General features: G+C 57.5%; 106 protein-coding genes and 1 pseudogene (2 of these 107 only partly in view). 57 read left to right on the top strand and 50 right to left on the bottom strand.

Annotated features, from left to right (window positions below; translation table 11 throughout):
* The 14 genes from leuS to lipA all read left to right on the top strand — a co-directional run.
* Positions 1-1217, top strand: the 3' end of a protein-coding gene (gene leuS, locus C6A40_RS01630) for a leucine--tRNA ligase (protein WP_021242577.1). 1366 nt of this gene lie to the left of the window's left edge; 1217 of the gene's 2583 nt are visible here — the last part of the coding sequence; its start codon lies off the left edge, out of view; its stop codon occupies positions 1215-1217.
* Between the two features lie 14 nt (positions 1218-1231).
* Positions 1232-1801 carry an LPS assembly lipoprotein LptE gene (lptE, locus tag C6A40_RS01625; protein WP_008501042.1) on the top strand — a complete coding sequence of 190 codons (570 nt, stop codon included), beginning with the start codon at positions 1232-1234 and terminating at the stop codon, positions 1799-1801.
* Positions 1801-2832: a DNA polymerase III subunit delta gene (gene holA, locus C6A40_RS01620; protein ID WP_045335478.1), complete on the top strand. Its 1032-nt coding sequence runs from the start codon at positions 1801-1803 to the stop codon at positions 2830-2832. The genes lptE and holA overlap by 1 nt, the downstream gene beginning before the upstream one ends.
* On the top strand, positions 2825-3490 hold the full coding sequence (gene nadD, locus C6A40_RS01615) for a nicotinate-nucleotide adenylyltransferase (RefSeq protein WP_025912714.1): 666 nt from the start codon (positions 2825-2827) through the stop codon (positions 3488-3490). The genes holA and nadD overlap by 8 nt, the downstream gene beginning before the upstream one ends.
* Positions 3491-3759: 269 nt before the next feature.
* On the top strand, positions 3760-4077 hold the full coding sequence (gene rsfS, locus C6A40_RS01610; RefSeq protein WP_003858696.1) for a ribosome silencing factor: 318 nt from the start codon (positions 3760-3762) through the stop codon (positions 4075-4077).
* A 3-nt stretch (positions 4078-4080) separates the two neighbouring features.
* Positions 4081-4548 (top strand): 23S rRNA (pseudouridine(1915)-N(3))-methyltransferase RlmH, encoded by a 468-nt coding sequence (rlmH, locus tag C6A40_RS01605; RefSeq protein ID WP_003858701.1) that lies wholly within the window; start codon positions 4081-4083, stop codon positions 4546-4548.
* A 28-nt stretch (positions 4549-4576) separates the two neighbouring features.
* Positions 4577-6478 carry a peptidoglycan DD-transpeptidase MrdA gene (mrdA, locus tag C6A40_RS01600; protein WP_045335477.1) on the top strand — a complete coding sequence of 634 codons (1902 nt, stop codon included), beginning with the start codon at positions 4577-4579 and terminating at the stop codon, positions 6476-6478.
* Positions 6479-6480: 2 nt separating this feature from the next.
* Positions 6481-7593 (top strand): peptidoglycan glycosyltransferase MrdB, encoded by a 1113-nt coding sequence (gene mrdB / locus C6A40_RS01595; RefSeq protein ID WP_008501037.1) that lies wholly within the window; start codon positions 6481-6483, stop codon positions 7591-7593.
* A 16-nt stretch (positions 7594-7609) separates the two neighbouring features.
* Positions 7610-8722: an endolytic peptidoglycan transglycosylase RlpA gene (rlpA, locus tag C6A40_RS01590; protein WP_039265956.1), complete on the top strand. Its 1113-nt coding sequence runs from the start codon at positions 7610-7612 to the stop codon at positions 8720-8722.
* Positions 8723-8861: 139 nt separating this feature from the next.
* Positions 8862-10073: a D-alanyl-D-alanine carboxypeptidase DacA gene (dacA, locus tag C6A40_RS01585; RefSeq protein WP_008501035.1), complete on the top strand. Its 1212-nt coding sequence runs from the start codon at positions 8862-8864 to the stop codon at positions 10071-10073.
* Positions 10074-10179: 106 nt separating this feature from the next.
* On the top strand, positions 10180-10443 hold the full coding sequence (gene ybeD / locus C6A40_RS01580; RefSeq protein ID WP_003858718.1) for a DUF493 family protein YbeD: 264 nt from the start codon (positions 10180-10182) through the stop codon (positions 10441-10443).
* Positions 10444-10537: 94 nt separating this feature from the next.
* The gene (gene lipB / locus C6A40_RS01575) at positions 10538-11179 is read left to right on the top strand and encodes a lipoyl(octanoyl) transferase LipB (protein ID WP_008501034.1); all 642 of its coding nucleotides are present in this window, start codon (positions 10538-10540) and stop codon (positions 11177-11179) included.
* A gap of 291 nt (positions 11180-11470) precedes the next feature.
* Entirely contained in the window at positions 11471-12424 is a 954-nt protein-coding gene (locus C6A40_RS01570) for a YbeF family transcriptional regulator (protein WP_021242582.1), read from the top strand.
* A 207-nt stretch (positions 12425-12631) separates the two neighbouring features.
* A complete protein-coding gene (gene lipA, locus C6A40_RS01565) occupies positions 12632-13597 on the top strand; it encodes a lipoyl synthase (RefSeq protein ID WP_114191226.1) in 966 nt (321 codons plus the stop codon).
* 81 nt (positions 13598-13678) lie between these two features.
* On the opposite strand, the gene tatE is transcribed toward lipA, so the two are convergent.
* Both tatE and C6A40_RS01555 read right to left on the bottom strand, forming a co-directional pair.
* A complete protein-coding gene (tatE, locus tag C6A40_RS01560; protein WP_008501031.1) occupies positions 13679-13882 on the bottom strand; it encodes a twin-arginine translocase subunit TatE in 204 nt (67 codons plus the stop codon).
* Positions 13883-14007: 125 nt separating this feature from the next.
* Complete coding sequence (locus C6A40_RS01555) at positions 14008-14796, bottom strand: deaminated glutathione amidase (RefSeq protein WP_058657653.1); 789 nt, start codon at positions 14794-14796, stop codon at positions 14008-14010.
* Between the two features lie 67 nt (positions 14797-14863).
* On the opposite strand from C6A40_RS01555, the gene crcB reads away from it, so the two are divergent.
* Positions 14864-15247 (top strand): fluoride efflux transporter CrcB, encoded by a 384-nt coding sequence (crcB, locus tag C6A40_RS01550; RefSeq protein WP_114191225.1) that lies wholly within the window; start codon positions 14864-14866, stop codon positions 15245-15247.
* A gap of 219 nt (positions 15248-15466) precedes the next feature.
* Here the strand turns inward: crcB and cspE are convergent, their stop codons facing one another.
* Both cspE and pagP read right to left on the bottom strand, forming a co-directional pair.
* Complete coding sequence (gene cspE, locus C6A40_RS01545) at positions 15467-15676, bottom strand: transcription antiterminator/RNA stability regulator CspE (protein ID WP_002439184.1); 210 nt, start codon at positions 15674-15676, stop codon at positions 15467-15469.
* 190 nt (positions 15677-15866) lie between these two features.
* Positions 15867-16484: a lipid IV(A) palmitoyltransferase PagP gene (gene pagP, locus C6A40_RS01540; protein WP_165473144.1), complete on the bottom strand. Its 618-nt coding sequence runs from the start codon at positions 16482-16484 to the stop codon at positions 15867-15869.
* 394 nt (positions 16485-16878) lie between these two features.
* On the opposite strand from pagP, the gene dcuC reads away from it, so the two are divergent.
* Complete coding sequence (dcuC, locus tag C6A40_RS01535) at positions 16879-18246, top strand: anaerobic C4-dicarboxylate transporter DcuC (protein WP_021242585.1); 1368 nt, start codon at positions 16879-16881, stop codon at positions 18244-18246.
* 94 nt (positions 18247-18340) lie between these two features.
* Positions 18341-19150, top strand: a complete 810-nt coding sequence (rna, locus tag C6A40_RS01530) for a ribonuclease I (RefSeq protein ID WP_045335475.1) — start codon at positions 18341-18343, stop codon at positions 19148-19150.
* On the opposite strand, the gene C6A40_RS01525 is transcribed toward rna, so the two are convergent.
* The gene (locus C6A40_RS01525) at positions 19144-19761 is read right to left on the bottom strand and encodes a flavin reductase family protein (protein WP_023326897.1); all 618 of its coding nucleotides are present in this window, start codon (positions 19759-19761) and stop codon (positions 19144-19146) included. The genes rna and C6A40_RS01525 overlap by 7 nt on opposite strands.
* 246 nt (positions 19762-20007) lie before the next feature.
* Here C6A40_RS01525 and rnk point away from each other — a divergent pair, with 246 nt between their 5' ends.
* Complete coding sequence (rnk, locus tag C6A40_RS01520; RefSeq protein WP_021242588.1) at positions 20008-20418, top strand: nucleoside diphosphate kinase regulator; 411 nt, start codon at positions 20008-20010, stop codon at positions 20416-20418.
* 139 nt (positions 20419-20557) lie between these two features.
* Positions 20558-20647, top strand: a complete 90-nt coding sequence (yldA, locus tag C6A40_RS25480) for a small membrane protein YldA (protein ID WP_008501020.1) — start codon at positions 20558-20560, stop codon at positions 20645-20647.
* 10 nt (positions 20648-20657) lie between these two features.
* On the opposite strand, the gene C6A40_RS01515 is transcribed toward yldA, so the two are convergent.
* Positions 20658-21896, bottom strand: coding sequence for a zinc-dependent alcohol dehydrogenase (locus tag C6A40_RS01515; protein WP_021242589.1), 1239 nt, complete (start codon positions 21894-21896; stop codon positions 20658-20660).
* A gap of 180 nt (positions 21897-22076) precedes the next feature.
* On the opposite strand from C6A40_RS01515, the gene uspG reads away from it, so the two are divergent.
* The gene (uspG, locus tag C6A40_RS01510) at positions 22077-22505 is read left to right on the top strand and encodes a universal stress protein UspG (protein WP_114191224.1); all 429 of its coding nucleotides are present in this window, start codon (positions 22077-22079) and stop codon (positions 22503-22505) included.
* Between the two features lie 61 nt (positions 22506-22566).
* Here the strand turns inward: uspG and ahpF are convergent, their stop codons facing one another.
* Positions 22567-24132 (bottom strand): alkyl hydroperoxide reductase subunit F, encoded by a 1566-nt coding sequence (gene ahpF / locus C6A40_RS01505; protein ID WP_045335474.1) that lies wholly within the window; start codon positions 24130-24132, stop codon positions 22567-22569.
* A 187-nt stretch (positions 24133-24319) separates the two neighbouring features.
* Entirely contained in the window at positions 24320-24883 is a 564-nt protein-coding gene (gene ahpC / locus C6A40_RS01500) for an alkyl hydroperoxide reductase subunit C (RefSeq protein ID WP_008501015.1), read from the bottom strand.
* Between the two features lie 675 nt (positions 24884-25558).
* Between ahpC and citR the strand changes: the two genes are divergently transcribed.
* The 3 genes from citR (at position 25559) to C6A40_RS01485 (ending at position 28450) form a co-directional block, all read left to right on the top strand.
* Positions 25559-26458, top strand: coding sequence for a DNA-binding transcriptional repressor CitR (gene citR / locus C6A40_RS01495; RefSeq protein WP_032663966.1), 900 nt, complete (start codon positions 25559-25561; stop codon positions 26456-26458).
* A gap of 157 nt (positions 26459-26615) precedes the next feature.
* Complete coding sequence (locus C6A40_RS01490; RefSeq protein ID WP_021242593.1) at positions 26616-27839, top strand: phosphoadenosine phosphosulfate reductase; 1224 nt, start codon at positions 26616-26618, stop codon at positions 27837-27839.
* Positions 27824-28450 carry an IbrB-like domain-containing protein gene (locus tag C6A40_RS01485; protein ID WP_032656202.1) on the top strand — a complete coding sequence of 209 codons (627 nt, stop codon included), beginning with the start codon at positions 27824-27826 and terminating at the stop codon, positions 28448-28450. Before C6A40_RS01490 ends, C6A40_RS01485 begins: the two co-directional genes overlap by 16 nt.
* Here C6A40_RS01485 and C6A40_RS01480 read toward each other — a convergent pair whose 3' ends face one another.
* Entirely contained in the window at positions 28451-29611 is a 1161-nt protein-coding gene (locus C6A40_RS01480; protein WP_023343576.1) for a pyridoxal phosphate-dependent aminotransferase, read from the bottom strand.
* 248 nt (positions 29612-29859) lie between these two features.
* Here C6A40_RS01480 and C6A40_RS01475 point away from each other — a divergent pair, with 248 nt between their 5' ends.
* The 3 genes from C6A40_RS01475 to C6A40_RS01465 are packed head-to-tail and all read left to right on the top strand — an operon-like array spanning position 29860 to position 31699.
* A complete protein-coding gene (locus C6A40_RS01475) occupies positions 29860-30474 on the top strand; it encodes a methylthioribulose 1-phosphate dehydratase (RefSeq protein ID WP_045335473.1) in 615 nt (204 codons plus the stop codon).
* The gene (mtnC, locus tag C6A40_RS01470) at positions 30471-31160 is read left to right on the top strand and encodes an acireductone synthase (RefSeq protein WP_008501009.1); all 690 of its coding nucleotides are present in this window, start codon (positions 30471-30473) and stop codon (positions 31158-31160) included. The genes C6A40_RS01475 and mtnC overlap by 4 nt, the downstream gene beginning before the upstream one ends.
* Positions 31157-31699, top strand: coding sequence for a 1,2-dihydroxy-3-keto-5-methylthiopentene dioxygenase (locus tag C6A40_RS01465; protein ID WP_008501008.1), 543 nt, complete (start codon positions 31157-31159; stop codon positions 31697-31699). Before mtnC ends, C6A40_RS01465 begins: the two co-directional genes overlap by 4 nt.
* 53 nt (positions 31700-31752) lie before the next feature.
* On the opposite strand, the gene C6A40_RS01460 is transcribed toward C6A40_RS01465, so the two are convergent.
* Complete coding sequence (locus C6A40_RS01460; RefSeq protein ID WP_045335472.1) at positions 31753-32223, bottom strand: SRPBCC family protein; 471 nt, start codon at positions 32221-32223, stop codon at positions 31753-31755.
* 42 nt (positions 32224-32265) lie between these two features.
* Complete coding sequence (gene mtnA / locus C6A40_RS01455; protein ID WP_045335471.1) at positions 32266-33282, bottom strand: S-methyl-5-thioribose-1-phosphate isomerase; 1017 nt, start codon at positions 33280-33282, stop codon at positions 32266-32268.
* A gap of 104 nt (positions 33283-33386) precedes the next feature.
* Between mtnA and mtnK the strand changes: the two genes are divergently transcribed.
* On the top strand, positions 33387-34586 hold the full coding sequence (mtnK, locus tag C6A40_RS01450; RefSeq protein WP_045335470.1) for an S-methyl-5-thioribose kinase: 1200 nt from the start codon (positions 33387-33389) through the stop codon (positions 34584-34586).
* An 87-nt stretch (positions 34587-34673) separates the two neighbouring features.
* On the opposite strand, the gene C6A40_RS01445 is transcribed toward mtnK, so the two are convergent.
* The 4 genes from C6A40_RS01445 to C6A40_RS01430 all read right to left on the bottom strand — a co-directional run bounded on the left by C6A40_RS01445 (position 34674) and on the right by C6A40_RS01430 (position 39577).
* Positions 34674-35915 carry an LVIVD repeat-containing protein gene (locus tag C6A40_RS01445; RefSeq protein WP_072204977.1) on the bottom strand — a complete coding sequence of 414 codons (1242 nt, stop codon included), beginning with the start codon at positions 35913-35915 and terminating at the stop codon, positions 34674-34676.
* Positions 35916-35998: 83 nt separating this feature from the next.
* Positions 35999-37063: a sugar ABC transporter substrate-binding protein gene (locus tag C6A40_RS01440; protein ID WP_023326886.1), complete on the bottom strand. Its 1065-nt coding sequence runs from the start codon at positions 37061-37063 to the stop codon at positions 35999-36001.
* Positions 37064-37082: 19 nt separating this feature from the next.
* Positions 37083-38078 (bottom strand): ABC transporter permease, encoded by a 996-nt coding sequence (locus C6A40_RS01435; protein ID WP_039024441.1) that lies wholly within the window; start codon positions 38076-38078, stop codon positions 37083-37085.
* Entirely contained in the window at positions 38075-39577 is a 1503-nt protein-coding gene (locus C6A40_RS01430) for a sugar ABC transporter ATP-binding protein (protein WP_045335468.1), read from the bottom strand. Before C6A40_RS01430 ends, C6A40_RS01435 begins: the two co-directional genes overlap by 4 nt.
* Positions 39578-39736: 159 nt before the next feature.
* Between C6A40_RS01430 and C6A40_RS01425 the strand changes: the two genes are divergently transcribed.
* The 4 genes from C6A40_RS01425 to C6A40_RS01410 all read left to right on the top strand — a co-directional run bounded on the left by C6A40_RS01425 (position 39737) and on the right by C6A40_RS01410 (position 42491).
* Positions 39737-40825 (top strand): oxidoreductase, encoded by a 1089-nt coding sequence (locus tag C6A40_RS01425; protein WP_045335467.1) that lies wholly within the window; start codon positions 39737-39739, stop codon positions 40823-40825.
* A gap of 57 nt (positions 40826-40882) precedes the next feature.
* Positions 40883-41626 (top strand): SDR family NAD(P)-dependent oxidoreductase, encoded by a 744-nt coding sequence (locus tag C6A40_RS01420; RefSeq protein WP_023343567.1) that lies wholly within the window; start codon positions 40883-40885, stop codon positions 41624-41626.
* A gap of 183 nt (positions 41627-41809) precedes the next feature.
* The gene (locus tag C6A40_RS01415) at positions 41810-42106 is read left to right on the top strand and encodes a type II toxin-antitoxin system RelE family toxin (RefSeq protein ID WP_045335466.1); all 297 of its coding nucleotides are present in this window, start codon (positions 41810-41812) and stop codon (positions 42104-42106) included.
* Positions 42087-42491, top strand: coding sequence for a helix-turn-helix domain-containing protein (locus C6A40_RS01410; protein ID WP_008500997.1), 405 nt, complete (start codon positions 42087-42089; stop codon positions 42489-42491). The genes C6A40_RS01415 and C6A40_RS01410 overlap by 20 nt, the downstream gene beginning before the upstream one ends.
* Here C6A40_RS01410 and C6A40_RS01405 read toward each other — a convergent pair.
* From C6A40_RS01405 to entC, 7 genes are all read right to left on the bottom strand, one after another.
* Positions 42488-42685, bottom strand: a complete 198-nt coding sequence (locus tag C6A40_RS01405; RefSeq protein WP_006809671.1) for a YbdD/YjiX family protein — start codon at positions 42683-42685, stop codon at positions 42488-42490. The genes C6A40_RS01410 and C6A40_RS01405 overlap by 4 nt on opposite strands.
* A gap of 60 nt (positions 42686-42745) precedes the next feature.
* On the bottom strand, positions 42746-44851 hold the full coding sequence (gene cstA, locus C6A40_RS01400; RefSeq protein WP_045335465.1) for a pyruvate/proton symporter CstA: 2106 nt from the start codon (positions 44849-44851) through the stop codon (positions 42746-42748).
* 145 nt (positions 44852-44996) lie between these two features.
* Positions 44997-45410 (bottom strand): proofreading thioesterase EntH, encoded by a 414-nt coding sequence (gene entH, locus C6A40_RS01395; RefSeq protein WP_008500995.1) that lies wholly within the window; start codon positions 45408-45410, stop codon positions 44997-44999.
* Positions 45411-46163 (bottom strand): 2,3-dihydro-2,3-dihydroxybenzoate dehydrogenase EntA, encoded by a 753-nt coding sequence (entA, locus tag C6A40_RS01390; protein ID WP_025912701.1) that lies wholly within the window; start codon positions 46161-46163, stop codon positions 45411-45413.
* Positions 46163-47017, bottom strand: a complete 855-nt coding sequence (locus C6A40_RS01385; RefSeq protein ID WP_045335464.1) for an isochorismatase family protein — start codon at positions 47015-47017, stop codon at positions 46163-46165. The genes entA and C6A40_RS01385 overlap by 1 nt, the downstream gene beginning before the upstream one ends.
* 10 nt (positions 47018-47027) lie before the next feature.
* The gene (gene entE, locus C6A40_RS01380) at positions 47028-48638 is read right to left on the bottom strand and encodes a (2,3-dihydroxybenzoyl)adenylate synthase EntE (protein WP_045335463.1); all 1611 of its coding nucleotides are present in this window, start codon (positions 48636-48638) and stop codon (positions 47028-47030) included.
* Between the two features lie 9 nt (positions 48639-48647).
* Positions 48648-49823 carry an isochorismate synthase EntC gene (entC, locus tag C6A40_RS01375; RefSeq protein WP_045335462.1) on the bottom strand — a complete coding sequence of 392 codons (1176 nt, stop codon included), beginning with the start codon at positions 49821-49823 and terminating at the stop codon, positions 48648-48650.
* Between the two features lie 188 nt (positions 49824-50011).
* On the opposite strand from entC, the gene fepB reads away from it, so the two are divergent.
* On the top strand, positions 50012-50971 hold the full coding sequence (fepB, locus tag C6A40_RS01370; RefSeq protein ID WP_045335461.1) for a Fe2+-enterobactin ABC transporter substrate-binding protein: 960 nt from the start codon (positions 50012-50014) through the stop codon (positions 50969-50971).
* Between the two features lie 77 nt (positions 50972-51048).
* Here the strand turns inward: fepB and entS are convergent, their stop codons facing one another.
* Entirely contained in the window at positions 51049-52287 is a 1239-nt protein-coding gene (gene entS / locus C6A40_RS01365) for an enterobactin transporter EntS (protein WP_114191223.1), read from the bottom strand.
* A gap of 108 nt (positions 52288-52395) precedes the next feature.
* Between entS and fepD the strand changes: the two genes are divergently transcribed.
* Genes fepD through fepC form a run of 3 tightly spaced genes read left to right on the top strand, consistent with a single transcriptional unit; the run spans position 52396 to position 55180 of the window.
* On the top strand, positions 52396-53400 hold the full coding sequence (fepD, locus tag C6A40_RS01360) for a Fe(3+)-siderophore ABC transporter permease (RefSeq protein ID WP_045335459.1): 1005 nt from the start codon (positions 52396-52398) through the stop codon (positions 53398-53400).
* A complete protein-coding gene (gene fepG / locus C6A40_RS01355; protein WP_044597018.1) occupies positions 53397-54389 on the top strand; it encodes an iron-enterobactin ABC transporter permease in 993 nt (330 codons plus the stop codon). The genes fepD and fepG overlap by 4 nt, the downstream gene beginning before the upstream one ends.
* Entirely contained in the window at positions 54386-55180 is a 795-nt protein-coding gene (fepC, locus tag C6A40_RS01350; protein ID WP_045335458.1) for an iron-enterobactin ABC transporter ATP-binding protein, read from the top strand. Before fepG ends, fepC begins: the two co-directional genes overlap by 4 nt.
* A gap of 87 nt (positions 55181-55267) precedes the next feature.
* On the opposite strand, the gene entF is transcribed toward fepC, so the two are convergent.
* From entF to fes, 3 genes are read right to left on the bottom strand one after another with little or no spacing between them, the layout of a single operon-like run.
* On the bottom strand, positions 55268-59125 hold the full coding sequence (gene entF / locus C6A40_RS01345; protein WP_058657654.1) for an enterobactin non-ribosomal peptide synthetase EntF: 3858 nt from the start codon (positions 59123-59125) through the stop codon (positions 55268-55270).
* Positions 59122-59334, bottom strand: coding sequence for an MbtH family protein (locus C6A40_RS01340; RefSeq protein ID WP_045335456.1), 213 nt, complete (start codon positions 59332-59334; stop codon positions 59122-59124). The genes entF and C6A40_RS01340 overlap by 4 nt, the downstream gene beginning before the upstream one ends.
* A gap of 10 nt (positions 59335-59344) precedes the next feature.
* Entirely contained in the window at positions 59345-60544 is a 1200-nt protein-coding gene (gene fes / locus C6A40_RS01335; protein WP_045335455.1) for an enterochelin esterase, read from the bottom strand.
* A 144-nt stretch (positions 60545-60688) separates the two neighbouring features.
* Here fes and C6A40_RS01330 point away from each other — a divergent pair, with 144 nt between their 5' ends.
* Together C6A40_RS01330 and entD are read left to right on the top strand one after the other, a co-directional pair.
* Entirely contained in the window at positions 60689-62938 is a 2250-nt protein-coding gene (locus C6A40_RS01330) for a TonB-dependent siderophore receptor (RefSeq protein ID WP_114191222.1), read from the top strand.
* Between the two features lie 85 nt (positions 62939-63023).
* Positions 63024-63665, top strand: a complete 642-nt coding sequence (entD, locus tag C6A40_RS01325; RefSeq protein WP_045335453.1) for an enterobactin synthase subunit EntD — start codon at positions 63024-63026, stop codon at positions 63663-63665.
* 12 nt (positions 63666-63677) lie between these two features.
* Here entD and C6A40_RS25570 read toward each other — a convergent pair.
* From C6A40_RS25570 to betT, 8 genes and pseudogenes are all read right to left on the bottom strand, one after another.
* Positions 63678-63802: pseudogene (locus C6A40_RS25570) on the bottom strand (metal ABC transporter permease); the annotation flags it as partial.
* Between the two features lie 24 nt (positions 63803-63826).
* Positions 63827-64807 (bottom strand): fimbrial protein, encoded by a 981-nt coding sequence (locus C6A40_RS01320; protein WP_025912689.1) that lies wholly within the window; start codon positions 64805-64807, stop codon positions 63827-63829.
* Positions 64808-64884: 77 nt separating this feature from the next.
* Positions 64885-67248 carry a fimbria/pilus outer membrane usher protein gene (locus C6A40_RS01315; protein WP_045335452.1) on the bottom strand — a complete coding sequence of 788 codons (2364 nt, stop codon included), beginning with the start codon at positions 67246-67248 and terminating at the stop codon, positions 64885-64887.
* A 172-nt stretch (positions 67249-67420) separates the two neighbouring features.
* Positions 67421-68101 (bottom strand): fimbrial biogenesis chaperone, encoded by a 681-nt coding sequence (locus C6A40_RS01310; protein ID WP_045335451.1) that lies wholly within the window; start codon positions 68099-68101, stop codon positions 67421-67423.
* A 57-nt stretch (positions 68102-68158) separates the two neighbouring features.
* A complete protein-coding gene (locus tag C6A40_RS01305; RefSeq protein WP_025912686.1) occupies positions 68159-68713 on the bottom strand; it encodes a fimbrial protein in 555 nt (184 codons plus the stop codon).
* A 103-nt stretch (positions 68714-68816) separates the two neighbouring features.
* On the bottom strand, positions 68817-69413 hold the full coding sequence (locus C6A40_RS01300) for a hypothetical protein (protein WP_025912685.1): 597 nt from the start codon (positions 69411-69413) through the stop codon (positions 68817-68819).
* A gap of 33 nt (positions 69414-69446) precedes the next feature.
* Positions 69447-69827, bottom strand: a complete 381-nt coding sequence (locus C6A40_RS01295) for a hypothetical protein (RefSeq protein WP_025912684.1) — start codon at positions 69825-69827, stop codon at positions 69447-69449.
* Between the two features lie 677 nt (positions 69828-70504).
* Positions 70505-72538, bottom strand: a complete 2034-nt coding sequence (gene betT / locus C6A40_RS01290; protein ID WP_045335450.1) for a choline BCCT transporter BetT — start codon at positions 72536-72538, stop codon at positions 70505-70507.
* 128 nt (positions 72539-72666) lie between these two features.
* Here betT and betI point away from each other — a divergent pair, with 128 nt between their 5' ends.
* The 8 genes from betI to C6A40_RS01245 all read left to right on the top strand — a co-directional run bounded on the left by betI (position 72667) and on the right by C6A40_RS01245 (position 81109).
* The gene (gene betI, locus C6A40_RS01280; RefSeq protein ID WP_008500977.1) at positions 72667-73254 is read left to right on the top strand and encodes a transcriptional regulator BetI; all 588 of its coding nucleotides are present in this window, start codon (positions 72667-72669) and stop codon (positions 73252-73254) included.
* A gap of 13 nt (positions 73255-73267) precedes the next feature.
* Positions 73268-74740 carry a betaine-aldehyde dehydrogenase gene (betB, locus tag C6A40_RS01275; RefSeq protein WP_045335449.1) on the top strand — a complete coding sequence of 491 codons (1473 nt, stop codon included), beginning with the start codon at positions 73268-73270 and terminating at the stop codon, positions 74738-74740.
* Between the two features lie 13 nt (positions 74741-74753).
* Positions 74754-76418, top strand: a complete 1665-nt coding sequence (gene betA / locus C6A40_RS01270) for a choline dehydrogenase (RefSeq protein WP_023293075.1) — start codon at positions 74754-74756, stop codon at positions 76416-76418.
* A 143-nt stretch (positions 76419-76561) separates the two neighbouring features.
* Positions 76562-77125: a fasciclin domain-containing protein gene (locus C6A40_RS01265; protein WP_008500973.1), complete on the top strand. Its 564-nt coding sequence runs from the start codon at positions 76562-76564 to the stop codon at positions 77123-77125.
* Between the two features lie 43 nt (positions 77126-77168).
* Positions 77169-77723, top strand: coding sequence for an RNA polymerase sigma factor (locus tag C6A40_RS01260; RefSeq protein ID WP_023326864.1), 555 nt, complete (start codon positions 77169-77171; stop codon positions 77721-77723).
* Positions 77720-78367 (top strand): anti-sigma factor, encoded by a 648-nt coding sequence (locus C6A40_RS01255; RefSeq protein WP_045335448.1) that lies wholly within the window; start codon positions 77720-77722, stop codon positions 78365-78367. Before C6A40_RS01260 ends, C6A40_RS01255 begins: the two co-directional genes overlap by 4 nt.
* A gap of 273 nt (positions 78368-78640) precedes the next feature.
* Positions 78641-79381, top strand: coding sequence for an SDR family oxidoreductase (locus tag C6A40_RS01250; protein WP_045335447.1), 741 nt, complete (start codon positions 78641-78643; stop codon positions 79379-79381).
* A 33-nt stretch (positions 79382-79414) separates the two neighbouring features.
* Positions 79415-81109 (top strand): thiamine pyrophosphate-binding protein, encoded by a 1695-nt coding sequence (locus C6A40_RS01245; protein WP_045335446.1) that lies wholly within the window; start codon positions 79415-79417, stop codon positions 81107-81109.
* A gap of 33 nt (positions 81110-81142) precedes the next feature.
* On the opposite strand, the gene C6A40_RS01240 is transcribed toward C6A40_RS01245, so the two are convergent.
* Positions 81143-81841 (bottom strand): GNAT family N-acetyltransferase, encoded by a 699-nt coding sequence (locus C6A40_RS01240; protein ID WP_021242634.1) that lies wholly within the window; start codon positions 81839-81841, stop codon positions 81143-81145.
* 201 nt (positions 81842-82042) lie between these two features.
* Between C6A40_RS01240 and C6A40_RS01235 the strand changes: the two genes are divergently transcribed.
* The 5 genes from C6A40_RS01235 (at position 82043) to C6A40_RS01215 (ending at position 87076) form a co-directional block, all read left to right on the top strand.
* Positions 82043-83611: an ABC transporter substrate-binding protein gene (locus tag C6A40_RS01235; RefSeq protein WP_021242635.1), complete on the top strand. Its 1569-nt coding sequence runs from the start codon at positions 82043-82045 to the stop codon at positions 83609-83611.
* Positions 83612-83709: 98 nt separating this feature from the next.
* The gene (locus tag C6A40_RS01230) at positions 83710-84723 is read left to right on the top strand and encodes an ABC transporter permease (RefSeq protein ID WP_045335445.1); all 1014 of its coding nucleotides are present in this window, start codon (positions 83710-83712) and stop codon (positions 84721-84723) included.
* Complete coding sequence (locus tag C6A40_RS01225) at positions 84723-85556, top strand: ABC transporter permease (RefSeq protein WP_023326857.1); 834 nt, start codon at positions 84723-84725, stop codon at positions 85554-85556. The genes C6A40_RS01230 and C6A40_RS01225 overlap by 1 nt, the downstream gene beginning before the upstream one ends.
* Entirely contained in the window at positions 85549-86385 is an 837-nt protein-coding gene (locus tag C6A40_RS01220; RefSeq protein WP_045335444.1) for an ABC transporter ATP-binding protein, read from the top strand. Before C6A40_RS01225 ends, C6A40_RS01220 begins: the two co-directional genes overlap by 8 nt.
* On the top strand, positions 86372-87076 hold the full coding sequence (locus tag C6A40_RS01215; protein WP_031275270.1) for an ABC transporter ATP-binding protein: 705 nt from the start codon (positions 86372-86374) through the stop codon (positions 87074-87076). The genes C6A40_RS01220 and C6A40_RS01215 overlap by 14 nt, the downstream gene beginning before the upstream one ends.
* Positions 87077-87183: 107 nt before the next feature.
* On the opposite strand, the gene C6A40_RS01210 is transcribed toward C6A40_RS01215, so the two are convergent.
* The 4 genes from C6A40_RS01210 to budA all read right to left on the bottom strand — a co-directional run bounded on the left by C6A40_RS01210 (position 87184) and on the right by budA (position 91052).
* Positions 87184-87657, bottom strand: a complete 474-nt coding sequence (locus C6A40_RS01210) for a cold-shock protein (RefSeq protein ID WP_008499407.1) — start codon at positions 87655-87657, stop codon at positions 87184-87186.
* Between the two features lie 131 nt (positions 87658-87788).
* On the bottom strand, positions 87789-88559 hold the full coding sequence (locus tag C6A40_RS01205; protein WP_008499406.1) for a (S)-acetoin forming diacetyl reductase: 771 nt from the start codon (positions 88557-88559) through the stop codon (positions 87789-87791).
* 20 nt (positions 88560-88579) lie between these two features.
* Positions 88580-90301 (bottom strand): acetolactate synthase AlsS, encoded by a 1722-nt coding sequence (gene alsS / locus C6A40_RS01200; RefSeq protein WP_205735844.1) that lies wholly within the window; start codon positions 90299-90301, stop codon positions 88580-88582.
* Positions 90273-91052 (bottom strand): acetolactate decarboxylase, encoded by a 780-nt coding sequence (budA, locus tag C6A40_RS01195; protein WP_102135176.1) that lies wholly within the window; start codon positions 91050-91052, stop codon positions 90273-90275. Before budA ends, alsS begins: the two co-directional genes overlap by 29 nt.
* Positions 91053-91157: 105 nt before the next feature.
* Between budA and C6A40_RS01190 the strand changes: the two genes are divergently transcribed.
* On the top strand, positions 91158-92039 hold the full coding sequence (locus C6A40_RS01190; RefSeq protein WP_021242639.1) for a LysR family transcriptional regulator: 882 nt from the start codon (positions 91158-91160) through the stop codon (positions 92037-92039).
* Positions 92040-92418: 379 nt separating this feature from the next.
* Entirely contained in the window at positions 92419-92874 is a 456-nt protein-coding gene (locus C6A40_RS01180; protein ID WP_045335442.1) for a hypothetical protein, read from the top strand.
* A 521-nt stretch (positions 92875-93395) separates the two neighbouring features.
* On the opposite strand, the gene C6A40_RS01175 is transcribed toward C6A40_RS01180, so the two are convergent.
* Both C6A40_RS01175 and C6A40_RS01170 read right to left on the bottom strand, forming a co-directional pair.
* Complete coding sequence (locus tag C6A40_RS01175; protein ID WP_045335441.1) at positions 93396-94145, bottom strand: hypothetical protein; 750 nt, start codon at positions 94143-94145, stop codon at positions 93396-93398.
* Between the two features lie 426 nt (positions 94146-94571).
* Positions 94572-95174, bottom strand: coding sequence for a tyrosine-type recombinase/integrase (locus C6A40_RS01170; protein ID WP_045335440.1), 603 nt, complete (start codon positions 95172-95174; stop codon positions 94572-94574).
* Between the two features lie 215 nt (positions 95175-95389).
* On the opposite strand from C6A40_RS01170, the gene C6A40_RS01165 reads away from it, so the two are divergent.
* The gene (locus C6A40_RS01165) at positions 95390-96385 is read left to right on the top strand and encodes a YiiX/YebB-like N1pC/P60 family cysteine hydrolase (protein ID WP_072050932.1); all 996 of its coding nucleotides are present in this window, start codon (positions 95390-95392) and stop codon (positions 96383-96385) included.
* A gap of 667 nt (positions 96386-97052) precedes the next feature.
* On the opposite strand, the gene C6A40_RS01155 is transcribed toward C6A40_RS01165, so the two are convergent.
* From C6A40_RS01155 to C6A40_RS01140, 4 genes are all read right to left on the bottom strand, one after another.
* Positions 97053-97616, bottom strand: coding sequence for a hypothetical protein (locus tag C6A40_RS01155; RefSeq protein WP_045335438.1), 564 nt, complete (start codon positions 97614-97616; stop codon positions 97053-97055).
* Positions 97617-97649: 33 nt separating this feature from the next.
* Positions 97650-101939, bottom strand: coding sequence for an RHS repeat-associated core domain-containing protein (locus C6A40_RS01150; protein ID WP_058657627.1), 4290 nt, complete (start codon positions 101937-101939; stop codon positions 97650-97652).
* A 17-nt stretch (positions 101940-101956) separates the two neighbouring features.
* The gene (locus C6A40_RS01145) at positions 101957-102394 is read right to left on the bottom strand and encodes a DcrB-related protein (protein ID WP_021242647.1); all 438 of its coding nucleotides are present in this window, start codon (positions 102392-102394) and stop codon (positions 101957-101959) included.
* Positions 102395-102511: 117 nt separating this feature from the next.
* Positions 102512-103402, bottom strand: coding sequence for an oxidoreductase (locus C6A40_RS01140; protein WP_045335436.1), 891 nt, complete (start codon positions 103400-103402; stop codon positions 102512-102514).
* A 104-nt stretch (positions 103403-103506) separates the two neighbouring features.
* Between C6A40_RS01140 and C6A40_RS01135 the strand changes: the two genes are divergently transcribed.
* Entirely contained in the window at positions 103507-104628 is a 1122-nt protein-coding gene (locus C6A40_RS01135) for a YbdK family carboxylate-amine ligase (RefSeq protein ID WP_021242649.1), read from the top strand.
* Here the strand turns inward: C6A40_RS01135 and C6A40_RS01130 are convergent.
* From C6A40_RS01130 to C6A40_RS01120, 3 genes are all read right to left on the bottom strand, one after another.
* On the bottom strand, positions 104558-107713 hold the full coding sequence (locus C6A40_RS01130; RefSeq protein WP_045335435.1) for an efflux RND transporter permease subunit: 3156 nt from the start codon (positions 107711-107713) through the stop codon (positions 104558-104560). The two genes, C6A40_RS01135 and C6A40_RS01130, sit on opposite strands and share 71 nt — an antisense overlap.
* 9 nt (positions 107714-107722) lie before the next feature.
* Positions 107723-108784, bottom strand: a complete 1062-nt coding sequence (locus C6A40_RS01125) for an efflux RND transporter periplasmic adaptor subunit (protein ID WP_045335434.1) — start codon at positions 108782-108784, stop codon at positions 107723-107725.
* Between the two features lie 83 nt (positions 108785-108867).
* Positions 108868-111576 (bottom strand): cation-transporting P-type ATPase, encoded by a 2709-nt coding sequence (locus C6A40_RS01120; RefSeq protein WP_045335433.1) that lies wholly within the window; start codon positions 111574-111576, stop codon positions 108868-108870.
* A gap of 488 nt (positions 111577-112064) precedes the next feature.
* Between C6A40_RS01120 and C6A40_RS01115 the strand changes: the two genes are divergently transcribed.
* On the top strand, positions 112065-112313 hold the full coding sequence (locus C6A40_RS01115; RefSeq protein ID WP_013097677.1) for a DUF1158 domain-containing protein: 249 nt from the start codon (positions 112065-112067) through the stop codon (positions 112311-112313).
* 54 nt (positions 112314-112367) lie between these two features.
* On the opposite strand, the gene C6A40_RS01110 is transcribed toward C6A40_RS01115, so the two are convergent.
* The gene (locus C6A40_RS01110) at positions 112368-112709 is read right to left on the bottom strand and encodes a RamA family antibiotic efflux transcriptional regulator (RefSeq protein ID WP_010428317.1); all 342 of its coding nucleotides are present in this window, start codon (positions 112707-112709) and stop codon (positions 112368-112370) included.
* A 32-nt stretch (positions 112710-112741) separates the two neighbouring features.
* A complete protein-coding gene (locus tag C6A40_RS01105) occupies positions 112742-113845 on the bottom strand; it encodes an MBL fold metallo-hydrolase (protein WP_045335432.1) in 1104 nt (367 codons plus the stop codon).
* A 190-nt stretch (positions 113846-114035) separates the two neighbouring features.
* Between C6A40_RS01105 and C6A40_RS01100 the strand changes: the two genes are divergently transcribed.
* Positions 114036-114626 (top strand): TetR/AcrR family transcriptional regulator, encoded by a 591-nt coding sequence (locus C6A40_RS01100; protein ID WP_045335431.1) that lies wholly within the window; start codon positions 114036-114038, stop codon positions 114624-114626.
* Positions 114616-114859, top strand: the 5' portion of a protein-coding gene (locus C6A40_RS01095) for an MmcQ/YjbR family DNA-binding protein (RefSeq protein WP_023293103.1). It continues 125 nt past the right edge of the window; 244 of the gene's 369 nt are visible here — the first part of the coding sequence; the start codon lies at positions 114616-114618; its stop codon lies off the right edge, out of view. The genes C6A40_RS01100 and C6A40_RS01095 overlap by 11 nt, the downstream gene beginning before the upstream one ends.

Raw genomic sequence — 114859 nt, 5'->3', positions numbered from 1 at the left:
AAGACGTGGTCATGGACGGTATCACCAGCCCGATCAAAGCCGATCCTGAGTGGGCAAAAACCACCGTCAACGGTCAGCCCGCGCTGCGCGAAACCGACACCTTTGACACCTTTATGGAGTCGTCCTGGTACTATGCTCGCTACACCTGTCCGCAGTATCAGGACGGCATGCTGGATTCCAAAGCAGCGAACTACTGGCTGCCGGTAGATATCTACATCGGTGGTATCGAACACGCCATCATGCACCTGCTCTACTTCCGCTTCTTCCACAAGCTGATGCGCGATGCGGGCATGGTGAACTCTGACGAACCTGCAAAACAGCTGCTGTGCCAGGGCATGGTGCTGGCGGATGCCTTCTATTACGTCGGGGCAAACGGCGAGCGTAACTGGGTATCTCCGGTTGACGCGATCGTTGAGCGCGACGAGAAGGGCCGTATCGTGAAGGCGAAAGACGCTGAAGGTCACGAGCTGGTCTACACCGGCATGAGCAAAATGTCCAAGTCGAAAAACAACGGTATCGACCCGCAGGTGATGGTTGAGCGTTATGGTGCGGATACCGTGCGTCTGTTCATGATGTTTGCCTCTCCGGCAGACATGACGCTGGAATGGCAGGAGTCTGGCGTGGAAGGCGCAAACCGCTTCCTGAAACGCGTCTGGAAGCTGGTTTACGAGCACACCTCACTGGGCGATGCCCCGGCGCTGAACGCTGCTGCCCTGACTGAAGATCAGCAGGCGCTGCGTCGTGACGTTCATAAAACCATTGCGAAAGTGACCGATGATATTGGTCGTCGTCAGACCTTCAATACCGCAATTGCGGCTATTATGGAACTGATGAACAAGCTGGCGAAAGCCCCGCAGGACGGCGAGCAGGATCGTGCCTTAATGCGTGAAGCGCTGCTGGCCGTCGTTCGCATGCTGAACCCGTTCACGCCGCACGTTAGCTTTACCCTGTGGCAGGAGCTGAAAGGCGAAGGCGATATCGACAACGCGCCGTGGCCGCAGGCTGACGAAGCCGCGATGGTGGAAAACACCACGCTGGTCGTGGTCCAGGTGAACGGTAAAGTCCGCGGTAAAATTACCGTGGCGGTCGATGCAACCGAAGAACAGGTTCGCGAGCGCGCGGGCCAGGAACCACTGGTCGCTAAATATCTTGAGGGCGTTACCGTACGTAAAGTGATCTACGTACCTGGTAAACTGCTGAATCTGGTCGTTGGCTAAGCGCGGGAGGAAACGTGCGACAACTGGCAACAATACTCTTATCTCTGGCGGTGCTTGTCACCGCTGGCTGCGGCTGGCACCTGCGCAATACCACGGCGGTGCCTGCTCAGATGAAAACCATGATCTTTGATTCCGGGGATCCGAACGGTCCACTCAGCCGGGCAATTCGCAATCAGCTGCGTCTGAACGGCGTTGAGCTTGTTGAGAAACAGACGCTGCGTCAGGATGTACCGTCTCTGCGTGTGACAGGAAGTGGTCTGTCGAGAGACACTGCGTCTATCTTCCAGGATGGCCGTACCGCAGAGTATCAAATGGTGTTGACGGTCAACGCGGCAGTTCTGATCCCGGGTAAAGACATCTATCCGATCAGCACGAAAGTGTACCGTTCGTTCTTCGATAACCCGCAGACGGCGCTGGCAAAAGATGCCGAACAGCAGATTATCATCAACGAAATGTATGACAAGGCGGCGGAACAGCTGATCCGTAAACTGCCAAGTATTGCAGCGTCAACCAAACAAGGATCTGACATTGTTGATAAACCGGTTGATGGCACGCTTCCTGCTGCTAACTCTCTGGGTAAATGATGATCAGGCTGTATCCTGAACAACTCCGCGCGCAGCTCAATGAAGGGCTGCGCGCGGCGTATCTGCTTCTTGGAAACGATCCGTTATTACTTCAGGAAAGCCTGGATGCCGTGCGGCATGTCGCCGCCGCGCAGGGCTTTGATGAACACCACACCGTCCAGTTGGATAACAATACCGACTGGAACGCCCTCTTCTCGCTCTGTCAGGCGATGAGCCTGTTCGCATCACGCCAGACGATTCAGATCCTGCTGCCGGAAAACGGGCCTAACGCGGCGATGAACGAGCAGCTCGCTACGCTGGTCAGCCTCTTACACAGCGATCTGATCCTGATTGTGCGTGGCAACAAGCTGACCAAAGCGCAGGAAAACGCGGCCTGGTTTACCCAACTCACGCCCCACGCGGTGTTGGTCACCTGTCAGACGCCTGAGCAGGCACATCTGCCTAAATGGGTCGCCGCGAGAGCGAAACAGCACAACCTTCAGCTGGATGATGCGGCGAACCAGCTGCTCTGCTACTGCTATGAAGGTAACCTGCTGGCCCTGGCGCAGGCGCTGGACAGACTCTCCCTGCTCTGGCCGGACGGCAAGCTGACCTTGCCGCGCGTCGAGCAGGCCGTTAACGACGCGGCGCACTTCACGCCGTTCCACTGGGTGGACGCGCTGCTGTCGGCAAAAAGTAAACGCGCCCTGCATATTCTGCAGCAGCTGCGCCTCGAAGGGAGCGAACCGGTCATTCTGCTGCGTACGCTGCAGCGCGAACTGCTGCTGCTGATTTCGCTCAAGCGTCAGTCTGCCCATACGCCTTTGCGTTCGCTGTTTGATAAACACCGGGTGTGGCAAAATCGCCGGGCTTTGACTTCCGAGGCCATCAACCGTCTGAGTCATGAACAGCTTCGCCAGGCGGTACAGCTTCTGATGCGCGCCGAACTCACGTTAAAACAAGATTACGGCCAGTCGGTCTGGGCAGAGCTGGAAAGCCTTTCCCTGCTGCTCTGCCACAAGGCGCTGGCAGACGTTTTTATTGATGGATAGTATGCACTCTTTACAGGCCCTGTATGGCGGCACCTTCGACCCGGTACACTACGGGCATCTGAAGCCGGTTGAAATTCTGGCGAATCTGATCGGCCTTCAGCGCGTTACCATCATGCCGAATAATGTCCCGCCCCACCGTCCACAGCCCGAGGCGACCAGCGAGCAGCGAAAAGAGATGCTTGCCCTGGCCATCGCAGATAAGCCGCTCTTCCGGCTTGACGAGCGTGAGCTGCGTCGCGATACGCCCTCCTGGACCTCGCAGACGCTTCAGGAATGGCGCGCAGAACAAGGTCCAGACCAGCCGCTGGCTTTTATCATCGGACAGGACTCCCTGCTGAACTTCCCCACATGGCATAAATATGAAACCATCCTGGAGAACAGCCACCTGCTCGTCTGCCGCCGTCCTGGCTATCCGCTGACCATGCGCGAAGCGCAGTACCAGCAGTGGCTGGAAGATCATCTCACCGCCAATGTTGAAGATCTCCACAATCAGCCTGCCGGGAAGATTTATCTGGCGGAAACGCCGTGGTTCGATATCTCTGCAACCCTCATTCGCGAGCGCTTACAGCAGGGTTTAGCGTGTGACGATCTGCTCCCCGCACCGGTGCTGGCCTATATCCATACGCATGGTTTGTATCAGAAAAGCGCAGATGAATAGCCGGAGGGCATAAAAAGCGGCTTATTGTTTATCCTGCCTTGACAGGGTAAGCCATACTGTTATTCTCCGCTGCCAGACTTTCCCGCCGATGATTGCTTTACAGAAATTGTTTTACAAAAATGGCGATGCAATCTCAGGCAGAGGGTGGGATGATACCCGCCTTCAAAAGCCCGACCGGAGACTTTTGTCCCGACACAGGCATGAGTTCAGGTATACTGTCTGGCTACGAATTCAACGTTTTACAATCTCATTCACCCCAGGGGGAAAACTTGCAGGGTAAAGCACTCCAGGATTTTGTTATTGACAAAATTGATGACCTGAAAGGTCAGGACATCATCGCTATCGACGTTAAGGGTAAATCCAGTATTACCGACTGCATGATCATCTGCACCGGTACGTCCACACGTCATGTTGTTTCAATTGCCGATCACGTGGTACAGGAATCACGTGCTGCAGGGCTGTTGCCGCTCGGCGTTGAAGGTGAAGCGACGGCTGACTGGGTGGTTGTCGATCTCGGCGATGTGATTGTCCACGTCATGCAGGAAGAGAGCCGTCGCCTGTATGAGCTGGAAAAACTCTGGGGTTAATGCGTGAAGTTGCAGCTGGTCGCCGTCGGCACCAAAATGCCGGACTGGGTACAAACCGGTTTTACTGAATATCTGCGTCGTTTTCCAAAAGACATGCCGTTCGAACTGGTGGAAATCCCCGCCGGTAAGCGCGGCAAGAACGCCGATATCAAACGTATTCTCGATAAAGAGGGCGAACTGATGCTGGCTGCCGCTGGCAAAAACCGCATCGTCACCCTCGATATTCCAGGAAAACCCTGGGATACGCCGCAGCTGGCGCACGAACTAGAGCGCTGGAAGCAGGATGGCCGTGACGTCAGTCTGTTGATTGGCGGACCCGAAGGGTTATCCCCTGCCTGCAAAGCGGCAGCAGAACAAAGTTGGTCCCTCTCCGCGCTGACGCTTCCCCACCCGCTCGTTCGGGTACTGGTGGCAGAAAGCCTGTATCGCGCGTGGAGCATTACTACCAACCACCCCTATCACCGCGAGTAATGACTGACCAGGGTAGATTAAGCAGCGGATGAAACTACAGAATTCTTTTCGCGACTATACGGCTGAGTCCGCGCTGTTTGTGCGCCGGGCGCTGGTCGCCTTCATCGGGATTTTGCTGCTTACCGGCGTGCTGATCGCCAACCTTTATAATCTGCAAATTGTCCGTTTTACCGACTACCAGACGCGTTCCAACGAAAACCGTATCAAGCTGGTGCCTATCGCGCCCAGCCGCGGCATTATTTACGATCGCAACGGCACCCCGCTGGCGTTAAACCGCACCATCTATCAAATCGAGATGATGCCGGAAAAAGTCGATAATGTTCAGGATACGCTGGAAGCGCTGAAAAGCGTTGTCGACCTTAACGACGACGATATCGCCGCCTTCAAAAAAGAGCGCGCCCGCTCACACCGATTCACCTCCATCCCGGTTAAAACCAACCTGACGGAAGTCCAGGTGGCCCGCTTTGCGGTGAATCAGTACCGTTTCCCCGGCGTGGAAGTAAAGGGGTACAAGCGTCGCTACTACCCCTACGGCTCCGCGCTGACGCATGTGATTGGCTACGTCTCCAAGATTAACGACAAAGACGTCGACCGCCTCGATAAAGACGGCAAGTTGGCGAACTACGCCGCAACGCACGACATCGGTAAGCTCGGTATTGAACGCTACTACGAAGATGTCCTGCACGGGCAAACCGGCTATGAAGAGGTTGAGGTTAACAACCGTGGCCGCGTGATTCGCCAGCTTAAAGAAGTGCCGCCTCAGGCGGGGCATGACGTCTATCTGACCCTCGACCTTAAGCTGCAGCAGTATATTGAAACCCTGCTGGCGGGCAGCCGCGCAGCCGTTGTGGTCACCGATCCCCGCACCGGCGGCATCCTGGCGATGGTGTCTATGCCAAGCTATGACCCGAACCTGTTTGTTGACGGCATTTCCAGTAAAGACTACTCCGGTCTGCTGAATGACCCCAACACGCCGCTGGTGAACCGCGCGACGCAAGGGGTTTACCCGCCGGCATCCACGGTTAAACCGTACGTGGCGGTCTCGGCACTGAGCGCTGGCGTCATTAACCGCAATACCAGCCTGTTTGACCCGGGCTGGTGGCAGCTGCCCGGTTCAGAAAAGCGCTATCGCGACTGGAAAAAATGGGGCCACGGTCATCTGAACGTCACCAAATCGCTGGAGGAGTCTGCGGATACCTTCTTCTATCAGGTGGCATATGACATGGGGATCGACCGCCTGTCAGAGTGGATGAGCAAATTCGGCTACGGACACTACACCGGCGTTGACCTTGCGGAAGAACGCTCCGGCAACATGCCGACGCGCGAATGGAAGCTGAAGCGCTTTAAAAAACCGTGGTATCAGGGCGACACCATTCCGGTGGGTATCGGTCAGGGGTACTGGACGGCAACGCCGCTTCAGATGAACAAAGCCATGATGATCCTCATCAATGACGGCGTGGTGAAAGTGCCTCACCTGCTGCAGAGTACGGTTGAAGACGGCAAAAAAGTGCCGTGGAACCAGCCGCACGAAGCGCCGGTGGGTGACATTCATTCCGGCTTCTGGGAAATCGCAAAAGACGGTATGTACGGCGTGGCAAACCGCCCGAACGGTACCGCACACAAGTATTTCGCCGGTACGCCGTACAAAGTGGCGGCGAAGTCCGGTACTGCGCAAGTCTTTGGCCTGAAAGCCAACGAAACCTATAACGCGCACCGCATTGCCGAACGTCTGCGTGACCACAAGCTGATGACGGCGTTTGCCCCTTATGACAACCCGCAGGTCGCGGTGGCGATGATTCTGGAGAACGGCGGTGCCGGGCCTGCAGTAGGGACCATCATGCGCCAGATCCTTGACCACATTATGCTGGGTGATAACAACACCGAACTGCCGGCTGAAAACCCGGCCGCCGCTGCGGCGGAGGACCAATAATCATGACGGATAATCCAAACAAAAAATCGCTGTGGGACAAAATCCACATCGACCCAGCCATGCTGCTGATCCTGCTGGCTCTGCTGGTTTACAGCGCGCTGGTTATCTGGAGCGCCAGCGGCCAGGACATCGGGATGATGGAGCGCAAAATCGGCCAGATCGCCATGGGCCTGATCATTATGGTGGTGATGGCGCAGATCCCGCCGCGCGTCTACGAAGGCTGGGCGCCCTACCTCTACATCTTCTGTATTATTTTGCTGGTTGCGGTCGATGCGTTTGGCGCCATTTCAAAAGGGGCGCAACGCTGGCTGGATTTGGGCATTGTCCGCTTTCAGCCTTCGGAAATTGCCAAAATCGCCGTGCCCTTAATGGTGGCACGCTTTATCAACCGCGACGTCTGCCCGCCGTCGCTGAAGAATACCGCCATCGCGCTGGTGCTGATTTTCCTGCCAACGCTGCTGGTTGCGGCACAGCCTGACCTGGGTACCTCTATCCTCATCGCCCTCTCCGGCCTGTTTGTCCTGTTCCTGTCGGGCCTGAGCTGGCGCCTGATTGGTATCGCGGTAGTGCTGATTGCGGCGTTCATCCCTATTCTCTGGTTCTTCCTGATGCACGATTACCAGCGCCAGCGCGTCATGATGCTGCTCGATCCGGAAACCGATCCGCTGGGCGCGGGCTATCATATTATTCAGTCCAAGATTGCGATTGGCTCCGGCGGCCTGCGCGGTAAAGGCTGGCTGCACGGCACGCAGTCGCAGCTGGAATTTTTACCGGAACGCCACACCGACTTTATCTTTGCCGTCCTGGCGGAAGAGCTGGGGCTGGTGGGCATCTTAATACTCCTGGCCCTATACGTTCTGCTGATCATGCGGGGATTGTGGATTGCAGCACGCGCGCAAACGACCTTTGGTCGCGTCATGGCTGGCGGGTTGATGCTGATTTTATTCGTTTATGTCTTCGTAAATATTGGTATGGTGAGTGGTATTCTGCCGGTGGTAGGCGTACCGCTGCCGCTGGTGAGTTACGGAGGCTCGGCACTGATCGTGTTGATGGCCGGGTTTGGTATCGTGATGTCGATCCATACCCACAGAAAAATGTTGTCAAAAAGCGTATAAAAATAAGGGGATCGGAATGCGTAAGCAGTGGCTGGGGATCTGCATTGCGGCAAGTTTACTTGCGGCCTGTACTAGTGATGATGGTCAGCAACAGGCAACCGTCGCGCCGCCGCAGCCTGCGGTGTGTAATGGCCCGATCGTAGAAATCAGCGGTGCCGATCCCGTTTATGAACCGCTGAATGCCAGTGCCAATCAGGATTACGAGCGCGACGGCAAAAGCTATAAAATTGTTCAGGATCCTTCCCGTTTCAGCCAGGCGGGCTTTGCCGCCATTTATGATGCCGAGCCAGGCAGTAACCTGACGGCCTCCGGAGAGACGTTCGACCCCATGCAGCTGACGGCGGCACATCCGACGCTGCCGATCCCGAGCTATGCTCGTATCACCAACCTGGCAAACGGCCGCATGATCGTCGTGCGTATCAACGACCGCGGCCCGTACGGAAATGACCGGGTGATCTCCCTGTCGCGCGCATCTGCCGATCGCCTGAATACCTCGAACAACACCAAAGTCCGTATTGACCCGATTATCGTGGCGCAGGATGGCTCCCTCTCCGGGCCGGGTACCGCGTGTACGACGGTGGCGAAACAGACTTATGCCCTTCCCGACCGCCCAAATCTTGACGGGGGAATGGGCAGCGTCTCTTCTCCGGCCGAGCCTGCTCAGCCGGGGGGAGAAATACGCCCAATCAGCAACGACACGCTGCAAAGCGACGATTCAACGGGCGCACCGGTAAAGAGCAGCGGCTTTCTTGGCGCACCGACGACCTTAGCCTCGGGCGTGCTGGAAGGCAGTGAACCTACCCCAGCCCCCGCTCCCGTTGCTGCACCAGCGACCCAGTCGGCTCCCGTAACGGCGCCCGCGGCCACGCAAAGTGCCGCGGTGGCGGCTCCAACAGCGGCCAGCGGCAGCTATGTGGTTCAGGTCGGTGCTGTGAGCGATCAGGCCCGGGCTAAACAGTATCAGCAGCGTCTGAGCCAGCAGTTTGGCGTACCAGGACGCGTTGAGCAGAACGGTGCTGTCTGGCGCATTCAGATGGGGCCGTTTGCCAGCAAATCGCAGGCAGCCTCCCTGCAGCAGCGTCTGCAGAATGAAGCTCAGCTTCAGTCATTTATCGCTGTTGCGAAATAATTAACCGGCGGTATCCGAATTGTCAGTTTGTGTAAAACACATTCACAAACTCATGCTTAAAGTCGGATGCCTGCCTGAATAGCATTTGCTATAGTAAGGCACTTTTTTTAATTCCATCACGGATGTCGTAGTTCTGACCATGAAGACCACTTTTTCTGCTCGTTTTGTGCAGCGCATGGCGCTGACCACGGCCCTTTGCGCGGCTGCGCTCTCTGCAGCTCACGCCGATGACCTGAATATCAAGACCATGATCCCTGGCGTTCCGCAAATCGACGCGGAATCCTACATCCTGATCGATTACAACTCTGGCAAAGTGCTGGCAGAACAGAATGCCGATGCCCGCCGTGACCCGGCCAGCCTGACCAAAATGATGACCAGCTACGTTATCGGCCAGGCGATGAAGGCAGGTAAATTCAAAGAAACGGATCTGGTCACCATCGGTAACGATGCGTGGGCAACCGGGAACCCGGTCTTTAAGGGTTCCTCTCTGATGTTCCTGAAACCGGGTATGCAGGTTCCTGTTTCCCAGCTGATTCGCGGTATCAACCTGCAGTCGGGTAACGATGCCTGCGTAGCGATGGCCGATTTCGCCGCCGGTAGTCAGGATGCCTTCGTAGGCCTGATGAACAGCTACGTGAACGCGCTGGGTCTGAAAAACAGCCATTTCCAGACCGTACACGGCCTGGACGCAGACGGTCAGTACAGCTCGGCACGTGACATGGCGTTGATTGGTCAGGCGCTGATCCGCGATGTCCCTAATGAGTACTCTATCTATAAAGAGAAAGAGTTCACCTTCAACGGTATCCGTCAGACCAACCGTAACGGCCTGCTGTGGGATAACAGCCTGAACGTTGACGGCATCAAAACGGGTCACACCGACAAAGCGGGCTACAACCTGGTCGCCTCCGCCACTGAAGGCCAGATGCGTCTGATCTCTGCCGTGATGGGTGGCCGCACCTTTAAAGGCCGTGAAACAGAAAGCAAGAAGCTGCTGACCTGGGGCTTCCGTTTCTTCGAAACCGTGAATCCACTGAAAGCAGGCAAAGAGTTTGCGTCTGAACCGGTCTGGTTCGGTGACAACGACCGTGCTTCTCTCGGCGTTGATAAAGACCTCTACCTGACCATTCCGCGCGGTCGTATGAAGGATCTGAAAGCCAGCTACGTCCTGAACAGCACCGAGCTGCACGCCCCGCTGCAGAAAAATCAGGTTGTGGGCACGATCAACTTCCAGCTGGATGGCAAAACGATCGATCAGCGCCCGCTGGTGGTCCTGCAAGAAATTCCTGAAGGCAATTTCTTCGGCAAAATCATTGATTATATTAAATTGATGTTCCACCACTGGTTTGGTTAAAAATCGAACACTTGAAAGTGTGATTTTGATCCCCATATACTAAGTATCCTGATAACTCCCACCTGACGTGGGAGTTATTATTTTTTGACGTTACGCCGGAGCTGACATGAAAACCAAACTTAACGAACTGCTTGAATTCCCTACCCCATTTACCTACAAAGTAATGGGTCTGGCGAAACCTGAGCTGGTTGATCAGGTGGTTGAAGTGGTACAGCGCCATGCGCCGGGTGACTACTCTCCGTCAGTAAAACCAAGCAGCAAGGGCAACTACCACTCGGTTTCTATTACCATCACTGCGACACACATTGAGCAGGTTGAGACGCTGTACGAAGAGCTCGGCAATATCGAAATCGTTCGTATGGTGCTGTAGTCCCTTTGCGGTTACCCGGTTTGCCGGGTAACCCCTCTCCCCGCTGTGATATACTCCCACATACCTTTTGTCCCTCGTCTTCGGAGACGCAGTTTTGTATCAGGATAAAATTCTGGTCCGTCACCTCGGGCTGCAACCTTACGAGCCTGTCTCCCAGGCTATGCATGACTTCACCGATTCACGCGATGACACTACCCCCGATGAGATCTGGCTGGTCGAACACCTGCCGGTCTTTACGCAGGGTCAGGCGGGAAAAGCAGAACATTTATTAATGACGGGCGATATTCCGGTTATCCAGAGCGATCGCGGCGGTCAGGTCACGTACCATGGTCCCGGGCAGCAGGTAATGTACGTCCTGCTCAATCTGAAGCGCAGAAAGCTCGGCGTGCGTGAACTGGTTACCTTACTGGAACAGACAGTCGTCAATACGCTGGCGGAATACGGGATTGACGCGCATCCGCGGGCCGATGCGCCTGGGGTCTACGTTGGGGAAATGAAGATCTGCTCTCTGGGGCTGCGTATTCGTAAAGGCTGCTCATTCCATGGCCTGGCCTTGAATATTAATATGGATCTCGCGCCTTTCCAGCGCATAAACCCCTGCGGCTACGCCGGCATGGAAATGACGCAAATGCGCCAGTGGGTAGAAACCGCTACGCCAGACACGATTCGTCCCGTGCTTTTGAAGAACGTGTTAGCACTACTTAACAATCCCCCGCACGAATATATCCCTGCTTAATATATCGTACAACAGGGCTCGCTAATTTGACGGGCCACTGTCTATTTACCGTTTTTGCACTTTACAATAATCCATAGATTCTATATTTTCGAAGCGCCCGAATATTACCGCTACATATTATTTAGCCTCCAGCATGCACGGCAAACACGGCATAAGTAACGTGAGCAATTATCACACAAGTGTTTGCTTTTGATAAACAAATGAAACAAAACCAACACTTTACGAATCTCTACAAGCATAATAAATAAATTCAACTATCATTCATATTGTGAATGTATACGGAGTGAAAGCGTGGAGTATAATAATTTACCAGCCAAACGACTGAATGAACCTGGTGGCGAAGACAAGCCGCAAATTTTTCGGACTTTACGTAATATTGATCTCAATTTACTGACTATTTTTGAGGCAGTATATGTCCATAAGGGTATCGTTAACGCTGCGAAAATTCTTAATCTCACGCCATCAGCAATAAGCCAGTCAATCCAAAAGCTACGCGCTATATTTCCTGACCCGTTATTTATCCGTAAGGGCCAGGGGGTAACGCCGACGGCCTACGCCACGCATCTCCATGAGTACATCAGCCAGGGGCTGGAGTCGATTCTGGGCGCACTGGATTTAACCGGGAGCTACGATAAGCAGAGAACCATCACCATCGGCTGTTCCCCTTCGGTGGGTGTGCTGGTCATGCCTGCGATCTTCCAGGCCGTAAAAGAGCATGCTCCGCAGCTCCTGCTTCGCAATGTGCCTCTCCATGAACCTGACGTTCAGCTTGCCCAGTTCCAGACGGACCTGATTATTGAAAGCGGCAGCTTCAGCGCCAGAGCGCTGGGGCAAAATGTGCTCTATGCGGATAACCTGGTACTGGTTTGCCGTCAGCAGCATCCTGCCCTCAGCGAGCCGCTGACCATCGAAAACCTGCGCAACTACGACCACTCGTCTTTCATGACCGAAGGGCAGTCCAACCATGGCCTTCGTCAGCGTATTGATGAAATTTTCCCGGAACGTCAGATCAGCTTCAGCAGTTACAATATGTTCACCACCGCATCCCTGATAGGCAGCAGCGATATGCTGTGCATCATGCCATCGCGCCTGTACAGCCTGCTCCGGAAATGCTGGCCGCTGGACAGTATCCCCCTCAGCCAGCTTAATGCGGAATCTATTGAAATTTCACTGCATTACAACAAGCTGAGCTTGCGCGATCCGGTTCTGGAAAACGTCATCCGCATTATCCGTCAGGCCTTCTGACAGGTTGAGCCAGCATAAGCCCCTGCGACAGACAGGGCAAAAGGCACAAAACAACAACTATTTTACAAATTGGCGATCTGGCAGGCTGCTTTAACGACCGTTTCAATGATATACTGCCTGTCGTTCGTTCAAAAATAGTTGATAAATACAACATTCCCTTGAATTGAAACGCTTTCCTTCGATATTCGCAACTGGAACACGCACGCTATGAGTAAACCCATTGTGATGGAACGCGGTGTTAAATACCGCGATGCCGATAAAATGGCCCTTATCCCGGTTAAAAACGTGGCTACAGAGCGCGAGGCGCTGTTAAGAAAACCGGAATGGATGAAAATCAAACTTCCGGCCGACTCTTCGCGAATCCAGGGGATCAAAGCGGCGATGCGCAAGAATGACCTTCACTCCGTTTGTGAAGAAGCCTCTTGTCCGAACCTTGCTGAATGTTTCAATCACGGTACCGCGACGTTTATGATTCTGGGTGCTATCTGTACCCGCCGCTGCCCGTTCTGCGATGTTGCTCATGGCCGTCCGGTCGCACCTGATGCTAACGAACCCCAGAAGCTGGCGCAGACCATCGCCGACATGGCGCTGCGTTACGTGGTTATCACGTCCGTTGACCGTGACGATCTGCGCGACGGCGGAGCGCAGCACTTCGCTGACTGTATTACGGCCATTCGCGAGAAAAGCCCAAACATCAAAATCGAGACGCTGGTGCCAGACTTCCGCGGCCGTATGGACCGCGCGCTGGATATCCTGACCGCGACGCCGCCAGATGTGTTTAACCACAACCTGGAAAACGTACCGCGTCTCTATCGTCAGGTCCGCCCGGGCGCTGACTATAACTGGTCTCTGAAACTGCTGGAACGCTTCAAAGAAGCGCATCCGCATATTCCGACCAAGTCAGGTCTGATGGTAGGTCTGGGTGAAACTAACGATGAAATCATCGAGGTGATGCGCGATCTTCGCCGCCACGGTGTAACCATGCTGACTCTGGGCCAGTATCTGCAGCCAAGCCGTCACCACCTGCCGGTACAGCGCTACGTGAGCCCGGACGAGTTTGATGAAATGAAAGCCGAAGCGCTGGCGATGGGCTTTACTCACGCCGCATGCGGCCCGTTTGTTCGCTCCTCCTACCATGCAGATATGCAGGCAAAAGGCGAAGAAGTTAAATAATGCTGTAATATTCATTTACAGTAATACAAAAAAACCGGCCTCATGAGCCGGTTTTTTTTCGCAAGCCCGCAGGCGTTGCTGTCACTCTTTGTGAGAAAGCTTGTCTGCCGGGACATCATCCTCAGCGCTTTTCTTCGCGGCTGTATCATCGTCGTTCATTGCTTTCTTAAAGCCTTTGATGGCAGCCCCCAGGTCACCACCCAGCGTGCGTAACTTCTTGGTACCAAACAGCAGGACGACCAGTGCGGCAACCACCAGCAGTTTGGTAATACTAATCTCACCCATAGATACCTTCTTTACTTAAAACAGGCTGCATTCAGCGCCAAAACCTGACTGTATTAACGGTCATTTAGCGCGTGCACACAATAGCAATCTGTAACAAGGTGAATCAAGCATTGTTGAAAAAAACATCACAATAATTGCGGTGGCGCAAACCGACGATTGCGAAGAACAGGTAATTGCTGACGTGCAAGCGCAATTCTGTCTATGTTTATCTCTGCCACCAGCAAATCCGGGGCTTCCGCAGCGGCGGCTATCGTCACACCCAGCGGATCGACCACCCTGCTTTGCCCGATGTTCTTCGTTCCGCATTCTCCTGCAGCAACGACATAGCAGGTGGTATCCAGCGCGCGTGCCGCCAGCAGCGTTGCCCAGTGATGTTCTTTTAACGGCCCTTTAACCCACGCGGCAGGCAGAACCAGCACGTCCGCCCCCTGTAGCGCCAGATGGAGTGCCAGCTCCGGAAAACGCAGGTCATAGCAGGTCATCAGCCCAACCTTTAATCCGTCAATCTCCAGCAGCGGCGGAACACGGTCTCCTGGGTCGACGCGCCGTGATTCCTGAATGCTGAAGGCATCATAAAGATGGAGCTTGGCGTAACGTGCGACTATGGCTCCGCCGCGAATCGCCACCAGCGTATTCACCGCCCGACCCGGCGTAGAGGGAACATGGATTGTTAAGATCGTCGTCATCGTATTGCCCACACTCTGGGCGAGCAATTGCTGTAAAAATTCACCGTCCAGCTGCTGCGCGGACTTCACGGATAAATCCGGGTCATTATCATCCCTGGCCAGCAGCGCCTCAGGAAGCACCAGCAGCGACGCGCCTTTCTGTTGGGCCTGCATCATCAGATTGACGCATTTTATCGCGTTAGCCTGCCAGTCAGGCGTGACCGCAAATTGCCCTACCGCAACATACATATTTGTCCCCTCATCATAAACGGCGTTAAACTCGCTTCTCTTACACATCAAATAGCAGGTATTTAGCGTGTTACAACTACTTTTAGCCGTTTTTATTGGTGGGGGAACGGGTAGCGTTGCGCGATGGTTTCTCAGTATGCGGTTTAACCCCCTGCATCATGCGATTCCCATGGGGACGCTGGCTGCAAACCTGATAGGTGCCTTTATCATTGGCATGGGGCTGGCCTGGTTTAACCGAATGACACACATTGACCCAATGTGGAAAGTCCTGATTACCACCGGATTCTGCGGCGGGTTAACCACCTTCTCAACCTTTTCTGCGGAAACGGTTTTTCTCTTTCAGGAAGGCCGTATCGGCTGGGCGCTGATGAATATGGCGATCAATATGCTCGGCTCCTTTGCGATGACGGGGATCGCATTTTGGCTATTTTCTTCTGCAAGCGCGCATTAACAGCCGAACCGTTAATGTTGGCTTAATTTTTCTCTGTCACTCTGGATGCAGTACTGAACGAGGGTGACAGAATGAAACAGAGTCTGATGAGCGCAGGCATGGTGTTGTTAAGCGTGCTGATCGTGGCCAGCTTCCTGAAAATGTATCTGCTTGGCTGATTCAAAACGAAAAAAACCCGCTCAGTGAGCGGGTTTTGAAATTCTTGCTGACGCGTCTGGATTACAGAGCGATTACGTTAGCAGCAGAAGGGCCTTTGGCACCGTTAGTGATTTCGAACTCTACACGCTGACCTTCAGCCAGAGTTTTGAAACCATTAGACTGGATTGCAGAGAAGTGTACGAACACGTCTTTGCTGCCATCTTCAGGAGTAATGAAACCGAATCCTTTGGACTCATTAAACCACTTAACGTTACCTTTAATCTTAGACATCAAAATTACCTTTACATTAAAAAACGACACAAATGCTGTGTCGGTTACCAGTACATCAATTGTGAGACCTTTTGTCCAGCGGATCTTTGATAAAAAGTGACTAAAGTCGCGTTAATTTTCACTGGCAGATTTTTATCGTTTATGAATCAACGGCTGCGCGTTTTATCACCAACAGGTAACGTTTTTTCAGTTAAAACTGAAAACGCATCCAGGCGAAGTAAACGTTACCGTTGTTGTACGTGCCCGGGATGTAGGTCATCTGGAACGTTGCGGGGCCGTAACCGATAGAGGCCAACGGCAGCAGCACCGGGATCGGAATGTAGTTCCAGTTGTCACGCGCGGTGACCCCCGCGGTATAGCCCAACCCGACATGGAAGTTCTCGTCGGCTAGCGGGCGCCAGGTTTTCTCCCAGCCGTAGCCCCCAATCGGCTCCCATTTATTAAAGGAGTCTTTAAAGGCCATCAGATAGATGCCATGCCAGTTTCCCTTATCATCCCAGCGCGACTGACCGAAACCAGCGCCCCACGGACGCTCGTTATATTTATCGGTTTTCTCTTTGTCGTAAGCAAAACGCGCATGCCACGTTATTGCCGGAACATAGAGATCATAATGTTCGGGCGCCGTCCAGGTCTGAGAGACATTATCCGTAAAGGTTGAGAACCACCCTTTATCCGTCGCGTTGTCCTCTGCCTGTGCAACAGAAGAAAACGTTAACTGCCCAAAAATAAACAATAAAATTGAGAAAAATGTATTACGTACGATCACAATGCAATTACCATTCTTAGTATTCGTGGCAAAGTTTACCATAAAGTAGTTGAATCAAGGCTTAACGACATCAGCGTTATTCCTAATTATTCGGCCTTTTTCCGGGAATATTCTCAATAAACTGGACCGCAAGTTTGAATAAGCACATTCAGAGTGAGCCTTTAACCTGTTTAGCCTTGTATATCAGCAACATGCTGAATTACACAAAATATTAACAATCTGTTATCATTGTAAGGACATATTGCGCTATTTCTGGCGGTCAAGACTCTCATGGCGTAAATGTAAGAGCCATGGCAAAAACACGGTTGTTCTGCTCTCTAGTCGTCTGTTTATTGATTTTAATCAGCAAGAACAGGCCATTTATTCGGCACATTTTCATCCTTCTTATTTTTATTGATTTTTTGTGCTCCATTGCAGCAGAGATACAGGGGAAATCATGCTTACGTTATTCGAACTCCTTATTGGGGTCGTCGTCATTGTCGGTGTCGCACGCTACATCATTAAAGGCTATTCGGCCACGGGCGTATTATTTGTTGGCGGTTTAACGCTGCTGATTATCAGCGCCATAATGGGACATCAGGTATTACCTGCCAGTGCAACCAGTACGGGTTACACCGCCACTGATATTGTTGAATACATTAAGATATTACTCATGAGCCGCGGCGGCGACCTGGGTATGATGATCATGATGCTGTGCGGTTTTGCCGCCTACATGACCCATATCGGTGCCAACGACATGGTCGTTAAGCTTGCCTCAAAACCGCTGCAGTACATCAACTCACCCTATCTGCTGATGGTCGCCGCCTATTTCCTCGCCTGCCTGATGTCGCTGGCCGTGTCGTCGGCAACCGGACTTGGCGTACTGCTCATGGCCACGCTGTTCCCGGTCATGGTGAACGTCGGTATCAGCCGCGGCGCGGCAGCAGCCATTTGCGCGTCTCCGGCAGCCATTATTCTCTCCCCGACCTCCGGCGACGTTGTGCTGGCGGCAAAGGCTGCGGAGATGTCGCTCATCGACTTCGCCTTTAAAACCACGCTGCCAATCTCTATTGTCGCCATTGTGGGAATGGGAATCGCGCATTTCTTCTGGCAGCGCTATCTGGATAAGAAAGAAAACATCAGCCACGAGATGATGGACGTGAGTGAGATCACCACTACCGCACCCGCGTTTTATGCCATTCTGCCCTTCACGCCGATTATCGGAGTGCTGATTTTTGACGGCAAATGGGGCCCGCAGCTGCACATCATCACCATTCTGGTGATCTGCATGCTGCTGGCTGCCGTGCTGGAGTTTGTGCGCGGTTTCAACACGCAAAAGGTGTTCTCGGGTCTGGAAGTCGCCTATCGCGGTATGGCGGATGCCTTCGCTGGCGTGGTGATGCTGCTGGTGGCAGCGGGCGTTTTTGCTCAGGGTCTGAGCACCATCGGCTTTATCCAGAGCCTGATCTCTATCGCCACCTCGTTCGGCTCGGCCAGTATTATCCTGATGCTGGTCCTGGTGGTACTCACCATGCTGGCGGCCATGACCACCGGTTCCGGCAATGCGCCTTTCTACGCTTTCGTGGAGATGATCCCGAAACTGGCCCACTCCTCCGGTATTAACCCGGCCTATCTCTCCATTCCCATGCTGCAGGCGTCAAACCTGGGCCGTACCATTTCCCCGGTATCGGGCGTGGTCGTCGCCGTTGCCGGGATGGCAAAAATCTCGCCATTTGAAGTGGTAAAACGCACCTCAGTGCCCGTTATGGTTGGGCTGATTATCGTGATTATCGCCACGGAAGTGCTGGTGCCCGGCGCAGCCTAAGCTAAATTCCTGATATCCAGAAAGCGCCTGCGGGCGCTTTTTGTGCTTTAATAACCCCCAGAAATCAATCACGCTCATTCGATCAGGAAATCATATGTTCAGGAAGGATATCGTTATCCCGTCTGGGGCAATCGCGCTTGCCCTCTGTGTTTTCTCCACGCACGCAGAACCGCTCAAGGCAACCCAGTATGGCGATTTCGATCGCTATGTGCTGGCCCTGTCCTGGCAAACCGGTTTTTGCCAGAGCATGGTCGAGCGCAACCGCAATGAACCTGACGAATGTCGCCTGCAAAAAGAGCGCGAAAATAAAGCCGATTTTCTGACCGTTCACGGGCTATGGCCCGGCCTGCCGAAATCCATTGCCGCACGCGGGGTGGATGAACGTCGCTGGATGCGTTTTGGCTGCGCCACGCGCCCCATTCCGAACATGCCGGAAGTGAAGGCCAGCCGCAAATGCGATGCCGCCGAAACCGGACTGTCGCTTTCCGCTGCCGCTAAGCTCAACGACGTGATGCCGGGTGCGGGCGGTAATTCCTGCCTGGAACGCTACGAATACGCCAAACATGGCGTCTGCTTTGGTTTCGATCCGGATGCCTATTTCGGCACGATGGTGCGGATGAATCAGGAAGTTAAAAACAGTGCGGTCGGTAAATTCCTTGCCAATAACTACGGAAAACCCGTCAGTCGCAGCGACTTTGACAGTGCCGTAGCCAAAAGCTGGGGCAAGGAGAACGTTAAAGCGTTCAAGCTGACCTGCAACGGCAATCCGGCTTATCTGACCGAGATGCAGATTTCACTGAAGGCTGACGCCATTAACAATCCGCTTTCTGCGACCTCATTTGCCCCGCAGCCACATCCGGGTAACTGCGGTAAACAATTCGTGATTGATAAAGCCGGTTACTGATCCGCGCCCGGGCGCACCATATCAAACCGGTGTTCATCGCTGATGCCATAGTACGCCGTCGGCCCACCCGCACGCAGGATGGGCTGCGCTTTCGCCGTCTGGTATATCCCCTCTTCCAGCAGCGTTTCGGCAATATGGATACCGACCACTTCCCCCAGCACCAGCCACGTGTCCACCGGCGTACCGTCGGCTCCGGTAAGCTGAATGCACTGGGACAGTCGACACTCAAAATTCACCGGGCTTTCTGCAACGCGGGGGGCGTTAACCAGCTGGCTGGCCGCTGGCGTGAGCCCGGCAAAGCTAAATTCATCCCGATCGTGGGGAAGCATCGCGGAGGTTTGATTCATCGCCTGTGCGAGATCGCGCGTTGCCAGGTTCCAGACAAATTCCCCGGTTTCCGTAATATTACGCACGCTGTCCTTCCAGCCGTTGCTGGAAAAGCCGATGATCGGCGGGCGGTAGTTAAAGCAGTTGAAGAAACTGTACGGTGCAAGGTTCAGCTGACCGGCTTTGTCGCAAGAGGAGATCCAGCCTATCGGACGTGGACCAATAATGGCGTTCAGCGGGTCATGCGGCAGGCCGTGCCCCTGAGACGGTTGATAGAAGTACATAATTCTCTCTCGTTGATGGGCAACGCCCGGGTTCAGGACACTCAGCGTAACGTATTCCGTCAGGAATGAAGACTGAATAAATTTCAGCGAAAATTCATATGGCCCATGAATGTGACTTTCATCACTTCAAACTTGCGCGCTCAGCCAGTATCATCGGGAGAGTTAAACCCTCGCTGCCAGACGGCGAGGGTTTTCTTTTGGATCAGTTTCTGCGTTAGACGCAGCATTAACGACATGGAGTAAAAAATGTCCAGACCTACCATTATCATCAATGAGCTCGACGCAGAACGTATCGACAGGCTGCTGGAAAAAGCGGAGTTCGCCTCGCTCCCCGTGGCCGACGCCCTGAATGAGGAGCTCGACCGGGCACAGATGTGCACGCCTGAGACGATACCGCATGACGTGGTCACCATGAACAGCCAGGTGAAATTCCGCAACCTGACCACCGGTGAAGAGTTGACCCGTACGCTGGTATACCCGGCTCAGATGACCGACAGCAGCACACAGCTTTCTGTTCTGGCCCCTGTGGGTGCCGCACTGCTGGGACTGCGTACGGGGGATACGATCCACTGGGAATTACCGGGTGGCGCCTCGACCCATCTGGAAGTGCTGGAGCTGCTCTACCAGCCAGAAGCCGCGGGCGATTACCTGCGTTAATCTCTTCTGAATAAGCGCCTACCCGCTTTGCACAGAGGATGCAGCCGCATCCTCTTTCCGCAAATTCACCCAATTTTCCTATACCGCGCAAAATGGCCTTAATCCACGCTTAACCTGTTTTGGTGCCGCGGGGACGGTCATGAGTGAGATAGGCGTTATCACACTTATCTTTCTGATTTTTGTGGCGATTATCGTCACGGCCGTGCTCTATCTTGAACGCCACTGGTAAGCGAACATTCTCAGGCAACCCCGCCCGGGAAGGCATTCACCAGCCCTTTAACGGTCTGCTCTGCGGCTTCGGGGGTCTCTGCGCCCGGGACCAGAATCACCTTCCGGCACTCCTCCTCCCGTTTTTCGAAAATCTTATAGGCGCGTTCCGCATCCGCAAGGGGGAGATAATGGGTCACGATCTCTTCCGGCGTAAGCAGCCCTTTTTCGATCAGCGGTAACAGTTCACCCAGCCAGGCATGGACGTGCGTCTGGCCCATCTTAAACGTCAGCCCCTTATCAAAGGCATCGCCAAACAGGAAGCCATGGATAAACCCTGCGTATACGCCGGGTACGCTGACCACCCCGCCGCGACGCACGGCAGCAATGCACTGACGCAACGCTTTGCCGCTGCTGCCTTCGATTTTAAGATTGCTGAGGATCGTTTCCGTGGTGCTGCCTTTCGCTTCAAACCCGACTGCATCAATCACGGCGTCAACGCCGCGCTGGCCCGCGGTCTGCTCGATGATTTTTTCCGCCGCGTCGTTGTCATCATCGAAGTTGATGGGGATAGCGCCATAGCGCGCCTCGGCAAATCGCAACCGGTACGGATGGTGATCGATAACAAAAATCTGCTCAGCCCCCAGCAGCCGCGCACAGGCAATGGTCAGTAGCCCCACCGGCCCGGCGCCAAAAACGGCTACGCTTGAGCCTTTTTCAATCTGTGCATTTTTTGCCGCCTGCCAGGCCGTGGGCAAAATGTCGGACAGGAACAGCGCTTTGTCATCAGAAAGAAGCTGCGGGACTTTAAACGGCCCGACGTTACCCTTTGGCACGCGAACGTATTCCGCCTGTCCCCCCGGCACGCCGCCGTAGAGGTGGCTATAGCCAAACAGCGCCGCAGGCGCGGGAATTTGCTTTTTGTTCAGTGCGGCACCCTGCCCGGCGTTGGTACTCTCACAGGCCGCGTATTGCTGGAGGCGACAGAAGAAACAGTCCCCGCAGGCGATAACAAAGGGGATCACCACGCGATCGCCCTTTTGCAAATTCTTCACCTCTGCGCCGCACTCGACGATTTCCCCCATAAACTCATGGCCAAAAATATCGCCGTGCTGCACCTTCGGGATCTTTCCGCGGTAGAGATGCAAATCGGAGCCGCAGATAGCCGTGGCCGTGACGCGCAGAATAATATCGTCGGGCTGTTCGATGATGGGGTCGGGGACATTCTCGACGCGAACATGGTGTGGACCGTGATACGTAAGTGCTTTCATGCGACCTCCGAAAGGTTCCGGGTAAGTGTATAAGGGTAGCTACCCCTGAAGGTCTGCCTGTGAATACGGGTCTTTTGAGATTTATCCTGGCAAGATAAGAAAACTGACGGAGCGCTTACAGAAACCATGACTATTTTGTGGTTGAATGAGTACAGCGTTTATAAACAAGGAGAAACGGGTATGTATCAGAGAATCATTATGCCGGTTGATGTTTTTGAAATGGAGCTGAGCGACAAGGCCGTACGCCACGCGGAGTTTCTGGCGCAGCAGGACGGTGTCATCCATCTGCTACACGTGCTGCCAGGCTCCGCCAGCCTGAGCCTGCACCGCTTTGCCGCCGATGTGCGTCGCTTCGAGGAACATTTGCAGCACGAGGCGGAAAATCGCCTGCAAACCATGGTCAGCCACTTCAGCATCGACCCTTCACGGATCAAAACGCACGTCAGATTCGGCAGCGTACGTGATGCGGTCAATGAGCTGGCGAACGAGCTGAAGGCAGACGTGGTGGTTATCGGTTCGCGTAACCCGTCCATTACCACGCATCTGCTGGGCTCTAACGCCTCCAGCGTCATCCGCCACACCCATATACCGGTGATGGTCGTCAAATAAAAAAAAGAGGCCACCTTTCGGTGGCCTCTCGCTATTGCAGGTGTAGCCTTACTTTCTTTTCTTATGCGGTTTTGGTGCGAATCAGGTAGTCGAACGCGCTCAGAGACGCCTTCGCCCCTTCGCCCGTGGCGATAATAATCTGTTTGTACGGCACGGTGGTGCAGTCGCCGGCCGCAAACACGCCCTTCACGCTGGTTTCACACTTGGCATCGATGATGATTTCGCCCATGCGGTTGCGCTCAATCGCCCCTTCCAGCCAGGTGGTGTTTGGCAGCAGACCAATCTGCACGAAGATCCCTGAAAGCTGCACGCTGTGCACGTCGCCGCTCACGCGGTCGCGGTATTCCAGACCGGTCACCTTGCTGCCGTCGCCCTTCACTTCCGTGGTCTGCGCGTTCAGCACGATGTCGACGTTTTTCAGGCTACGCATTTTATCCTGCAGAACCTGGTCGGCCTTCATGTCTGGCGCGAACTCCAGCAGGGTTACATGTTCAACAATCCCCGCCAGATCGATAGCCGCTTCCACGCCGGAGTTTCCGCCGCCGATCACCGCCACGCGCTTACCTTTAAACAGCGGGCCGTCGCAGTGCGGGCAGTAGGTCACGCCTTTGGTACGGTACTGATCTTCGCCCGGCACGTTCATGTTGCGCCATTTCGCGCCGGTGGCAATGATGATGCTGCGCGCTTTCAGCACCGCGCCGGAGGCGGTTTCAATCTGGTGTAACCCCCCCTCAACCGCAGCAGGTACCAGCCTGCTGGCGCTCTGGCTGTCGATCACGTCCACGTCGTAATCGCTGACGTGCGCCTTCAGCGCGCCGGCCAGCTTCTGGCCTTCGGTTTTCGGCACGGAGATATAGTTTTCAATGTCCACGGTATCCAGTACCTGGCCACCAAAACGTTCGCCCATCAGACCGGTACGGATCCCTTTACGTGCGGAGTACACTGCCGCCGCCGCACCCGCAGGGCCGGAACCGACAATCAGCACGTCATAGGCATCACGTTTGTTCAGCGCTTCTGCGGCACGTTTTTCGGCACCGGTATCCACTTTGGCGACGATTTCCGTCAGCGTCATACGGCCCTGGCCGAATTCCTGACCGTTCAGATACACCGCCGGAACGCCCATCACGTTGCGATCGGTGATTTCATTCTGGAAGGTACCGCCATCAATTGCCGTGTGTTTGATGCGCGGGTTGAGGACCGACATCAGGTTCAGCGCCTGCACCACGTCAGGACAGTTGTGGCAGGAGAGCGAGTAATAGGTTTCAAACTCATAATCACCGTCGATATCGCGGATCTGCTCCAGCAGCGCCTGCGCCTCTTTCGACGGATGACCGCCGGTCCACAGCAGCGCCAGCACCAGCGAGGTAAATTCATGCCCCAGCGGCGAGCCGGCAAAACGCGGCCCCAGCTCAGAGCCTGGGTTAGTGATCAGGAAAGACGGCTTACGGACGTTAAGCGAGTTATCCTCTTTGAAGGTCACTTTTGGTGACAGTTCAGCGATCTCTGCCAGCAGTTCCTTGATCTCTGCCGATTTCGCGCTGTCGTCCAGCGTGGCAATCAGCTCAACGGGTTTGGTCAGTTTCTCAAGGTAGGCCTTGAGCTGGGTTTTCATCGTGGTGTCGAGCATGGTTCTTCCCTCTCTTAAAACGTCATCATGCAAGCTGCCTTATACGGGCGGCCTGAATGCAACTTGCATCATGGTGCTGGAATGAAATGGGCGCGGGTGCGCCCATTGATTGCCGGGTGGCTCGTCGTTTACCCGGCCTACGATACTGTAGGCCTGTGCAAGCGCAGCGCCGCCAGGCTTTACAGACTTAGATCTTGCCGACCAGGTCTAAAGATGGCGCCAGCGTTGCTTCGCCTTCTTTCCATTTAGCCGGGCACACTTCGCCTGGGTGAGAAGCGACATACTGCGCTGCTTTTACTTTACGCAGCAGGTCAGACGCATCACGGCCGATACCTTCAGCGGTAACTTCGATAGCCTGGATAATGCCCTGCGGATCAACAACGAAGGTCGCACGGTCAGCCAGGCCTTCATCTTCACGCATGTTGTCGAAGTTACGGGTCAGGGCGCCAGTCGGGTCACCGATCATCGCGTATTTGATTTTGGCGATGGTTTCAGAGCTGCTGTGCCATGCTTTGTGGGTGAAGTGGGTATCGGTAGACACAGAGTAAACGTCTACGCCCAGCTTCTGCAGTTCGTCGTAATGGTCAGCCACGTCGCCCAGTTCGGTCGGGCAAACGAAGGTGAAGTCAGCCGGATAGAAGAAGAAGACGCTCCAGCGACCTTCGGTATCTTTCTCGGTTACTTCGATGAACTCACCGTTTTTGAACGCCTGGTTTTTGAAAGGTTTAATTTTAGTGTTAATCAAAGACATCTGTACTTCCTCCGTGTTTTCGTTGAGATGTAAGGTAACCAACTTTATCCATCGGGGCTAATGCGTATGCTTTATCAAATCAATCAGCCAAACCTTACAACGCCAACAAGACAACCTTGTGAACGGAACTAACGGAAAGCCTGAACGTAAAAAGGCCGCCCTGGTGGGCGGCCCTGATACCTGAACTTTCCACAGGAACTTTCAGTGCCAGCCTGGGCTGGCGTTGCGTTGCGCTCTACATACCTTATTTCAGGCCGTAACAGCGGTTTGATTACAGCACCGGTTTTCAGTTTGGGCAATCCGTCACGCAGGCATTCCGCCCTATGGCTGTGATAGGTTTTACCGAATAGCCTCCGCGTCTGCCTGACTCAACGAGAGGCTTAATAATGAGAATGAGTTGCAATAAGTGGTCTGCCTGGTGGCCAGAACGAAAGTGACAATAATGAGTCACAGCGAATGTATAACCAATAATGGTTATTTGAGAACAACGCCGCAAGTTTTAAAGATAAAAATATCTTAATAACGGCTGAAGTTCTATTTCAATAATCCAGCCTCGTGATATATTAAGCTCGTATTCAAAACAAATTAAGTAGGTTAATCACAAGGATTGTAAATGATTAACTTCGAACTATAGTTATCAGTAATGTGATGACAACAACACACTCAGGATGATTTATGGCAAATCTTTACGACCTTAAAAAATTCGATCTTAATCTGTTAGTCATTTTTGAGTGCATTTATCAGCACCTTAGCATTAGCAAGGCAGCGGAAACACTCTATATCACGCCCTCAGCAGTGAGCCAGTCCCTGCAACGCCTGCGCGCGCAACTGAATGACCCGCTTTTTATTCGTTCGGGTAAAGGCATTACCCCGACGACAGTGGGGATCAATTTGCATCACCATCTGGAAGAAAACCTTAATAGCATTGAGCAAACCATTAATATCCTGAATAACGCGCAGATCAAAAAGAGCTTTGTCATCTACTGCCCGCAGATTGTGGCCCATGGGCGCTTCGGCGGCCTGCTAAGCTCTCTGCTTGCCGAAGGGAATTACGACATAGAACATAATGATGTGGTCTTATCCCCTGAGTCAGCCGAGGATTTGCTCGCCTACCGCAAGGCCGATCTGGTGTTTAGCTTTGCTCCGGTTAACAGTCGCTCTATCGTCTGTACCCGCTTTATGAAGTTTTCAATACAGGTGGCGTGCAGCAAAGATCACCCCCGCCTCGGCGATAGCGCAACGCTCGAGGAACTCAGCCAGGAAAAATTCACGCTGATGCGCAGTCAGGAGAATGGCATAAAAGAGTTCCAGCTGCAGTCAAACATTCTCCTTCCGGAACGCAATGTCTGTTTCCGCAGTGACTCACTGCTTTCGATTATGAATATTATTGGCGTGAGTGATTTAATAGGCTTTGTACCAACAATATTGTTTGAACGATATAAAGACCATCTCAACCTGAAGAGCATTTCCTTGCCTTTTGAGACTCCGCAATTAGATGTTTATATGCTTTACAATCGCTCAGCGCTAAACAGCAGCGTGTTTTCGAAATTCATTGAAAAAATCGAAGCAGAATAATTTTCGATATTTCCTGAGGGCTTTTTAATTACATTTTGGCAACAAATTCGATAATGGAAGATCTTATTATTCCGGTTTCTCCTTAATATCTTTACTATTCATGGTTAATCAGCGTAAATAAAAGCCCCCGACAGTCATACTCAGGAAGAGATTGAACATGTCACTGTATAAATATCCCCTGCAGCTTAACGTGCTGGAGGCCGCGCAGGAGCGCATCGGCTGGACGTTCGCCACCTTTTCCCGCATCTGCGTCTCCTTCTCCGGCGGCAAAGACTCCACCGTCATGCTGCATCTCACCGCGCAAATGGCCCGGGCGCAAAAACGAAAAATCAGCGTGCTTTTTATTGACTGGGAAGCACAGTTCTCCTGCACCATTGAGCACGTTAATGCGCTGCGCGAAGGCTACCGGGACGTCATCGAGCACTTTTACTGGGTGGCGCTTCCGCTGACCACGCAAAATTCCCTCTCACAGTATCAGCCTGAATGGCAATGCTGGGCGCCGGACGTGCGCTGGGTGCGCCAGCCGCCGGAAGGCGCCATCACCGCTGCGGATTATTTTGATTTTTACCAGACGGGAATGACCTTTGAAGCCTTTGTCCGCTCGTTTTCCGACTGGTTTGCCCTGCACCGTCCGGCAGCCATGCTGGTGGGCATTCGCGCCGATGAATCCTACAACCGATTTTTGACCATCGCCAACAACCGCAAGCATCGCTTCGCGGACGATAAGCCCTGGACAACCACCGCGCCCGGCGGGCACGCCTGGTACGTCTATCCTCTTTACGACTGGAAAACCGCAGACATCTGGACATGGTTTGCAAAATCCGGAAGCAGCTATAACCCGCTCTACAACCTCATGTTTCAGGCGGGCGTCCCGCCGCGCTATATGCGCATCTGCGAGCCCTTCGGCCCGGAACAGCGCCAGGGACTCTGGCTCTATCACGTTCTCGAGCCCGAGCGCTGGGCCGCCATGTGCGAGCGCGTCAGCGGCGTGCGCAGCGGCGGCTTCTACGCCGGGCAGGACAACCACTTTTATGGCCACCGGAAAATCCTCAAACCCGATCACCTCGGCTGGCGCGACTACGCCATGCTCCTGCTGAACAGCATGCCGCAAAACACGGCTGAGCATTACCGCAATAAAATCGCGATCTATCTGCACTGGTATCAGAAGAGAGGCATGCCGGATATCCCCGAGACGCAGGACGGCGATATCGGCGCCAAAGACATCCCCTCATGGCGCCGTATTTGTAAGGTATTACTTAATAATGACTACTGGTGCAGGGCGCTGTCGTTCAGCCCGAATAAACCTAAACATTATCAGCGCTACAGCGAACGAGTGAAGGCGAAGCGCAAGGAGTGGGGCATTTTATGCGACAAAGAATAATTACCGAGATCGAAACGTACCTTCAGTCACTTTGCGAGGAGGATCGGATTACTGCCATCAATGCCTTTCGCGAAGCGATCCATAAAAACAGCCCTTTTCGCGAGCAACCGATAGACTGCGTTCTCTGGATCAAACAGGACGCGATTATCGCTAACGACTACAACCCCAATAACGTTGCCCCTCCGGAAAAACGGCTGCTCAGCAAGTCGCTCGAACTCGATGGATTCACCCAACCTATTGTTGTGACGGAAAGTGAAGCCCATCACTACGAAATTGTGGATGGCTTTCATCGCCACGAAATCGGCAAAAATCGGGCGGCGTTGAAGCGTCAGCTCAGGGGATATCTCCCCGTCACCTGCCTGCGCCAGCACCGGCAGGATAAACATGACCGTATGGCCGCCACGATTCGCCACAATCGGGCGCGGGGTCGGCATCAAATCAACGCCATGTCAGATATCGTGCGCGAACTGGCACAGCTCGGCTGGAATGATGAGCGAATAGGCAAAGAGCTGGGCATGGACAGCGATGAGGTGCTGCGCCTCAAGCAAATCAACGGTCTGCTGGAGCTGTTTGCAGACCGCCGTTACTCAGAAGCGTGGACGGTGAAATAATCAGAGCGTGTTCAAACGCTCCGCCGCCGCCAGCAGCGTCGATTCCTGCTTCGCAAAGCACAGGCGGATCAGCTTGTGCGGGAAGGGATCGGCGCAGAACACCGACAATGGAATGGCGGCCACGCCGACCTCTTTCGTCAGCCACTGGCAAAAGCTAACGTCGTCCAGTTCGGAAATCGCGCTGTAGTCGGCGAGCAGGAAATAGGTTCCTTCAGACGGCAAAATTTCCAGGCGGCTTTGGCTCAGCGCCGCCACAAACAGATCCCGACGTTCACGATAGAAGTGCGGCAGCTCGCGGTAATGCGCGGGTTCCGCGCGCAGCATATCCGCCAGCGCCAGCTGAGCCGGCGTGTTCACGGCAAACGTCAGGTACTGATGCACTTTGCGCAGCTCAGCGCTGATGGCCGCCGGAGCCACGCAGTATCCTACCTTCCAGCCGGTCATATGGTAGGTCTTACCAAACGAAGAGACGGCGATTGCACGCTCGCGAAGCTGCGGATGGGCCAGCACGCTGGCATGCCCTTCCTCAGCAAAGCAGATGTGCTCGTAGACTTCATCGCTCAGGACGTAAATTTCCCGTTCGGCGATAGCCTGCCACAGCGCGGCAAAATCGGCTTTTTGCCACACCGTCGCCGACGGGTTATGCGGCGTATTCAGGATCACCAGACGGGTTTTGTCACTCAGCAGCGCAGCAAACGCCTGCCAGTCAGGGCGGAAATGCGGCGGCTGGAGCGCCACGCGTTTCACCACGCCGCCGGAGAGTTCAACCGCAGGCGCATAGCTGTCGTAGCTCGGATCAAAGCAGATGACTTCATCCCCCGCGCGCACCAGCGCGGTGATGGCCGCATACAGCGCTTCGGTCGCCCCTGCCGTCACCGTGATATCGCTGTTCGCATCGGGCTTATGGCCATACAGCTCAGCCGTTTTATCGGCAATCGCTTCCCGCAGCGCCTGCACGCCCGTCATCGGCGCATACTGATTCGCCCCCTGCGCCACGTGATACGCCAGACGCGCCTGCAGATAAGCCGGGCCGTCGAAATCCGGGAACCCCTGAGAAAGGTTAATGGCGTTGTGCTGCTGCGCCAGGGCGCTCATCTGCGTAAAGATGGTGGTACCGAGGTTGGGAAGTTTACTTTGCGGAATCAAGGCGTTAATGCTCATTGTGTTGTGCCTGCTTGTAATACTTATGTTGCTGCCACTATAACACGATGTTAGTCTTTGGCAATCAAGACGCTTAGACGTCTATACCCTAAATAATTCGAGTTGCAGGAAGGCGGCAAGGGAACGAATCCCCGGGAGCGTACATAAGTACGTGACTGGGGTGAGTGAGTGCAGCCAACGCACCTGCAACTTGAAGTATGACGGGTATAAACCATATGAATATTCCTGGCCGAGAGGGTAAAAGGAAAATGACAGACAACCTGCAACTCACGCATCTGGTCGACGCCTGCCGCTGGATCGGTGCCAAAGGCTGGGCGCCCGCTACCGGCGGTAACATGTCGGTGCGTCAGGACGAACTTCTCTGCTGGCTCAGCGAATCCGGCAAAGACAAAGGTAGCCTCACAACCGATGACTTTCTGCAGGTGGAGATCGCCACCAACCGCGCGCCGTCCGGTCGTAAACCGTCGGCGGAGACCGGTCTGCACACGCTGATTTATCGCCTGTTCCCGGAAGCCAACGCCGTGCTGCACGTTCACACGGTTAACGCCACGGTGCTGTCGCGTCTGGTCAAAGAGGCCGAGCTCACCATCAGCGGCTTTGAGATGCAAAAATCCCTCACCGGACAAACCACGCATCTGGATACGGTGGCAATCCCGGTCTTTGATAACGACCAGGATATCGACGCCCTCGCCTCACGCATCGCTCATTACGCCCAGGAACGGCCGCTTAATTATGGTTTTCTTCTGCGCGGTCATGGCTTAACCTGCTGGGGACGCGACGTGGCCGAAGCCCGGCGTCATCTGGAAGGATTAGAGTTCTTATTTGAATGCGAAATGCGTTTACGACAACTGGAGAGAGTATGATTCGCGCGATTGTGACGGATATTGAAGGGACCACCAGCGATATTCGTTTTGTCCATGATGTTTTGTTCCCCTACGCGCGTGAGCGACTGGCGGCCTTCGTGACCGCGCAGCAGTACGCCGAGCCGGTCAAATCCATTCTGGACAACCTGCGTGATGAAATCGCTAACCCACACGCCAGCGTCAGCGAACTTATCGACGCCCTGTTTGCCTTTATGGATGAAGACCGTAAATCCACGGCGCTTAAAGCGCTGCAGGGGATCATCTGGCACGACGGCTACGTTAACGGCGACTTTACCGGCCATCTCTACCCGGACGTGCTCCCGGCGCTGGAAAAATGGAAAGCGCAAGGGATTGATCTCTATGTTTATTCCTCTGGCTCCGTCGCCGCGCAGAAACTGTTATTTGGCTACAGCGACGAAGGTGATATTACTCATCTGTTCAGCGGCTATTTCGACACCCATATCGGCGCCAAGCGCGAGGTGCAGTCTTATCAGAACATTGCGGCGCAAACGGGCATTGCCCCGTCGCAGATCCTCTTCCTCTCCGATATTCATCAGGAGCTGGACGCGGCTGAACAGGCAGGATTTCGTACCCTGCAGCTGATTCGCGGTGATGATGACGGCGCAAGCCACCACCATCAGGTCCACCAGTTTGACGAGATTAACCCGGAGCAGATCCCTTCATGAGCGCATTGACCATTTATTCCGACAAAGACGCCAGTCAACACCAGTGGCACAGCACCGACGCCGCCGAGATTGCCCAACAGCTCAACGCGAAAGGCGTGCGGTTTGAACGCTGGGCGGCGGATCGCGATTTAGGACACGATCCCGCGCCTGAAGCCGTGATCGCGGCGTATCAACATGCGATCGACAAACTGGTGGCAGAGAAGGGCTATCAGAGCTGGGACGTGATCAGCCTGCGCGCCGACAATCCGCAGAAAGACGCGCTGCGCGCGAAGTTCCTGAACGAACACACCCACGGCGAAGACGAAGTACGCTTTTTCGTGGAAGGCGCGGGCTTGTTCTGCCTGCACATCGGCGATGAGGTATATCAGGTCTTGTGCGAGAAAAACGACCTGATCTCCGTGCCCGCGGGCACGCCGCACTGGTTTGATATGGGCTCAGAGCCGAACTTTACGGCGATTCGTATTTTCGATAACCCGGAAGGCTGGGTGGCCCAGTTTACGGGCGATGCGATCGCGGATGCGTATCCACGCCTGGCCTGATCTTTTCTCCCTCTCCCTGTGGGAGAGGGTCGGGGTGAGGGCACCAGCGCGCACTAAGCGTTAAGCCCTTTCACATACTCCACCAGCTGATCCAGCACAATCCCCCACCCTTCGTGGAAGCCCATCTGCTCGTGCTGCTCGCGGATCTCCTTCGTGGGGTGGCGCGCAATCGCCGTATAGCGGGTTTTGCCCTCCCCGACGTCTTCCAGGAGCAAAATTGCCGTCATAAACGGCTTCTCGGCCGGTTTCCAGCCTTCGGTATAGCCGTCGGTAAAGACCAGCTTTTTCGCCGGGTCGATTTCAAGAAACACGCCCCGGTTATCCATCCGCTGGCCGTCCACCTCAAACACGATGTTGAACCGCCCGCCCATGCGCAGATCTAGATCGCAGTCGAGCACCTTATGCGGTGCAGGGATGAAGAAGTGTTTGATGTGTTCGGGCGTAGTCCAGCAGAGCCACAGGAGGTCGCGCGGTGCGTCCACCACGCGCTCCAGTTTTAAGTCTGTTTCAGGGTCGAGCGTCACGATGTTGTCCTCTTAAGGGAGCCCCTTAAAGGATAGCCGGACTCAGGCAAATTTCCCTTCCGCAACCTCTTCCGGCGTGACCACGCCCGTATCCAGCACCCAGCCGCTAATCAGCGAGGCTGGGGTCACGTCAAACGCCGGGTTGTAGACCTTCGCGTTTTCAGGTGCCCACTGCACCGCGCCAAAGCTTCCGGCGACGCCCGTCACCTCGCTGGCGGCACGCTGCTCAATCGGGATCGCGTCGCCGTTCGGGCAGTCCGGGTCGAGGGTCGTTTGCGGCGCGGCCACGTAGAACGGAATGCCGTGGAATTTTGCCAGCACCGCCAGAGAGTAGGTGCCGATTTTGTTCGCCACGTCGCCGTTAGCCGCAATGCGGTCTGCGCCCACCCACACGGCGTCTACCTGCCCTTTCGCCATCAGGCTGGCGGCCATGGAGTCGGTAATCAGCTGATACGGCACGCCCAGCTCGCCCAGCTCCCAGGCGGTTAATCTACCGCCCTGCAGCAGGGGACGGGTTTCATCCACCCAGACGTTGCTGACGTTACCCTCCTGGTGCGCGCGAGCAATGACCCCAAGCGCCGTACCGACCCCCGCCGTTGCCAGCCCGCCGGTGTTGCAGTGGGTCAGCAGACGGCTGCCGGGCTTCACCAGCGCGCTGCCCGCGCTGGCAATCGCATCGCAAAGTCGTTTGTCTTCGTCAATCAGGCGCAGCGCTTCGGCCACCAGCGCCGGAACATACTCTTCCTGCCACAGCGCCCGCTTCATGCGGTCGAGGTTGTTCATCAGGTTCACCGCCGTCGGGCGGGACGCGCGCAGGGTTTCCAGCACAACCGCCAGCTCGTCACGGCTTTTGCCGTTTTCCGCCAGCAGCGCCAGCAGCAGGCTTGCAGAGAGACCAATCAGCGGCGCGCCGCGCACCCGCAGGGCGTGAATATGTCCCACCAGCGCCTCTACCGTTGAGGCATCCAGCCAGCGTTTCTCCTGCGGAAGGGCCTGCTGGTCGAGAATAAAGAGCTGATTATCCGCTACCCGCAGGCTGGTCGTCTGTAATGTCTGCATGTCGTTAATTCCCTGTTGCGTTGTTGTAGCACATTGTGTCAGGATAAAATTCAGATGTATAGACGTCTACATGTCTTTATTAGCAAACCCGTGAGGAGCAGGCCATGTCGCAATACCGTACCTTTACCGCTCAGGACGCCGTGGAATATGCCAGGCAGTTTGGCGGCCTTGACGATCCTTCATCGCTGGTGGAGGCGCAGGAGGTAGGCGACGGCAACCTCAATCTGGTGTTTAAAATTTTCGACAGCGCGGGCGTGAGCCGCATCATCGTCAAGCAGGCGCTGCCCTACGTGCGCTGCGTCGGCGAGTCCTGGCCGCTGACGCTGGATCGCGCCCGTCTGGAGGCGCAAACGCTGGTCGAGCACTACCGGCACAGCCCGCAGCACACCGTGAAAATCCACCACTTTGACCCGGAACTGGCGGTAATGGTGATGGAAGATCTCTCCAGCCATCGCATCTGGCGCGGCGAGCTGATCAAAAATAATTATTACCCGCAGGCGGCGCGTCAGCTGGGTGAATACCTCGCGCACGCGCTGTTCCACACCAGCGATTTCTTCCTGCATCCGCACGAGAAGAAAGCGCAGGTGGCGAAATTCATCAACCCGGAGATGTGTGAGATCACCGAAGATCTGTTCTTCAACGATCCGTACCAGGTTCATGAGCGCAATAACTACCCTGCCGAGCTGGAAAATGACGTCGCCGCGCTGCGCGACGACGCCCAGCTGAAAATTGCCGTGGCCTCCCTGAAGCACCGCTTCTTTTCTCAGGCTGAAGCCCTGCTGCACGGAGACATTCACAGCGGCTCGATTTTTGTGGCCGACGGCAGCCTGAAGGCCATCGACGCTGAGTTCGGCTATTTTGGCCCGATTGGATTTGATATCGGCACCGCCATCGGCAACCTGCTGCTCAACTTCTGCGGCCTGCCGGGGCACCTGGGCATTCGCGATGCCGCCGCCGCGCGCGAGCAGCGCCTGACCGATATTCAGGAGCTGTGGAACACCTTCGCGGAACGCTTCCAGGCGCTGGCGCACGAGAAAACGCGCGACGCGGCGCTCAGCGCGCCGGGCTATGCCTCCGCGTTCCTGAAAAAGGTCTGGCATGATGCCATCGGGTTCTGCGGCACCGAACTCATTCGCCGCAGCGTCGGGCTTTCCCACGTCGCGGATATCGACACCATTCAGGACGAGGCGATGCGCCACGAGTGCCTGCGCCACGCGATAACGCTCGGCAAGGCGCTGATCGTGATTGCCGACCGTATCGACAGCGCGGAAGATCTGGTGGCGCGGGTGCGGCAGTACAGCTGAGAACGTTTGCCCGGTGGCGCTGCGCTTACCGGGCCTACGAGAGCAAAATGTAGGCCGGGTAAGGCGAAGCCGCCACCCGGCAAAAACTCACCCCAGATACTCAATTACCGACAGCCCGCCGTTATAGTCCGTGCTGAAAATAATCCCCTGCGCATCCACAAACACGTCGCACGACTGGATCACCTGCGGGCGATTCGGGCGGGTATCCATCATTTTCGCCGGCGCGGCGGGCACCAGCGCCCCCGTTTCAACCGGCCGATACGGATTGGAGATGTCATACGCGCGCACGCCCGCATTCTGCCAGGTGGCAAAAATCAGCGTGGAGCTGACAAAGCTCCCCGGCCGGTTCTCGTGCAGGTTGTGCGGGCCGAAATGCGCCCCTTTCGCCACGTAGTCGATTTCATCCGGCTGCGGGAAGGTAGAGATGCTGACCGGGTTCGACGGCTCGCGGATATCAAACAGCCAGATCAGCTTTTCGCCGTCTTCCTGGTTATCGAGCACCGCTTCGTCCAGCACCACCAGCAGATCGCGGTCCGGCAGCGGCAGCGCGGTGTGCGTGCCGCCGCCAAACGGCGGACTCCAGTTACGGTGGCTAATGAGCTTCGGCTGGGTACGATCCTTCACGTCCAGCAGCGTCAGGCCGCCGTCGCGCCAGCTGCCGTACGCGGTATCGCCGGCAATAATCGCATGGTGGAGCGCGTAGCGTTTCCCTTCCGGCCAGTTAGGCTTCTCCCCTTCTGCCTGATTCATCCCCGGCAGCCACCAGCGCCCTGCCACCTCAGGCTTACGCGGGTCGGCCAGGTCGATCGTCAGAAAGATGTAGTCGGTAAAGCCGTCGATCAGCGCTGAAACGTAGGCCCAGCGGCCGCCGACGTACCAGATGCGGTGAATGCCGATGCCGCTCAGCGACAGAAAGCCGATTTCGCGCGGTCTGTCCGGCGTGGAGATATCAAAAACGCGAAGCCCGGCGCTCCAGCCTTTGTCCTGCACGTCGCGGACGGTCTCGCCCACCTGCCGGGTGTAGTAGACCTTCTCGTCGGCAAAACGCGCATCGGCAAACAGATCCCGGGCGTTGATGACCAGCAGGAGATCGTCATGCGCCTGGAGGTGCACGTTCCAGGTGCCGGGCGGCGCGGGAACATAGCCCGCGGGTTTCGGGTTTTTCGGATCGCGCACGTCGACAATCGAAAAGCCCTGCGACACCATATGGCCGATCCAGGCGAAACCGCGGTGCACCATCAGCTGCACGCCGTCCGGGCGACCGCCCTGATCGCTATGGCCAATCAGCCGCATATTGCGGCTGTATTCGGGAGGGGGTAAATGAGTCACCTTGAGCTCCTTTCGCCGGGTGGCGGCTGCGCCTTACCCGGCCTACCAAACCGTAGGCCCGGTAAGCGCAGCGCCACCGGGCATTATTTTGACCTGGCTTCCAGCGTCGCAAACCACGGCGCGATAAAATCTTCCGTCTGGCCCCAGCCCGGAATGATTTTCCCCAGAGACGCCACGTTCACCGCGCCCGGCTGGGCGGTCAGCAGCGCCTGCGGAATAGCTGCCGCTTTGAAATCGTAGGTGGCCGGGGTCGGTTCACCGGCAATCTTGTTCGCCACCAGACGCACGTTGGTCGCCCCAATCAGCTTCGGATCCACCGCCACGCTCACCTTCCACGGGCTGCCCGGCTCGCGCATCAGCTGCAGATCCTGGTTGGAGATGTCGATGCTGTAGAGCTTGATCTCGGTACGGCCGTTCTCCTTCAGCGCCTTATACGCGCCCTGGCTGAAGGCGTCCCAGGTTCCCCAGATGGCGTCGATTTTGCCTTTCGGGTATTTCGCCAGGATCGCCCCCACCTTGTTGGCGGTGTCGCCCTGCACGTCAGATGAGACGGCACCGATAGACTCCAGCTCTTTGATGTCCGGATACTGCTTTTGCAGTTCTTTATACGCCGCCTGACGGCGCTCCATTGGCGGGAAGCCCGCGACCCAAAGCTTGACGATATTGGCCTTGCCGTTGAAATCTTTCGCCAGCTGGCCGAAGGAGAGATTGGTCAGAGAGGCATCGTCCTGTTGGGTAACGGTCACGCCCGGGATCTCGCCGTTGACGGCGGTATCAAATACCGCGACCTTAATCCCGGCGTCCACCGCCTTCTTCACCAGCGCGGTGGAGTACGGATCGCGGCCCTGAGACAGGATAATCCCGTCGTACTTCTGGCTGATGGCCTGGTTCACGAAGTCCTGGAATTTGGCGTCGTCCCCGTTGCTTAAAAAGGTGCTGACCTTAAAGCCAAGCTTCTTCCCTTCCTGAATGGCCCCGGCAATAAACTGCGTGGTGTTGTCGTCTGAGCCGAGGTTACGGATCACCGCGATGCGAATGGGGCCGTCATGGTTGGCAATGGCCGCCGGGAGCGGTGCGGGCGTGGCCGCGAAGCCAGGCAGAGCGGTGAATAACCCTAATGCCACCAAAGAGAGTGCAATCTTTTTCATTTTTTATCCCGTTGTGTTGTCAGCGTTTTTGTATGTAGGTAATCGCCAGCGCTACCGCGAGCACCAGCCCTTTTATAATGTCCATGGCGTAATACGGCACGGAGAGCATCACCAGCCCGTTCGACAGCACGCCGAGAATCACCGCCCCGACCAGGGTCCCCAGCGCATTCGGCTTGCCGGACCCGGCCAGCGAGAAGCCGATCCACGCCGCCGCCACCGCATCCATCAGATAACCGCCGCCCGCGTTCACCTGCGACGAGCCAATGCGCGAGGCCAGCAAAATCCCGCCCAGGCCCGCCAGCAGGGAGGCAATCACGTAGGCCGCCACCTTGTAGCGGGTGGTGCGAATCCCCGAGAGGCGCGCCGCTTCCGGGTTACCGCCAATGGCGTACATCCGACGACCGTGAGTGGTGAGCGACAGCCCCAGCTGCGCCAGAACCGTCACCACCAGCATGACGATCACGATAGTCGGTACCTGTCCCAGCAGGCTGAACGCCGCAGGGATGGTGCCTTCCGCCATGTCGCCGCTCGGCAGCACCATGTTCTCGGTAATCGAGCCGCCGTAGCTGTAGGTCATCGCCACGCCCTGGATCACAAACAGGCTGGCCAGCGTCGCGAGCATGTCCGGAATACGCAGGATGACGATCAGAAAGGCGTTAAACAGCCCCACCAGCGTGCAGAGCGCGAGGGTGATCAGAATCGACTCGGTGGTGCCGAAGCCGTGCCAGACGAAAAGCGAAATCACCAGCGCGTTCGCCAGCGACGCGGTCGATCCTACGGACAGATCGAACCCGCCAATGGTCAGCGAGATCGACACGCCGATGGCAATCACCGTCACGATGGCAATCGAACGCAGAATATTGATGATGTTGTTCGGATCGAGGAAGCTGTCCGACGCCAGGCCAAAGACGGCCACCAGCGCGACGACGGTTAACAGCATGCCCCACTTGTAGAGAAAATCGAAAATCTGCTGACGGCCAGACGCCGCCGCGTTTACTGAAAGGGCCTTGCTCACGACGCCGTTCCTCCGGTTGAATAATAAAGTAGTGTCTCTTCACGGGCCTCGGCCCCGGCGATTTCCGCCACGATGCGCCCGTCCCACAGCACGCAGATGCGGTCGCACAGCCCGACCAGTTCGGCAAATTCGCCCGAGGCGTAAATCACCCCTTTGCCCTCGCGCGCCAGGCCGTCAATCAGCTGGAACAGATCGGTTTTGGCCTTCACGTCCACGCCTTTGGTCGGCTCGTCGAAGATCAGCACGCTCGCGTCATTGCGCAGCCACTTGCCGATGGCCACCTTCTGCTGGTTGCCGCCGGAGAGACGTCGCAAAACCTGCCCGGGTCCGCGGGCGCGCACGCCGACGCGGGCGATCACCTCCTCCGCCCAGCGCCATGCCTGACGATGGCCGAACAGGCTCCAGCGCGAAAAGCTGTTATCGGCGCACACGGCAAGATTCATGCTCACCGGCTCGTCGATAAAAATGCCCTCTTTGCGCCGCTCTTCCGGCACCAGCGCCAGCCCGCGCAGCACCGAGTCCGCCGGGTCGCGCGGCTGCCAGGGCTGTTGATTCAGCTCGCCGTTCGCGACGCGGCTTTTGCTGGCGCCAAACAGCGCCTTACAGAGTTCGGTTTTGCCCGCGCCCGCCAGCCCGGCAATGCCGAGAATTTCCCCCTTGCGCAGGTGCAGAGAGATATCTTTCAGCAGCGCGTCGTCGTGCAGCCCTTCTACCCGCAGCAGCGTTTCGTCGCCGTGCGGCGGCCGCGCGGGCGGATAGATATCGCTCAGCACGTGGCCGAGCATCTTCTCGACGATCGCTTCGCCGCTCAGATCGGCCATCGGGCCGGACTCAATCAGCTTGCCGTCGCGGAGCACCGTCAGGGTGTCGCAGATGGCCTTCAGCTCGTGAATGCGGTGGGAGATAAACACCACGCCGATGCCCTGCTGCTTTAACCGTCTCACCACGGCAAACAGGCGCTCGCTCTCGTGCGCGTCCAGCGGCGCGGTGGGCTCATCAAGAATGAGAAAACGGCAGTGGTGTGACAGGGCGCGCGCCAGCAAAATCTGCTGCTTTTCGGCAAGCGTGCAGCTGTCGATGGAGCGGCGAACGTCCAGAGAAACATCCAGCTGCGCCAGCGCCTGTCTCGCCTGCTGGCGGACGGCGCGCCAGCTGAAGCGATGCCCCGGCTGCGCCAGCTGGTCGAGCATGATGTTCTCGGCGATGCTTAATCCCGGGATCAGCGCCACGTCCACCTCCTGCTGCACGAGGTGGATCCCCAGCCGTTTGGCGTCCAGCGGCTCGCGGATGCTTACCGGCTGGTTATTGATGGAGATTTCGCCTTCATAGTGGTCGTGCGTCCCGCACAGCACCGCCATCAGCGTCGATTTCCCCGCGCCGTTGGCGCCGGTCAGCGCATGTACCGATCCGCCGGTTAAGGTGAAGTTCACGCGCGACAGCGCCTGAAAGCCGGAAAAGGCCAGGCTGATACCGCGCATCTCAAGGCGACTGGAAACCATCCGCGTAAATCCTTCATAACTCTTCTGATTTATCGAATTTTTCACAGCTCCGGTTGACTGACAACGACGGAAAAGGCATAAGTTAAAGCGAAATATTATTAGCCATCCGGATGTCCAGACATAACATCGGGTTAGCGCTTGCTAAAAAAGGACAACACCATGAGCAACACCGATATCCGCGTCGTGCCTGGCCCGGCGAACTACTTCTCCCATTCCGGAAGCCTTGCGCGTCTGAATGACTTCTTTACCCCGGAGCAGCTTTCCCGCGCGGTGTGGATTTACGGCGAGCACGCTATCGACGGCGCGCGCCCGTTCCTGCCGGAGAGCTTTCACACGCCGGGAGCGAAACACCTGCTTTTTAAAGGCCACTGCAGCGAGCGCGACGTCACCCATCTGGTGGACGAATCCGGCAGCGACGCCAGCGTGGTGATTGGCGTCGGCGGCGGCGCGGTGCTGGATACGGTCAAGGCCGTAGCGCGTCGTCTGGGGGTGCCGTTCGTGGGCATCCCCACCATTGCTGCCACCTGCGCGGCGTGGACGCCACTCTCCGTCTGGTACAACGATGCCGGTCAGGCGCTGCAGTTTGAGATCTTCGATGACGCCAACTTCCTGGTGCTGGTGGAGCCGCAGATCATTCTCAACGCCCCGGCCGAATACCTGCTGGCGGGTATCGGCGATACGCTGGCGAAGTGGTACGAAGCGGTGGTGTTGGCACCTGAGCCGGAGAACCTGCCGCTGACCGTGCGGCTTGGCCTTAACGGCGCGCTGGCGATCCGCGACGTGCTGCTGGAACACAGTGAGGAAGCGCTGGCCGACCAGCAGCGCGGCGAACAGACGCAGGCGTTCCGGGACGTGGTGGACGCGATTATCGCCGGCGGCGGGATGGTCGGCGGTCTGGGCGAGCGCTATACCCGCGTGGCGGCGGCGCATGCGGTGCACAACGGCCTAACCGTGCTGCCGCAGACGGAAAAATACCTGCACGGCACCAAGGTGGCCTACGGCATTCTGGTTCAGAGCGCCCTGCTCGGCCAGGACGACGTGCTGGCGCAGCTGGTGGCGGCGTACCGCCGCTTTAACCTGCCGACCACGCTTCGCGCGCTGGACGTCGATATTCACAACCGTGACGAGCTGGATAAGGTGATAGCCCACACCCTGCGTCCGGTGGAGTCAATTCACTCTCTGCCGGTGACGTTAACGCCCGACGTTCTGCGCGCCGCGTTTGAGAAGGTGGAATCCTTCAGCCGTTAATCGCGCCGACAGGCTATACCTAATGATGATTCTCACCACTCTCGTCACGAGGTCATCATGCAGATCGATTTAACAGGTAAAAAGGCGCTGGTTACCGGCGCCAGCCGTGGATTGGGTCGGGCTATCGCGCTGTCGCTGGCACGCGCCGGTGCCGATGTGGTTATTACGTATGAAAAATCCGCCGATAAAGCCCAGGCGGTCGCCGATGAAATTAAGGCGCTTGGGCGGCACGGCGAAGCGATTCAGGCCGACAGCGCCAGCGCGCAGGCGATTCAGGATGCCGTCACCCATGCAGCGCGTTCCCTTGGCGGGCTGGATATTCTGGTCAACAACGCGGGTATCGCGCGCGGCGGCCCGCTGGAGTCCATGACCCTGGCGGACATCGACGCGCTGATCAACGTCAACATTCGTGGCGTGGTGATCGCCATTCAGGAAGCGCTGGTGCACATGTCCGACGGCGGGCGCATCATAAACATCGGCAGCTGTCTGGCGAACCGCGTGGCGATGCCGGGCATTGCCGTTTACTCGATGACCAAGTCTGCCCTTAACTCCCTCACCCGCGGCCTGGCGCGCGATCTGGGCCCGCGCGGCATAACCGTTAACCTGGTGCATCCTGGACCGACCAACAGCGATATGAACCCGGAAGACGGCGAACAGGCGGAAGCCCAGCGCCAGATGATCGCGCTCGGCCACTACGGCCAGCCGGAAGACATCGCGGCGGCGGTCACCTTCCTTGCCAGCCCGGCCGCCGGGCAGATCTCCGGCACAGGGCTGGATGTCGACGGCGGGTTGAACGCCTGATCGCAAATTTCCTGAAAGCCTCTGTCGCCCGGCAGAGGCCTTGTCGAGCCGCCTCGATGTTTCGCTTTTTACCGCTTACTTCCATTTTATGTCCGCTCTACAGTACCCCATAAGAAATTCGGAATTTATCTAATAGTCTTATTATTTCCTTATAATTTGTGCGGGCGTACAGTGGAGGTACGGATGAAGATTGTCTGGTCTAATGGTGCAAAAAAGGCTTTTTCCAGAATTGACGAGCGGTATCAACGCCGCATTGAGGTAAAGCTTGCCGAACTGGATGACCGCTCGGCACCCCGGCCCGATATCAAAAAAATACCGGCGACAGAAAATCATTTCCGGCTACGCGTTGGCGATTACCGCATCATCTATACACTTCGGGACGATCCCGATAACCATTGTTATGTTTTAGCCGTCAAGCGCAGAACTTCAACGACTTACCTGCATGAGGAGAAAGCCACCTATGGCTGTTCAGCTAATTAAGGACGATAACGGTAAAACGCAGTATGTGGTTATTCCTTATCACGAATACTTCCGCATGTGCTCACAGATGGCAGAGATCGACGACGAAACCGATGACGATCTGGAGGATATTGAGGTCGAACACGATAGTCTGGATGACGTGGAATTGCCCGGAGACGTGTGCAGCATCATGACCTGGCAGAACGTCAGCCTGCAGGCCGCGTGGCGTATCCTGCGCGGGCTATCCCAGCAGGAGGTGGCGGAGAAACTGGGCATCAGCCAGTCCGCCGTGTCACAGCTGGAAGCGCTGGACTCCCGTCCGCAAAAGCGCACCCGCGAAAAGCTGGCGGCGATCTACGGCTGTAAGCAGGAGCAGATCAGCCTCTATCTCCCGAAAGAGGGTTAACAGCACTTCGCCCCGCCCTTGCCGCCGTAGCGGGCGTCCTGGCGGTCGCGGAAAAATTCTTCGTAGGTCATGGGCGTCTGGTCCGGATGGTTGACGCGCATATGCTCGACGTAGTTGTCGTAGTCCGGCACGCCAATCATCATTTTGGCGGCCTGTCCCAGGTACTTACCGGCTTTGGAAAGGGTGTCGAACATAGTTCTGATCTCACAGGGAATGTAGGCCGGGTAAGGCGAAGCCGCCACCCGGCACACGGGTTAATGCGCCCCTTTGGCCTGGGTCACAATCTCTTCCAGGTTTTCAGGCATGGGCTCATACGGCGTCTCTTTCGCCGTTGGCGCGTCGACTTTCAACGCCGCCAGCGCGGTCCTGAGAGAATACAACGCCAGCACCACGACCACCACCATAAAGAAGATGGTCAGCCCGGCGTCCAGACGGTTGTTAAACACCAGCTGCGACAGCTGCGATTCGGTGTACTGCGCCGGGATCTTGCCGCTGTCGATCATCGCCTGGAACTTGTTGGCGATCGCCAGGAAGCCCACCTTGTTATCCGGGCTGAAGGCCTTCTGCCAGCCCGCCGTCAGGGTACAGACCAGCAGCCACGCGGTCGGCACCAGCGCCACCCACGCGTAACGCTGGCGCTTCATCTTGAACAGCACCACCGCACAGAGCATCAGCGCCATGCCCGCCAGCATCTGGTTGGCGATACCGAACAGCGGCCACAGGGTGTTAATCCCGCCCAGCGGATCGACCACACCCTGATGCAGGAAATAGCCCCACGCCAGCACGCACAGCGCCGTCGCCAGCAGGTTAGCCGGGAGCGAATCGGTCCGCTTCAGGTTCGGGGAGATGACGCCCAACAGATCCTGCAGCATAAAGCGCGCCGCACGGGTTCCTGCATCCACCGCCGTCAGGATAAACAGCGCCTCGAACAGAATGGCGAAGTGATACCAGAACGACACGTCCATCAGCCCGCCCAGCGCGCCGTGGAGAATATACGCCATGCCGACCGCCAGCGTCGGCGCCCCGCCCGCGCGGGAGATAATCGACTGCTCGCCCACTTCGCTGGCGATGCTCGTCAACGTTTCAGGCGTAATCGCAAAGCCCCAGCCGCTCACCACCTGCGCGGCGGAAGCCACCACGTCAACAGTGCCCGCCGGAGCCAGGACCGCCATCGGGCTGTTCATCGCGAAATACACGCCCGGGTCGATAATACAGGCGGATACCAGCGCCATGATGGCGACGAAAGACTCCATCAGCATGCCGCCGTAGCCAATCAGGCAGGCCTGATTTTCATTCGCCAGCATCTTCGGCGTCGTCCCGGAGGCAATCAGCGCGTGGAAGCCGGACACCGCCCCGCAGGCGATGGTAATAAACAGGAACGGGAACAGGTTGCCGGTCCAGACCGGGCCGGTACCGTCGATAAATTTGGTTAACGCCGGCATGGTCAGCGTTGGGCGCATAATCAGAATACCGATTGCCAGCCCGACAATGGTGCCGATTTTCAGGAAGGTAGAGAGGTAGTCACGCGGGGCCAGCAGGAGCCATACCGGCAGCACCGCCGCCACAAAGCCGTAGCCCACCAGCATCCAGGTCAGCTGCACGCCGGTAAAGTCGAAGAACGGCGCCCAGGTTGGGCTTTCCGCCACCCAGCCGCCGGAGATAATGGCGAACACCAGGAACACCAGACCAATCACCGACACTTCACCAATGCGGCCCGGACGCAGGTAGCGGATGTAGATCCCCATGAACAGCGCCAGCGGAATGGTAAAGGCAACGGTGTACGTCCCCCACGGGCTGTGGGTCAGCGCTTTCACCACAATCATCGCCAGCACCGCGAGGATGATCACCATGATCATAAAGGTCGCCACCAGCGCAATCACTCCGGCGGTCGCCCCCATCTCCTCTTTCACCAGCTCACCCAGCGAACGTCCGTCGCGGCGGGTAGAGACGAACAGCACCATAAAGTCCTGCACCGCCCCCGCCAGCACCACGCCCGCGAGGATCCAGATCATCCCCGGCAGGTAGCCCATTTGCGCCGCCAGCACCGGCCCCACCAGCGGGCCGGCCCCGGCAATCGCCGCAAAATGGTGACCGAACAGCACTTTCTTGTCGGTCGGCACGTAGTCCAGACCGTCGTTATGGCGGACGGCAGGCGTCATGCGCGTTGCATCAACGCCCAGGACGTTCTTGGCGATATAGCGGCCATAAAAACGATAGGCGATCAGGTAAACGCAGACCGAGGCAACGACGATCCAGAGCGCGTTGATCTGCTCCCCCCGGTTGAGGGCGATATAGCCCAGGGCAAAAGCTCCCACAACGGAGAGCCCTGCCCATGTAAGGTATTTCCCTGAGTTGTTCATAGTTGTTGTCCGTTGTCGTGAAACAGTGAGATGTTACATTTTGTTTCTAGAACAACCGGAAAAATTTAACAACTTTGAAACGCAATAATGCGTGGTCAAACCAGAGATTTACACCACAGTGTTAAGCCGATCACTTTGATCTGAGTTAGCCCAACACCATCGTACTCAACCGGCAGGTACAGCACCGCCGCCCCTGCTCGTCGAAGACCCCAATCTCCCAGCTCTGGCTCGAACGCCCAAGATGCAGCGGCTGACACACGCCGCGAACCTTGCCGTGGGATACCGCCCGATGATGCGTGGCGTTCAGCTCCGTGCCCACCACGCTCTGCCCGTCGCGGGTCATCAGAAATCCGGCCATTGAGCCAAGCGTTTCCGCCAGCGCCGCCGACGCCCCGCCGTGCAGCAGGCCAAACGGCTGATGGGTACGCGCATCCACCGGCATCTCCGCTTCCAGCGCGTCGTCCCCGAGGCGGGTATAGACGATGCCCAGGTTCGCCACCAGGGTATTCACGCTGGTGGCGTTCAGCTCCTCAAGCGATAAATGACGTTTCCAGATCATTTACGCCCCCAGCGTGGAGCCGCCGTCCACCACGATATCCTGCAGGGTGATGTGGCTGGCGGCATCGGAGGCAAGGAACAGCACGGTCGCAGCTATCTCCTGCGGGCGGGCGATTTTGCCCAGCGGAATGCCGAGCTTAAACTGCTCGCCGAAGCCGCGAATGCGCTGCTGCTCCGCATCGTCGCTTTTCCACAGGGTGCGCTGCATATCGGTGTCCGTTGAGCCCGGCGACACCAGGTTACAGCGTACGCCGCTGCCCGCCAGCTCCAGCCCGACGGTCAGGGCCAGGCTTTTCAGCGCCGCTTTCGATGCGCCGTAGGCGCTCATGCCGATGCGCGGCGCGTGCGCCGCGTCGGACGCCACGGTAACAATCGCCCCGCCCTGCTGACGGCGGAACTGGCCCATCGTCTGCTGGAACAGGTTGAACGCACCGCCGACGTTGACCGCGAAGGTCTGCTGCCAGTCCTCCTGCGAAAGCTGGTCCGTCGCCCCCATGCGCAGGATGCCCGCCGCGTTGACCAGCACGTCCAGGCGGTCGAGCGAAGCCAGCACGCGCCCGCACACCTCATGCACCTGCCCGGCATCCGCCACGTCCAGCGTTTCGGTGGCAAACGGATAGTCATCCTGCGGGAATGCCAGATCGAAGCCGGTCACCTGCGCGCCGGCTTCGGCAAACGCCAGTGCGGTCGCGTAGCCAATCCCCTTCCCCGCGCCCGTCACCCAGACGGTTTTGCCGGTGAAATCAAACACCATCACTTCACCTCGCGGGAGAGCAGCGCCCACCAGGCGTCGAGGGTCGGATTTTTGGCCAGCATCACGAAATCGATATCGCCGTGTACTTTGCGCCAGCGGGCGGCCAGCGCCATCATGCGCACTGAATCCAGGCCGTAGTCGATCAGGTTTTCGTCATCCATCGGCTCGTCGGACTCGTCCAGCAGCGGCAGGATCAGCGCGCGCAGCGCGGCTTTCGTTGCCGGAACGGACGGCAGCAGCTCGTCGGTCATCACCACGCGGCCAGAACGTCCTGCCACGTATTTCAGCGACATCAGGTGCTCGTCGCGGGTGAAGTCCGCCAGCGCATCGGCAATAAAGAACGGCTTAATGTCGCGCATAAAGGCGTCGGTGGCGGTGGTCATGCAGCCGATGTGGGCGTAAACGCCGGTAATCAGCAGCTGGTTGCGGCCGGTCTCTTTCAGCATCTGCTCCAGCGGCGAGCGGTGAAACGCGCTGTAGCGCCACTTCACCAGCACGGTGTCCGCTTCGTCCGGCGTCAGTTCAGCCACGATGCGCTGCTGCTCCGGCGAGCGGGTCAGGCCCGGCCCCCACATGTCGTTCAGGAGGGCGCGGTCTTCATCGCTCTGCTCTTTCGGCTGCGCGGTGTAGTACACCGGGATATTGTGTTCTTTGCAGTACGCGCGCAGTTTAGCGATGTTCGCGACTACCTGCTGCATCATGTCGCTATTTTCGCCCCAGAAGTTCAGGAAATACTCCTGCATATCGTGGATCAACAGCGCGGCGCGCTCCGGTTCAAACGCCCAGTTCACCTTGCTGGTCGGCAGCTCTGCGGCGGTCGGCAGCGCGTAAGCGGTTAATATTGGAATGGCCATACTCTGTTCCTCAGCCCCGGGCGCGTTCAGCAAGCCACAGGCGCAACTGTTTCTTATCAACTTTGCCGACCGGCGTCAGCGGGAGCGCATCCACGCTCTCCACGCGGTCCGGCAGCTTAAATTCGGCGACGCCCTGCTCGCGCAGGAAGCGGCGCACCTCCACCGCGCGCAGGGGCTGTTTCACCACCAGATACGCGCAGCTCTTCTCGCCCAGCAGGCTGTCCTCCATGCTCACCAGCGCGGCGTGGATCACCGACTCATGGCGCAGCAGCAGGTTCTCGATCTCCTCGGCGGCGATCTTCTCGCCGCCGCGGTTGATCTGATCTTTCTCGCGCCCCTGCACGGTGATGTAGCCCTGCTCGTCAATGGCGATCAGATCCCCGGAGCAGTAAAAGCCGTCGGCGTCGAAGGCGCTGGCGTTGTGTTCCGGGCTGTTGAAATAGCCGCGGAAGGTGTACGGGCCGCGCGTCATCAGGCGTCCGACCTCCCCACGCGGCAGCGGATTGCCGTGCTCGTCCGCCACCCACACTTCGTCGTCCGGGCACATCGGGCGGCCCTGGGTGTTGATGATGCGTTCCGGGGCGTCGTCGAGCGCGGTGTAGTTCACCAGCCCTTCCGCCATGCCGAACACCTGCTGCAGCTGGCAGCCAATTTCCGCCGGAATACGCGCGGCGAGCGTGGCGGAGAGGCGTGCGCCGCCCACCTGGAGCAGCTTGAGGGATTTCAGCTGCGCGTTCCCCGCGCCGTCGGCAATCGCCTGCAGCCAGAGGCTGACCGCCGGCGGGACCAGCGAGGTGACGTTAATCTGATGCTGTTCGATCAGCGGGAAGCAGAGCGTGGCGCTCGGATCGTTCGCCAGCACCACGCAGCCGCCCGCAGTAAAGACGCCTAACGATCCCGGCGAGCTCATGGCGTAGTTGTGCGCCGCAGGGAGCGCGTTCAGGTAACGCGTTTCGGCGGTAATGCCGCAGATCTCGTTGCTGCGACGAATGCTGTAGTCATAGTCGTTGTGCGTTCGCGGGATCAGCTTCGGCGTGCCGGTGCTGCCGCCGGAGAGCTGGAAGAACGCCACTTCGTCGGCGGGCGTCGGGTTCGGGATGAAGTTGTCCGCGGGACGCGCAATCGCCGCGTCCAGGGCATGTTCACCCTTATCGCCGCGCAGCAGCACGACGCGTACCGAACGGTGTTCCCCCACGAAAGCGTTGAGGAAGTCATCGCCCGCAAACAGCGCGTGGTCGCGATCGGCGATCAGCACGGCGGGGTTGATCTGCGCCGCGTAGGCGTTCAGCTCGCTGCGCTGATGGCTAAAGAGCGCGTTCACCGGCGCGACGCCAATTTGCAGCAGCGCGAAGAAGGTGATGTAGAACTCGGCCACGTTGCCAAGCTGCACCAGCGCCGTCTCGCCGCGCTGCAATCCTCGCGCCTGAAGGGCTGAGGCCAGGTTGTTTACGGCCTGATTCAGCGCGCGGTAGGTAATGTGGCGATCGCCATCGATAATCGCCATCGCATCGCTGTCCGCCCGATCCGTCAGGATGTGGGTCAACGGCAGATCCTGCCAGTAGCCTTTTTCACGGTAGCGGCGGGCAAAATCCTCAGGCCAGCGGGTAAAGGGAATGGTCATGAGTCTTCCTTAGTGCAAACCAAAAACGTTAAGCATGGTGGAGAGCTTTACGCCCGTCTCGCGCCACTCGCCCACCGGGGAGGAGGCAGGCACAATGCCCGCGCCGGCAAACAGGCGAACGGTATTTTCGCGAAGACGCGCGCAGCGGATGGTCACCACCCACTCGCCGTTGCCTTCGCTGTCGCACCAGCCAACGATGCCGCCGAACAGCTCGCGGTCGAACGGCTCCAGTTCGGCAATCAGCTCTTTCGCCGCCTGATGCGGGAAGCCGCTCAGCGCCGGGGTCGGGTGCAGCAGGCAGGCCAGCGTCAGGGCGTTCTCGTTTTCACGCGCCTCGCCTTCTACCGGCGTTGCCAGATGCCACAGCGTCGGCGTGGTAATCAGTTGAGGAGAATCAGGCATGCTGAGATGGTGGCTGCGCGGTGCCAGAATGGCCTTCATCGCCTGGGTGACCAGGTCGTGCTCGTGACGGTCCTTTTCGGACGCCAGCAGCTTGTTGCCCGCCTCGCGATCCAGCACATCGTCAGGCTGACGGCGCGCGGAGCCCGCCAGCGGCAGCGAGCTAAAGTGCGCTCCCTCTTTGCGCAGCAGCAGCTCCGGGCTGGCGCCCAGCAGCACCCCGCCGTCTTCCAGCGGCACGTGGAAGTTGAAGCTCGCCGGGTTCTGGGCGATCAGGCGCTCCATCAGGGCGCCGCTGTCCAGGCGTTTGTCGGTCGCGATATCAATCAGGCGCGACAGGACCACCTTGTTCACCTGCGGCGTGGCGGTCAGCGACGCGGCGCGCGCGACCATCTCTTCGAAGACGGGCTGCGGCGGGATCTCGGCGCGTTGTGCCACCTTCAGGGCCTGCGCGCCGGAAAAATAGCGTGCTGACTGCTGACGTGCGGGACGGGAAAAGGTCTCCCAGCGTTGCGGAATAAACAGCGACGAGGGCTTGCGGGTGTCGAACGGGATCGCCCCCACCATCACCGGGTGAGCAATACCGCTGGCTTTTGCCGTGCGGAAGGCCTGGGCTAATTTTTGCTGGAAGCGACCCGCCGGATCGTCACCGCCGACGGCGGGTTCACTGAAGCGGGCAAAGCAGCCGGACGTGGTAAAGCTGCGGTAAGGCGACATAAAGAAAAAACGGTCTGATTCCAGCGTGGTTGCGGCGTGCTGAACTTCCTCAGCCAGGGACGTATCCATATCATCCTCCTCAAAATGATAAAAGAAGCAATAATGATTATCATTTATATTTTCGTCGGCTAACCTAATCCCACATCGCTTCGCTGTCAACCGTCGGGCAAATAACTTGCGCGACAAAAGCTTGCATCCCGTTGCGGCAACTATGAAAATGAGAAGCATTATCTCCAACAAAAACAGGATCCCGCGCTGTGAAATTCCCTGCCGTTTTCCGTAATCCCCTGCTTTTATTATCACTTTTTGTTTTAGGACTTACCTCAGCCGCTGCCGCCGACTGGCCCCGTCAGGTGACCGACAGCCGCGGCGTTCACACGCTTGAGAGCAAACCGACGCGCATTGTCTCCACCAGCGTGACCTTAACCGGCTCCCTGTTGGCCATTGACGCACCGGTCGTCGCCAGCGGCGCGACCACGCCGAACAACCGCGTGGCGGATGGACAGGGTTTCCTGCGCCAGTGGGGCGATATCGCGAAGCAGCGCAAGGTTGCCCGGCTGTATATCGGCGAGCCCAGCGCTGAAGCGGTGGCCGCGCAAATGCCGGACCTGATTTTGATCAGCGCCACCGGCGGGGATTCCGCGCTGGCGCTGTACGATCAGCTTTCCGCCATTGCGCCGACGCTTATCATCAACTACGACGACAAGAGCTGGCAGGCGCTGCTGACCCAGCTGGGCGAGATCACCGGACACGAAAAGCAGGCCGCAGAGCGCATTGCCGCGTTTGATAAACAGCTCGCGCAGGTGAAACAGCAGATGACGCTGCCGCCGCAGCCGGTGAACGCCATCGTCTACACCGCCGCCGCGCATTCCGCCAACCTGTGGACCACGGAATCGGCGCAGGGCAAGCTGCTGCACCAGCTGGGCTTTACGCTGGCGGACCTGCCTGCCGGGTTGCAGACCTCAACAAGCCAGGGCAAGCGCCACGACATTATCCAGCTGGGCGGTGAAAACCTGGCGACGGGGCTGAACGGCGAAGGGCTGTTTGTGTTTGCCGGTGACGAGAAAGACGTGGCGGCGATTTACGCTAACCCGCTGCTGGCGCACCTGCCGTCGGTGAAAAACAAGCGCGTGTGGGCGTTGGGAACCGAGACGTTCCGCCTGGATTATTACAGCGCGATGCTGGTGTTGCAGCGTTTGAATGCGATGTTTAAATAACAGGCACGTTCCCCGTAGGCCCGGTAAGCGCAGCGCCACCGGGCGTTTTGTCGGGTGGCGGCTCCGCCTTACCCGACCTACAAGGTCACCACACTCTCCTGCCTGAACCGGCGCAATTCCACCAGCGCCACCAATAAGATCACACCAACCATCGCTAACACAAACCCGCTGCTGCTCGCGGACGCCGCCGGGGTCATTATTGCCCCCAGCCCGCCGAGGATCGCCGCGCCAATGGCATCGCCCGTGACGTTTTGCGCGGTCCACAGGCCGTTAATGCGCCCGAGCATTCCTTCCGGCGTCTGGGTCTGGATCAGGGTGTACTGCAGCAGCGAGCTGATGGCGCTCAGCCAGCCAAAGATCACCAGACACATCACCCCCAGCGCCCAGACCGGCATCAGGCTAAAGAAGCCGATAGCGATAAACGAGGCCAGCGTGGCAAGCAGCATAATCAACCCCGGCCGCGCGCTCTGTGCCAGGTTGCCGCTGGTCAGCGCCCCGCACGCCGCGCCGAGCGGAATGGCGGCGTAGAGAATGCCTATTTCCGAGGCGCTCATCTGCCACTCTCCCGTCAGCGCCGGGTAGAGCACGCGCACGGCGCTCGCCATCGTCAGCAGGCCGCCGAGCAGCGCAATCCCGCCAATCAGCGGGTTGCTGAACAGGAAACGAATCGCGGCCATCAGGGACTTCAGCGGGTGCTCGCGCGGCTGCGGCGGAGGTGGCAACAGCGGCAGGCGCAGCAGCGTCAGCGTGGTGATAAAGGTCCCCGCCGCGGCCAGGCCGTAGTTCCACGCCACGTTGCCGGTTGCCAGCAGCAGGCCGCCGACCATCGGCGAAATCACCGAGCCGAGGCGCACGGTGAGCATGGTGATCGCCCCCGCCTGCATCAGATTTTCTCGCCCGACCAGCGCGGGCGTCGCCGCCAGCAGCGCCGTCACGCCTAACGAGGCGAAGAAGCCGTCCCACAGCCCCAGGGTATAAATCACCATCAGCGACGGCTCCGGCAGCATGGCGTTCAGACACAGCCCGATAAAGCCCACGCCGCAGGTGCCGCGCGCCAGCAGGATCAGCTTTTTACGCTCGTAGCGGTCCGCCAGCACGCCGCCGACCATCAGACCGATAAACATCGCCCCGCCGGTTAAGGTGACGGATAGCCCTACCAGCCAGCTGGAGTGAGTGATGGTCTGGATTTGCACCGGCACGGCCACACCAAGCAAACCGAGGGACAAAATGGAGATAAAGCGAGCGATAAACACGGCGCGATACGCCGGGTGTGTTTTGAGCAGGCTGAGGTTGAGCAGCCAGGATTTTTGATTCATGACAAAGCCTTGAGTGTAATTCTACCCATTCCATGGGCGCACATGCTAACATAGCCAAATAAGATAGATAACGATAATCACTATCATTATCAAATCATGGATGTTGCTATGTCGTTTTCCTCTTCTTCGGTGCGCGCCGTTGCCGTGCCCGTTTTATTGCTGCTATTGAGCCTGGCGATTGCACTCAGCCTGCTGGTCGGCGCCAGGCCGCTGCCTGCGTCCGTTATTGTCGATGCGTTCTCCGGCACCTGTCAGAGCGCCGACTGCACTATCGTGCTCGACGCCCGCCTGCCCCGCACCCTTGCTGGACTGCTGGCCGGCGGCGCGCTCGGTCTTGCCGGTGCCCTGATGCAAACCCTCACCCGCAACCCGCTGGCGGACCCCGGCATTCTCGGCGTTAACTCTGGCGCCAGCTTTGCCATCGTGCTGGGCGCGGCGCTCTTCGGCTTCACCTCTCCGTCTGAGCAGCTGGTAATGGCCTTCTGCGGCGCGCTGGCCGCCTCGCTGGTGGTCGCGTTTACCGGCAGCCAGGGCGGCGGACAGCTGAGCCCGGTACGCCTGACGCTGGCGGGCGTGGCGCTTGCCGCGGTGCTGGAAGGCTTGTCCAACGGCATCGCCCTGCTCAACCCGGACGTTTACGACCAGCTGCGCTTCTGGCAGGCCGGTTCGCTGGATATCCGCACCCTTGAAACCCTGAAAGTGGTGGCGTTCCCGGTCATTATCGCTGCCGCCGTGGCGCTGTGTTTAAGCCGGGCGCTGAATAGCCTGAGCCTCGGCAGCGACACCGCCACCGCGCTCGGCAACCGCGTCGCGCGCACGCAGCTGATTGGCCTGCTGGCCATCACCGTGCTGTGCGGCAGCGCGACCGCCGTGGTCGGGCCAATCGCCTTTATCGGCCTGATGATGCCGCACATGGCGCGCTGGCTGGTAGGGGCGGATCACCGCTGGTCTCTGCCGGTGACTCTGCTGGCGACGCCTGCCCTGCTGCTGTTTGCCGACGTGCTGGGCCGCCTGCTGGTGCCGGGTGAACTGCGCGTCTCGGTGGTCAGCGCCTTTATCGGCGCGCCGGTGCTGATTTTCCTGGTGCGCCGTAAACGCGGAGGTGGCGCATGAGGGCCCCGTCCCGGCGTTTAGTCACCAGCGTCTCCCTGCTGGTCGTCGCCAGTCTGCTGCTGGCGGTCTGGAGCCTGCAAAGCGGTGCCGTAACGCTTGATTTCGCGCAGGTCTTTCACGCTCTCACCGGCAACGCGCCGCGTAACATCACCATGGTGGTCACCGAGTGGCGACTGCCGCGCGTGGCGATGGCAATCCTGGTCGGCGCGGCGCTCGGCGTCAGCGGTGCGATATTCCAGTCGTTGATGCGCAACCCGCTCGGCAGCCCGGACGTGATGGGCCTCAATACCGGGGCCTGGAGCGGCGTGCTGGTGGCGATGGTGCTGTTCGGCCAGCACCTGACGGCCATTACCTTCACGGCGATGGCGGGCGGCATTCTGACGTCGCTGGTTATCTGGCTGCTGGCCTGGCGCAACGGCATCGACACTTTCCGGCTGATCATTATCGGTATCGGCATCCGTGCGATGCTGATGGCCTTTAACACCTGGCTGCTGCTGCAGGCCTCGCTGGAAACGGCGCTTTCCGCCGGGCTGTGGTACGCAGGCTCTCTCAACGGCCTGACGTGGGGCAAAACCTGGCCCGCCGCGCCGCTGATTGTGCTGATGTTTATCGGCGCGCTGCTGCTGGTGCGACGCATGCGGCTGCTGGAGATGGGCGACGACAGCGCCTGCGCGCTGGGCGTGAGCGTCGAACGCTCGCGCCTGATGCTGATGCTGGTGGCGGTCTTGCTGACCGCAGCGTCTACCGCCATCGCCGGGCCGATCTCGTTTATCGCCCTTGTCGCGCCGCATATCGCACGACGTCTAAGCGGGACGGCGCGCTGGGGATTAACTCAGGCGGCGCTGTGCGGCGCGCTGTTACTGCTGGCCGCCGATCTCTGCGCCCAGCGGCTGTTTATGCCTTATCAACTGCCGGTGGGCGTGGTGACCGTCAGCCTCGGCGGGATTTACCTTATCGTCTTGCTCGTTCAGGAGTCACGCAAGAAATGACAGACACAACCACCCGCTTGCGCGGCGAAAACCTCACCCTCGGCTACGGCAAAAAAATCATTGCCCGTGATTTATCCGTCGCCATTCCGGACGGCCACTTCACGGCGATTATCGGCCCGAACGGCTGCGGCAAATCGACCCTGCTGCGCACGCTGAGCCGCCTGATGACGCCGGTGGAGGGGAGTGTCTTCCTGGACGGGGAGCAGATCCAGCGCTTCGCCAGCAAAGAGGTGGCCAGGCGCATCGGGCTGCTGGCGCAAAACGCCACCACGCCGGGGGACATCACGGTGCAGGAACTGGTCTCGCGCGGGCGCTACCCGCACCAGCCGCTGTTTACCCGCTGGCGTAAAGAGGACGACGAGGCGGTGAACCGCGCGATGCGGGCGACGGGCATCACCGATCTCGCCCAGCAGAGCGTGGACACCCTCTCCGGCGGCCAGCGTCAGCGGGCGTGGATTGCGATGGTGCTGGCGCAGGAAACGTCGATCATGCTGCTGGACGAGCCGACAACCTGGCTGGACATCAGCCACCAGATTGATCTGCTGGAGCTGCTTAGCGAGCTGAACCGCACGCAGGGCTACACCCTGGCGGCGGTGCTGCACGATTTAAACCAGGCGTGCCGTTACGCCACGCACCTGATTGCCTTGCGCGACGGGGAGATTGTGGCCCAGGGCGCGCCGAAGGAGATTGTCACACCGGAGCTGATCGCGCGGATCTACGGTATGCGCTGCATGATTATTGACGATCCGGTGGCGGGAACGCCGCTGGTGGTGCCGTTAGGTCGGCGGTAATTGCCGGGTGGCGGCTACGCCTTACCCGGCCTACACTCGGCTCCCGTAGGCCGGGTAAGGCGTAGCCGCCACCCGGCGCTTTTGACGTTACCCCAAAATCTCCCTCAACACTGGCCCAATTTTCTCAAACGCCTGCGGTGAAATGATATCCACGTGGGCGCAATCCTGGCTGTACACCTCCAGTTCCCCCACCCACGGTGCCCAGGCGGCCTGCGGATCCATCATGCGCGTGCGTTCGGCAACAAACAGCGTTGCTATACCGTCAAAGCGTGAACTGTGCGCCGTGGTGAGCAGCCGCACCGCATCGGCGTAGTTGCCTTCGATAGCGTTAAACAGCTCGCTGGAGCCCTGTCCCTGCTGGGCGGCGATAAACGCCTGACGCTCGCGCTCGATTTCCGCCAGCACCGCCGGGTCGAGGCCGTTGGCCTCTTTTTCCGCCCAGTTCTGGGTTTCCGGCGGCCAGGTATCCAGCAGGCCGAGGAACGCCACCGCTTCCCCCTGCTCGCGCAGGCGGGCCGCAATGCCCTGCGCCAGCGTGCCGCCGAGGGAATAGCCGAACAGGTAATACGGCCCCTGCGGCTGCTGCTTACGCAACGTGTTCAGGTGATGATCGATCACCCCATCGAGATCCGCGCACTGCTGCATCGGGCCGTTTGGCCGCGGCGACTGAATGCCGACGATTGACCAGCGCGGGCTGAGGTAGCGCGCCAGGACGCTAAACTGCCAGGCAAAGCCGGACGCCGGATGGAAGCAGAACAGCGTCGGGCCGTTGCTTTCACGCAGCGGCAGAACGGTTTCATACCCCAGACGCTGCGCCTGCTCGTCGCTCATTTGCGAGTCCAGCAGCGCGCTAAGCTTGCTCACCGTGGAGGCGACCATAATTTGCCCCGGCGTGACCTTACGGCTAAACGCGCGGCTGAGCTGAGCCGCGAGGCGCATCGCCAGCAGCGAGTGGCCGCCGAGGGCAAAGAAATCCGCCTCAATGTCGCTGATCTCACAGCCCAGCAGCGCGGAAAACGCCTGCGCGACGGCGACTTCGGTTTCAGTCTCCGGCGCACGGCCGGAGGATTTACTCGTCAGCTCCGGCAGCGGCAGCGCCTTGCGGTCAAGCTTGCCGTTGGCGCTCAGCGGCAGCGCGCTGATTTGCAGCAGCACCACCGGCACCATATGCGGCGGCAGCTGGGTTTTGAGCGATTCCAGCAGCGCGTCAAGGTCCAGCGGTAAGCCGGATTCAGAAACCACGTACCCCACCAGCTGGCGGGCATCGCCGCCCGTTGCCGCCGCCTGGTTGAAGACGCAGGCGTGCGCCACGGCCTGGGCCACGTCCGGCAGCGACAGCATCGCCCGGTCGATTTCACCCAGCTCGATGCGCTGGCCGCGAATTTTCAGCTGGTCGTCGCTGCGGCCCAGATATTCCACCGCGCCGTTATCCAGCCAGCGGGCAACGTCCCCGGTGCGGTACATGCGCTCGCCCGCCGCGAACGGGTCGGCGATAAAGCGGCTGGCGGTGAGATCGGGGCGTCCCAGATATCCCTGCGCCAGCTGGATGCCGGTGAGGTAGAGATCCCCCGCCACGCCGAACGGTACCGGGCGCATCATCGCATCCAGAATGCGCAGCCCCGTATTCCACACCGGGAAACCGATCGGCACGCTGTTGCCCTCCACCGCCGCCAGTTCAGGGCCGTACGCCGGATACCAGCTGACGTCCACCGCCGCTTCCGTCGGGCCGTAAAGGTTATGCAGCGGCACGTGCGTCAGCTGTTCCCACTCGCGGCACAGCGCCGTCGGCAGCGCTTCGCCGCTGCAGAACACCTGCTTAAGCGTTTTGCAGCAGTCGACGTTTTCCGACGTCAGCGAGGCGACAAACGCCGCCAGCATCGACGGCACGAAGTGGGTTGTCGTCACGCCGTAGTGCGTGAAGAAGCTCTGCATCGCCTGCGGATCGCGGTGCGCGTCCGGCTCCGCCATCACCAGCTTTGCCCCGGCGATAAACGGCCACCAGAACTCCCACACCGACACGTCAAAGCTGCACGGCGTTTTCTGCGCCACCACATCGTTCGCGCCCAGCGGATAATGGTCCTGCATCCACTTCAGGCGGTTAACGATGGCAGTATGGCCGACCATGACCCCTTTTGGACGCCCGGTCGAGCCGGAGGTAAAGATGATGTACGCCGTCTGCTCCGGCTTTGCCAGACGCAGCGGCTCAGCATCGGTGGCCGGTAACAGTGTGTTGTAACTACACGTCGTAATAGGCAGATCGCTAAAGCGCGGAAGCTGTTCGTCGGTGGTAATGAGCAGGGACGGCTTCGCGTCCTCGAGCATCATCCGCAGGCGATCGTCCGGGTAGCCGGTGTCGAGCGGCAGCCACGCGGCGCCCGCCTCCACAATGCCGTGCAAGGCTAACGTCAGGAATACCGAGCGCGGCAGGGCCACCGCCACGCTGTCGCCCGGCTTCACGCCGCGCGCGCGCAGCAGGTTTGCCAGCGCGACGACCTGCTCGCGCATCTGACGATAGCTGAGTTCAACGTGCGCATCCGCCAGCGCCGGGGCATCCGGCGTTTTGCTCGCCTGTTCCGCCACCAGATCCGCGAGCGTGGTGGACGGCAGCGCCAGCCCGGTATCGTTGATGCGCGCGAGCTTTGCGTATTCCTGCTCTGAAACGGTTTCCACCTCGCCGCAGCGCAGGTCCGGATTGGCCGCAAACTGCACCAGCATTGCGTTCAGCCGCGCCACGTGACGCGTCAGCGTCGCCTCATCGTAGCGCTGCTTATTGGCGAGGATCTCCATGCTCAGCCCGCCCTGCTCGTCCGGGAACAGCGCCAGCTCCAGATCGTTCACCGGGCCGGTCGCCAGCGTGTGGGTGATGGCCTCCACGCCGTCGATATCCAGCTGGTAGTCGAACACTTTAACGTTCAGCACCGGGCCAAACAGCGCTTCATCACCCGCCGCTTTCCCGCTGTCGCGCACGATCTGCTCGGCGTCGTAGCGCTGGTGGCGGCGCATTTTTTTCAGCTGGTTCGCCAGGCGCAGCGCCAGCGAGGGCAGGCTCTCCTGGGGATCGATATTGACCGCCAGCGGCAGGACGTTAAGCACCGGCCCGGTCGCGGTGAGCGCCGCGGATCCCATCCGGCGCATAAAGATAAACCCGGCGGCGTAGTCCAGCCGTCCGGTGAGGCGCCCCAGCCACAGCGCCACCAGCGCAAGCGCCAGGTCGGTGCGCTGTACCTGCCCTGCCGCCTGTGCAAGCTGGCTGAAGGCGCGTCCGTCGGCGGTAATTTTCAGACGCAGAATGTCGGTCGTCGCGGCGCGGCCCGGCAGCGGCGCGGAGGAGAGCGAGACCGGAGAAGGCAGCTGTTTGCGCTGCCCGGCCCAGAAGGCGCCGTCGCGCCGGTACGCCTCGCTGTCGCGATAGCGCTGATACTCGTCCACCACCTCTGCAAATGGCGTAAACGGGGATTCCGGCGTGGGTTCGCCCTTTTTCCACGCGGCATAAATCGCGGCGATCTGGCGGGTTATGGCCGGGAAGCTGAAGCCATCCACCACCAGATGGTGATAGCGCTGATACCAGTACCAGTGGTTTTCACCGACCTGAATCAGTTGATGAAAGGCCAGCGGCTGCCCGCTGTCGACGCGCAGGTTCTGGTTAAGATCGGCGTTCATCAGCGCCACGGCGGCGGCGTGGGAATCAACGCGAACGATGGACGGTTCCGGCAGAATGAAGGTGTCATCCACCCACTGCCACACCTCACCGTTGTCTTCCGCAAAGCGCATGCGCAGGGTATCGGCCTGCATCATGCCCGCGGCAACGGCTTTTGCCAGCAGCGGCGCATCGATATCGCCTTTCAGCTCGGTGTAGTGCGCCACGCTCCAGGCGTTTGGCAGCGTGGACAGCTGTTCCGCCATCCAGATGCCCGGCTGGGCGGCGACGAGAGGAAGACGGTTCATACGTTCTCCCCCGCGAAATAAGACGGCTCAAGCGTCTGCCAGCGTTCCGCCAGCCACTGCTGGCACGCCTCCTGAGACTGTGCTTCGCACACCACGCCCCACCCTGCCGGCAGTTCGCACTGCTGTGGCCACAGGCTGTACTGCCCCTGGTCGTTTTGCAAAATGGCGAACTGTCCCTGCGGATTATCGAAAGGATTGCTGAATTCCATACAGACTCCGTTAGTGAATAAGCGGCTGCCAGAGGGTGATAAGCCCCTGCGTCAGCCCACCGCGCCAGCAAAGCGCATCGTGTCCGCCGTCAACCTGACGCCAAATAACCGGTTGGTGTGTGTGCAGTTCGGCATAAATCGCCTGATTCGCGCGGAAGATGAGCGGCTCGTTGCGCCCGGCCTCAAGAAGGATGCGTAACCCGCGAGGGGATATTTCGCCGGTTTTAAGTTGCTCGATTAACAGCCCGTCCTGCTGGCCGCCGCGGTGTGGCCACCAGTAGGAGCCGGACTGGCTAAGCACGCAACCAAAACGCTGCGGCCAGTTGAGGCCAGCATAAAGCGACGCGAGACCGCCAAAGCTCTGGCCAGCCACCACCGTACGGTCGGCGCGGTCGCTAAACGGCACGCGTTTTTTAACAAGGGGGAGAAGTTCTTCCTGCACCGCCAGCCAGAAGTCGGGATTGCACGGCAGCTCGCGGTTGCGATGCGCCATATCGATAACATCGATTAAGACGTAGACCGCAGGCGGTAATTTGCGCCCGGTGGTGAGCGACGCCAGCGCAGGCCAGACGGGCATGCTTTCGGCCCAGAACTGCCCGTCGAGCAGCACCGCCAGCGGGCGTTCCAGGTCTTCCCCACCGGTGGCGAAAATCCAGATGCGACGGCGATTTTTCAGGCGCGCGCTTTCCCACTCAATGCAGACTGGCGGCTGATACGGCGTATCGGGATGATTCCACCCCGGCTGAACGGGTGCTTCCGGCATTTCCAACGCCGAGACGGCATGGCCGCGCCCGCCGCGCCAGCTTTGCGGGTTCAGCGGGTCTGAAACCGCGTGCGGCAGCAGCTTGCGCCAGCCTTCACGCAGCGCCATGCGTTCCGGCTGCTCGCCTTCAAACACGACGCTGGCAAAATCGTTTTCATTCACGGAAGGGATAAAACAGTAGCTTCCGCGCCACTCGGGGCTGAACTCGCCCTGCCACTGCCAGACGTCGGTATCGGGAATGCGTTCGAGGGACTGCGGGCGGGCATTTTGGTGGTGATCGGTCACGCCGGTGACGTAGAGCCAGACGCGTTTGATCGGTGACGTTCTTTGCGTTCCTGCCGGGTCACGCCACCAGAACGTGACGCGATAGTTTCCCTTTTCCGGCGTCCATTCAGGCCCGTTTTTCGACTGCCACCACGCTTCACTTCCCGTTGTTAACGCCGTCACCCTTATAACCTCATGTTTAACAGTCTTTTTTGTTTCAGAGCAAATTTTATTGATAATATTATTGATAACTATTTGCATTTGCAATAGCGTAGTGCCCGCGCTGTGGGAAGCGCTCATAAAACAACCACAAAAGCAGGACGTACAATGAATAAGAAGATTCACTCTCTGGCCTTGCTGGTCAATTTAGGGATTTATGGCGTCACGCTGCCTGCTCTGGCAGACGACAACACCGCCTCTGCGCAGCACGAAGATACGATGGTGATCACCGCCGCCGAGCAGAATCTGCAGGCGCCGGGGGTATCGACCATCACCGCCGATGAGATCCGCAAAAACCCGCCCGCGCGCGACGTGGCGGAAATCATCCGCACCATGCCGGGCGTTAACCTGACCGGTAACTCCACCAGCGGCCAGCGCGGGAATAACCGTCAGATTGATATCCGCGGCATGGGGCCAGAAAACACCCTGATCCTGATCGACGGCAAGCCGGTGACCAGCCGAAACTCCATCCGTCTGGGCTGGCGCGGCGAGCGCGACACCCGCGGCGATACCGGCTGGGTGCCGCCGGAGATGATCGAGCGCATCGAAGTGATCCGCGGTCCGGCCGCCGCGCGCTATGGCAACGGCGCGGCAGGCGGCGTGGTGAACATCATCACCAAAAAATTCGACGACCAGTGGCACGGCTCCTGGAACACCTACCTGAATGCGCCTGAGCACAAGGATGAAGGTTCCACCAAACGCACCAACTTCAGCCTGAGCGGCCCGCTGGGCGGCGACTTCAGCTTCCGCATGTTCGGTAACCTGGACAAAACCCAGGCCGACGCGTGGGACATCAACCAGGGTCACCAGTCTGACCGTACCGGCGCCTACGCCGACACGCTGCCTGCTGGCCGCGAGGGTGTAGAAAATAAAGACATCAACGGCGTGGTGCGCTGGGACTTTGCGCCGATGCAGTCTCTGGAATTTGAGGCGGGCTACAGCCGTCAGAATAACCTCTACGCCGGTGATACCCAGAACACCAACAACGACAACAGCTCCAGCGGCCTGGTGAAAAAGAACTCCGGCAAAGAAACCAACCGTATCTATCGCCAGAACTTCGCGGTGACCTGGAACGGCGGCTGGGATAACGGCATTACCACCAGCAACTGGGCGCAGTACGAGCACACCCGCAACTCCCGTCTGGGTGAAGGGCTGGCGGGCGGTACGGAAGGCTTGTTCAACAGCAATAAATTCACCGACACCGATCTGGCCGACGTGATGCTGCACAGCGAAATCAACCTGCCGATTGATTTCCTCGTTAATCAGAACCTGACGCTGGGTACCGAGTGGAACCAGCAGCGCATGAAAGATTCCACCTCCTTCACGCAAACCCTGCAGGGCGGCACCATTCCGGGCATGAGTAACGATCGCAGCCCGTACACCTCAGCGGAAATCTTCTCCCTGTTCGCTGAGAACAACATGGAGCTGACCGACAGCACCATCCTGACCCCTGCCCTGCGCTTCGACCACCACACCATCGTCGGCAACAACTGGAGCCCGTCCCTGAACCTGTCGCAGGGTCTGGGGGATGACTTCACGCTGAAGATGGGTATCGCCCGCGCCTATAAGGCGCCAAGCCTGTATCAGACCAACCCGAACTACCTGCTCTACAGCAAAGGTCAGGGCTGCTACGCCAGCTCCGACGGCGTAGGCTGCTACATGATGGGTAACGACGATCTTAAGGCCGAAACCAGCATCAACAAAGAGATTGGTCTGGAGTGGAAGCGCGACGGCTGGCTGGCGGGCGTGACCTGGTTCCGCAACGACTACCGCAACAAGATCGAAGCGGGCTACGCGCCGATCGGCCACACCTCGTCCGGTAAAGTGCAGACGGATATCTACCAGTGGGAAAACGTGCCGAAAGCGGTGGTTGAAGGGCTGGAAGGCTCCCTGAACGTGCCGGTCAGCGACACCATTAACTGGACCAACAACATCACCTACATGCTGCAGAGCAAGAACAAGGAGACCGGCGACCGTCTGTCGATCATTCCGGAGTACACGCTGAACTCGACACTGAGCTGGCAGGTTCATCAGGACGTGTCGCTCCAGTCGACCTTTACCTGGTACGGCAAGCAGCAGCCGAAGAAGTACAACTACAAAGGTCAGCCTGTGACCGGGTCTGAAAAAGACGAGGTCAGCCCGTACAGCATCGTTGGCCTGAGCGCGACCTGGGACATGACCAAAAACGTCAGCCTGACCGGCGGCGTGGATAACGTCTTCGACAAGCGTCAGTGGCGTGCGGGTAATGCCCAGACGACCGGGAACGCCACCACCGGCGCGTATATGTACGGCGCGGGGGCTTATACCTATAATGAGCCAGGCCGCACGTGGTATATGAGCGTGAATACGCGATTCTGATAAAGGCAACAACGCCTCCCTCTCCCTGTGGGAGAGGGCTGGGTGAGGGCATCAGGCCGCACTATTTATTGATAGAGGGGAAACCATGCACACCACCCACCGCACGTTCATTCTCGCCGGCCATACCGTACACCACGTCACCTTCGCCCCAACCACCTTCACCGACGCCGATCTCCTCTGGCTCCCCCACCACGCTGAGCTTGCAAACGCCGGGCGCAAACGCAAAGCCGAGCATCTGGCAGGCCGCATCGCCGCCGCGCATGCCTTACCTGACCACACCGTGCCCGGCATCGGCCCCAGCGGTGAACCGCTCTGGCCGGAAGGCGTTTCAGGAAGCATCACCCACAGCGGCACGCAGGCGATGGCGGTTGTAACATGCGACCATCCGGCGATTATCGGCATCGATTGCGAAACGATCCTCTCCGAGAATGAAGCTCAGGAAATAAAAGACGGCGTCATTGATGCCCAGGAAGAGCTCGTCCTTTCCTGCTCAGGTTTTCCGTTCCCCCTCGCCCTGACGCTGGCGTTTAGCGCCAAAGAGAGCCTGTTCAAAGCCCTCTTTCCGAAGGTACAGTCCTGGATGGGGTTTGACAGCACTCGCGTCACACAGCTCGACGATAAAACGCTTACCCTGGCATTAACCCTTCAACGCGCAGGATACGCCAAAGCCACCGCCTTCACCCTTCACTGGCGACAGCACGGCGAACAGGCGATCACCCTGCTGTAAGGCTCTCCTGCCGACGGGAATGCAGAGGCTCAACCCGACACCAAACATGCCTGAAAAAATGATCCCCATAACCCATTCTGTTTGATTCGGCTGTTATCTTTCAGGCATTCGGTGTAAACCACGCAGAACAGGCCGGATGCGAGGGTATTTCAAATAATGCGTTAACGATAGGTCATAGTAAACGACGCCGTGGCGCTCACCGAGCCTGATCGAGCATTCGCAGAGGTCATATAATAAGCGGCCTTAAAGGGAATATTGACGATTTCTCCTGCCGAGGTCGTCGTGCCGTATTTAATAAGCTTGCCGAACTGCACGGGCGAATCGTTATATTTTAGCTGAATGCCCAAACCTGTAGCCGTCGAACTGCTGTTTAACCCCAATACTCCGTTAACAGGATCGGCAAGCGGGCTGACATTATCCAACGTCACATTCACTGCGGTCTGTGCACTACAGATAAGCGGTATGGAAAATGTCACCTGATTCTGGGTGCTGCCGACGCCGTTAAACTTCGGTAATAGCGCAATTCCCATATTAATATTCAAATTTTTATCTTCAATCTGACAGGATGCAGTGCTTATATTCATCGGCGAAAATATATATTTAAAAAGCGGCAGGCGCATAATGTTATTACTTCTCGGAGTACTGTATTCCATATTTATCGCCAGAGCGGGTATTGAGCCCGTCTCCGGGGTAGTGCTGGTTTTGATCAGCTCAAAAGTATCCGTGAACGTTGATACACCATCCTGGAGGATCCCTCGCCTCCAGTTCGGGTTATTGAGGTCCATTCTGGTGACAAATTCGCTACTTTGCGTGGTGCTGGAAAAGTTCTTCCACCGGATGCCAATGCCAGGAACCTCTGTCGCCCGCACGTTTGCCAGCGGCGAGGCGCCGTAATCCGTATTCGCCCCGGAGAGCTGAATAAACCACGAGCCATCGTATCCGATTTGCTGACCCTCAGGGTCACATTTTATGGGGTTACTGGTAATTATCGTTGCTAATACCGTTCCAACCGGCGCATCCCGCTGAACGACAATATTGTGATCGAAGTTGACCGCTACGTCGTTTGCAGAACACAGCGCAAAGGCATTCAGAGAGACAGCGCATCCCACGGCTGCCGTCGCGATTTTAAATACGGTGGACATGATATGTTCCTTCATTTCAGGCAAGGCGTAGGCCTTCTCTCGTAAAAGTAATAATACGTATTAACGCAATGAGAAATTTAACGACACGTCGCAGCGGTACGCTGAATTTTACCCGGTAAGGCGTTCAAGTTTATTTTGGCGCGGCAGGTTTTCGCTCCCCACTGTACCGTTATGCTGTCACCGTCGTTCAGGCCGCTCATATAGACCTCTCCGTCGCTCCCGACAATGCTCATCGCATCGCTTCCGTTAAGCTTTACCATGGCCCCAAAGGGCACCGGCGAGTTCTGATACAGCAACGTTATCAGAGCCCGGAACCCCGTTCTCGCTTTGAACGTCGCTCGCACCACGGCACCGCGCGTAGGTACGACGTTGACTACAGATTCGTCCACATCCACGTCCGGCCCCAGCGAACCGATGTCTATCGCAATCCGGTTTTCCTGATAAGCGCTGGCATAGGGCACTACCGCATATCCGCGCCAGTCCGTTTTAACGCCAGGGTTATTGCGCACGCTCACGCCTGATGCGCCCTGCGCTTCTAGCAGCACAATGGTATCCCCCAGCGGCTGAGAGAACGTCACGCCATGCTCGTGGCCGACAACCCCCCCCTGCAGACCGAAGTTCAGCTGACTGTTCTGTCGGCTGTAGTTGTAGCCTGCGCTTACGGTACCGTAGCCGCCTTTATAGGTTCCGCTTAAGGAACTTCTCGATTCTCCGCCAGACGACGTATAGCCCTGCTGAACAAGGTAGCTCAGGTTATTATCAGAAAGTGCGGTGCCGCTCAGACCCACCAGGTGCGTCTCAGGACCGTTCTTTTGCATATTCACGCTATAGCTGGCCCAGCTTTGCGGCAGCCATTTGCTCAGCGGCACCTGTAAGTTAAAGGCTACAATCTGGTCCCTACGGTCTTTGCCCGGCGTTTCACTGTAGGTGTAGCCGAGCGAGTAATTAATATCGCGAATACTGGTGTTAAAGCCGGTGCTGACGTTGCGCTCATAGCCCTGTCTGCCCCAGTAGTCCTGCTGGTATGCCGAAATATAAAAATTTCCCCAGCTTTGCAGCGACTGGCTGAGGTTGAGTTGCAGTCGGCTTCGCTTATTGTAGCGCTGGCTGCTGAATTCATTCACCTCCTGGAAGGTATAAAAGCCTTCCGTGGAGTAGCGATAGCTTGCGAGCGTCACGGTGGTATCGGTCGTGGCCACCGTTTTTGAATACTGCACCCGATAGGACTGTCCCCGGCTGCGGCGATTTTTCTCCTCAACGAGCTGGCTTTCGGCAAGGGTAACGTCCGCCGATAGTGAGCCTATATCGCCAAAGCTGAGGCCGGAACCAAGCACGCCGGACGCATAGTTACTTGCCCCCAGGACGCCACCGTACAGCGTGAGATTATTGGAGAGGCCATAAGCCAACGTGCCCAGGCCAAATGTGGGCGTATGTGCCCCATGCTTCGTCGTTCGAAACTCGCCTGTGCTCAGCGCATACTTCACGCGGCCTTCCCGCAGCATGACGGGAACCGCGGAGAAAGGTTGCACGAAATGCTGGACGCTGCCGTCAGCTTCGGTGACGACAATATCCAGATCGCCGCTCGCTGACGTAGGATAAAGATCGCGAATGATAAAGCTGCCAGGCGCCACGTAGGTTTGATAAACCGTGTAGCCGTTTTGCTTCACGGTAACCGTGGCGTTGGTGCGGGCGATCCCCCGAATGATGGGGGCGAAGCCGCGCATGCTTTCCGGCAACATGGTGTCATCGGAAAAAATTTGGGCGCCGCGAAACATCACGCTGTCAAACACGTCGCCGGGGGTGCTGGTTTCCCCCACCTGAAACTGCCCTCTCAAAAACTGGACGTCGCGGCTCAGGGTCGTATTCAACGACGAAAACGACTGCTTTCCGTTGTTCTTCGTCACGGTGCTGTAGTTACGCAGGCGCCACGGTCCCGCATTAATACCGCTTTGCAGATTGGTGTAAAGCTGATCCTGCGCCTCACCGTCCCGGCTCCAGCTGCGCGAGCCGTTGATGCTGTAATTTACCAGCAGTGCAGAAATGCCCTGGTTCCAGCGCGACGGATCAACGGTGCCGCGTGCCCGCGCGTTAAGCGCCGATTGAGGGATAGAGATATCCAGTCTCTGCCTGTCAAAATCCAGCCGGGTGGAGGCATCCGGTATAAATGCGCCGGGATCGGTAATTATTGCCTCGGCAGGCAGCATGGATAATTCAGGAAATGCCTTGACCCTGACACCAAGTGATTCCAGCACGCTCCGGTTAAGCTCCGGCGCCAGCCCGACGCCGTTAACAGATACAAAAGAGATATTTTCCGTTCGGATATAATTTTCATTAAGCCATATTTCCACCCTGTAGGTGCCGGGTAACTGTTCTCCCCGCTCGAAGCGGCCCAGATCGATGCCCTGAGAAGTCGAGTGTGTTTTTTCAAGCGCATCGGCCATAAAATAGAGTTCGCCCGCAGCTGCGGGAAAAACGCCCGAAATAAAAAGCGCTATCGTCGAGAGTCGACTTACGCGGTTAGGCCACGAGCCAGAGAAAAAACCATATCGAGAAAAAGGAACAGTATTCACTTTGCTTACCTGCGCGAGTGACATAGCGTATTGTTAATATTTTTTATTTCAGCATCTGGCGCTTTTCTGTCGTTACGCCACCAAAATCATTTATGGCTTTCCAGGCCACCTGCGTTCCACTGCCGGCCACCGTTGCGGAACTAAAGGGTGAAATCATCGGCGGCTGCGCAATCGTGTTATTGCCAATCGTTAATGAATAAAGAGAAACGTAGAACGGCGTTGGGTTATTAATCACCAGGTGTTCACCGCGCGTCTCAAACTTTAATTTCGTCCATGCTTCACCGGATTTTTCAGACGCCAGCGCCGCAGGGCGATAGAAAATTTTCATACGCGTCTTAACGGCAATAAGCAGCCGATTTTCATCTGACCGGGTCATTGAGGGAATAGACTTAACGTTTAGCCAAAAAACAGATTCGCGATTATCAGGCAGTGTTTTTTCACCGGTATAAATGATCCGCAGCGTATTTTCATGGCCTCCGTCTAGGCGGAACAGGGGCGGCGTAACGATAAAAGGAACCTTCTCCTTCGAGTTTTCACCTAACTCAACCCATGACTGAATTAAATAGGGAACGGCATCCCGACTGTTACTCACCGGGAGTGAGGCTTCGCTTTCATTTCCATTATAAATTAAGCGTGTCCCCCCGACGGTTATGCTGGCCTGAACCGGTAGAGAGAGCAGGCAAACGCCTGATAACGCAATCGTTCGAATAAGTTGACTCATCATACGTTCCCAATATTTCAGCAAGAGACAACGGGGCGCACCTTAGGTACGCCCGGGATATTACTGATAGGTAATGGTAAAATCTGACGTCGCGTTTGCCGTACCCGCCACCACGGCAGCCTGCGTTGCCTTATATTTGGCCACGAAGGTCATCTTATTGCTGTTTGCGGCATCTTCGCCTGCGCTGGTGTCAAGGGTGATACTCTTCGACTGGGTTGCCAGAGGGATCGCGGTAATGCCATCCTCTTCATAAAACGCAACGCCTACACCTTTCGCCGTTTGATCGCTGTTCAGCGCAAGAATACTGGTGTCAGAGCTGTCCGCAGTACCATCAAACTTAATAGATGCAGAGGTAACGGCCGCGGGGCAATTGTTCAACATTATGCTGAAGCGGGTTGCAGCAGCAACAGATCCGGCCGCGCTGAACGAGCTTTTAGGGATTTTCCCAAGGTTAACGGTCTGATTCGCCGTACTGGATTCAATCGTACAGGCCGAATCAAGGATTGTGCCGGTGAAATTAATTTTTCCATCGGCCGCCTGAGCGGCAAAGGTGATTCCACTCACGGCAGCGGCCGTCAGTACATTACGAATTACACGGGTAACTTTAGTTTGCATAGCTTTATCCTTAGGATTGAACATTATCTGCATTGACGTCATGTCAATGCAGGAACAGCGGAATAAGTCCGCTAAACCAGTTAATGTATTATTTATTGCCCAGTCAGGCTGATTTTAGACAAGGATGGTGATAAGCCTGAGTGGATAAAATAACGATAAGCTGTTTCATCTCTGAACTGCTTCCTAATGCAAGTCGCTTTCTTAAATAGTAGTTTTTATTAATGTCATCGCGGTCATTGCAACGATATTTCCCGGTCGACGCATCGTATAGCGTCATCAGAAAGTCCAGATGTTCTGGCGATAACTTTACCGATAACCTGTCGTAAATAACATCGGCTACTTCCCAGGGTTTTTCCGTTGCGGGGAGTTTCGCTGCGCGATCGCAAAGCGCCTTCAACTCTTTGATCGTCGTAACCAGCCAGAAGAGTTTTAAATAGCTATTGCCTGTGTTTTCTTCTGGTGAAATAAAATAGGTTCGTCGCGATAATCCTCTGGCCGCGAGCCGAGAATACAACCACCTTATGTTATCTGTTGTTTCATCAATTGCATCAATCAAAATGCAAGGCTTATCCAGGATCGTTGCACAGACGATAAACTCAAGGCGGTTATCAAAAAAGAATACCGCTTTGTCCGCTGAGGATAAGCCCTGAATGGCCTGCCTCATTGCAAAATTCCGAGTGAACACCAGTAGCGTCGTCAACGTTCATTCCTTTTTTTAATTCACATAACATGATTAAGATGAAGTTTTGACAACATATATGCGCTCTAAGCAAGACCTATCGATTACATAAGCTTTTCCATCAACCCTTGCAAAGGGATACCGCTCAAAGCCGACGGTATTAAACGCATTTTGAATTTTTTTAATCATGGACAGTAGATAAGATCTGGAGCACCGCAACCCATGATCTTCAAAAACATGTACGATGATGTCATTATCGTAGACAATTCCTTCATCCATTCCTGACAATAAATACTCAAACAATCTGGCTTTCGTTGTACCAAATCTTTTGATTCGGCCATTTTTGATATTAATTAGCGTGCGCGTTGTTGGCCTGTATTCCAGATGCTGGAAAATGGTGTATCCATACAGAAGTTCGTCAGAGACAAAAGGCACAACCACTCCTTAGGGGCTTATCGTTCTCATTTCTTTGACATCTCCTCCTCCGCACTGGGTAATCAGTGTTCGCCTGATTTGTAGAAGATGGTATTTGAATGAAGAAAATGTGACAATGAGACAGATTTATCAAGATAAAAAATCACAACTTCGACTCTATTAGAAATATTCAACCACTAACTTAACATTATTAAGTATAAAAACCCTTTTGATAAAAAAATGTATAAAGCCAACACTAATTTTTAACGAAATTATTACACAAGCATATTCATCCATTATAATTAACAAAACAGAACAAAAAACCAAACAATAAACAATCAATAAGTCAAATCAATAAGTTAGTAGAGTAAAGAAAAGGAATTAAACCTTTTCTTAATAGGGTTAATTTAAGATTATTCATGACAAAACTTTGAGTTTTAGTAAAACGCCCAATACAAAACCTGAATTTTCTTTACAAAGCTCTAACATCCTCTCGTGTGAATAATAAAAAAACCTATTAAAAATCAATTACATCATGAGAAATCACACTCAGATCAATTTTTTTTGATGAAAATTAACATTATTCCGGCACATTCCTTCTTCCCTTCCCGTGATGAGTTCTGCCAGCAAACTCAAGAGATAAAAAAGGCAAGTGCCGATAGACACTTGCCTTATATTGCGCGTTTGTAAAAAGTAACTTACGTATCCGGGAACATCACGCTATTCCCCGGCGCTTCCCTGTGCAGATGGATAAAGTTCAGGTGCCGTTCATACTGGTCCAGAATATCCGTAATCACCTGCTCCTTGCTGTAGTCCATCAAATCATTCCCCTGGCTTCCTTCAAGCAGGAAGGTCTCCAGCCGGTAGTAGGTCGATTTCCCGCTGCGCGCCCGGTAGGTAAAGCCGGGGACCGAGTACTGCTGCGGCCAGATCTGGTAGACAAAGTTCTGCTCGTCGCCCATGTGCACCAGCAGATCCAGGTGACCCAGGGTTTCACCCTCCTCTGGCGGCAGGTTTTTCAGCTCCACGTACGCACCGCGCAGCTTCAGTTCCTGCGCCACCTCTTCCATTGCCGGGAAGCAGACCGTCTCCATCATCTGTTTGGTGTAGCGCGTGCCCGGGTAGTTCATCAGGCGCGACAGGCGTTTCTTCCAGCTCAGTCTGTCCTGCGCCCCCATCGGACGCGGTGCGGTATCGCGGCTGGCGCTGACGCGGCGGTAATCTTCCACCTTGAGCGATTTATACAGCCCGGCCATCACAAAGAAGATGACGAAGCTGAACGGCAGCCCCATGATCACCGTGGTGTTCTGTAGCGCCGAGATGCCGTTGGTCATCAGCATGCCGAGCGTCAGCAGGCCGATGGCGACCGACCAGAAGATGCGCAGCCAGTTCGGCGCATCGCTGTTGATGTCCTTCAGCTTCGAGGTGAAGTTACCCAGCACCAGCGCGCCGGAATCCGCCGAGGTGACGTAGAACAGCAGGCCGGTAATGGTCGCCACGGAGGCGCTAAAGGTGAACGCCGGGTACTGCGCCAGCAGGCTGTAGAAGCCGCGCTCCGGGTGCGCCATCGCTTCCTGTGCAAAGGTCGCGTTGCCGTGGATGATCTCATGCAGCGCGCTGTTGCCGAACACCGACAGCCACAGCAGGGTAAAGGTGAACGGGATAATCAGCGTGCCCATCACAAACTGGCGGATGGTGCGCCCGCGCGAAATACGCGCCAGGAACAGGCCGACAAACGGCGACCACGCGACCCACCACGCCCAGAAGAAGAGCGTCCAGTTGTTCATCCACTCCACCGGGCGATCAAAGGCGAAGCTGTTCAGCGTCATGCCCATAAAGCGGTTCACGTAGTCGCCCACGTTCAGCACTAAGGCATTGAGCAGGAACGAGGTGTCGCCCATAAACAGCACGAACAGGATCAGGCCCAGCGCCAGCGCCACGTTCAGTTCGGAGAGCACGCGGATGCCTTTATCGACGCCTGACGTCACCGAAATGGTGGCAATAATGACGGAGAGCGCAATCAGCGCCGCTTTCGCCGCCATCGAATCCGGAATATCAAACAGCACGCTCAGCCCGTAGTTGAGCTGCACCACGCCAATCCCGAGCGTGGTCGCAATACCGAAGATGGTGCCGATCACCGCCGCGATATCGACGCTATGGCCAATCGGGCCGTTAATCTTTTTACCGAAAATCGGGTACAGCGCGGAGCGAATGGTGAGGGGCAAATTATAACGATAGCTAAAGTATCCCAGCGCCATGCCCATCAGGGCGTACATTGACCAGCCGGTCAGGCCGTAGTGGAACAGCGTCCAGACCATCGCCTGGCGTGCAGCCTCCATCGTCTGCCCTGCCCCTTCCGGCGGCTGCATATACTGCGTGACCGGTTCCGCCACGGAGAAGAACATCAGGTCAATGCCGATGCCCGCGGCAAACAGCATCGCGGCCCAGCTCAGCAGGCTGAACTCGGGCTTGGACTGCTCTGGCCCGAGCTTCACGGAGCCGAAGCGCGAGCAGGCAATGCAGACCACAAAGACGATGTAGAGCGTCGCCGCCAGCAGGTAGTACCAGCCGAAGGTCTTCGATACCCAGTTCAGGGTGCGCCCAATCCACTCGGCAGAAAAATCGCGAAAGAAGATCGTTGTCAGGGAAAACAACAAAATCAGCCCGGCGGACGTATAAAAAACGACCGGGTTGATTTTGTCTTTTTCTCTGTCCTGTGAAAGGTCTGTCATCCAGTATCCTCACTGTTTTTGTAACTATTAAAATCCAAATCCGCAACAATTAAGACACATTTTATATTGAACGTCCAATCAAAAACCGCTTTAATGGTTAACCAACGCTGATGAATGGAGTGGCAATAATGCCCAAAGTGGGGATGCAGCCGATCCGGCGCAGGCAGCTTATCGACGCCACGCTGGAAGCAATAAATGAAGTGGGAATGCATGACGCGACGATCGCGCAGATCGCCCGTCGGGCAGGCGTTTCCACGGGGATCATCAGTCACTATTTCAAAGACAAAAACGGTCTGCTGGAAGCGACCATGCGCGACATCACCGGCCAGCTGCGCGATGCGGTATTAAGCCGCCTGCACGCCCTGCCGAACGGCAGCGCGGAGCAGCGTCTGCAGGCGATTGTCGGCGGTAACTTTGATGAAACCCAGGTGAGCAGCGCGGCGATGAAGGCCTGGCTGGCCTTCTGGGCAAGCAGCATGCATCAGCCCATGCTCTACCGCCTGCAGCAGGTGAGCAGCCGCCGCCTGCTGTCGAACCTGGTGTACGAGTTCCGCCGCGAGCTTCCGCGCGAGCAGGCCCAGGAGGCGGGCTACGGGCTGGCGGCGCTGATCGACGGGCTGTGGCTGCGCGCCGCGCTGAGCGGCAAGCCGCTGGATAAGACCCTGGCGCAGTCGCTCACCAGCCACTTTATCAGCCAGCATTTACCGACCGACTAACCGAGGAGAATTTATGTCCCGAATGGCAGAACAGCAGCTTTATATCAATGGTGGTTATACATCGGCCACCAGCGGTCGCACCTTCGAGACCATCAACCCGGCCAACGGTGAAGTCCTGACGACCTTACAGGCCGCCGGGCGTGAAGACGTCGACCGCGCCGTGGAAAGCGCAAAACGCGGGCAAAAAATCTGGGCGGCGATGACCGCCATGGAGCGCTCCCGCGTTCTGCGTCGCGCCGTCGACATCCTGCGCGAGCGCAACGACGAGCTGGCAAAGCTGGAAACCCTCGACACCGGTAAAGCGTATTCCGAAACCTCAACCGTGGATATCGTCACCGGTGCGGAAGTGCTGGAGTACTACGCGGGGCTGATCCCGGCGCTGGAAGGCAGCCAGATCCCGCTGCGTGAGACCTCATTCGTCTACACCCGCCGCGAGCCGCTGGGCGTGGTGGCGGGCATCGGCGCGTGGAACTACCCGATCCAGATCGCCCTGTGGAAATCGGCCCCGGCGCTGGCGGCGGGCAACGCGATGATCTTCAAGCCGAGCGAAGTGACGCCGCTTACCGCCCTGAAGCTTGCCGAGATCTACACCGAAGCGGGCCTGCCGGACGGCGTGTTTAACGTCCTGCCGGGCGTGGGCGCGGAGACCGGCCAGTACCTGACCGAGCATCCGGGCATCGCCAAAGTCTCCTTTACCGGCGGCGTCGCCAGCGGCAAAAAAGTGATGGCCAACTCGGCGGCCTCGTCCCTGAAAGAGGTGACGATGGAGCTGGGCGGTAAATCACCGCTGATTATTTTCGACGATGCGGATCTGGATCTCGCGGCGGACATCGCCATGATGGCCAACTTCTTCAGCTCCGGCCAGGTGTGCACCAACGGCACCCGCGTGTTTGTTCCGGCTAAGTTCAAAGCCGCGTTTGAGCAGAAAATCGTTGAACGCGTGGGCCGCATCCGCGCGGGCGATCTGTTCGATGAAGCTACCAACTTTGGCCCGATGGTCAGCTTCCCGCACCGCGACAGCGTGATGCGCTACATCGCCAAAGGCAAAGAGGAAGGCGCGCGCGTGCTGTGCGGCGGCGACGTGCTGAAGGGCGAAGGCTTCGATAACGGCGCGTGGGTGGCCCCGACCGTGTTCACCGACTGCACCGACGAGATGACCATCGTGCGCGAAGAGATCTTCGGCCCGGTGATGTCCATCCTCACCTATGAGTCCATTGAGGAAGCGATTCGCCGCGCCAACGACACCGACTACGGGCTGGCGGCAGGCATCGTCACGGCCGACCTGAACCGCGCCCACGGCGCCATTCATCAGCTCGAAGCGGGCATCTGCTGGATCAACACCTGGGGTGAATCCGCCGCAGAGATGCCGGTCGGCGGCTACAAGCACTCCGGCATTGGCCGCGAGAACGGCGTGATGACGCTGCAGAGCTACACCCAGGTGAAGTCCATCCAGGTTGAGATGGGTAAATTCCAGTCCATATTTTAACCGGGAGGTTTATTTGCAATTTGACTACATCATTATCGGGGCCGGCTCTGCCGGCAACGTGCTGGCGACACGACTGACTGAAGATCCGAACACCACCGTCCTGCTGCTTGAAGCAGGCGGGCCGGATTACCGATTTGACTTCCGCACCCAGATGCCCGCCGCGCTGGCGTTCCCGCTGCAGGGCAAGCGCTACAACTGGGCGTACGAAACCGAGCCAGAGCCCTTCATGAACAACCGCCGCATGGAGTGTGGACGCGGCAAAGGGCTGGGCGGCTCGTCATTGATCAACGGCATGTGCTACATCCGCGGTAACGCGATGGACCTCGACCACTGGGCGAAAGAGCCGGGCCTGGAGCACTGGAGCTACCTCAACTGCCTGCCCTACTACCGCAAGGCAGAGACGCGCGACGTGGGGCCGAACGACTACCACGGCGGCGACGGCCCGGTGAGCGTTACCACCTCGAAACCGGGCGTGAACCCGCTGTTCGAGGCGATGGTGGAGGCGGGCGTGCAGGCGGGCTATCCGCGCACCGACGATCTCAACGGCTATCAGCAGGAGGGCTTCGGCCCGATGGATCGCACGGTCACGCCGCAGGGCCGACGCGCCAGCACCGCGCGCGGCTATCTGGATCAGGCGAAACCGCGTCCGAACCTGACCATCCGCACCCACGCCATGACCGATCGCATCCTCTTTGAGGGCAAGCGCGCGGTGGGCGTCGAGTGGCTGGAGGGTGAAAGCACCATCCCCTCCAAAGCGACGGCAAAAAAAGAAGTGCTGCTGAGCGCCGGGGCGATTGCCTCCCCGCAGATCCTCCAGCGCTCCGGCGTGGGCAACGCTGACCTGCTGAAGCAGTTTGATATCCCGCTGGTGCACGATCTGCCCGGCGTGGGGGAAAACCTGCAGGATCACCTGGAGATGTACCTCCAGTACGAATGTAAAGAGCCGGTCTCCCTCTACCCTGCCCTGCAGTGGTGGAACCAGCCGAAGATTGGCGCGGAGTGGCTGTTTGGCGGCACCGGCATAGGTGCGAGCAACCACTTCGAAGCGGGCGGGTTTATCCGCAGCCGCGAGGAGTTTGAGTGGCCAAACATTCAGTACCACTTCCTGCCGGTGGCGATTAACTACAACGGCTCGAACGCGGTGAAAGAACATGGCTTCCAGTGCCACGTCGGCTCCATGCGCTCGCCGAGCCGTGGACACGTGCGCATCCAGTCGCGCGATCCGCACCAGCATCCGGCGATCCTGTTCAACTATATGTCCCACGAGCAGGACTGGCAGGAGTTTCGCGACGCGATCCGCATCACCCGCGAGATCATGCACCAGCCCGCGCTGGACAAGTACCGCGGCCGTGAAATCAGTCCGGGTATTGACTGCCAGACCGACGAGCAGCTGGACGAATTCGTGCGCAACCACGCGGAAACGGCGTTCCACCCGTGCGGCACCTGCAAGATGGGTTACGACGAGATGGCGGTGGTCGACGGCGAAGGCCGCGTTCACGGGCTGGAAGGGCTGCGCGTGGTGGATGCGTCGATTATGCCGCAGATCATCACCGGCAACCTGAACGCCACCACCATTATGATTGGCGAGAAGATTGCCGATGCCATTCGCGGTCGCGAGCCGCTGGCGAAGAGCACGGCGGCGTATTATGTGGCGAACGGGGCACCGGTGAGACGCTAAGTCATTTGCCCTCTCCCCACCGGGGAGAGGGAATTCACTTCCCCGCCACAAATTTATTTTCATTTCCCTGCATCCAGTTTCCCCCCGCCCCTCGTATATGAGTATGTGAGCAACGCCTTTGCTCCTTAATCCGAGGATAAATGATGAAAAAGCTACTCAGTGTTGCATTCGTATCCAGCGCGATACTCTTCTGTGCAGGCGCATCAGCAGCCATGACGTCAGACACCGTGATGGTGGGCGGAGCGGCGATGTTCCCGAGCAAAAATATTGTTGAAAACGCCGTGAACTCGAAAGATCACACTACGCTGGTGGCCGCCGTCAAAGCGGCCGGGCTGGTGGATACGCTTCAGAGCAAAGGGCCCTTCACCGTCTTTGCGCCGACCGATGCGGCGTTTGCGAAATTGCCTGCCGGCACGGTCGAGAACCTGGTCAAACCCGAAAACAAAGCCACGCTCACCAGCATTCTGACCTATCACGTGGTCGCCGGTAATTACGATATGAAAGCGCTGGAGCAGAAAATTAAACAGGGCGGCGGCCACGCGGAGCTGAAGACCGTTAACGGTCAACCGCTGTGGATCATGAGTAACGGCCCGCACAATATTCAGCTCAAGGACGGTAAAGGTAACGTGGCGAACATCAGCACCTACGACGTCCATCAGAAAAATGGCGTGATCGATGTGATTGATACCGTCCTGATGCCTAAGTAGTTGTCTATACTTCGGAAGTGTGACGTTGCCTTCCGGGAAAAACATGGATAACGCGCTGGCTGAACAGCAGTTGAAATTAATGCAGGCGGTCGCAAACGGCGATCGCCGCGCATTTGAACAGCTTTACCGACTCACATCGCCTCACCTGTTTGCCGTTGCGCTGCGCATGCTGCGCGACCGCGCCTGGGCAGAAGAGATCCTGCACGACTGTTTTGTCACCGTCTGGAGTAAAGCCGAAACCTATAACGCTACCCTGAGCTCCCCGATGACCTGGCTTACGCATATTGTTCGCAACCGCTGTATTGACTGGCTGCGCAGCGGGCAAACCCGGGCTGCAGCCCGTGAAGAGTCGTATTCGGAAGATATTCTGCTGAGCGAAAGCGATGAGCAGAATAACTGGCACGACGATGCGCAGGCAGAGCGGCTCAGGCATTGTCTCGAACATTTGAGCAGCGAGCAGCGCCAGAGCATTACGCTCGCCTACTATCAGGGCATGTCTCACAGCGACATTGCCGACTGGCTCCAGCAGCCTGTAGGCTCGGTGAAAAGCTGGATACGTCGGGCAATGGATCATCTTCGGGAGTGCGTGGGGCTATGAATGACGCAGAAAAACGCGACGACATGCTGGCTGCGGAATATGCCCTCGGCACCCTGCGCGGAGGGGCGCGGCTTCAGTTCCAGAAAAGGGTCCTCCGTGAACCCGCTCTGGCCGCCCGCCTGGCGTACTGGCAGGACATGTTCAGCACGCTGGATAGTCATCTTGTGCCCGTCCCTCCACCCGAGACGGTGTGGAAAAGAATCACCCTCGACCTGCCGCCCAAAAAGCCTTTACGCCAAAGTCGGCCTTATCTCGGCTGGATGGTTGCGGCCTCCCTCGCCGCCCTGACGGTCGTTGCCTGGTATGCCACCCGTACACCGGAACTCGTTCCGCTGATCGTCCTCAACGATGCCCAACAGCACGGGGAATGGGTCGTCAGCGCGGATGCCAGCCGCCAGCACCTGAGCATTGCCCCTCTTCGGCCGACGGCCGTCGCGGCGCAACACAGCCTCCAGCTTTGGCTGATCCCAGGCGGGCAGGCGCCGGTCTCCATGGGGCTGCTGCATAACGACATACCGACACGCGTCACCCTCAGGAACACAACGCTCCCTCCTGACGCCACGATAGCCATAAGCCTTGAACCAGCGGGCGGATCGCCCACTGGGCTCCCCACAGGCCCGGTGCTTTACAGTGGCAAATTGTAATTCTCAGGCCCTGTTCGCAGGGCCGCTATCGTGCCCCCATTTCATTTATATACTTTTCTCGGTTACCAATAAGAATTAAATATTAAGCCTGTAATTAATGTAATTATTAAAAAACGACATTGACAGACTCTTGCGTACTCCATTAAGTTTTAAAAGAACATCATTTTATTCCCGATACACAATATATCAAAAACCGCATTAATGAATTTGTCATTATTCATTAATGCTTCTCTGCCTTTTATTTTTTGCATCACTCAATAGCGAGATAAGATCATGAATAATAGTGCAAACAAGGTTGTTGTCATTACCGGTGCCAGCAGCGGTATTGGTCAGGCGATTGCCCTCCATTTAGCGAATAACGCGTTTTCGCTGGTGCTGGTGGCGCGCCGTCTGGACAGAATTAATGCCCTGGTGGATCAGATTATTCAGCAAGGCGGCAAGGCGATAGCCGTGAAGGCCGATGTCACCCGTCAGGAGGAGGTTCAGCGCGCCATTGACGCTGCCGTTGCCGCCTACCAGCGCGTGGATGTGCTGATCAACAACGCGGGCTTTATGGCTATCGCCCCCTTGAGCGAGCTGAAAACCGACGAATGGGACAAGATGATTGACACCAATCTGAAAGGGGTGCTGTACGGCATCGCGGCCGCGTGGCCGGTGTTCCAGCGTCAGGGCAGCGGGCATTTTATTAACGTTGCCTCCGTCGCGGGCATCAAGGTGCTGGCACCTGGCGGCGTGGTGTACAGCGCCACAAAATTCGCCGTCCGCGCGCTGAGTGAAGGCTTACGTCAGGAGGCGGGTAAAACCCTCCGCACGACGCTTATTTCGCCCGGTGCCGTCGAAAGCGAGCTGCAATTCGGCAGTTCTGACGAAGAGAGCAAAAAATTTCTCCATGAATTTTATAAGCAGGCTATTCCGGCTGACGCAATTGCCCGCGCGGTTTTATTTGCTATTGAACAGCCCGGCGACGTTGATATTAATGAAATTGTTGTTCGTCCAACGCAGGAAGAATTTTAGCCTGGGTTAAATAATGCTGAATGAGGTGTCATTATGATTAAATCATTAACGTCCTTATCAGATCTCAATATGCGAACGGGTGCCGATATTCTTCTTGAAGTGCTGGAGAGTGAAGGCGTGGAATATATTTTTGGCAACCCCGGCACCACCGAACTTCCGCTCATTGATGCCCTGCTTCGCCATGAAAATATTCACTATATTCTGGCGCTTCAGGAGAGCACCGTGGTGGCGATTGCCGACGGCTACGCGAAAGCCTCCGGCAAAACGGGCTTTATCAATTTGCATACCGCGAGCGGCCTGGGGCACGGCATGGGGAATCTCATTAATTCGCGGATCATGAAAACCCCGCTGGTGGTGACCGTTGGACAGCAGGATACGCGGCACTACGTCCGCGACCCGCTGCTGTATGATGATATTGTGTCCATCGGCTCTCCGGTCATGAAGTGGGCGCAGGAGGTCACCAGCGCCGACCAGCTCCCGGTGCTGGTGCGCCGCGCGTTTCACGCTGCCAGCTACCCTCCGGCTGGTCCGGTGCTGCTCTCTCTGCCGATGAACGTGATGGAAGAGCTGAGCGATGCCGCGATACAGACGGCGTCGAGAGTGAACTACCACACCGTGGCGGGCTCGCTGGACGAGCTGGCGGAGGCGCTCAGCGAGATCGCGCCGGGCAGGATCATGATTGTGGCGGGCGATGAGGTGCACTCCAGCGGCTCGACGCAGGAGATTGTCGAGCTGGCGGAAGCGCTCAGCGCCCACGTCTACGGCTCCTCCTGGCCGCTGAATTTGCCTTTTCCCACTCAGCACGCGCTCTGGCGGGGCAATATGCCCACCACCGCCAGCGAAATCGCCAGCATCATCAATGCCTACGATGCCGTATTCATCATCGGCGGCAGAAGCCTGATCACCATTTTGTACAGCGAGGGCGAGGCCATTCCGGCGACCTGCGCGGTGTATCAGCTCTCGGCGGATATGCACGAGCTTGGCCGCACCTATGCCACTCGCCTTTCGGTGATGGGGGATATCAAACTGTCCCTGCACGAACTGCTGCCAAAGCTTAAGCAGCGCCTGATCGCCAGCACGCTGGCCCACCAGCGGCTGCTGGTTACGGCCCGCGACGAACGGGAGAAGGAGTGGCAGCAGCAGGAGGAACGTCTGGCCGCCGAGCGGCTACGCCCGGCGCTCTCCCCGATGGTCGCAGCCTGGGAAGTCATCCGATCCATTCCGGCGGGTACCACCATCGTTGATGAGGCGATAGCGACCGCCAGGCATGTCCGCCGGTTCATCTCTGACCAGCAGCACCAGCGCTACTACTTTATGCGCGGCGGCGGACTGGGCTGGGGGATGCCCGCAGCAGTAGGTCACTCGCTGGGGCTGGGCCGCGAGCCGGTAGTGTGTTTAGTTGGAGACGGAGCCTCCCTCTACTCGCCGCAGGCGCTCTGGACGGCGGCACACGAAAATCTGCCGGTCACCTTTATCGTCATGAATAACAGGGAGTACAACATCCTGAAAAACTTTATGAAGAGTCAGGCTGACTACAGCTCAACGCGGCTGGGGCGTTTTATCGGGATGGACCTGGTGAACCCGCATATCGATTTTCAGTCGCTGGCCACCGCCATGGGCGTCCACTGCTGCCGGGTAACCGAGGCTGCCGATATCGCCGAAGCGGTAGCGCGCGGGCTACAGTCAGGAAAAACCAACCTGATTGAAATCGCGATTTCCGCGGATTAACCGCGCGTTTACGCTGTACCCTACATAAAAAACTTATAACCGAAACGCCTCAAGCCGCTTTATCTGCCGCCCTTCATCGTCAAAATTCTCTGCCGCCAGCCAGGCGCGCAGCTCCGCGTCTCTTTGCGGCCATTCGCCGTCAATAATAGAAAGCATATCGCTGTCGCGGTTGCGCCCTTTACGCACCAGCTTCTGGCGCAGGCGTCCCTCCCAGACAAACCCCAGCCGCTCCGCCGCCCTGCGTGAGGCAACGTTCATGGAATCGCACTTCCACTCGAGGCGCCGGTAGCCGTGCTCAAACGCATTTTTCAGCAGCAGCCACACCGTTTCGGTGCCGATGCGGGAACCTTTCATTTTGCGCGACCAGGTGACGTGACCAATTTCCACCGAGCCCAACAGCCGCTCGTTAGCCATATAGCTCACCAGCCCCACCGCCCGTTCGTTGCGTAAGTCAATGACGGCAAACGGCACCAGCTCATCGTCCATGACCTTCGCCATGATCCAGTGCGCGGTGGCTTCCACGCTCGTGGGCTGCGTGCTGGCAAGCCACGTCCAGTCGCTGTCGTCTCCCAGCGCGTAGGCCTCAAAGAGATCGGCCGCGTGGCGATCGGCGTCCAGCGGCTCCAGGCGACAATACTGGCCGAACAGCGGCGTGCGGGTTAACGCGCGCGCGCCCTTCCAGTCGGGAACGATATCGTTAACGGTTTGACCATGTTGATTGATTTCGGGCACGGCGGTGACTCCCTGAAAGGTAAGGCATTTGTTATAGCAGGTTAAAAAGCAGGCGAAAAGCCGCGTGTTTTAATAGCCCGAGCGCATGCGATATTCCCGGAAGGCATAAGTAAAGCTGAATTTCGACTTTGTGGAATGTCACAGTCGCCCTAACGTAGCGGAGCATAAAACAATCACAATATATTCTTCTCAGGGATCGCTATGACAAAAAAACTGTTGCCGTTACTGGTGCTGGCTGCGCTCTCAGGCGCCGCCCACGCCGCTACGCCACCCAACACGCTGGTGGTTGCCCAGGGGCTTGATGACATCGTGAGCCTCGACCCGGCCGAAGCCAACGAGCTCTCCAGCATCCAGACCGTGCCGAGCCTGTACCAGCGTCTGGTGCAGCCGGACCGCGATAATCCGGAAAAAATCACGCCGGTTCTGGCAGAAAGCTGGGACGCGGACGCGGCAGCAAAAACCCTGACCATCAAGCTTAAACCCGATGCGACATTCGCCTCCGGCAACCCGCTGCGCCCGGAAGACGTGATCTTCTCTTATACCCGCGCCGTGACGCTGAACAAATCCCCGGCCTTTATCCTCAACGTTCTGGGCTGGGACGCGAGCAACATCGCCAGCCAGCTGAAAAAGGTGGACGATCATACCCTCCAGCTTCACTGGACGGCGGACGTCAGCCCGTCGGTGGCGCTGAATATTCTCTCCACGCCGATTGCCTCTATCGTCGATGAAAAAGAGGTCGCCGCGAACGTCAAGGATAATGACTTCGGTAACGCGTGGCTGAAAATGCACTCGGCGGGCAGCGGCGCGTTCAAAATGCGCGTCTATCAGCCGCATCAGGCCATCGTGCTGGAAGCCAACGATTCCGCCCCCGGCGGCGCGCCGAAGCTCAAAAGCATCATCATTAAAAACGTTCCCGATCCGGCTTCACGCCGCCTGCTGATCCAGCAGGGGGATGCGGACGTGGCGCGCGATCTGGGTGCAGACCAGATTAGCGCCCTGGACGGCAAGCCGGGCGTGAAGGTGCTGAGCATTCCGTCCGCCGAGCAGAATTACCTGGTGTTTAACACCGGCAACAGCGCCAATCCGCTGCTTAACAACCCGGCGTTCTGGGAAGCGTCGCGCTGGCTGGTCGACTATGACGGCATCACGAAGAACCTGCTGAAAGGCCAGTATTTTGTTCACCAGAGCTTCCTGCCGGTCGGCCTGCCGGGCGCGCTGGAAGACAATCCGTTTAAATTTGACCCGGCAAAAGCGAAGGCAATCCTCGCCAAAGCGGGGATTAAGGACGCGCACTTCACGCTGGACGTGGAGAACAAGCCGCCGTTTATCACGATTGCCCAGTCGATGCAGGCGAGCTTTGCGCAGGGTGGCGTGAAGGTGGATCTGCTGCCTGCCGCTGGGAGCCAGGTCTATGCCCGCGTGCGCGCGAAGCAGCATCAGGCGGCGATCCGTCTGTGGATCCCGGACTACTTCGATGCGCACTCCAACGCCAGCGCCTTCGCGTGGAACGACGGGAAGTCCAGCACCGTGGCCGGTCTGAACGGCTGGAAAATCCCGGAGCTGAACAAGGCCACGCTGGCGGCGGTTGCCGAACCGGATCCGGCGAAACGTCTGGATCTGTACAAGAAAATGCAGGAGCAGCTGCAGCAGAGCTCGCCGTACGTGTTCGTCGATCAGGGCAAAACCCAGATCGTGGTGCGCGATAACGTGAAGGGGTATCAGCAGGGGCTGAACGCGGATATGGTCTGGTACGATCGCGTCACGAAGTAGCCCTTGTTGCCGGGTGGCGCTGCGCTTACCCGGCCTGTGTTCTCGGTTTTTGTAGACCGGGTAAGGCGAAGCCGCCACCCGGCATGAAGAGATTTTCCATGCCACATCTTTCCACCCGCGTGCTTCAGGGTCTTCTGACCCTGCTGCTCACGCTCTTCGGGCTGCTGCTCGTCACGTTTGCGCTCTCGGCGTTTTCCCCGGTCGATCGCGTGCTGCAGATCGTCGGCGATCACGCCAGCCAGTCAACCTACGATCAGGTTCGCCACCAGCTTGGGCTGGATCGTCCCCTGCCCGTGCAGTTCTGGCACTATCTACAGAGCCTCGCCCACGGTGATTTAGGCACCGCCAGCGCCACCGGGCAGCCGGTGCTGCAGGATCTGCTGCACGCCTTCCCCGCCACGCTGGAGCTGGCGACCCTGGCGTTAATCATCGGGTCCGTGCTCGGCGTGACGGCCGGGGTGCTGTGCGCCCGCTACGCCGGTTCGCCGCTCGATTTATCCATCAGAACGCTCACCCTGCTCGGCAACTCGGTGCCGATTTTCTGGCTCGGCCTGCTGATGCTGGCTCTGTTCTACGCGAAGCTGCAGTGGAGCGCGGGCCCCGGCAGGCTTGACGACATCTGGCAGTTTACCGTCGAGCCGCGCACCGGCTTTGCGCTGATAGATACCTGGCTTTCCGGCGATCGCGAGGCGTTTCGCAACGCCATCAGCCACCTGGTGCTGCCGGTGCTGCTGCTGGCGTACTACTCGCTGGCGAGCATTACCCGTCTGACCCGCTCCGCCTGCCTCGGCGAAATGAACAAGGAGTACATCCTGCTTGCCCGCGCCAAGGGTGCCGGGGAGATGGCCATTCTGCTGCGCCACGTGCTGCCGAACATTCGCAGCACCCTGCTGACGGTGATCGCCCTGGCCTATACCAGCATGCTGGAAGGTGCGGTATTAACCGAAACCGTCTTCTCGTGGCCGGGCATCGGACGCTATCTCACCACCGCCCTGTTCGCCGGAGACACCACCGCGGTCATGGGCGGCACGCTGCTGATCGGCGTCTGCTTTGTGCTGATCAATAACCTTACCGACCTGCTTGTGCGGGCGACCGATCCCAGGGTGCGCTGATGCCGTTTTATCTCTTCTTACGCCGCCTGCGCCGCTCCCCTGCCGCCGTTTGCGGGCTGATTGCCCTCGCGCTGCTGGTGTTTATTGCCCTGTTCGCGCCCTGGCTGGTACCGGTTGATCCGAACTGGCAGGACGCCGCCGCGCGCCTGCAGGCACCGAACGGCCAGCACTGGCTGGGCACCGACAGCTACGGGCGCGATCTGCTCTCGCGCCTGATTTACGGCACGCGTCCGGCGCTCGGGCTGGTGGCTTTAGTAACGGTCATTACCCTGCCCGCCGGGCTGCTGGTGGGGATTTTGTCCGGCTACTACGGCGGCTGGCTGGAGCGAGTCCTGATGCGCTTTACCGACGTGGTGATGTCGATGCCGCGCCTGATCCTCGCCTTCGCGTTTGTGGCGATGCTCGGCCCGGGGCTGGTCAACGGCGCGCTGGCGCTGGCCTTAACCACCTGGCCGGCCTACGCGCGTCAGGCCCGGAGCGAGATTCAGCGTCTGCGCCACAGCGATTATCTGGCCGCCGCGGAGATGATGGGGATCCGCGGCCCGCGCCTGCTGGTCGGCCATATTCTGCCCCTGTGCCTGCCGTCCGCGATTGTGCGGCTGGCGCTGGATCTGGCGGGGATTATTCTGGCCGCCGCCGGTCTCGGCTTCCTCGGCCTTGGCGCACGGCCGCCCATGGCCGAATGGGGGGCGATGATTGCCGACGGCATGCAGGTGATTTTCGACCAGTGGTGGATTGCCGCTATTCCGGGCGGAGCGATTCTGTTTGCCAGCCTGGCGTTTAACCTGCTGGGCGATGGCCTGCGCGATGTACTGGAGCCACAGCATGACTGAACACCGCGTCATCGTCGATGCGCTGAATATCGACTACCCCGCCGCACGCGTGGTCAACAACCTGAGTTTTACGCTTGGCAACGAGCGGCTGGCGCTGGTTGGGGAATCCGGCTCCGGCAAGTCCATGTCCGCCCGCGCCCTGATGGGTCTGGTGCGTAAACCCGGTATCGTAAGCGCCAACCGGCTTAACGTGCTGGGCAACGATCTGCTGACCCTGAACGCCCGTCGCTGGCAGGCGCTGCGCGGCAACGGGATTGCGATGGTCCTGCAGGACCCGCGCTACGCCCTTAACCCTGTGAAAAGCGTCGCCGCCCAGCTTGATGAGGCGCTCACGCTGCATCAACGCCTGCCGCGTCCGGAGCGTACGGCGCGTATTCACGACATCCTCCGCGCCGTCGGGCTGAGCGAGAACGTGCTGTCACGCTATCCCGGCGAACTTTCCGGAGGCATGGGCCAGCGGGTGATGATTGCGATGGCGCTGATCAACAACCCGCAGATGCTGATTGCCGACGAACCGACCTCCGCACTGGACGCCCGCCTGCGCAACCAGATCCTCGAGCTGCTCGTGCAGCAGTGCGAAGAACGCCAGATGGCGATGCTGCTCATCAGCCACGATCTGCCGCTGGTGGCGGAGCACTGCGACCGCGTGCTGGTGATGTATCAGGGCGAAAAGGTCGATGAGATGGCGGCAAGCCGGCTCCCGCAGGCGACGCATCCGTACACGCGCACCCTGTGGACCTGTCGTCCAGACGCCCATACCTATGGGCAGATGCTGCCGACGCTCGACCGTTCGCAGCCGTGGAAGGAGGCCAGCGATGGCGATCGTTGAGGTTAACCAGGTGCAGGTCGCCTTCGGGGAAAAAACGGCGGTTTCGGCCGCCAGCTTTAGCATTGAGAAAGGCGAGACGTTCAGCCTGATCGGTGAATCCGGCTGCGGGAAATCGACTATTCTGCGCGTGCTGGCGGGGCTGCAGCGCGAGTGGCGCGGCAGTATTGCGATGCTGGGAGAAGCGTTAACGCCAGGGCGACGCTTTGAAGGCGAGCTTCGCCGCAACGTGCAGATGGTGTTTCAGGATCCGTGGGCGTCGCTGCATCCCAACCACACGATTTCTCGCACGCTGTCGGAGCCGTTGAACATTCGCGGCGAGACGCAGGTCGCGGAGAAGGTGGCCAATGCGCTGCACGAGGTGGGGCTCTCCGCCGACGCGGGCAGGCGCTACCCGCACCAGCTTTCCGGCGGCCAGCGTCAGCGCGTTGCCATTGCCCGCGCGCTGCTGCTGCGCCCGCAGCTACTGCTGCTGGACGAGCCGACCTCGGCGCTGGATATGTCGGTGCAGGCGGAAATCCTGAACCTGCTTAATCGCCTGAAGGCCGAGCATGAGATGACCTATCTGCTGGTGAGTCACGACGCGGACGTGATTGCCCATATGTCCGACCGGGCGGCATTGATGGCGCACGGGAAGATCCAGAAGGTGTTTGACCGTGAGGCGATGTTACGGGGCGAGCACAGGATGGGTTAAGTGCGTGCGGCGGTGCCGGGTGGCGCTGCGCTTACCGGGCCTACGTTTCGTGCCGCGTTGATGGTTTTTCGTAGGCCGGGTAAGGCGTGCCGCCACCCGGCAAACAATTACTTCAGCAGCTTCACCGTGGCATCGATGTCGATCTCATCTTCGGTGAAGATCAGCGTCGTATTCTGGAAGGTGGTGATCGCCAGCTTCTTCACCGTGCGCATTTCGCCCGGCTTTTTATCGGATTTTGGCTTGATGCTGTTCATCAGCAGCCCCACCGACAGCACCGCGTTCTCTTTGTCGATTTTGGTATCAACGGGCTCTTCTTCGCTGAACACCACGAAGGATTTGATCGAGGTGAGCTTTACGCGCTCGCCTGCGATATAGAGATGTTTGCTTTCGGGGATCACCTTCACCGCGTAGGCGGAAAGGCCTTTGTTGTTGGTGGTAGGCTCGAAGGTCACCGCGGCATCTTTCTTAATCAGATCGGGGTTCGCGACCTTAATCACATGAAAATAGCGGTTGTCGCCGTTTTCATCTTTGATAAATCCAAAGCCTTTATCTTTAAACCACGTTGTGATTGTACCGTTCATCGCTGTTACCGCCTGTCAGATCGTAATGACTAAAGTTTTGCAGCGCGCAGTGTAATGCACAATGACGGAGGAGACAAAAAAAAGCCCCTGCACGGGGGCAGGGGAAAACTCATGTCAGAGCTTATTAGAATTTAGTTGAACACCATCCCACCATCGATGAGCAGAGACTGGCCTGTCATGTAGTCAGAGTCCGGTCCTGCCAGGTATGAAACGCAGGCGGCGACATCTTCCGGCTCGGACAGGCGGCCAAGCGTAATGCGTTTGGCAAAAGTCTCGGTTCCGTAGCCGAGCGGTTTACCCGCCGCCTCAGAGACCTGACGGTCGATCTCCGCCCACATCGGCGTTTTCACGATGCCCGGGCAGTAGGCGTTAACGGTGATCCCCAGCGGAGCAAGATCCCGCGCGGCGGTCTGAGTTAGGCCGCGCACCGCGAATTTACTGGAACTGTAGACGGCCAGTTCCGGGTTACCGGTGTGGCCCGCCTGGGAACAAGCGTTGATGATTTTCCCGCCGTGCCCTTCTTTACGAAACGCGTCAATCGCGGCCTGAATGCCCCAGATCACCCCTTTCACGTTGATGTTGTAGACCTTGTCGACAATCTCCGGCGTGATGGATTCGATTGGCGTGGACGGCGCAACCCCGGCGTTATTGACGATCACGTGGAAACCGCCCAGCGCGGTGCGGGCTTTCTCCACCGCCGCAAATACCTGCTCGCGGTCAGAAACGTCTACCTTCACGGCGACGGCGTTACCGCCGTTACGGATAATTTCATCGGCCACGGCTCTGGCCGTTTCCGCGTTATAGTCGGCGATGGCGACGGCAAAGCCATCCTTCACCAGGCGAAGCGCAATCGCTTTACCAATCCCCTGGCCTGAGCCTGTTACGAGAGCAACTTTTTGCATTTCTCTGTCCTTATGTTGAGTCACAAAATCTGGCTGAGATGGAGCTGGCCCATCAGCAGCGGGTTATCGCTGTAGTCGACGGGAATGGCCACCACGGCCGGGCCATCCACATCCATCGCCGCGCGCAGCGTGGGTTCGAGCGCGTCGGCGCTCTCCACGGCAAAGCCTTTCGCGCCAAAGGCGTCGGCATAGACTTTGAAATCGACCGGGCCGAACTCGACGCCGGAAAGACGCTGGTATTTTTTCTCTTCCTGAATGGCAACCATGTTGTAGCCGTTATCCACCCAGATGATGTGCAGCACGTTAGCGTTGAGGCGCACCGCGGTTTCCAGCTCCATGCTCGACTGCAGGAAGCCGCCGTCACCGGAGACCGACACCACCTTGCGGCCCGGGTTGACCAGCCACGCGCCAATGGCCCACGGCAGCGCGACGCCCATGGTCTGCTGGCCGTTAGAGATCATCACCTGGCGCGCCCGGAAGCTGTAGAGGTAGCGGGCGATCCAGATGTGGAAGCTGCCCATATCCACGGTAAGCGTCACGTCGTTATTCACGATGTCCTGCATGGCCCGCACGATGCGCAGCGGATGCAGGGCAAACTGATTAAGCGAGGCGCCGCGGCGATCGAGCAGATCGCGCTGATGCTGGCGGTCGACCAGAATTTCGGAGGCCCGCTGGCTCAGCTCAAGCTTGTGATCGATACGGTTCGCAAGCTGATTCAGCGTTTCGGCGATGTCACCCACCAGCTCCAGATCCGGCACGTAGTTACGCTCTTCATAGGCAGGCAGCACGTCGATGTGCACCAGCGTGGCGTCGCCGCTGTTCCACATGGACGGCTCGTACTCCACCGGGCTGTAGCCGATGCAGATAATCAGGTCCGCCAGATGGAGCAGCCTGTCGCCCGCCTGGTTATTGAACAGACCGACGCGTCCGGCGAAGCGGGTGAAGTGTTCTTGGTTCACCGCCCCGGCGGCCTGATAGGTGCTGGTGACCGGAATACGGCTTTTCTCCAGCAGCGTGCGCAGCGCCGCGCTGTTGGCGGGCTGGCTCGCCATCAGCCCCAGCAGGATGACCGGGTTTTTGGCCTTTTCGATAAGCTTCGCCACGTCATTGATAGCGGATTCCGGTGCGGGGCCCATCAGCGCGGGACCGCTGGCGGGTAAAATCGCCCCCGTGGCGGGCTGGTCAACAATGTCCTGCGGCAGGCTGACGAACGCGCCCCCCGGCCTGCCGTGCTCGGCGGCGCGAAACGCATTCGATACCACCTCGGCAATCGCGTCCGGCGCACTCACCTCCACGGCGTATTTGGTGACCGGGCTGAACATGGCGACGGTGTCCATGCTCTGGTGCACCAGCTTCGCTTTATCCGCCCGCTTCACCGCCCCGCCCAGCGCCACCACCGGGTCGCCTTCGCTGTTGGCGGTAGCAATGCCGGTGATCAGGTTCGAGCAGCCCGGCCCGGAAGTGACCAGCGCCACCCCGGCCTTGCCGGTCAACCGCCCTACCGCCGCCGCCATAAACGCCGCGTTCGCCTCGTGACGCACCGGGATGATCTCAATGGAGGAGTCCAGCAGAGAGTCAAAGACCTTGTCGATTTTCGCCCCCGGGATCCCGAACACCTGCTTCACGCCCTGCGCTTCCAGCTGGCCGACAACCAAATCGGCGCCGTGCGCCCACTGACGTGACTGTTTCTCACTGTTCACGGTAGTTCTCCTGTTAGTTTTCGACGGCACGGATCGCCGCATCCAGATTGCTGGGGTGAAGGTTGGCCTGTAAAAAGGCGCTGTCGGCGGGCAGGTCAATCATCAGCTTGTGAATTTCACCGAAGGTGAGCACGCCGCTCTCCAGCTGGTAGTCAAGCAGATGGCCCCCGCCCTGACGGTCGTCGGTGATGAAGTGTTCGTGATAGCCCGCCACGTTGATCCCCTGCATATGCTGCGGCGTGCGGAACCCGACCAGCACCCCTTCGCGCTGGTTAAAGCGGAACACCGGCTGGTCGTCCAGCACGTCGGTCATCGCGCGGTACGGCGGCGTCTGGCGCGGTACGGTGCGGGTGTGGGCATGGCGGAAGTTGCCGTCAATGCGCAGCGCGCAGAACAGGTTATCGGAGGGGATCTGCTGGTCGATGACGTCGTGGATCTGCTGACGGCTGACCGGCGCGTCGAAGGTTTTACGGTACTGCGGCTGGAACCAGGTCATCACCGCGAACGGCGTTTTCTGCTCCGGCTTCGCGGCCCGGGCGCTGCCGTCGGCGCGCAGCTGGTACACCTGGCTGCTGAAGGCAATCATTTCGCCGTCCAGCTCGTTGAAGGTGCCCAGACCAAAATCACCGTGTGCCAGCAGATCGGCGATGGTGGTCTCCCCCTCGTACACGCCGCTTAGCAGGGCGCTCATTAGCGATGTCTGATAGATCACGCTGTCAGGATGCTGGGCGGAGAACCCGCGCAGGGTCTCGCACAAGCTGGCTTCACAGCCGCAGGCAGATGAATGCACCATCATGCTCGTCCTCTTCAACTTTATTTAGAAAGGTTAAATAAATGTTGACCCGATTCAGCAGAGAGTTCCAATATAGAAACCATGCTGGTTTGAGACGTTTTAGATATGGAACTTCGTTATCTGCGGTATTTTGTCGCGGTTGCACGCGAGCGACACTTCACCAGGGCGGCCGAAGCGCTGGGTATTTCGCAGCCTCCTCTGAGTCAGCAGATCAAACGGCTCGAAGAGGAAGTGGGCACGCCGCTGTTCAGGCGCCTGACGCGGGGCGTGGAGCTGACCGAAGCGGGAGAAGCCTTCTACGAGGACGCCTGCAAGATCCTGGCGCTGAGCGACGCCGCGCTGGAGAAAGCCCGCGGCATCGCGCGCGGGCTGAACGGTAACCTGTCGATTGGCATCACCAGCTCCGATGCTTTTCATCCCAAAATTTTCGCGCTGATTCGCCAGTTTCAGGTGCAGAACATGGCGGTGCAGGTTCACCAGGTGGAAGCCAATATGTCGTCGCTGACGACGATGCTGGCGGAGGGCGAACTGGATATCGCCTTCGTGCGCCTGCCGTGCGAGAGCAGCAAGGCGTTCGAGTTAACCATCCTCGATCGGGAGCCGATGGTGGTGGCGCTGCATCGCGACCATCCGCTGGCGGCGTGCGATTCGCTGGCGTTAGAGCAGCTTCGGGATACGCCAGTGGTGTTGTTCCCGCAGGAGGTCGCGCCCGGCCTGTACGACCGGGTTCACGGCTGCTGCGAGCGGGCCGGGATCGACGTGCAGCACGCGCTGCAGTCGTCACAGCTTTCATCCTCCCTGAGCATGGTTTCCGCGGGCGGCGGGTTTGCGCTGGTGCCGAAATCGATGGCGGCCATTTCTCCGCCGAATGTCACCTACCACGCGCTGAGCTCGCCGGAGCTTTACACCGATATCGCGCTCTGCTGGCGGCGCTTTGAACGCTCGCGGACGGTGAAGCGGTTTCTGGCGATGATGAGCGAGGGGTAGCGGCCGGTTTGGTTGGTGGTTTTTGTAGGCCGGGTAAGGCGTAGCCGCCACCCGGCAATGCCCTTCTGGAAGCCGTCTCGCAAACCTGCAAGCAACCTTATGTAATTCAGGGTTATCCCCTTTCCATCCATTTTTCACCGCCGTAAAGTGCCTGCGTTGCGGCCCATCCGTAACCGGGCGTAGGAACCCGTTAGCATAAAGCGATATTTTTTGTCGCGACAGCGCATATCCCGTTAGAATCACGGTGGCGCTGACGGAGCAGTCGAAAGGCTGGCCGTTTTTCTTTATGCACGGTATTCCTACCTCCGTCAGCGCTACCCCCCTCTGAGCGTAGGAACTCATCGGGCGGTTAACATTTTTTGCATAAAGAGGATGCCTTATGGCTACTATCCCTGGATTTTCTTACGCGCTTACTGAAGAAAGCGCTGTTTATCACCTTCTCCACCTACAACTTCCCGATTCTGCGGATCTCTTTGAACTGGCTGACGCCTGCACTGCGTATGTGAGCGTATTGGTGGAAAATGATGACGCGGTGACGTTTGCCACGCTCTGCAAGCGATTGCTGGCTGTGCTGAAGCGGCTACGTGAGTGCTGCGATGCCGAACTGCCTTCGTATCTGGTTGAACAATTGATCGCAGGGGAAAAGATTACCTCCTGCGTGCCAGACTGCTGGCAGGAGACGACGCTGCAAGTGGACTATGCCGTGGCGTTAACGCTGGCGTTGATGAGCGGGGCACTGCCTGCGAGCGTGGCGAAAGAACTCGTCGGGCTATTGCATGATATGGTCTGGCTGCTGGCGGAGTTTGTGAAGGAGCCTTATATAACGGCGCACTGATGCGGGTGATGGGAGGTCGGGGTTCTGCTGGATAAAAAGCGGGATTTCGGCCTTACGCAGAGTACAGCGCTGTTTGTTGAATGTCCGTTAAGAGTGATCAGCAGACATTTCAGTGCAAGTTCGTCGACTAGCCATCCCATGACTGAAAAATTAACGTTGCGTGCCGGGTGACATATGCGGTTGTTAGAGGAAAGCGCAGGTAGGATTTCAATCATGCGCGACGTGCCATTCCACGAATAACCGACTGAGGTGAATTGATGTGTGCAATCAAGGAAGAATTAGAGACATTAATTGTTAGGAGGCGATAATGTCGTTGAAAAAGTATCCCAAAACGGTACTCATAGTCGTTCACATATCAGGCACGACGTTTAAAAGGAAGTTCCCAGCGCGGGTGCGCTAGGAACGATTGAATGCCCCATGGACGTTGGCCGATCCTTATCGTTTCCACCAACAGCAGAAGTGCCAACATAAACGTCCCGCCTATTTTAACCCGATTTATATATTAATTTCTGGGTAAATAGTCATTTTTTTTCTTCATCACTTACTTTTAACTTGCTATTTCCAAAGCTTAAACTGCTACCAGAGATGTTTTTTAGTATTATTTCATAAGGATGTTTAGCAGTTTTTTCTCGCTCAGAACGAGATACGCATATAATTTTAATTAATTCGATGTCGCGTTCATTTAAATCTGACCCTTTTTTATACTTAATGAAGAAATCTTTGATGTCATCCTTTTTTTGTTGATCTTCTAGTATTGCCATTATAACGGCCGTCCTTGAATAACAGGACTTTATTACAAATAGGACGAACAAACTAAGACCAAAATACAAGCAGGCAATAGTTATTCTAACTTCATAAGATAATTTATCAAGCCATATGAAACCACATATCACTGAAATAGTAGATATAAAGAATAGATTGATAAATATCATGCGAGTGGTTTTTGCACTAGAATACTCCTCTTCAAGATAGTTGTTTAAATTTTTCAGTTTTGGTTCCGTTTTTCCTACAGGACCGCTCCTTTCTATCGTTATGTCTTTCCCTTTATTAATATATAAAAAACTAGAAAGGATGGAGTATGTCACACCAATCGCACTGATATTAGTAAAAAATCTTTTAATATAATATTTCTTTTCTTTAAGGGGCAATGAATTTATAAATTTTGTTGAATTGTACAAAATGAAGACAAAAACCATGATTAACACAATAAAAAGGAATGTTAAAAATATTTTTTCATTATCAAGTTCGTTGATATTTATATTTGGAGTCATGAGCTTGGATTGTTTAGCTAAAAGGTTCTCTTATTGTGCCCTCAACAGGTGTAAATGGAAAGCACGATCATTTGAATTGATCAAAAAACACACAACATAAATTTTCAACATAGTGGCTCAGCAAAGTCAAGGTTGTAATCTTGCATAATCTTTTCCCCCTGAACTGTTTCAGAAATGAATACGAGTTGAGGTAGTTCAAAAGTGCCTTTCATTGCTTCCATCAATCAACAATCTAACAAATCTCCTTATAATCATAAGACGTATGTTTAGCTACTCGCAAAATGCCTATCAGTGGCAAATGGTAGATGCAGAGAATCTATAAGGCTTGGTTAGTCGAGCATAGGAAGATGGCCTTTCAAATGAAGGTAAGTGATATTACCAACGTCTGCTCTTGGCACAGGGCTGCTGTCGCAGCCCATGATAACCTCAAACCTTGATCGATTCAGATAGCTCCAGCGCATCATCGAGTTCAATGCCCAGATAACGAACCGTACTTTTCAGTTTCTTGTGGCCCAGAAGGATTTGGATCACTCTGAGATTCTTTGTTTTCTTGTAGAGCAGGTATGGTTTTGTTCTTCTCATAGAATGCGTGCTGTAAAGTGAGTCTTCGAGATCAAGCTTTGCTATCCACCCATGAATAATTTGGTTGTATGGCCGGGTTGATATGTGTTGGCATATACCGACCCAAGACCGGAACAGGAAGTCTTTACTGCGCAAATGGCCAAGCTTTATCAAATTAGTAACAGCTTCTCGTGTCCCATTGGTTATCTCAAATTGGACAGGCCTACCGGTTTTCTGTTGCAATACCGTTGCTCTGCTTGAAACAGAACCGGCATATGCAACATCTGATACTTTGAGTTTGACCAGATCACGGCCCCATGGCTTACTGTCCAAAGCCATGTTAAACAGAGCTAGATCGCGTGTTTTAACTTCCAGTTCAAGTCTAATCCGGATCCCCCAGATATGAGATATCTGAAGTGGACTTTTCTGACCGATGATACGGTCTTTGTTCCAAGGTAAGGTTTTCATACTTAAATCTCCTGCAATGTGGGTGATTTGAGTATGGTCGTCCCTCAAGAGCGAGGAGCGGATCTTCAAATAATTTATAATAATGGCTATTTTTAATAGCGTAGTATTAAATGAGTGCGCTGCGTATAAAACACTTTAAAAATGAAAGCGCATGATTTATCATGGTAATTAATAACCACACATCCTTATTATCTATTAAATAGTTGAACATAATTATGCGAAAGGAATTATATATTATACGGAAGGAAAAATTAGAGATCGGAGATGTAATTTTCACTTCTGAGAAAAGTTTTATAAGTTGGTTCGTGAGACTGGTTACATTTAGTAAATTCTCTCATGTGATGTTATGTGTTAATGGCACTATAATTCATTCTGTAAGTGGTGGAGTATATGCAAAAAACATCCAGCGGATACTATTTAACAAACCCAATGAGGTAAAGATATTCAGGCCAAAAAAAAATTTAACCGCTGCGGAAAAATCTAAAATTTGTGAATATGCAAGAAATAAAATTTTATCAGTATATGCTTTACTTGAAACTATTTACGTTGTAATTCCGTTTACAAATACAGCCAGTAAAAAACAATTTTGTTCCAGACTAGTTGCCCAATCATACAAAGCAGCAGGAAGAATAATTGTTAAGGACCCAAACTACTGTAGTCCAAAACAAATAATGAAGTCTGAGTTTTTTTATGAGGTAATCGATTGCATAAAAATTGCCAGCGAAGAAGAAATTGCGTTTTCAAAAAAATTCAACCCAATACAACTGATTGAAAATAGTACCATATCCATGATAAAAGAAGTGAGAAAATTATATGGTAAAAAAATACAAACAATTCATGATATAATTAAGCTTCTAATAATTCACCCCGAAGCAGATGATTCTGTTACTTCGTCAGCACATAAATTTGGTTACTTTGTACATGCTCACTTTGACTTAAAAATAAACTCATGGAGATATGGTGTAAAAGATTTTTTGAATTACGTTAATTCATTAAGCTTAAATGATGATGAGATCAATGAGCTAGCACATGATATCTATTATATTGGAGCTGATACAGCTGATGTACATGCTAATGAGTTTTATATATACAGCATTCTATATGAAAAATATAAACTTAGTTTCTTCTATGAAAGTATGAAATTATACAGGAAACTTATTGACACTGATGTTTTAAGAAAAAACACCGCCATTTCTATATTATCAAGATAGATATGTTAAGCTAATAAAGAGATGTTTAAATATCAATTCCTTCTACCAAGCGCTATTTTATAGTGCTTGGTTTAAAAAATTTAGAGTGTTCAGTTATATTAATACGCATTACTCCTTACGGTTATATAAAATAAAGAATAGTTAAGTGTTAAATTTTAACCATTCACTTTTTCTTGATTATAAACCAATCGTTTTAATTTTGGTACTTTTCCGTTTTAGATTCTTTATATATTCCATATGATATTAGTAGAGTCCGCTTTTGGCACAAAGCAGACGTATCTTACACAATCACCTCTTATTATGTTCGCACTCATTAAATGAGCACCGCTATCACGAGCATATGCAAACTGCGGTCCATGACAGTTGCCACATTCTCAACCCGCCAACCATCATATATAATGTTTCCAACCTGGAGAATGAATTATGCAGCAACCATCAAAGTGGCAAACGATCTGACAAGCGAGCTCCCTTCCTTAGGCTCGAGCACGTCGCATCAAGATTATGAGGATGCTCTGGGGTTGGTGGAGTATCTGATTGAGCATGACTCCGATAGCCCGCGGGCAGAAGAGCTAACTCATCTAGTGTAGTTAGAAATATTCATGCGGATCATCTACTAGACGATCCGTATAATCATTACCTCATGTTTTTCCATCAAAAAACATGTACCCTAGCCATAAAAATAATCATAGAATGCATTAAAACCTTCATTACCGATAAGAGGCACAATTCTTTTCCGCAACTCATCAATAAAGTCATCTTTCACTTCGTCATTATCATCTGCTATATCAAAGATATCGTATTGACCATATACCAAATCAATAAGCTCAGCTAATGAAAATATAAATCCAGAGAGACTGCCAGCTATTTTAAATGGTTCAATTACATCATAACTAGCATAGACAGAGGTATTCCCTTCATCGATAACCGCAATTATAGGTTTACCTCCACCTAAATCATCACCAAAAACAAGATAATTGTTTGGTAAGTATTCATAACCACTTTGAGCCTTCGAGAGCTCACTGACAGAATGAATTTTAATTGGCGTGAAGCCTGTTTCAATCTTTAACTTTTCAGGATTAAAATTTTTATATAAGTAATCAACATCTGTTGAACGAGGTAAGTTGGACGGGAATGTATTATCCAAGTCATTAATTGTATTGAAACTCCCGGACAGCGAGTATTTTTTGCAAACAGCAACAAGTTTTTTTAAAGACTCTTCAATTTCACTCATAACAATACCTCACATTCAGCATATTCATTGATATTATTGACAGCTCTTCAAATTCTTACGGGTAAGATTACGGTCTATCAAACGTCCTTTACCTGGAGTCTCATAGCTGCCACGGTGACCTTGTAGACCATGTAAATGCTCATCATAGCCGCTTGGATGATTAGCATTCTGGAGAAATACAATATTCCTTGGATCACCTTGCCATTTCCCTCCCAGAACACCATTACCTTTCACACTATTGATATGATGGCCTGTATAACCCATTTCGGACATAACCGACGATAATTGGCGATTATTTTTTGTGCTTAATATTACTTCGCGTTCAGCGGCCGTCCAGTCTCGGCTTCCACCACCAGCCGCAACTAGTTCCCTTTCTTCTCCCCATGCTCGGCTTATTGCTGTCGCCCTGGCTCCCGGCTGCGCGCTAAGGGTGGGATCTGGTTTATAACGAACTAAACCTTGCGCAGAGAGTCCCCACGGATCAATCCACCCCAACGGATTCGGCGCATACTGATAAAGGTTCCACCCACCATTCAACCCAATCGGATCCTGCACGATAAACCGCCCGACCTGCGGGTCGTAGTAGCGGAACAGGTTATAGTGCAGCCCCGTTTCACCGTCAGCGTACTGCCCGGCATAGCGAAGCGGCTGGTGTGGCATTGCCGTGCGATTCACAAGCCGTGAGAACCCTTCGCTCTGATGGCGCACCTCGCCAAAGCTGCCGTACTGGCCGCTCCAGCGCACCGCGCCGCGCTCGTCGGTTATTTCCAGCGGCGCGCCGTTCAGGTCGGTGTTGAACCAGTAAATTTCACCGCTGCTCTGATCACGAAGGTGATCCACCCGCGCCAGCGGGCTCCAGGCCTCATTCGGGTCGTATACATAGGTGCTGCACAGCCCGCTCTCCTGCTGCTCCTGCAGCAGGCGGTAGCCCTGCCACAGGAAGCGGGTGTCGGTGGTGCCGTGCGTCGTGGTGACGATTTTGCGCGTGCGGCGGCCCAGCGCGTCGTAGTGATAGCGCGCCTCAAACCGCCCTTCCGGCCCGGTTCCCCGGGCGGACACCAGACGGTTCTCGGCGTCATACGCATAATGCTGTTCATACAGCCCGTTGCGGCGGCTGACCAGGTTGCCCCAGTGGTCGTATTTCATGAACAGCGCCTGCCAGTGCTGCAGGCGGTTATCCGTGACCGATACCGGATCGTCACTGGCGGCGAGGTTATCCGCGGCGTCGTAGCTGTACTGCGCGCGGCTGTGCCCCTGTCGGGCCTCGTAGTGCTTCAGCAGACGCCCTTCGGCATCGTAGCCGTAGTCCACCTCTCCGCGCAGGGTGTCGCTGACGCCGGAAAGCTCGCCGCGCGCGGTGTAGCGATAGAGGCGTTCCAGCAGCGCCTGCTCCGGCAGGGTCACGTCCGTGTTCAGCTCGCTGCGCTGCAGGGTCACGTCCGTGTTCAGCTCGCTGCGCTGCAGGGTGCGTCTGCCGAGGCTGTCATACTGACGGAACTGCTCGCGCGCGCCCTGGGTGCGGCGCACCTCGCGGTGCAGGCGGTCGCGGGTGAACTCGGTCACCAGCTGCTGCCCGAAGCGGATGGCGCTGACGTGGCCGGAGCCGTAGTGCAGCCAGGCCAGCTTTTGCTCGCCGGGCAGGGTCAGGCCGGTCAGGTTGCTCAGGGCATCCCATTCGTAGCCCACCGCGCCGTTAATGCCGGACTCACTCAGCACGCGCCCGGCGGCGTCGTGGCGGTAAGCGATCTCATCGCTTTCGATACCCAGGGCAACGCCTTCGGCCGTCGGCGTGCGGCGAATGCGGGTGATCTGGCCGCTCAGATCGCGGAAGTAGCGGTACTCCGCGTGGCGCTGGGTGCGCCCGATCAGCAGCCCGCTGTCGTCATAGCTGAACTGCTGGACGCGCCGGGCGATGCCGCCGTCGGCGGCAGGCCGGCCGTTTTCTTCGAGCACGCAGAGGAACCCTCGCGCGTCCCATTCCATATGGCGCACGGTCTCGTCCGGGCGCGTTTCGCTGAGCGGGCGGCCCACGGCGTCGTAGGTGAAGCGGTATTCCGCCCCGTTGCCGTTATCGAGTCGCAGCAGGTTACCGCGCGGGTCGTAGCGCCACTGGCGCACGCGGCCAATACGGTCGGTGAGGCTGACCGGGAGGCCGAGCGCGTTATAGGCCCAGCTAACCTCGCTTTCCAGCGGGTCGCGCCAGCCCGTGAGCTGGCCGCGTTCGTTCCACACCAGCGACTCGCGGCTGCCGTCCGGATGGATCACGGCGCTCAAAAGTCCGGCACGGCTCCACTCCCGGCGCGTGATGTTCCCTTCCGCATCCTCACTGGCAATCAGCTGCCCGAATCGGTCGTAGGTGAAGCGGGTCACGCTCCCGGAGCAGTCGGTGCGCTGCGTCAGCAGCCCCTGGTGGTTCCAGACCAGGCGCACCACGCCGCCGATGGCGTCGGTGATGCTTTCCGGCAGGTTTTCTTCATCGTCGGGATAGCGATACGCGGTGGTGCTACCGACCGGGTCGGTTTCCGACAGCAGGCGACCGCGAAGGTCGTACATGGCCTGCGATGAGGTACCGTCCGGGTAAACCGTGCGGGTGATGCGGTCGGTCAGGCGATGCCAGTGATACTCCGTGCGGCGGCCCGCCGGGTCCGTCTCGCTGGTCATGCGGCCGTATTTGTCCCACGTGCTGCGGCGCATCGCGCCGCCCGGCAGAATGACGTCGCAGAGCTCGCCGTCGCGGTAGACAAACGTCGTCTGGCGACCGTCGTAATCCGTGAAGCGGGCAACGTTGTCGTCGTCATCCACCAGCCAGTGCGCCTGCGCGCCGTCTTCGCGAGTCGCACGGCGGGTGCCGTTATCAAAATCGTATTCGAGCGTCAGCTGTTCGCCGCCGCTGTGGCGGAAGCCGACCACGCGCGGCAGGCCGTCAATCTCCCGCCAGCGATATTCGCTCAGCAGGCCGTTGGCGTCCTCGTGGGCGCTCATCAGCCCGTCCTGCCAGCGGAAGCGTCGGCGCACGCTACCGCCCCGGCCGGTCACACAGACCAGCTGGCGCTGTTCATCATAATCGTAACTGACCAGACAGATCTCGTCATCCAGCCAGGCGCCGAGGAGCCTGTCGCGATCGTAGCGGCAGACCACGCGCTGGCCCGCGCTGTCGGTCAGGGCATGCAGGGTTTGATCCGCATTCCACTCGAAGAGGATCTCGTTGCCGCAGGGTTCAGAGATGCGCTGGAGCAGCGACGGGGCATCATCCTTAAGCGGCGCATAGTGCCAGCGATCGCCGCTGACGTCATACACCGACCAGCTGTCGTCCTGGTGATGTTCAAGCCAGTTTTTTTCGCTTTCGCAGTAGGTGCGCAGCCCTCTAGGGACCTTCGGGAAGGCGACGTAATCGCCGGACGGCGCGCGCCACACCAGCCCGTCCTGATAATGCTCCAGGCGGCTTTCCCAGAACAGGCTCCAGCCGCGGCCCAGCACGCTGTCGCCGGGGTTGCCGCTGCGCCAGTAGCGCTGCCAGCGCACCGGCAGGCAGGAAGGAAGAACGAAATCAAGCTCATCATCCCCGCTGAGAAACTTCTGTCCGCTGACGATATCCACCGGGCGAGCGATGATCCCCGCGGCCGCCACGCCGGTCATCAGCGTGCCGGCGCGACAGGCGATACGGGCCAGCTTGTTGATACCGGGGATTTTGCCCAGCAGCTTAGAGAGCGCCCCGACTTTACCCGCGGCACCGCCCCACCCGCCAATAAGCCCGGCGAACAGCAGGGTAAGATCGGAGACTTTGTAGAGCCACTCGGGGACTTCAGACTGAATGGGCAGGGTTTGCTGCGGGTCGCCGCCGATAATGACGTTGTTCGAACCGGTCATCACCTTCGCGTCGCAGGTGGTGCGATCCCCGATGCGGGCCGCAGGCAGGCCGTTGATTGAGACCCGCGAAGAGCCTTCGGCCATCTGCTGCGAGCCGTCGTCAGAGCACTTCACCGTGCTGTCTGTTGCCATGGCTGCGGGTTTACCATTGATATACACATTGGGCGAGCCGGAGGTGATGACGCCTTTCTTCGTCATGCTGGATGCCCCGGCGTCCGCGATGCTGTCCCGGGCGGCGGTTGCCAGCTCCCCGGTGTAATACCCCACGGCCAGGCTGGCACCGACGAGCAGGACGCCCACGCCAAGACAGGATGCGCCGAGGCCCGCTATAAACATGGCCCCCGCCAGAATGCCCCCGGCGGCGGCAATCAGGCCACCGACAATCGTTCCGGCAATCATCCCGGCCAGCGCACCGGAGTGGCCGATATCATCACCAACGCGTGCTGCTTCAAACATAACAACGGTCCCTGAAGTTAATGGTGGAAGCGGAAGCTCCTGAGAAGATCGCCAAACAGCGCGCCGTCGGCATCGCCCAGCGCGCGGGTGCAGGTCATGGTGAACACCAGAATGTTATCACCGTCGACGTTAAACACGGCCTGCTGCTGCCAGATGCGTTTCCCGTCGCGCAGGTAGCTGGCATGGACAATTTCACCCAGGGAAAGATTATCGCCAAGCGTAGCGGCGCTGCGCTCACCCTGCTTCCAGCCCTTGATGTGTTTTTCCATCAGGGCAAGCTGGCGATCGATATACGCGGCAAGCGCTTCGCCGGAATTGAGGGCATCGCGGGAGATGTTGAACGCCGGCGCATCCGCAGCGGGCGGCGCGAATACGTTGACGGTACGATCCTGATAACCCTCAGGAACGCTGATCAGTCCTTCACTGAAAAGGCACTGCGAATGTAGTTCTGACATTGAGCGGGTCCCACCACATATTTTCAGAAGCGGCAAGTTTCGCATATGTGTTTAAGGCTGACTATCCCCAGATTATTGCCCAACGCCAGCCCTCGCCGAACGGAAAAACAGTAACCGTTAACCCGGCCCCTCGCTCCCCGCCGCCAGCAGCGGCACCACCACGTCGCTGATGGGCACCGCAATGCCGTGTTTGCGGCCGTAGCGCTGGATCACGCCGTTGCGGATGTCCCACTCCATCGGGCGATCCGCCTGACGGTCAGCGAGAATCGACGTGCCGAGGTCCTCAGGCGCGCGCTGAAAGTTCGCCAGAATCTCCTGCGCCACGTCATCGGCCAGCTTCGCCCCCTCGGCGCGGGCGACAGTAAGCCCCTCGCGCAGGTAGGCCAGCGCAAGCTCGCTGATATCCTCGCGCCTGAACATCCCGGCGCGGCGGTTAGCGAGCACCATCAGCCCGGCGACCGCGTTTTGCAGCAGCTTGCGCCAGGCGACGGTGGGGAAATCAGCCGAGAGTTCAACTTCACAGCGCGTACCGCGAAGCGCTTCGACCACCCGCTGCGCCTGCGGCACGTCCGGCAGCGTCAGGCGCGGCTTCGCCCGTAGCCAGACGGAGGCATCCGGCTCGCGCTGCGCCGGGAACCAGACCACCGACGGCAGCACCGTTGCGCCACTGACCAAAGGCTCAAGCTGCGCCTTCTGCTCTACGCCATTTTGCAGCGCGCAGACCACGGTATTTTCATCGCAAAGGGCGCGCAGCCACCCGGCGCTGTCGGCATTTTGCGTCGTTTTTACCGCGATAAACACGAGGTCAACGGGGCGCGTGATGGCAGTCGGATCGGTGAATACCGGACCGGGCACCACCGTTTCACCCTCATCGTGACGCAGGCGTAATTCCGGATGCGCGGTGCGTCCGCAGAGCAGCGGCGTGCGGCCCGCGTCATGCAACACCGCGGCAATGGTGGTGCCAATCGCACCGGGACCAATCAGCGCAATGGTTGGATAGTCAGACATGTGTCACTCCCCTTTTGCTAAGCCTGCTATCAGTTATACCACCCTGAGACGAGCGCGCCACACCCGTTGTCTATACTCAACATTCACAGACAACGGAGTGCGCCATGCCTTTACCTGATTTTAAATCCTCTGAACCGTTCACCCTTGGCATCGAGCTCGAACTGCAGGTGGTTAACCCGCCGGGGTACGATCTCAGCCAGGACTCCTCCGCGCTCATCGCCGCCGTCAAAGACGACATCAAAGGCGGTGAAGTCAAACACGACATCACCGAAAGCATGCTCGAAATCGCCACCGGCGTGTGTCAGACCATCGACCAGGCGGCGGCGCAGTTCTCGGTGATGCAGCAGAGCATCCTGCGCGCGGCGGCGGAGCAGCATATCCAGATCTGCGGCGGCGGGACGCACCCGTTCCAGAAGTGGCAGCGTCAGGAGGTGTGCGACGACGAGCGCTATAACGTCACGCTGGAGCGCTTTGGCTATCTAATTTTGCAGGCGACGGTGTTCGGCCAGCACGTGCACGTCGGCTGCCGGACCGGGGATGACGCCATTTACCTCCTGCACGGCCTGTCGCGCTTTGTACCGCACTTTATTGCCCTGGCGGCCGCCTCGCCGTACATGCAGGGCACGGACACGAAGTTCTCCTCGTCGCGGCTCAACATCTTCTCCGGGTTCCCGGATAACGGCCAGATGCCGTGGGTCAACAGCTGGCAGGAGTTCGAAGGGCTGTTCCGCCGCCTGAGCGCCACCAGCATGATCGACAGCATCAAAGATCTGCACTGGGATATTCGCCCCAGCCCGCATTTTGGCACCGTGGAGGTGCGAGTGATGGATACGCCGCTGACGCTCGGCCACGCGATTAACATCGCCGGGCTGATTCAGGCCACGTCGCACTGGCTGCTGACCACGCGGCCGTATAAGCATCAGGAACGGGATTTTCTGCTCTACCGTTTTAACCGTTTTCAGGCGTGTCGCTACGGGCTGGAGGGGATCCTGACGGACGTGCACACCGGCGAGCACAAAACCGTGGCGGAAGATATCGCCTGGCTGCTGGAGCAGGTGGCGCCGTCGGCCGAGAAGCTCGGCGCGACAAGCGCAATCAATGAAATTGCCCTGCTGTTAAAGCAGGGCAAGAGCGAGGCGCAGCGCATGCGGGACTTTATCGCCGACGGCGGCTCGCTGATTTCTCTGGTGCAGAAGCACTGCGAGCTGTGGGCGACGAGTCCGTAAGGCCGTGGCCCCACTCCCGCAGGCGCTGGAACAGCACGAACAGCGCGGGGATGAACAGAATCCCCACCACGGTCGCTACCAGCATGCCGCTGAACACCGTGGTGCCGATGATGCGGCGGCTCTGGGCGCCTGCGCCGGTCGCCAGCATCATCGGCAGAACGCCGATAATGAACGACACGGCGGTCATCATCACCGCGCGGAAGCGGCGCGAGGCCCCTTCCCGCGCGGCATCGACAATCGCCATTCCGTCCATACGCCGCGCGCGGGCAAACTCCACGATAAGAATCGCGTTTTTGGCCGCTAGTGCGATCAGCAATACCAGACCAATCTGCACGTACACGTCGTTGGCGTAGCCCGTCATCCACAGCCAGACCAGCGCCCCGCCGAGGGCGAACAACACCGAGAGCATTACGCTCGCCGGAAGCGTCCAGCTCTCGTACTGGGCGACGAGGAACAGCCACGCCATCACCACCGCCGCCAGCACGATCCAGATCGCCTGATTGCCGGTCTGCTGCTCCTGATACGACATGCCGCTCCAGGCGTAGTCGTACCCCGCAGGCAGGCTTGCCGCCAGAATTTCGCCCATCGCCGCCATGGCGGTGCTGCTGCTCACCCCAGACGCTGCCGAGCCGCTCACCGACACCGACGGGAACTGGTTGTACTGCTGGAGGAACGGCGCGCCGACGGTCGGCGTGATGGTGACGAGGTTGCTCAGGCGCACCCGCTCGCCGCTGTTGCTGCGCACGAACAGCTCGCTGATTTGCTCTGCACGCTCGCGCCACTGCATCTCGTTCTGCATCACCACGTGGTAGACGCGGTTGTTGATGCTGAAATCCCCGGCGCGGGTGCCGCCAAAGGCGGTTTGCAGGCTGCTGAAGATGCGCGATACCGGCACGTCGAGGCGGGCGGCGCGCTCGCGGTCAACGGTCAGCGTCAGCTGCGGCACGTTGCTGCTCCAGGTGGTGAACACGCGGCTCAGCTGCGGGTGCTGATTGGCTTTTATCAGCACCTCGCGGGCGACGCGCTCCAGCTCCGCCGGGCTCTGCCCCGCCTGAGACTGGATACGCAGGTCGAAGCCCGAGGCGTTGCCCAGCCCCGGCAGCGTCGGCGGCGCGAAGGTCATGATGGTCGCCTCCGGCAGGGCCAGCAGCTGGCGCTGCAGGGTACCCATCACCTCATCCAGCGGCGGACGCGCGCTCCAGTCTTTGAGCATGATGGAGATAAACCCGCCGTTGGAGGCGCTGGTGCCGTTGAGGATGTTAAACCCGGAGACCTGAATCACGTCTTCCACCGCCGGATTTTGGGCGATCAGCTCCCGCGCGGTGGTCATCACCGCTTCGGTGCGCTCCAGCGAGGCTGCCTCCGGCAGTTGGACGCTGGCGAAGAAGTAGCCCTGATCCTCCTGGGGCAGGAAGCCCTTTGGCATCGACATGAAGCTGAATACCACCACCGCCGCCGCGCCTGCGGTGGCCAGCAGCGCCAGCCACGGACGGAGGTTGAACACGCTCACGATCCGGGTGTAAAGCGTGCGCGTGGCGTCCAGCCCGCGGTTGAACCCACGGAAAACGGCGGCGGGCTGTGCCGGGCGCGGACGCAGCAGCATCGCGCACAGCGCGGGCGTCAGGGTCAGCGCCACCAGGCTTGAGAGCGTCACGGCCGTCGAGAGCGTCACCGCGAACTGGCGGTACAGCTCGCCGACAATCCCCGGCAGCAGCGCCACCGGCAGAAATACCGCCAGCAGCACCAGCGTCGTCGCGATCACCGGCCCGGCAATCTGGCGCAGCGCCAGCGCGGTTGCCGCCGTGCGGCTCTGTCCTTCCGCCATCAGCGTTTCAACGCTCTCCACCACCACGATGGCGTCATCCACCACCATGGTCAGTGCCAGAATAATGGCAAACAGGCTGAGCGTGTTGGCGGAGTAGCCGAGCGTGTAGAGCACCGCGAAGGTGCCCACCAGCGACACCGGAATGGCGAGGGCGACAATCAGCGTCGCGCGCCAGCTCTGCAGGAACAGGGAAACAACGATAACCACCGCCAGCATGGTCAGCGCCAGCGAGACGCCGATCTCTTTAATGGTGGCGGCGACAAAAGAGGTGGTGTCGAATTTCACCTCATAAACCAGGTCGTCCGGGAAGCGCGTTGAGAGGCGTTCCAGCTCCGCGCGTACCGCGTCGGCCACGCGCAGGGCGTTGGCGGACGGCGTCGGGTAGATACCCAAATAGGCGGAGTCGTGCCCGTTCAGCTGCGCGCCGGAGCTGTAGCTGCGCGAGCCGAGCTCGATGGTGGCGACGTCCTTCAGGCGCACCAGCTGGCCCATCTCCCCGGCGCGAATAATGATGTCGGCAAACTCGTCGGCCTGGCTTAAGCGCCCCAGCCCGTTGATGGTCAGGGTCTGCTGCTGGCCGTTAAACACCGGCGGGGTGCCCACCTGGCCGGCCGCGCCCTGTACGTTCTGCTCGCGCAGCGCCTGCGCCACGTCATCGGTGGTGACGTTCAGGGCGTTCATGCGGTCCGGGCGCAGCCAGATGCGCATGCTGTAGTCGCGCGCGCCGAACATCTGCACCTGCCCCACGCCGGGCAGACGCGACAGCGCCTCGCGCACCTGGGTGCTGGCGTAGTTGCTGACGAACAGCGGCGTGTGGGTATTATTCGGTGAGTAAAGACTTACCCCCATCATCAGGTTGGTGGCGCGCTTGCGCACCTGCACGCCGTTTTGCTGCGCCTCGGTCGGCAGCTGCGCCACGGCCTGCGCCACGCGGTTTTGCACGTCGATGGCGGCAAGATCCGGATCGGTGCCCGCCGCAAAGGTAATGTTCAGGCTGTAAGTGCCTTCGTCCGAGCTGGTGGACTCCATGTAGAGCATATGGTCCACGCCGTTCAGCTGCGTCTCCAGCGGCGTGGCGATGGCCTCCGCCACGTCGGCCGAGCTGGCGCCCGGCCAGCTGGCAGAGACGTTCACCACCGGCGGCGCGATCTGCGGGTACTGCTCCACCGGGATAATTCTCAGCGCAATGGCCCCCAGCAGGGTGATGACCAGCGCAATCACCATCGCGAAGCGCGGGCGTTTGATGAAAAACGTCAGCATGATGGCTCCTTAATTGAGTATCTGGACGGCAGCGCCGGGCTGCACGCGCTGCGCGCCGTCAGTAATCGCTCGCTCACCGGGCTTCACGCCGGAGGCAATCTGAAACTGCTGGCCGATCTGCCCGGCCACGTTCAGCGGGCGCATTTCGGCGTTGCCGTCGGCATTAACCACCCAGGCAAAGAAGCCGTCGCCGTTCTGCTGGACTGCGGCGGCGGGGAGGGTCAGCACCGGCTGATCGCTTGCCGGGCGCAAATAGACATTCACGTTGCCGCCGGGCAGCAGCTGATGGCGCGGATTGGCAAACTCGGCGCGCAGCATCACGCTGGCGGTGCGCGGGTCAACGCGGTTATCCACTGACGCCAGCTCGCCGCTGACGCGCTGGCCGTTGCTGTCGATCAGCGCCTGCCAGGCACGCTTCATGGCGTTGATATCCGCATGCTGTCCGGCTTTGGCGGCAAACGCCCCCTCTTCCAGCGCAAAGGCGATGCGGATCGGATCAAGCTGCACCACCTCCACCAAAACGCCGCTCGCCGGGTTGACCAGGCTACCCTCGTGGAAGCTGCTGTGCCCCACGCGGCCGTCAATCGGCGAGGTGATGCGGGTGTAGCCCAGGGTGACGCGGCGGGCGTCGAGCCGGGCCTTCGCCTGCTCGAGAGCGGCGCTGGCGACGTCGCGCTGCATGCGGGCGTTGTCCACGTCGTGGCGGCTGATGGCGTTGCTGCTGCCGAGGCTTTCAAAGCGGGAGAGCTGCTGCTGCGCCTGGCGCAGCGTGGCTTCGGCGCTTTTCACTTCGGCCTGCGCCAGGCGCAGGGCGGCACGCGGCTCGGCGTCGTCCAGCTCAAACAGCACGTCGCCCTTTTTCACGTACTGCCCGTCGCGGAAGTGGATTTTGGCAATCGTGCCCTCCGTGCGTGCGCGTAGCTCAACGGTGTGAATGGCTTCGATACGGCCCGGGATCTGGCGCTCGGCGGCGTGGGCGGTTTGCTCCACGGTGGCGACGCGAACGGGAATGGCGGCGAATGCGGGTTGCAGGGTACTGACAAGAAGTGCTAACAGGACCGGGAATTTCATGGGAGTACCTCAGCGTTGTTTCTCCCCCCACCCCGGCCCTCTCCCCTGTGGGGAGAGGGTTAGGGTGAGGGGTAAGGTTTTCGTTATGCAGCCTTACGGAACCTGCGGGTCAGCCGCTTCTCGATCTCGACGACGAAGAACATCACGCCTGCAACGGCCAGGGTCACAAACCAGTAGCGCAGCGGCAGCGCTTCGGTACCGAACAGCATCTGCATAAACGGCAGGTAGATAATCGCCGCCTGGAGCAGGAACAGCACGCCCGTCACCAGCCAGATCCCTTTGTTCGCCAGCAGACCGCGGTTGAGGGAGAACCCTTCGGTGTTGCGGCAGTTAATCATGTACACCCACTGGGCGCAGACCAGCATCTGCAGCAGCACGGTGCGGATGAACTCCGCGCTGTGGCCGCGCGGGGCCAGCCAGGCTTCCAGCGCAAAGGCGGCGATGGCAATCATGGTGCCGACGAAGGCCACGCGCCAGACGGCGTAGGCGTCCATCACGTGCTGGCCGGTCTGGCGCGGCGGACGGCGCATGATGTTGCGCTCGGCGGCTTCAAAGGCCAGGCCGAAGGAGAGCGTGGCGGAGGTCGCCATGTTCATCCACAGGATCAGCACCGGCGTCAGCGGAATGATGTTCCCCGCCAGCAGCGCAATCACAATCAGCAGCCCCTGCGCCAGGTTGGTCGGCATGATGAACAGGATGGTCTTCTTCAGGTTGTCGTAAACGCGACGCCCCTCTTTCACCGCGCTGGCGATGGTGGCGAAGTTATCGTCCGTCAGGACCATGTCCGCCGCCTCTTTGGTCACTTCCGTGCCCTTAATGCCCATCGCAATACCCACGTCCGCCTGACGCAGCGCCGGGGCATCGTTCACGCCGTCGCCGGTCATGCCGACAATTTCACCTTTGTCCTGCAGCGCTTTCACCAGGCGCAGCTTATGCTCCGGGCTGGTACGGGCAAAGATGTCATACTTCACCGCGGCGTCCGCCAGCGCGGCGTCGTCCATCTTCTCCAGCTCATAGCCGGTGACCGCCTGCTCGCTGTTGCTGATCCCCAGCATCTGCCCGATGCTCATTGCCGTCTGCGGGTGATCGCCGGTGATCATCTTCACGCGGATCCCCGCCTGCTGGCAGGCGTTAATCGCGTCAATCGCTTCCGGACGCGGCGGATCCATCATCCCGGCGATGCCGAGGAAGATCAGACCGTGGCTCAGATCGTCGTGCGTCAGTTCCTGCTCGCCGTTCGCCGACTTGAACGCCGCGGCGACCATGCGCAGCCCCTGACGCGCATAGCGCTCCATCTCGCTTTCCCAGTATGCGCGGTTGAAGGCTTCCGCACCGTTGCGGGTCTGCTGCTCGGCGCACAGGGCGAAAATGACGTCCGGCGCGCCGGTGATCAAAATCTGCTCCTCACCGCCAATCTGGTAGTGGGTGCTCATGTACTTGTACTGCGAGTCGAACGGGATTTTGTTAACCAGCGTGGTCATCACCGGCTCAAGGTTGGCCTTCGCCGCCAGCACCTTCAGCGCGCCCTCGGTCGGGCCGCCGGTGATGCCCCACAGCCCGCGATCGTCCTGAATCAGCTGGCTGTCGTTACACAGGTCGATGGTGCGCAGGTACTGCTCCAGCACGGTGCCCGGCTGGATGTGGACCGGCTCGTCGCTGCCTTCCAGGTAGAGGTTGCCCACCGGCTCGTAGCTGTTGCCGTCCACGCGGTAGCAGGCGTCGGCGGTGATGATAGCTTTGACCGTCATCTCGTTCATGGTCAGGGTGCCGGTTTTATCCGAGCAGACCACGGTCATCGCGCCAAGCGTTTCCACCGTCGGCAGCTTGCGGATGATGGCCCGCTTGCGCGCCATTGCCTGCACGCCCAGGGAGAGGATGATGGAGATAATCGCCGGCAGACCTTCCGGTACGGAGGCGACCGCCAGGCTAATCAGGGAGAGCAGCAGCTCGCCCATCGGGATCTCGCGGAACGCCAGGCTGAAAACAAACAGCGCGGCCATCATCGCCAGAATAATCGCGAAGATCGCCTTACCCAGCTTGTCCATCTGCACCAGCAGCGGCGTACGGTGCTTCTCGATACCCGCCATCATCTGGTTGATGTTGCCGAGTTCCGTATCCTGACCGGTGGCGGTGACCACGCCGATGCCGCCGCCCGCGCTGACGGTCGTCCCGGAGAAGACCATATTGGTGCGATCGCCCAGCGGTAATTCGCCGCTCAGCGGATTAACGTGTTTATCCACCACGGTGGATTCACCGGTCAGAATCGCCTCTTCCACGCGTAAATTATGCGCTTCAATTAAACGCATATCCGCCGGAATACGATCTCCCGCGCGTAATACAATAATATCGCCCGGGACTATTTCAGTTGTGGGAATTGTTTCATGGTTGCCGTTACGAATAACGCGCGCCTCGCTGGCGAGCATATTACGAATACTCTTCAGGGATTTTTCCGCGTTGCTTTCCTGAATATGACCAATTAAGGCATTGATTACCGCCACGCCCAAAATAACCAGCGTATCGACCCAGTGGCCCATTACTGCCGTTAATACGGCGGCGGCCAGCAGGACATAAATCAGCACATCATTAAAATGGGCCAGGAAACGCAGCCAGGCGGGTTTGCCTTTTTTCTCCGGCAGCGCGTTCGGCCCTGTTTTTTGCAGACGCACCTGCGCCTCTGCACGGTCCAGACCGCTGGCCTGGCTCTGCGCGTGAGCAAGCACCTGCTCTACGGTCTGCTGGTATGCCAGCCCGCCGGAAGGCGGCACGTTCGGAATCACTTTTTTTTCAGTCATCGTATTTTTCCTTCAATTTCCGGTGAACAGAAGCCTGAATTCCTTTCGGGCTTAAATAAATTCATTTTAAAGTCTTGCGGGTAAAATTGATCTACCGCAATATAATGACTTCTCGGTTATTCAAAACTGATTAAAACTATTTCGATGATCTGATTTTTACAAAATATTTCTAAACCAAAACTAAACGAGGGGGAACCATGTGGGGTATTTATCGCGGGCGCAGACTGGTGTTATACGTTATCGCGGCCATTGTTATTGCCACGTTAATTGGTTATAGCACCTATACATTTGTAAAATTATTTTCGTGAGACGGACGTTTATTTACACTACGCGATAATTATTTAATCGCGTCTGGGATATTTATCTTTTTCTGTTAATTATTCACAGAATAGCGCATTCGTTTTATCCGTAAACGTGCGCCGGGTTTATATTGCTTTACGTTCCGGGATGCCGGACAATGACATTTTTAACTGACGATTAACATTACGATGAAACACCCGCTAGAATCGCTGCTCACCGCAGGCGGCATTTTATTGCTGGCACTGCTTTCATGCCTGCTGCTCCCTGCGCCTTCGCTTGGGCTGGTACTGGCGCAGAAGCTGGTTCAGACCTTTCACATGGTCGATCTTAACCAGCTCTATACCATTCTGTTCTGCGTGTGGTTTTTACTGCTCGGGGCGATTGAATTCTTTGTGCTGCGTTTCGTCTGGCGACGCTGGTTTTCACTGGCGTCGTGAGCCCATAAAAAGGCCGGGTGGCGGCTACGCCTTACCCGGCCTACACGCGACAGGTTAATGTGTCTGGCTATGGTTCTCTTTACGGTACGCGCCAGGCGGCTGGTTGAACGTGCGGGTAAAGATGCGGGTAAACGTCTGCTGCGAGTCAAACCCGTAACGCAGGCAGATGTCGTACACCCGGGCGTCGGATTCACGCAGATCGCGCGCCGCCAGCAGCAGCTTGCGTTCACGGATATAGCGCCCCAGACTCTCCCCTTTGTACTGCATAAACAGCCGCTGCAGGTGCCACTTCGAGTAACCCGCGTGGCGGGCAATCTCTTCTATTCGTAATGGCTGGTGCAGATTGTCGTCGATCCATTCGACGATAGTGTCGATGACTTGAGCGGAAATGGTCATACTGCTGTCCCCCTCTGCTTCTCGCTTAAACATTATTCCCACCACGCACGAAAGGTTTGCGCGGTGTCGCTTACCCGGACGGGCTCGCCCAGTTCCGGCGTCAGCAACCGATAATTTTTATCCTGGCTGGCTTTTGCCAGCTGGATCAGCGGATCGTTCCAGGCGTGTTTCGCCAGCACGAAGCGTCCGTTATGCCCGGGCACCACGGCTTTCGCGTTCAGATCCGCCGAGGCCTGCGCCGTTTCCTCCGGCAGCATGTGGATGTACTTCCAGTCCTGGTCGTACTGGCCGTTTTCCATGATGGCGACGTCCACTTCGCCAAACTGTTCACCGATGGCCCTGAAGTGCGGGCCGTAACCGGAATCCCCGCTGTAGTAAACCTTCTGCTCTGGCGTGACGAACATGAAGCTGCCCCACAAGGTGCGATCGCGTTTGATGCCGCGGCCGGAGAAGTGACGCGCCGGCAGAACGTGCACCGTCAACGCATCGCTGATGCGCACCGACTGGTTCCAGTCGCATTCGTCAATAATCTCGGGCTTCATCCCCCAGTAACGCAGGTGGGAGCCGACGCCCAGCGGCGTCACCACCCGCTTCACCTTCGGCAGTAGCGCCCTGATGGTGGCGTAATCCAGATGATCGTAGTGATCGTGCGAGATAATCAGCAGGTCGATCGCCGGCATGATTTCAGCCCGCCACGGATACTCGCCGGCAAAGGCCTTATTGAGGAACGAAAACGGCGCGGCATAGTTGCCAAGAACCGGGTCAATCAGGATGCGTTTGCCCGCGAGTTGCAGATACCACGAGGAGTGACCAAGCCACACCAGGGTGTCCTGCTCCAGCGGCAGGCTCGCAAGATCGGTTTTCACCAGCGGCAGGGGCTGGGCCGGGCGAGCGTTTTCGGTTTTTTTGGTCAGAAACTCCCACATCGCGACCAGCATATTTTTGTCACCGTTATAACCCGGCGTCGGCAGCGTATTGTGGAATTTCCCCTCGCGATACTGTGGAGAGGCCTCCACTTCAGTAAGCCGTTCACCCTGCGGCGGCTGGCCGAATCCGGCATTCAGAACAAACGGTAAACTCGCGGCTGAAGCAATAATCATGATTAACACCACGCAGATGAAGAGAGGTTTTTTCATATCCTGACCCGAAAACGCGCCCCATCCGATAGCGTGCGCAGGGTAAACTTGATTATGAGTGAGTAAGCACTCATTATAGATATGATGATAAAGTCGTCAAGACGTTTTCGATCTTTGACATTCCGCGTTGCAGCGTGTCAAAGCACGTGTTTCAATCAGGGTTTTTATAATTGACAGGAGGAAAAATTTAGTGGCACGTCCGAAGAGTGAAGATAAAAAACAGGCCTTACTGGACGCCGCAACCACGGCGTTTGCACAGTCAGGTGTTGCCGCCTCAACGGCGCTCATTGCCCGTAAGGCGGGCGTCGCCGAAGGCACCCTGTTCCGCTACTTTGCTACGAAAGACGATCTGCTGAATGCCCTCTATCTGCACCTGAAGCAGGATCTCTGCCAGACCATGCTGGCGAACCTCGATCGCACCATCACGCTGCCCAAAGAACATACCCGCAATATCTGGAACAGCTATGTGGACTGGGGTATTCGTAACCCCGTTGCCCATGCGGCGATCCGCCAGATTGGCGTCAGTGAAAAGCTGAGCGCCGAAACGGAACAGGAGGTGAAAGAGATGTTCCCGGAGCTGCATGAGCTCTGCCGCCGCTCGGTGCGTCAGGTGTTTATGTCTGATGAATTTAAAACGTTTGGCGATGCGCTTTTCTTATCGCTGGCCGAAAGCACGATGGAATTTGCCACCCGCGATCCGTCCCGCGCCGTTGAGTTTAAAGCGCTCGGCTTTGAGGTAATGTGGCGCGGGCTTGCCCAGGAAGAGAGCGATGGACAGTAAAACGTTGCAGGAACACGCAAAACGCGTGGCGCTGGAACTGCCGTTCACCGAACACTGCTGGCCGTTTGGGCCGGAGTTTGACGTGTTTAAAGTGGGCGGGAAAATTTTCATGATTGTGGCCGTCGCGCACGGGCGGCCGCACGTTAGCCTGAAGTCAGACCCGGAAAAATCGCTGTTAAATCAGCAGATTTATCGCGGCGTTGAACCGGGCTATCACCTCAACAAAAAACACT

The organism is Enterobacter sp. GER_MD16_1505_Eko_090 (assembly GCF_003331015.1).
GTDB classification, from domain to species: domain Bacteria; phylum Pseudomonadota; class Gammaproteobacteria; order Enterobacterales; family Enterobacteriaceae; genus Enterobacter; species Enterobacter roggenkampii.
This window is presented reverse-complemented; position numbering and strand designations above follow the sequence as displayed.

What these genes read in the sequence shown, in the direction of transcription:
- holA (WP_045335478.1), top strand. Translation starts at nt 1,801, where the DNA reads ATGATCAGGCTGTATCCTGAACAACTCCGCGCGCAGCTCAATGAAGGG.
- nadD (WP_025912714.1), top strand. Translation starts at nt 2,825, where the DNA reads ATGGATAGTATGCACTCTTTACAGGCCCTGTATGGCGGCACCTTCGAC.
- mrdA (WP_045335477.1), top strand. Translation starts at nt 4,577, where the DNA reads ATGAAACTACAGAATTCTTTTCGCGACTATACGGCTGAGTCCGCGCTG.
- mrdB (WP_008501037.1), top strand. Translation starts at nt 6,481, where the DNA reads ATGACGGATAATCCAAACAAAAAATCGCTGTGGGACAAAATCCACATC.
- rlpA (WP_039265956.1), top strand. Translation starts at nt 7,610, where the DNA reads ATGCGTAAGCAGTGGCTGGGGATCTGCATTGCGGCAAGTTTACTTGCG.
- dacA (WP_008501035.1), top strand. Translation starts at nt 8,862, where the DNA reads ATGAAGACCACTTTTTCTGCTCGTTTTGTGCAGCGCATGGCGCTGACC.
- ybeD (WP_003858718.1), top strand. Translation starts at nt 10,180, where the DNA reads ATGAAAACCAAACTTAACGAACTGCTTGAATTCCCTACCCCATTTACC.
- lipA (WP_114191226.1), top strand. Translation starts at nt 12,632, where the DNA reads ATGAGTAAACCCATTGTGATGGAACGCGGTGTTAAATACCGCGATGCC.
- tatE (WP_008501031.1), bottom strand. Translation starts at nt 13,882, where the DNA reads ATGGGTGAGATTAGTATTACCAAACTGCTGGTGGTTGCCGCACTGGTC.
- C6A40_RS01555 (WP_058657653.1), bottom strand. Translation starts at nt 14,796, where the DNA reads ATGTATGTTGCGGTAGGGCAATTTGCGGTCACGCCTGACTGGCAGGCT.
- cspE (WP_002439184.1), bottom strand. Translation starts at nt 15,676, where the DNA reads ATGTCTAAGATTAAAGGTAACGTTAAGTGGTTTAATGAGTCCAAAGGA.
- pagP (WP_165473144.1), bottom strand. Translation starts at nt 16,484, where the DNA reads ATGGTAAACTTTGCCACGAATACTAAGAATGGTAATTGCATTGTGATC.
- dcuC (WP_021242585.1), top strand. Translation starts at nt 16,879, where the DNA reads ATGCTTACGTTATTCGAACTCCTTATTGGGGTCGTCGTCATTGTCGGT.
- rna (WP_045335475.1), top strand. Translation starts at nt 18,341, where the DNA reads ATGTTCAGGAAGGATATCGTTATCCCGTCTGGGGCAATCGCGCTTGCC.
- C6A40_RS01525 (WP_023326897.1), bottom strand. Translation starts at nt 19,761, where the DNA reads ATGTACTTCTATCAACCGTCTCAGGGGCACGGCCTGCCGCATGACCCG.
- rnk (WP_021242588.1), top strand. Translation starts at nt 20,008, where the DNA reads ATGTCCAGACCTACCATTATCATCAATGAGCTCGACGCAGAACGTATC.
- yldA (WP_008501020.1), top strand. Translation starts at nt 20,558, where the DNA reads ATGAGTGAGATAGGCGTTATCACACTTATCTTTCTGATTTTTGTGGCG.
- C6A40_RS01515 (WP_021242589.1), bottom strand. Translation starts at nt 21,896, where the DNA reads ATGAAAGCACTTACGTATCACGGTCCACACCATGTTCGCGTCGAGAAT.
- uspG (WP_114191224.1), top strand. Translation starts at nt 22,077, where the DNA reads ATGTATCAGAGAATCATTATGCCGGTTGATGTTTTTGAAATGGAGCTG.
- ahpF (WP_045335474.1), bottom strand. Translation starts at nt 24,132, where the DNA reads ATGCTCGACACCACGATGAAAACCCAGCTCAAGGCCTACCTTGAGAAA.
- ahpC (WP_008501015.1), bottom strand. Translation starts at nt 24,883, where the DNA reads ATGTCTTTGATTAACACTAAAATTAAACCTTTCAAAAACCAGGCGTTC.
- citR (WP_032663966.1), top strand. Translation starts at nt 25,559, where the DNA reads ATGGCAAATCTTTACGACCTTAAAAAATTCGATCTTAATCTGTTAGTC.
- C6A40_RS01490 (WP_021242593.1), top strand. Translation starts at nt 26,616, where the DNA reads ATGTCACTGTATAAATATCCCCTGCAGCTTAACGTGCTGGAGGCCGCG.
- C6A40_RS01485 (WP_032656202.1), top strand. Translation starts at nt 27,824, where the DNA reads ATGCGACAAAGAATAATTACCGAGATCGAAACGTACCTTCAGTCACTT.
- C6A40_RS01480 (WP_023343576.1), bottom strand. Translation starts at nt 29,611, where the DNA reads ATGAGCATTAACGCCTTGATTCCGCAAAGTAAACTTCCCAACCTCGGT.
- C6A40_RS01475 (WP_045335473.1), top strand. Translation starts at nt 29,860, where the DNA reads ATGACAGACAACCTGCAACTCACGCATCTGGTCGACGCCTGCCGCTGG.
- mtnC (WP_008501009.1), top strand. Translation starts at nt 30,471, where the DNA reads ATGATTCGCGCGATTGTGACGGATATTGAAGGGACCACCAGCGATATT.
- C6A40_RS01465 (WP_008501008.1), top strand. Translation starts at nt 31,157, where the DNA reads ATGAGCGCATTGACCATTTATTCCGACAAAGACGCCAGTCAACACCAG.
- mtnA (WP_045335471.1), bottom strand. Translation starts at nt 33,282, where the DNA reads ATGCAGACATTACAGACGACCAGCCTGCGGGTAGCGGATAATCAGCTC.
- mtnK (WP_045335470.1), top strand. Translation starts at nt 33,387, where the DNA reads ATGTCGCAATACCGTACCTTTACCGCTCAGGACGCCGTGGAATATGCC.
- C6A40_RS01440 (WP_023326886.1), bottom strand. Translation starts at nt 37,063, where the DNA reads ATGAAAAAGATTGCACTCTCTTTGGTGGCATTAGGGTTATTCACCGCT.
- C6A40_RS01430 (WP_045335468.1), bottom strand. Translation starts at nt 39,577, where the DNA reads ATGGTTTCCAGTCGCCTTGAGATGCGCGGTATCAGCCTGGCCTTTTCC.
- C6A40_RS01425 (WP_045335467.1), top strand. Translation starts at nt 39,737, where the DNA reads ATGAGCAACACCGATATCCGCGTCGTGCCTGGCCCGGCGAACTACTTC.
- C6A40_RS01420 (WP_023343567.1), top strand. Translation starts at nt 40,883, where the DNA reads ATGCAGATCGATTTAACAGGTAAAAAGGCGCTGGTTACCGGCGCCAGC.
- C6A40_RS01415 (WP_045335466.1), top strand. Translation starts at nt 41,810, where the DNA reads ATGAAGATTGTCTGGTCTAATGGTGCAAAAAAGGCTTTTTCCAGAATT.
- C6A40_RS01410 (WP_008500997.1), top strand. Translation starts at nt 42,087, where the DNA reads ATGGCTGTTCAGCTAATTAAGGACGATAACGGTAAAACGCAGTATGTG.
- C6A40_RS01405 (WP_006809671.1), bottom strand. Translation starts at nt 42,685, where the DNA reads ATGTTCGACACCCTTTCCAAAGCCGGTAAGTACCTGGGACAGGCCGCC.
- cstA (WP_045335465.1), bottom strand. Translation starts at nt 44,851, where the DNA reads ATGAACAACTCAGGGAAATACCTTACATGGGCAGGGCTCTCCGTTGTG.
- entH (WP_008500995.1), bottom strand. Translation starts at nt 45,410, where the DNA reads ATGATCTGGAAACGTCATTTATCGCTTGAGGAGCTGAACGCCACCAGC.
- entA (WP_025912701.1), bottom strand. Translation starts at nt 46,163, where the DNA reads ATGGTGTTTGATTTCACCGGCAAAACCGTCTGGGTGACGGGCGCGGGG.
- C6A40_RS01385 (WP_045335464.1), bottom strand. Translation starts at nt 47,017, where the DNA reads ATGGCCATTCCAATATTAACCGCTTACGCGCTGCCGACCGCCGCAGAG.
- entE (WP_045335463.1), bottom strand. Translation starts at nt 48,638, where the DNA reads ATGACCATTCCCTTTACCCGCTGGCCTGAGGATTTTGCCCGCCGCTAC.
- entC (WP_045335462.1), bottom strand. Translation starts at nt 49,823, where the DNA reads ATGGATACGTCCCTGGCTGAGGAAGTTCAGCACGCCGCAACCACGCTG.
- entS (WP_114191223.1), bottom strand. Translation starts at nt 52,287, where the DNA reads ATGAATCAAAAATCCTGGCTGCTCAACCTCAGCCTGCTCAAAACACAC.
- fepD (WP_045335459.1), top strand. Translation starts at nt 52,396, where the DNA reads ATGTCGTTTTCCTCTTCTTCGGTGCGCGCCGTTGCCGTGCCCGTTTTA.
- fepG (WP_044597018.1), top strand. Translation starts at nt 53,397, where the DNA reads ATGAGGGCCCCGTCCCGGCGTTTAGTCACCAGCGTCTCCCTGCTGGTC.
- fepC (WP_045335458.1), top strand. Translation starts at nt 54,386, where the DNA reads ATGACAGACACAACCACCCGCTTGCGCGGCGAAAACCTCACCCTCGGC.
- entF (WP_058657654.1), bottom strand. Translation starts at nt 59,125, where the DNA reads ATGAACCGTCTTCCTCTCGTCGCCGCCCAGCCGGGCATCTGGATGGCG.
- C6A40_RS01340 (WP_045335456.1), bottom strand. Translation starts at nt 59,334, where the DNA reads ATGGAATTCAGCAATCCTTTCGATAATCCGCAGGGACAGTTCGCCATT.
- C6A40_RS01330 (WP_114191222.1), top strand. Translation starts at nt 60,689, where the DNA reads ATGAATAAGAAGATTCACTCTCTGGCCTTGCTGGTCAATTTAGGGATT.
- entD (WP_045335453.1), top strand. Translation starts at nt 63,024, where the DNA reads ATGCACACCACCCACCGCACGTTCATTCTCGCCGGCCATACCGTACAC.
- C6A40_RS01320 (WP_025912689.1), bottom strand. Translation starts at nt 64,807, where the DNA reads ATGTCCACCGTATTTAAAATCGCGACGGCAGCCGTGGGATGCGCTGTC.
- C6A40_RS01315 (WP_045335452.1), bottom strand. Translation starts at nt 67,248, where the DNA reads ATGGCCGATGCGCTTGAAAAAACACACTCGACTTCTCAGGGCATCGAT.
- C6A40_RS01310 (WP_045335451.1), bottom strand. Translation starts at nt 68,101, where the DNA reads ATGATGAGTCAACTTATTCGAACGATTGCGTTATCAGGCGTTTGCCTG.
- C6A40_RS01305 (WP_025912686.1), bottom strand. Translation starts at nt 68,713, where the DNA reads ATGCAAACTAAAGTTACCCGTGTAATTCGTAATGTACTGACGGCCGCT.
- betT (WP_045335450.1), bottom strand. Translation starts at nt 72,538, where the DNA reads ATGACAGACCTTTCACAGGACAGAGAAAAAGACAAAATCAACCCGGTC.
- betI (WP_008500977.1), top strand. Translation starts at nt 72,667, where the DNA reads ATGCCCAAAGTGGGGATGCAGCCGATCCGGCGCAGGCAGCTTATCGAC.
- betB (WP_045335449.1), top strand. Translation starts at nt 73,268, where the DNA reads ATGTCCCGAATGGCAGAACAGCAGCTTTATATCAATGGTGGTTATACA.
- C6A40_RS01265 (WP_008500973.1), top strand. Translation starts at nt 76,562, where the DNA reads ATGAAAAAGCTACTCAGTGTTGCATTCGTATCCAGCGCGATACTCTTC.
- C6A40_RS01260 (WP_023326864.1), top strand. Translation starts at nt 77,169, where the DNA reads ATGGATAACGCGCTGGCTGAACAGCAGTTGAAATTAATGCAGGCGGTC.
- C6A40_RS01255 (WP_045335448.1), top strand. Translation starts at nt 77,720, where the DNA reads ATGAATGACGCAGAAAAACGCGACGACATGCTGGCTGCGGAATATGCC.
- C6A40_RS01250 (WP_045335447.1), top strand. Translation starts at nt 78,641, where the DNA reads ATGAATAATAGTGCAAACAAGGTTGTTGTCATTACCGGTGCCAGCAGC.
- C6A40_RS01245 (WP_045335446.1), top strand. Translation starts at nt 79,415, where the DNA reads ATGATTAAATCATTAACGTCCTTATCAGATCTCAATATGCGAACGGGT.
- C6A40_RS01235 (WP_021242635.1), top strand. Translation starts at nt 82,043, where the DNA reads ATGACAAAAAAACTGTTGCCGTTACTGGTGCTGGCTGCGCTCTCAGGC.
- C6A40_RS01230 (WP_045335445.1), top strand. Translation starts at nt 83,710, where the DNA reads ATGCCACATCTTTCCACCCGCGTGCTTCAGGGTCTTCTGACCCTGCTG.
- C6A40_RS01225 (WP_023326857.1), top strand. Translation starts at nt 84,723, where the DNA reads ATGCCGTTTTATCTCTTCTTACGCCGCCTGCGCCGCTCCCCTGCCGCC.
- C6A40_RS01220 (WP_045335444.1), top strand. Translation starts at nt 85,549, where the DNA reads ATGACTGAACACCGCGTCATCGTCGATGCGCTGAATATCGACTACCCC.
- C6A40_RS01215 (WP_031275270.1), top strand. Translation starts at nt 86,372, where the DNA reads ATGGCGATCGTTGAGGTTAACCAGGTGCAGGTCGCCTTCGGGGAAAAA.
- C6A40_RS01210 (WP_008499407.1), bottom strand. Translation starts at nt 87,657, where the DNA reads ATGAACGGTACAATCACAACGTGGTTTAAAGATAAAGGCTTTGGATTT.
- C6A40_RS01205 (WP_008499406.1), bottom strand. Translation starts at nt 88,559, where the DNA reads ATGCAAAAAGTTGCTCTCGTAACAGGCTCAGGCCAGGGGATTGGTAAA.
- alsS (WP_205735844.1), bottom strand. Translation starts at nt 90,301, where the DNA reads ATGCGGCGATCCGTGCCGTCGAAAACTAACAGGAGAACTACCGTGAAC.
- budA (WP_102135176.1), bottom strand. Translation starts at nt 91,052, where the DNA reads ATGGTGCATTCATCTGCCTGCGGCTGTGAAGCCAGCTTGTGCGAGACC.
- C6A40_RS01190 (WP_021242639.1), top strand. Translation starts at nt 91,158, where the DNA reads ATGGAACTTCGTTATCTGCGGTATTTTGTCGCGGTTGCACGCGAGCGA.
- C6A40_RS01180 (WP_045335442.1), top strand. Translation starts at nt 92,419, where the DNA reads ATGGCTACTATCCCTGGATTTTCTTACGCGCTTACTGAAGAAAGCGCT.
- C6A40_RS01175 (WP_045335441.1), bottom strand. Translation starts at nt 94,145, where the DNA reads ATGACTCCAAATATAAATATCAACGAACTTGATAATGAAAAAATATTT.
- C6A40_RS01170 (WP_045335440.1), bottom strand. Translation starts at nt 95,174, where the DNA reads ATGAAAACCTTACCTTGGAACAAAGACCGTATCATCGGTCAGAAAAGT.
- C6A40_RS01165 (WP_072050932.1), top strand. Translation starts at nt 95,390, where the DNA reads ATGCGAAAGGAATTATATATTATACGGAAGGAAAAATTAGAGATCGGA.
- C6A40_RS01155 (WP_045335438.1), bottom strand. Translation starts at nt 97,616, where the DNA reads ATGAGTGAAATTGAAGAGTCTTTAAAAAAACTTGTTGCTGTTTGCAAA.
- C6A40_RS01150 (WP_058657627.1), bottom strand. Translation starts at nt 101,939, where the DNA reads ATGTTTGAAGCAGCACGCGTTGGTGATGATATCGGCCACTCCGGTGCG.
- C6A40_RS01145 (WP_021242647.1), bottom strand. Translation starts at nt 102,394, where the DNA reads ATGTCAGAACTACATTCGCAGTGCCTTTTCAGTGAAGGACTGATCAGC.
- C6A40_RS01140 (WP_045335436.1), bottom strand. Translation starts at nt 103,402, where the DNA reads ATGTCTGACTATCCAACCATTGCGCTGATTGGTCCCGGTGCGATTGGC.
- C6A40_RS01135 (WP_021242649.1), top strand. Translation starts at nt 103,507, where the DNA reads ATGCCTTTACCTGATTTTAAATCCTCTGAACCGTTCACCCTTGGCATC.
- C6A40_RS01130 (WP_045335435.1), bottom strand. Translation starts at nt 107,713, where the DNA reads ATGCTGACGTTTTTCATCAAACGCCCGCGCTTCGCGATGGTGATTGCG.
- C6A40_RS01125 (WP_045335434.1), bottom strand. Translation starts at nt 108,784, where the DNA reads ATGAAATTCCCGGTCCTGTTAGCACTTCTTGTCAGTACCCTGCAACCC.
- C6A40_RS01120 (WP_045335433.1), bottom strand. Translation starts at nt 111,576, where the DNA reads ATGACTGAAAAAAAAGTGATTCCGAACGTGCCGCCTTCCGGCGGGCTG.
- C6A40_RS01115 (WP_013097677.1), top strand. Translation starts at nt 112,065, where the DNA reads ATGAAACACCCGCTAGAATCGCTGCTCACCGCAGGCGGCATTTTATTG.
- C6A40_RS01110 (WP_010428317.1), bottom strand. Translation starts at nt 112,709, where the DNA reads ATGACCATTTCCGCTCAAGTCATCGACACTATCGTCGAATGGATCGAC.
- C6A40_RS01105 (WP_045335432.1), bottom strand. Translation starts at nt 113,845, where the DNA reads ATGAAAAAACCTCTCTTCATCTGCGTGGTGTTAATCATGATTATTGCT.